At 30.3% G+C, this 115,343-nt stretch carries 96 protein-coding genes and 6 tRNA genes (1 of these 102 running past the window's edge); 29 read left to right on the top strand and 73 right to left on the bottom strand.

Translation table 11 applies throughout. From position 1 onward, the window contains the following. The 6 genes in view from pelA to FIA58_RS09045 are tightly spaced (at most 8 nt apart) and all read right to left on the bottom strand, a layout consistent with a single transcriptional unit that may run on beyond the window. Window positions 1-1,513 carry the 5' portion of a pectate lyase gene (gene pelA / locus FIA58_RS09070; RefSeq protein WP_208022786.1) on the bottom strand. 482 nt of this gene lie to the left of the window's left edge, so the window shows 1,513 of its 1,995 coding nt (coding positions 1-1,513); its start codon is at window positions 1,511-1,513; the stop codon falls past the left edge of the window. 8 nt (window positions 1,514-1,521) lie between these two features. Further along, complete coding sequence (locus FIA58_RS09065) at window positions 1,522-3,129, bottom strand: glycoside hydrolase family 43 protein (RefSeq protein ID WP_140962165.1); 1,608 nt, start codon at window positions 3,127-3,129, stop codon at window positions 1,522-1,524. After that, window positions 3,126-4,175 carry a Gfo/Idh/MocA family oxidoreductase gene (locus FIA58_RS09060; protein WP_140962164.1) on the bottom strand — a complete coding sequence of 350 codons (1,050 nt, stop codon included), beginning with the start codon at window positions 4,173-4,175 and terminating at the stop codon, window positions 3,126-3,128. Before FIA58_RS09060 ends, FIA58_RS09065 begins: the two co-directional genes overlap by 4 nt. A 2-nt stretch (window positions 4,176-4,177) precedes the next feature. After that, on the bottom strand, window positions 4,178-5,404 hold the full coding sequence (locus tag FIA58_RS09055; protein ID WP_140962163.1) for a glycoside hydrolase family 88/105 protein: 1,227 nt from the start codon (window positions 5,402-5,404) through the stop codon (window positions 4,178-4,180). 2 nt (window positions 5,405-5,406) lie between these two features. Continuing rightward, window positions 5,407-6,408 carry a DUF4861 family protein gene (locus FIA58_RS09050; protein WP_140962162.1) on the bottom strand — a complete coding sequence of 334 codons (1,002 nt, stop codon included), beginning with the start codon at window positions 6,406-6,408 and terminating at the stop codon, window positions 5,407-5,409. A gap of 8 nt (window positions 6,409-6,416) precedes the next feature. Beyond that, the gene (locus FIA58_RS09045; RefSeq protein WP_140962161.1) at window positions 6,417-7,286 is read right to left on the bottom strand and encodes an alpha/beta hydrolase; all 870 of its coding nucleotides are present in this window, start codon (window positions 7,284-7,286) and stop codon (window positions 6,417-6,419) included. Between the two features lie 429 nt (window positions 7,287-7,715). Here FIA58_RS09045 and FIA58_RS09040 point away from each other — a divergent pair, with 429 nt between their 5' ends. Continuing rightward, entirely contained in the window at window positions 7,716-10,202 is a 2,487-nt protein-coding gene (locus tag FIA58_RS09040; protein ID WP_140962160.1) for a pectate lyase family protein, read from the top strand. A 323-nt stretch (window positions 10,203-10,525) separates the two neighbouring features. Here FIA58_RS09040 and FIA58_RS09035 read toward each other — a convergent pair whose 3' ends face one another. The 6 genes from FIA58_RS09035 to FIA58_RS09010 all read right to left on the bottom strand — a co-directional run bounded on the left by FIA58_RS09035 (window position 10,526) and on the right by FIA58_RS09010 (window position 23,209). Beyond that, window positions 10,526-11,314 carry a T9SS type A sorting domain-containing protein gene (locus FIA58_RS09035; protein WP_140962159.1) on the bottom strand — a complete coding sequence of 263 codons (789 nt, stop codon included), beginning with the start codon at window positions 11,312-11,314 and terminating at the stop codon, window positions 10,526-10,528. A 120-nt stretch (window positions 11,315-11,434) separates the two neighbouring features. Further along, window positions 11,435-12,775: a pectate lyase family protein gene (locus FIA58_RS09030; RefSeq protein WP_140962158.1), complete on the bottom strand. Its 1,341-nt coding sequence runs from the start codon at window positions 12,773-12,775 to the stop codon at window positions 11,435-11,437. A gap of 40 nt (window positions 12,776-12,815) precedes the next feature. Next, window positions 12,816-16,478: a pectinesterase family protein gene (locus tag FIA58_RS09025; RefSeq protein ID WP_140962157.1), complete on the bottom strand. Its 3,663-nt coding sequence runs from the start codon at window positions 16,476-16,478 to the stop codon at window positions 12,816-12,818. Window positions 16,479-16,685: 207 nt separating this feature from the next. Then, complete coding sequence (locus FIA58_RS09020) at window positions 16,686-18,470, bottom strand: RagB/SusD family nutrient uptake outer membrane protein (protein WP_140962156.1); 1,785 nt, start codon at window positions 18,468-18,470, stop codon at window positions 16,686-16,688. A gap of 17 nt (window positions 18,471-18,487) precedes the next feature. Continuing rightward, on the bottom strand, window positions 18,488-21,706 hold the full coding sequence (locus tag FIA58_RS09015) for a SusC/RagA family TonB-linked outer membrane protein (RefSeq protein WP_243754657.1): 3,219 nt from the start codon (window positions 21,704-21,706) through the stop codon (window positions 18,488-18,490). 9 nt (window positions 21,707-21,715) lie between these two features. Then, entirely contained in the window at window positions 21,716-23,209 is a 1,494-nt protein-coding gene (locus FIA58_RS09010; RefSeq protein ID WP_140962154.1) for a glycoside hydrolase family 28 protein, read from the bottom strand. Window positions 23,210-23,456: 247 nt separating this feature from the next. Between FIA58_RS09010 and FIA58_RS09005 the strand changes: the two genes are divergently transcribed. Beyond that, window positions 23,457-24,470 (top strand): LacI family DNA-binding transcriptional regulator, encoded by a 1,014-nt coding sequence (locus FIA58_RS09005; RefSeq protein ID WP_140962153.1) that lies wholly within the window; start codon window positions 23,457-23,459, stop codon window positions 24,468-24,470. 58 nt (window positions 24,471-24,528) lie between these two features. Here the strand turns inward: FIA58_RS09005 and FIA58_RS09000 are convergent, their stop codons facing one another. Genes FIA58_RS09000 through kduI form a run of 10 tightly spaced genes read right to left on the bottom strand, consistent with a single transcriptional unit; the run spans window position 24,529 to window position 34,745 of the window. Beyond that, window positions 24,529-26,136, bottom strand: coding sequence for a UxaA family hydrolase (locus FIA58_RS09000; RefSeq protein WP_140962152.1), 1,608 nt, complete (start codon window positions 26,134-26,136; stop codon window positions 24,529-24,531). An 11-nt stretch (window positions 26,137-26,147) separates the two neighbouring features. Beyond that, the gene (locus tag FIA58_RS08995) at window positions 26,148-27,596 is read right to left on the bottom strand and encodes a tagaturonate reductase (RefSeq protein ID WP_394352420.1); all 1,449 of its coding nucleotides are present in this window, start codon (window positions 27,594-27,596) and stop codon (window positions 26,148-26,150) included. A 39-nt stretch (window positions 27,597-27,635) separates the two neighbouring features. Beyond that, window positions 27,636-29,084 (bottom strand): MFS transporter, encoded by a 1,449-nt coding sequence (locus FIA58_RS08990; protein ID WP_140962150.1) that lies wholly within the window; start codon window positions 29,082-29,084, stop codon window positions 27,636-27,638. Between the two features lie 42 nt (window positions 29,085-29,126). Continuing rightward, window positions 29,127-29,795, bottom strand: a complete 669-nt coding sequence (locus FIA58_RS08985) for a bifunctional 4-hydroxy-2-oxoglutarate aldolase/2-dehydro-3-deoxy-phosphogluconate aldolase (protein ID WP_140962149.1) — start codon at window positions 29,793-29,795, stop codon at window positions 29,127-29,129. Between the two features lie 2 nt (window positions 29,796-29,797). Continuing rightward, window positions 29,798-30,313, bottom strand: coding sequence for a LacI family DNA-binding transcriptional regulator (locus tag FIA58_RS08980; RefSeq protein ID WP_140962148.1), 516 nt, complete (start codon window positions 30,311-30,313; stop codon window positions 29,798-29,800). Between the two features lie 22 nt (window positions 30,314-30,335). Beyond that, window positions 30,336-31,358: a sugar kinase gene (locus tag FIA58_RS08975; protein ID WP_140962147.1), complete on the bottom strand. Its 1,023-nt coding sequence runs from the start codon at window positions 31,356-31,358 to the stop codon at window positions 30,336-30,338. Window positions 31,359-31,370: 12 nt separating this feature from the next. Next, window positions 31,371-31,694, bottom strand: coding sequence for a cupin domain-containing protein (locus FIA58_RS08970; protein WP_140962146.1), 324 nt, complete (start codon window positions 31,692-31,694; stop codon window positions 31,371-31,373). A 13-nt stretch (window positions 31,695-31,707) separates the two neighbouring features. Beyond that, on the bottom strand, window positions 31,708-33,108 hold the full coding sequence (uxaC, locus tag FIA58_RS08965; RefSeq protein WP_140962145.1) for a glucuronate isomerase: 1,401 nt from the start codon (window positions 33,106-33,108) through the stop codon (window positions 31,708-31,710). A gap of 12 nt (window positions 33,109-33,120) precedes the next feature. Beyond that, window positions 33,121-33,906, bottom strand: a complete 786-nt coding sequence (locus FIA58_RS08960; RefSeq protein ID WP_140962144.1) for a gluconate 5-dehydrogenase — start codon at window positions 33,904-33,906, stop codon at window positions 33,121-33,123. 2 nt (window positions 33,907-33,908) lie between these two features. Then, entirely contained in the window at window positions 33,909-34,745 is an 837-nt protein-coding gene (gene kduI, locus FIA58_RS08955) for a 5-dehydro-4-deoxy-D-glucuronate isomerase (protein ID WP_140962143.1), read from the bottom strand. A gap of 250 nt (window positions 34,746-34,995) precedes the next feature. Here kduI and FIA58_RS08950 point away from each other — a divergent pair, with 250 nt between their 5' ends. Then, window positions 34,996-36,915: a DUF294 nucleotidyltransferase-like domain-containing protein gene (locus FIA58_RS08950; RefSeq protein ID WP_140962142.1), complete on the top strand. Its 1,920-nt coding sequence runs from the start codon at window positions 34,996-34,998 to the stop codon at window positions 36,913-36,915. A gap of 1 nt (window position 36,916) precedes the next feature. Continuing rightward, on the top strand, window positions 36,917-37,519 hold the full coding sequence (locus tag FIA58_RS08945; protein ID WP_140962141.1) for a 3'-5' exonuclease: 603 nt from the start codon (window positions 36,917-36,919) through the stop codon (window positions 37,517-37,519). A gap of 2 nt (window positions 37,520-37,521) precedes the next feature. Here the strand turns inward: FIA58_RS08945 and FIA58_RS08940 are convergent, their stop codons facing one another. The 21 genes from FIA58_RS08940 to FIA58_RS08840 form a co-directional block, all read right to left on the bottom strand. Then, window positions 37,522-39,252 carry an APC family permease gene (locus tag FIA58_RS08940; protein WP_140962140.1) on the bottom strand — a complete coding sequence of 577 codons (1,731 nt, stop codon included), beginning with the start codon at window positions 39,250-39,252 and terminating at the stop codon, window positions 37,522-37,524. Window positions 39,253-39,266: 14 nt separating this feature from the next. Beyond that, window positions 39,267-39,761 carry a 4'-phosphopantetheinyl transferase family protein gene (locus FIA58_RS08935; protein WP_140962139.1) on the bottom strand — a complete coding sequence of 165 codons (495 nt, stop codon included), beginning with the start codon at window positions 39,759-39,761 and terminating at the stop codon, window positions 39,267-39,269. Continuing rightward, window positions 39,758-40,012, bottom strand: coding sequence for an acyl carrier protein (locus FIA58_RS08930; RefSeq protein ID WP_140962349.1), 255 nt, complete (start codon window positions 40,010-40,012; stop codon window positions 39,758-39,760). The genes FIA58_RS08935 and FIA58_RS08930 overlap by 4 nt, the downstream gene beginning before the upstream one ends. A gap of 27 nt (window positions 40,013-40,039) precedes the next feature. Then, on the bottom strand, window positions 40,040-41,308 hold the full coding sequence (locus tag FIA58_RS08925) for a beta-ketoacyl-[acyl-carrier-protein] synthase family protein (RefSeq protein ID WP_140962138.1): 1,269 nt from the start codon (window positions 41,306-41,308) through the stop codon (window positions 40,040-40,042). An 80-nt stretch (window positions 41,309-41,388) separates the two neighbouring features. Beyond that, a complete protein-coding gene (locus FIA58_RS08920; protein WP_140962137.1) occupies window positions 41,389-41,811 on the bottom strand; it encodes a 3-hydroxyacyl-ACP dehydratase FabZ family protein in 423 nt (140 codons plus the stop codon). Continuing rightward, complete coding sequence (locus FIA58_RS08915) at window positions 41,811-42,863, bottom strand: type III polyketide synthase (RefSeq protein ID WP_140962136.1); 1,053 nt, start codon at window positions 42,861-42,863, stop codon at window positions 41,811-41,813. The genes FIA58_RS08920 and FIA58_RS08915 overlap by 1 nt, the downstream gene beginning before the upstream one ends. An 87-nt stretch (window positions 42,864-42,950) precedes the next feature. After that, window positions 42,951-43,622, bottom strand: coding sequence for a methyltransferase domain-containing protein (locus FIA58_RS08910; RefSeq protein WP_140962348.1), 672 nt, complete (start codon window positions 43,620-43,622; stop codon window positions 42,951-42,953). Between the two features lie 48 nt (window positions 43,623-43,670). Further along, a complete protein-coding gene (locus FIA58_RS08905; RefSeq protein ID WP_140962135.1) occupies window positions 43,671-44,813 on the bottom strand; it encodes an NAD(P)/FAD-dependent oxidoreductase in 1,143 nt (380 codons plus the stop codon). Window positions 44,814-44,868: 55 nt separating this feature from the next. Further along, window positions 44,869-45,300, bottom strand: coding sequence for a GNAT family N-acetyltransferase (locus FIA58_RS08900; RefSeq protein ID WP_140962134.1), 432 nt, complete (start codon window positions 45,298-45,300; stop codon window positions 44,869-44,871). Between the two features lie 104 nt (window positions 45,301-45,404). Continuing rightward, window positions 45,405-45,893, bottom strand: coding sequence for an AAA family ATPase (locus FIA58_RS08895; RefSeq protein WP_140962133.1), 489 nt, complete (start codon window positions 45,891-45,893; stop codon window positions 45,405-45,407). 29 nt (window positions 45,894-45,922) lie between these two features. Beyond that, entirely contained in the window at window positions 45,923-47,830 is a 1,908-nt protein-coding gene (gene acs, locus FIA58_RS08890; protein ID WP_140962132.1) for an acetate--CoA ligase, read from the bottom strand. A gap of 106 nt (window positions 47,831-47,936) precedes the next feature. Next, entirely contained in the window at window positions 47,937-48,299 is a 363-nt protein-coding gene (locus FIA58_RS08885) for a response regulator transcription factor (protein ID WP_140962131.1), read from the bottom strand. Between the two features lie 24 nt (window positions 48,300-48,323). Further along, a complete protein-coding gene (locus tag FIA58_RS08880) occupies window positions 48,324-51,005 on the bottom strand; it encodes an ATP-binding protein (RefSeq protein ID WP_140962130.1) in 2,682 nt (893 codons plus the stop codon). A gap of 301 nt (window positions 51,006-51,306) precedes the next feature. After that, the gene (locus tag FIA58_RS08875; RefSeq protein ID WP_140962128.1) at window positions 51,307-53,064 is read right to left on the bottom strand and encodes a sodium:solute symporter family protein; all 1,758 of its coding nucleotides are present in this window, start codon (window positions 53,062-53,064) and stop codon (window positions 51,307-51,309) included. Between the two features lie 27 nt (window positions 53,065-53,091). Then, window positions 53,092-53,352: a DUF4212 domain-containing protein gene (locus FIA58_RS08870; RefSeq protein WP_140962127.1), complete on the bottom strand. Its 261-nt coding sequence runs from the start codon at window positions 53,350-53,352 to the stop codon at window positions 53,092-53,094. 19 nt (window positions 53,353-53,371) lie between these two features. Beyond that, a complete protein-coding gene (locus FIA58_RS08865) occupies window positions 53,372-54,607 on the bottom strand; it encodes a hypothetical protein (RefSeq protein ID WP_140962126.1) in 1,236 nt (411 codons plus the stop codon). Window positions 54,608-54,703: 96 nt separating this feature from the next. Further along, on the bottom strand, window positions 54,704-55,123 hold the full coding sequence (locus FIA58_RS08860; RefSeq protein ID WP_140962125.1) for an IS1/IS1595 family N-terminal zinc-binding domain-containing protein: 420 nt from the start codon (window positions 55,121-55,123) through the stop codon (window positions 54,704-54,706). A 280-nt stretch (window positions 55,124-55,403) separates the two neighbouring features. After that, entirely contained in the window at window positions 55,404-57,239 is a 1,836-nt protein-coding gene (locus FIA58_RS08855; protein ID WP_140962124.1) for a T9SS type A sorting domain-containing protein, read from the bottom strand. A gap of 30 nt (window positions 57,240-57,269) precedes the next feature. Further along, a complete protein-coding gene (locus tag FIA58_RS08850) occupies window positions 57,270-58,322 on the bottom strand; it encodes a hypothetical protein (RefSeq protein WP_140962123.1) in 1,053 nt (350 codons plus the stop codon). Window positions 58,323-58,499: 177 nt separating this feature from the next. Next, window positions 58,500-61,154 carry a CHAT domain-containing protein gene (locus FIA58_RS08845; RefSeq protein WP_165928885.1) on the bottom strand — a complete coding sequence of 885 codons (2,655 nt, stop codon included), beginning with the start codon at window positions 61,152-61,154 and terminating at the stop codon, window positions 58,500-58,502. Window positions 61,155-61,354: 200 nt separating this feature from the next. Beyond that, window positions 61,355-62,671 (bottom strand): S8 family peptidase, encoded by a 1,317-nt coding sequence (locus FIA58_RS08840; protein WP_140962121.1) that lies wholly within the window; start codon window positions 62,669-62,671, stop codon window positions 61,355-61,357. A 309-nt stretch (window positions 62,672-62,980) separates the two neighbouring features. Between FIA58_RS08840 and FIA58_RS08835 the strand changes: the two genes are divergently transcribed. Together FIA58_RS08835 and FIA58_RS08830 are read left to right on the top strand one after the other, a co-directional pair. Continuing rightward, window positions 62,981-63,541 carry an RNA polymerase sigma factor gene (locus FIA58_RS08835; protein WP_140962120.1) on the top strand — a complete coding sequence of 187 codons (561 nt, stop codon included), beginning with the start codon at window positions 62,981-62,983 and terminating at the stop codon, window positions 63,539-63,541. Window positions 63,542-63,544: 3 nt separating this feature from the next. After that, window positions 63,545-64,339 (top strand): tetratricopeptide repeat protein, encoded by a 795-nt coding sequence (locus FIA58_RS08830; protein ID WP_140962119.1) that lies wholly within the window; start codon window positions 63,545-63,547, stop codon window positions 64,337-64,339. A 59-nt stretch (window positions 64,340-64,398) separates the two neighbouring features. On the opposite strand, the gene FIA58_RS08825 is transcribed toward FIA58_RS08830, so the two are convergent. Further along, window positions 64,399-65,373, bottom strand: a complete 975-nt coding sequence (locus FIA58_RS08825; protein WP_140962118.1) for an alpha/beta hydrolase family protein — start codon at window positions 65,371-65,373, stop codon at window positions 64,399-64,401. A gap of 233 nt (window positions 65,374-65,606) precedes the next feature. On the opposite strand from FIA58_RS08825, the gene FIA58_RS08820 reads away from it, so the two are divergent. The 11 genes from FIA58_RS08820 (at window position 65,607) to FIA58_RS08775 (ending at window position 75,733) form a co-directional block, all read left to right on the top strand. Continuing rightward, window positions 65,607-67,187 (top strand): FMN-binding glutamate synthase family protein, encoded by a 1,581-nt coding sequence (locus tag FIA58_RS08820; protein ID WP_140962117.1) that lies wholly within the window; start codon window positions 65,607-65,609, stop codon window positions 67,185-67,187. A gap of 269 nt (window positions 67,188-67,456) precedes the next feature. After that, window positions 67,457-68,356, top strand: coding sequence for a DnaJ C-terminal domain-containing protein (locus tag FIA58_RS08815; protein WP_140962116.1), 900 nt, complete (start codon window positions 67,457-67,459; stop codon window positions 68,354-68,356). A gap of 4 nt (window positions 68,357-68,360) precedes the next feature. Further along, window positions 68,361-68,651, top strand: a complete 291-nt coding sequence (locus FIA58_RS08810; protein WP_140962115.1) for a chaperone modulator CbpM — start codon at window positions 68,361-68,363, stop codon at window positions 68,649-68,651. A 726-nt stretch (window positions 68,652-69,377) separates the two neighbouring features. Beyond that, complete coding sequence (locus FIA58_RS08805; protein WP_140962114.1) at window positions 69,378-70,511, top strand: NADH-dependent flavin oxidoreductase; 1,134 nt, start codon at window positions 69,378-69,380, stop codon at window positions 70,509-70,511. Between the two features lie 44 nt (window positions 70,512-70,555). Beyond that, window positions 70,556-70,927 (top strand): NAD(P)-dependent oxidoreductase, encoded by a 372-nt coding sequence (locus tag FIA58_RS08800; RefSeq protein WP_165928884.1) that lies wholly within the window; start codon window positions 70,556-70,558, stop codon window positions 70,925-70,927. Beyond that, window positions 70,924-71,415, top strand: coding sequence for a hypothetical protein (locus tag FIA58_RS08795; RefSeq protein WP_140962112.1), 492 nt, complete (start codon window positions 70,924-70,926; stop codon window positions 71,413-71,415). Before FIA58_RS08800 ends, FIA58_RS08795 begins: the two co-directional genes overlap by 4 nt. Window positions 71,416-71,573: 158 nt before the next feature. Continuing rightward, window positions 71,574-71,918, top strand: a complete 345-nt coding sequence (locus FIA58_RS21460) for a hypothetical protein (RefSeq protein ID WP_243754655.1) — start codon at window positions 71,574-71,576, stop codon at window positions 71,916-71,918. Between the two features lie 22 nt (window positions 71,919-71,940). Continuing rightward, the gene (locus FIA58_RS21725) at window positions 71,941-72,474 is read left to right on the top strand and encodes a helix-turn-helix domain-containing protein (RefSeq protein WP_317167886.1); all 534 of its coding nucleotides are present in this window, start codon (window positions 71,941-71,943) and stop codon (window positions 72,472-72,474) included. Window positions 72,475-72,933: 459 nt separating this feature from the next. Continuing rightward, entirely contained in the window at window positions 72,934-73,662 is a 729-nt protein-coding gene (locus FIA58_RS08785) for a hypothetical protein (protein WP_140962111.1), read from the top strand. 388 nt (window positions 73,663-74,050) lie between these two features. Next, window positions 74,051-75,253, top strand: coding sequence for a C10 family peptidase (locus FIA58_RS08780; RefSeq protein WP_140962110.1), 1,203 nt, complete (start codon window positions 74,051-74,053; stop codon window positions 75,251-75,253). A 12-nt stretch (window positions 75,254-75,265) separates the two neighbouring features. Next, window positions 75,266-75,733: a hypothetical protein gene (locus FIA58_RS08775; RefSeq protein ID WP_140962109.1), complete on the top strand. Its 468-nt coding sequence runs from the start codon at window positions 75,266-75,268 to the stop codon at window positions 75,731-75,733. Between the two features lie 148 nt (window positions 75,734-75,881). Here the strand turns inward: FIA58_RS08775 and FIA58_RS08770 are convergent, their stop codons facing one another. Next, window positions 75,882-76,310: an FKBP-type peptidyl-prolyl cis-trans isomerase gene (locus FIA58_RS08770; RefSeq protein ID WP_140962108.1), complete on the bottom strand. Its 429-nt coding sequence runs from the start codon at window positions 76,308-76,310 to the stop codon at window positions 75,882-75,884. 448 nt (window positions 76,311-76,758) lie between these two features. Here FIA58_RS08770 and FIA58_RS08765 point away from each other — a divergent pair, with 448 nt between their 5' ends. Further along, window positions 76,759-77,280 (top strand): nuclear transport factor 2 family protein, encoded by a 522-nt coding sequence (locus FIA58_RS08765; RefSeq protein ID WP_140962107.1) that lies wholly within the window; start codon window positions 76,759-76,761, stop codon window positions 77,278-77,280. A gap of 116 nt (window positions 77,281-77,396) precedes the next feature. On the opposite strand, the gene FIA58_RS08760 is transcribed toward FIA58_RS08765, so the two are convergent. Next, on the bottom strand, window positions 77,397-77,801 hold the full coding sequence (locus tag FIA58_RS08760; RefSeq protein ID WP_140962106.1) for a DM13 domain-containing protein: 405 nt from the start codon (window positions 77,799-77,801) through the stop codon (window positions 77,397-77,399). A 173-nt stretch (window positions 77,802-77,974) separates the two neighbouring features. Beyond that, window positions 77,975-78,394, bottom strand: a complete 420-nt coding sequence (locus FIA58_RS08755; RefSeq protein ID WP_140962105.1) for a hypothetical protein — start codon at window positions 78,392-78,394, stop codon at window positions 77,975-77,977. Window positions 78,395-78,689: 295 nt separating this feature from the next. On the opposite strand from FIA58_RS08755, the gene FIA58_RS08750 reads away from it, so the two are divergent. The 11 genes from FIA58_RS08750 to FIA58_RS08700 all read left to right on the top strand — a co-directional run bounded on the left by FIA58_RS08750 (window position 78,690) and on the right by FIA58_RS08700 (window position 89,583). Continuing rightward, entirely contained in the window at window positions 78,690-79,295 is a 606-nt protein-coding gene (locus FIA58_RS08750; RefSeq protein WP_140962104.1) for a flavin reductase family protein, read from the top strand. 1 nt (window position 79,296) lies between these two features. Further along, the gene (locus FIA58_RS08745) at window positions 79,297-79,752 is read left to right on the top strand and encodes an SRPBCC domain-containing protein (protein WP_140962103.1); all 456 of its coding nucleotides are present in this window, start codon (window positions 79,297-79,299) and stop codon (window positions 79,750-79,752) included. 11 nt (window positions 79,753-79,763) lie between these two features. Continuing rightward, entirely contained in the window at window positions 79,764-82,067 is a 2,304-nt protein-coding gene (locus tag FIA58_RS08740; protein ID WP_243754654.1) for an oxidoreductase, read from the top strand. Beyond that, complete coding sequence (locus tag FIA58_RS08735) at window positions 82,068-82,967, top strand: alpha/beta fold hydrolase (RefSeq protein ID WP_140962102.1); 900 nt, start codon at window positions 82,068-82,070, stop codon at window positions 82,965-82,967. It abuts the gene before it with no gap. Between the two features lies 1 nt (window position 82,968). Next, a complete protein-coding gene (locus FIA58_RS08730) occupies window positions 82,969-84,555 on the top strand; it encodes an AMP-binding protein (protein WP_140962101.1) in 1,587 nt (528 codons plus the stop codon). Window positions 84,556-84,558: 3 nt separating this feature from the next. After that, window positions 84,559-85,119, top strand: coding sequence for a hypothetical protein (locus FIA58_RS08725; RefSeq protein WP_140962100.1), 561 nt, complete (start codon window positions 84,559-84,561; stop codon window positions 85,117-85,119). A gap of 1 nt (window position 85,120) precedes the next feature. Beyond that, window positions 85,121-85,543, top strand: a complete 423-nt coding sequence (locus FIA58_RS08720; protein ID WP_140962099.1) for an acyl-CoA thioesterase — start codon at window positions 85,121-85,123, stop codon at window positions 85,541-85,543. Between the two features lie 80 nt (window positions 85,544-85,623). Further along, window positions 85,624-86,604, top strand: a complete 981-nt coding sequence (locus tag FIA58_RS08715) for a carbon-nitrogen hydrolase family protein (protein WP_140962098.1) — start codon at window positions 85,624-85,626, stop codon at window positions 86,602-86,604. Between the two features lie 77 nt (window positions 86,605-86,681). Then, a complete protein-coding gene (locus FIA58_RS08710) occupies window positions 86,682-87,791 on the top strand; it encodes a cupin domain-containing protein (RefSeq protein ID WP_140962097.1) in 1,110 nt (369 codons plus the stop codon). A 51-nt stretch (window positions 87,792-87,842) separates the two neighbouring features. Beyond that, window positions 87,843-88,751: a fumarylacetoacetate hydrolase family protein gene (locus tag FIA58_RS08705; protein ID WP_140962096.1), complete on the top strand. Its 909-nt coding sequence runs from the start codon at window positions 87,843-87,845 to the stop codon at window positions 88,749-88,751. Between the two features lie 85 nt (window positions 88,752-88,836). After that, complete coding sequence (locus FIA58_RS08700) at window positions 88,837-89,583, top strand: maleate cis-trans isomerase family protein (protein WP_317167885.1); 747 nt, start codon at window positions 88,837-88,839, stop codon at window positions 89,581-89,583. Here FIA58_RS08700 and FIA58_RS08695 read toward each other — a convergent pair. The 26 genes from FIA58_RS08695 to FIA58_RS21320 form a co-directional block, all read right to left on the bottom strand. Continuing rightward, window positions 89,580-90,197 carry a matrixin family metalloprotease gene (locus FIA58_RS08695; protein ID WP_140962095.1) on the bottom strand — a complete coding sequence of 206 codons (618 nt, stop codon included), beginning with the start codon at window positions 90,195-90,197 and terminating at the stop codon, window positions 89,580-89,582. The two genes, FIA58_RS08700 and FIA58_RS08695, sit on opposite strands and share 4 nt — an antisense overlap. Window positions 90,198-90,234: 37 nt before the next feature. Further along, window positions 90,235-91,449, bottom strand: coding sequence for a sensor histidine kinase (locus FIA58_RS08690; RefSeq protein WP_140962094.1), 1,215 nt, complete (start codon window positions 91,447-91,449; stop codon window positions 90,235-90,237). 168 nt (window positions 91,450-91,617) lie between these two features. Then, window positions 91,618-92,631 carry a tetratricopeptide repeat protein gene (locus FIA58_RS08685; protein WP_140962093.1) on the bottom strand — a complete coding sequence of 338 codons (1,014 nt, stop codon included), beginning with the start codon at window positions 92,629-92,631 and terminating at the stop codon, window positions 91,618-91,620. Continuing rightward, entirely contained in the window at window positions 92,621-93,826 is a 1,206-nt protein-coding gene (locus FIA58_RS08680) for a hypothetical protein (RefSeq protein ID WP_140962092.1), read from the bottom strand. Before FIA58_RS08680 ends, FIA58_RS08685 begins: the two co-directional genes overlap by 11 nt. Next, the gene (locus FIA58_RS08675; RefSeq protein ID WP_140962091.1) at window positions 93,801-96,389 is read right to left on the bottom strand and encodes a ribosomal protein L7/L12; all 2,589 of its coding nucleotides are present in this window, start codon (window positions 96,387-96,389) and stop codon (window positions 93,801-93,803) included. The genes FIA58_RS08680 and FIA58_RS08675 overlap by 26 nt, the downstream gene beginning before the upstream one ends. 4 nt (window positions 96,390-96,393) lie before the next feature. Further along, the gene (locus FIA58_RS08670) at window positions 96,394-97,095 is read right to left on the bottom strand and encodes a hypothetical protein (RefSeq protein ID WP_140962090.1); all 702 of its coding nucleotides are present in this window, start codon (window positions 97,093-97,095) and stop codon (window positions 96,394-96,396) included. Continuing rightward, window positions 97,095-98,228: an AAA family ATPase gene (locus FIA58_RS08665; RefSeq protein ID WP_140962089.1), complete on the bottom strand. Its 1,134-nt coding sequence runs from the start codon at window positions 98,226-98,228 to the stop codon at window positions 97,095-97,097. Before FIA58_RS08665 ends, FIA58_RS08670 begins: the two co-directional genes overlap by 1 nt. Before the next feature lie 18 nt (window positions 98,229-98,246). Beyond that, window positions 98,247-98,873 carry a hypothetical protein gene (locus FIA58_RS08660; RefSeq protein ID WP_140962088.1) on the bottom strand — a complete coding sequence of 209 codons (627 nt, stop codon included), beginning with the start codon at window positions 98,871-98,873 and terminating at the stop codon, window positions 98,247-98,249. Next, window positions 98,873-99,376: an endonuclease V gene (locus FIA58_RS08655; protein ID WP_140962087.1), complete on the bottom strand. Its 504-nt coding sequence runs from the start codon at window positions 99,374-99,376 to the stop codon at window positions 98,873-98,875. The genes FIA58_RS08660 and FIA58_RS08655 overlap by 1 nt, the downstream gene beginning before the upstream one ends. 280 nt (window positions 99,377-99,656) lie before the next feature. After that, window positions 99,657-100,205 (bottom strand): 3'-5' exonuclease, encoded by a 549-nt coding sequence (locus tag FIA58_RS08650; RefSeq protein ID WP_140962086.1) that lies wholly within the window; start codon window positions 100,203-100,205, stop codon window positions 99,657-99,659. 48 nt (window positions 100,206-100,253) lie between these two features. Next, complete coding sequence (locus FIA58_RS08645; protein WP_140962085.1) at window positions 100,254-100,823, bottom strand: metallophosphoesterase family protein; 570 nt, start codon at window positions 100,821-100,823, stop codon at window positions 100,254-100,256. Between the two features lie 161 nt (window positions 100,824-100,984). Beyond that, window positions 100,985-103,228, bottom strand: a complete 2,244-nt coding sequence (locus tag FIA58_RS08640) for a TerD family protein (RefSeq protein WP_140962084.1) — start codon at window positions 103,226-103,228, stop codon at window positions 100,985-100,987. Between the two features lie 943 nt (window positions 103,229-104,171). After that, on the bottom strand, window positions 104,172-104,957 hold the full coding sequence (locus tag FIA58_RS08635) for an ATP-grasp domain-containing protein (RefSeq protein WP_140962083.1): 786 nt from the start codon (window positions 104,955-104,957) through the stop codon (window positions 104,172-104,174). Between the two features lie 2 nt (window positions 104,958-104,959). Beyond that, complete coding sequence (locus FIA58_RS08630; RefSeq protein ID WP_140962082.1) at window positions 104,960-105,277, bottom strand: hypothetical protein; 318 nt, start codon at window positions 105,275-105,277, stop codon at window positions 104,960-104,962. Window positions 105,278-105,335: 58 nt separating this feature from the next. Beyond that, a complete protein-coding gene (locus FIA58_RS08625; protein ID WP_140962081.1) occupies window positions 105,336-106,115 on the bottom strand; it encodes an ATP-grasp domain-containing protein in 780 nt (259 codons plus the stop codon). Between the two features lie 35 nt (window positions 106,116-106,150). Then, entirely contained in the window at window positions 106,151-106,972 is an 822-nt protein-coding gene (locus tag FIA58_RS08620) for an ATP-grasp domain-containing protein (protein ID WP_140962080.1), read from the bottom strand. Window positions 106,973-106,976: 4 nt separating this feature from the next. After that, window positions 106,977-107,987 (bottom strand): RNA ligase family protein, encoded by a 1,011-nt coding sequence (locus tag FIA58_RS08615; RefSeq protein WP_140962079.1) that lies wholly within the window; start codon window positions 107,985-107,987, stop codon window positions 106,977-106,979. 423 nt (window positions 107,988-108,410) lie between these two features. Beyond that, a tRNA-Pro gene (locus FIA58_RS08610) sits at window positions 108,411-108,483 on the bottom strand. 81 nt (window positions 108,484-108,564) lie between these two features. Continuing rightward, a tRNA-Gln gene (locus FIA58_RS08605) sits at window positions 108,565-108,637 on the bottom strand. 5 nt (window positions 108,638-108,642) lie between these two features. Beyond that, window positions 108,643-108,714: transfer RNA gene (locus FIA58_RS08600), tRNA-Glu, on the bottom strand. Window positions 108,715-108,720: 6 nt separating this feature from the next. Next, window positions 108,721-108,794: transfer RNA gene (locus FIA58_RS08595), tRNA-Leu, on the bottom strand. 55 nt (window positions 108,795-108,849) lie between these two features. Next, window positions 108,850-108,923, bottom strand: a tRNA-Arg gene (locus FIA58_RS08590). A 5-nt stretch (window positions 108,924-108,928) separates the two neighbouring features. Beyond that, window positions 108,929-109,015: transfer RNA gene (locus tag FIA58_RS08585), tRNA-Ser, on the bottom strand. 906 nt (window positions 109,016-109,921) lie between these two features. Further along, on the bottom strand, window positions 109,922-111,847 hold the full coding sequence (locus FIA58_RS08580) for a UvrD-helicase domain-containing protein (RefSeq protein ID WP_140962078.1): 1,926 nt from the start codon (window positions 111,845-111,847) through the stop codon (window positions 109,922-109,924). Continuing rightward, window positions 111,829-114,087 (bottom strand): ATP-dependent nuclease, encoded by a 2,259-nt coding sequence (locus tag FIA58_RS08575; protein ID WP_140962077.1) that lies wholly within the window; start codon window positions 114,085-114,087, stop codon window positions 111,829-111,831. The genes FIA58_RS08580 and FIA58_RS08575 overlap by 19 nt, the downstream gene beginning before the upstream one ends. 980 nt (window positions 114,088-115,067) lie before the next feature. Beyond that, window positions 115,068-115,343: hypothetical protein (locus tag FIA58_RS21320; RefSeq protein ID WP_208022785.1), on the bottom strand; the 276-nt coding region annotated here is incomplete at its 5' end.

Genomic DNA, 115,343 nt, shown 5'->3' with positions numbered 1-115,343 from the left:
ATGTATCTTGATTGCCTAAAATTTTACAATTATCAACCACTACTCTATCTGAAAATATAGATAATGCAACAGCTTGACCAATATCACCAGAAGAATTTTCAATGGTTAAGTTTTTTAGAATGATATCATTGGCTTCCACTAATAAAGTATAGGTGTAAAAGGTACTATTTCTACCTAAATTTACTTTGTTGAAGTAATCATCATAAGTAATTATGGTGTTTTCTTTACTTTCACCAACTAATGAAATGTTTCTATTCCATTCATGAACTTTTATTTTTTCTTTATAAATTCCATTTTTAATAGCAATTGTAATTCTATCATAAGGAAAAGCTTTTGAATTATTAATAGCTTCTTGAATGGATTGATAATCTCCACTTCCATCTTGGGCCACAACTACATAATATTTATCTTCTTCTTTTTGTTTTAAAGCTGCAATTCCATTTTTTTCTTTCCATTTTGGATATTGTTTCAAAACTTTTTCTGGACTTGTAACATACCAAGCATAGCCATTTCTTCGCTCTTCTCCTATTTCATCAATTGAATATTTCTTGATTCCGTCTCGATCACAAAAGAAAGGTTTGTTGTCTTCTAATTCCATGAAACGAGCCCAAAGTGGTTTAGCATTTTCATCTGCAAATAACATCTTATCACTAACTTTTCCTTTTTCGTTATAGATTTTTTCTTCTCTTAAACCAGTGATTTTAACTTTTTCAAACCAAGTAACAGCAGCATTTATTGCCGTTATCACTTCTTTTGAAGGATTTTCAATATCCATTAACAGCAACACTATATTAGCTGATTCATAACCACTCAAAGAAGGTAATTCGTAAGCTCTTGCTTTTGCAGGTAATAAGGTTTTTTCATCATGTTGCGCACACCAACTGGTTAAAACATTATTTTGTTTGTATTGGGTTTTTAAAATACAATCAATGCCTTTGTAGAATGCTATTCTAGCTTTTGAAACAATGGCATCACTAGGTTTTATGGAATAAGCATCTGTTTTATCTTTAATTTCTTTTAAAAGATTTAGAATATTTACCATAGAATCATCATTATAAGTGATGTGTGTGTAATATCCTTTTTTTAGAGGGTAAAATTGGGGCCAACCTCCATTTTCATATTGTGCTTCTAGAACATAATCTATTCCTTTAAGAAAAGCTTTTCTATAACGTTCATCTGGAGTTTGTTTGTACATTTTTGATAAAAAATACATTTCTTGAATAGTCGCTCCATTATCTGTAGTGATGTCTTTATTGTTAGCTTTTAATAGTTGTAATGCTGTTTTATCAATTGCTGCTAATTTGTTTTGCATCTGAATATTTTTGGGCCAACCACCAATATCTCTTTGGTATAACAAAACATTTTCTGCAATTTCTTTAGCTTCATTTGATGCAAACCAAGAATCCTCACTTTTATAAATAATATCTCTCCATGATTTATTATGAACTTGTGCATTCAATTGCGTCATAAATAATAGGGTAAAAAATACTATTGTTGTTTTTATATAATTCATAATTGTATTTATTTGATTCTAAACCAATCAATATCAACGCTTCCTGCGTCATTAATTATTCCATTTCTTAAGGCTAAATAGCCAATTTTTGCTCCAATCCACTTCCCTTCCCTTGCGGTAAAATCATTTCCTATTTTTTCAAATTTCTTTCCATTAGTACTGTATGAAAACGAAACAATTCCACCAGCTTTAACTTCTGCCTGAAGGTAAAAGATGTTAGATTTTAAATTGATTTTATCTGTTTCTTGTTCATCTGTATTCTTATCTGCATTTTTACATGTAATCTGAGAAAGATAAAGTTGTCCGTTTTGTTGTTCAATTTTTAGATAACTATAATCCAATCCCATAATTAAAAAACCGACTTGTTCTCCATCAAAACGAGCATTGAAAGTCATTTTTGTAGTAGCAGTAAACGTTTCAGCTGGAAATTTTTGTAATAGTAGATTTCTAACATTGTAGATATTCTTTGCATTTTCTGTTTTTGGTCTACAATACATTGTAAAATGTCCTAAACTTGTTGGAAAACCCCAATATACTTGTGGATTTGCATGCCATTGCCATTGCAACCCTAATTTTGGGTCATTAAATTCATCTGAATCTGGTGGTGTAACTATAGAAAATTGTTTACCAACATTAGGTTTTTTGTAAATAGTTACTGGTTGACCAATACCCTCATTAGCTACATCTTCACCAATAATTGGCCAATTATTTTTCCATTTCATAGGTTGCAAATGGACAATTCTACCATAAGCTCCTTTATCTTGAAAATGAAAAAACCAATCTTGACCAGTTTGTGTTTGCACCCAAGCTCCTTGATGTGGTCCATTTATGGAAGTTTTTCCTTGATTTATAACTTTCCTTTTCTCGTAAGGACCATAGATATTTTTAGATCTTAAAACCGTTTGCCAACCTGTTGCGACTCCACCAGCTGGAGCAAAAATGTAATAATAGCCATTGTGTTTGTAAAACTTTGGCCCTTCAATAGTGGATTCGTCTTCATGACCGTCAATAATTAGTACATCATCATCATTTGCTTTCGTTGCTTCTGAATTTAAAGTGCAAATTGCTAAAAGACTTTTTATTCCTGCTCGACTTCCTGCAAATGCATATGCCATATATACTTTTCCATCATCATTCCATAAAGGTGTTGGATCAATTAAACCTTTCCCTTCTTTTATTAGCATTGGAATTGACCAGTTTTCCTGAGGATTTTTGGTTTTAACCATATAAATACCATAATCCGGATCTGGATAAAAAATGTAAAATTCGTTATTATGATAGCGTATACTAGGAGCCCAAACTCCATTTCCGTGTTGAACTTTATCAAAAACATCAAAAGGAGGTTGTTTTTTTAAAGCATAATTTATTAGTTCCCAATTGATTAAATCCTTTGAATGTAAGATTGGTAATCCAGGAATGCAATTAAATGAGGAAGCTGTCATATAATAGTCGTCACCAACTCTAATTACATCGGGATCGGAATAATCAGCATGAATTATAGGATTTTTATAAGTTCCATCACCATTATCTGCTACCCAAGCCTTAGAGATATCATCATTTTGTTGCCCAAAAGCAATTCCAAAGGAAAATAATAGTATTAGAAAACGGAATTTCATAAGTCGATTACTTTTCTTTCTTTATCACTTAACAAGGCTGCTTCAATGATTTGAATAACTTGCATACCTTCTTTACCTGAAACGGGAACTGTTGCATTATTTCTGATAGCTTCATACAAAGCATCATAGTAATTCATATAATCTCCTTTTAACGATGGAATATGTTCCTTGATTATTTTACCTTCTTTTTCAGTGTGCAAAAGCCCCATTTCATTATTTGGTTCGATTCCCCAATTTTCAGATTCAGGTTTTTTACCTGCTTGTAAATCGGTTTCTTGAACATCAGCTTTTGTTTTGATGAAAGAACCTTTGGTACCATGAATTACATAAGCAGGTAAAGGCTCGCGAACAAAATAACTTGATTTAAGTGTTACTTTATGGGGTTCATAATATAATTTTAAATCAAAATAGTCGACAACTTTAGAATTAGGTCGTTTATAATCTAAATCTGCAAAAACAGCATTGGGCCTACCAAAAAATTGTAAGGCTTGATCTATTAAATGTGATCCTAAATCATACAAACTCCCTACTCCAACTGTTGGTGTTTCTTTGTGTACTTTGTAACTCAAATCAGGAACATAACGATCATAGTGAATGGTTACGTCCACTATATCACCTAATACACCTTCATTAAGTATTTTTTCAACTGTACGAAAATCACTGTCATAACGACGATTGTGATATACAGAAAGTACTACATTTTTTGCTTTCGCTAATTGGATTAATTCTTCAGCTTCTGAAACCGTTACGGTAAAAGGTTTTTCAACCACTACATTTTTGCCAGCATTAAGGATTTGTTTGGTCAAATCATAATGTGTTATATTAGGCGTGTTAACGATAACTAACTCAATAGTATCATCAGCTAATAAACTTTCAAGTGTTCTGAAAGTCTTTATTTGAGGATATTTTTCTACCGCTTCATTTTTAGTTCGTTCTAAAGCACCATATAAATTGTATTTCGAATTTACTTCAAGAAAAGGAGCATGAAATAAATAGCCACTCATTCCAAAAGAGCATAGCGCAGTTTGTATTGGTGAAAAACTCATTTTTATTTATTTAGTTCTAAAGCAGCTAAAATAAAAGGACCAGTTGCTTTAGGATCATTATCTTTTTTCTTTTCGTTTACATAATATTCAAAAGAACCATCTCTATAAGGATTACCACCTAAACCAGCTACAGCACAAGCTTGTGTAATTATCACTTCGCCATCATCTGAAACTTTTACTAAATCTCTTGTAATACCATCGAAAGCTTTATTAGCAGCTACTTTATACTCTTCGGGTAAATACCCTTTGTTTACTCCTTTTGCTAATGCGTAAGCAAACATAGCAGAACCAGAAGCTTCTAAATAATTACCTTCTTTATCATCCATATTAGTAACTTGATACCATAATCCAGAAGAATGCTGTTGCTTCACTAAAGCTTCTGCCAATTGATTTAAATAAGAAACCAATTCTTTCTGTTTTGGATGATTTTCAGGGAAATAATCTAAAACATCAACCAAAGCCATAGCATACCAACCTAAAGAACGTGACCAAAAGTTAGGAGAAGTTCCCGTTTCTTTATTGGCCCAAGCCATTGCTTTACTTTCATCCCAACCGTGATATAATAAACCTGTTTTTGAGTCTAAAGCATGTTTTTGGATAAGTTCAAATTGTTTGGCAACATCATCTAAGTTTTCTCCATCTTCAAATTTTGAAGTATAATGTGCATAAAAAGGTTCACCCATGAATAAACCATCCAACCACATTTGAGAAGGATATCTTTTCTTATGCCAAAATCCTCCTTCAGAAGTTCGAGGATGTTCTGATAATTGTTTTCTTAAAGTTTGTATGGCTTTTAAGTATTTTTCCTCTTTGGTTGTGTCATAAAGGTTGAATAAGATATTACCTGCTTCAATCATATCAATATTGAAGTTTTCATATTTATAAGAAGGAATTGCACCAGTATTATCAATTGTTGCATCAGCATATCCTTTGATATAATCGTAATATTTTTTATTGTTGGTTTTCTTGTATAGTTCTTCAAAAGATGTTAAAACCAAACCGTGTACATAATCCCATTTTGGTTCTTCTTTACCATCAATTTGATAGGCTTCAGGATGTTCTTTCATTAAAGTTAGTGCCAAACGTTCCGACCATTTTAAAGAATCAGAAATGGCCATTTCTTTTGGAGATTCTTCCGCTACTGTATTCTTGTTTTCTGATTTACAACTTGTAAAAAAAGAAATAATAGATACTATAAAGATAAAACCACTTATTTTTATTTTTTTCATTCTTATTTTAATTTATTTGAAGCATTCAATTCATTTAATTTATCATTCAAATATATAATGAATTCCTCTTGTGTTTTAATTCCGTTAACTTCTTGTTCCCAAGCTCCTAAAAAGTAGAAAGATATTTCATTTTTAGTTGGTTTAAACTGAATTAAATGATCGTGTTCACCTTCAAAAGTGCTTGCAACTGTTTCTACTTCGTAAAAAATAGCCATTCCTAAGTCATCTGGAATAAGGGTTTGTTCACCATAAGTAGCTATATAAGCCCATTTTTTGTTATCACTATCTTTTTGAATTAAAGGAAGATTGTTCAATTTAACAATTCCTGTACAAATCCCTTCTAAACCTTCTGAATTTTGAATCGTGTGTTTGGTGTATCTTTCATCAGCTGAAATAGATAAAGTCGATGTTAAGTTTGTTTTTTGATTATTGGTTTTCCAACCAAAATAATTCACTTTCACAACCGATTGATGCTCTAAATTTTCAACCTTAGCAAAAGTAGAATCTACTTCTTTAAAATGAACAACTTCTTTGTTTACATATCTTCCAATAGAACCTATACCCAAACCTTTTCCTACTTTTAAAATATCAGAACCCCAAGCTTGTGGTTTATGATAAGAATCAAATCCATCTTGACCCACTTTAGATAAAACCATAGTATCAGTAACTTTACCAAAAATATCAATGGCATTTCTCCAATCTAAATACAATCGGTATCCAATTTTATTACTCTCCCAACCTGGACCTTCATATCTAATAAACCAAGAATGATCTGTATGTTCGGCAGGAACTTTTAAACTATTTACATTTTTAAAAGTACCTTCTAAATATTCTCTTCCCTTCCAATGGCCACCTTCTTTTATAGAAAGTTCAGCATACGTTTTTGGAGTGTTTTCAACTGCAACAACTGGCTCTTCAACAGGAGTTGTTGGTTCTACATTTTTTTTACAAGCTATTAAACTAGATAGCACTAAAATACCTGTAATTAATTGATTTTTTTTCATTCTATATATTAATTCAATTTAAATTGTTGATCTAAAAAACGTGTTATATAAGACACTGTATCATCAAACCAAGGTTCAAATAACCAAAACGTATGAGGACTATCTTTAATTTCTTCTACTCTATTGTAAATTTTATTCTCATTAAGTATTTTAATCATATCATCTCTTCCTGCATGAAACCTATCATATTGACTGTTTATAAAAAGTATTGGAGGCGTTTTTTTGCTAACATGACTTAAAGCAGAAGCTTCCTCCCAAATTTCTGGTTTTTCTTCATAGGTTCCTCCTAACCATTTTGCAGCATAACTACCTTCACTAGATTCTGGGTGATGAAAAGCTAAAACACCATCTAAATTAATAATCGCTTGAAATTTTTCTGGATATTTTGTTCCTAATAAAGAAGCCATCTGTGCACCAGATGAACAACCTAAAACACCTATTTTAAGAATATCAACATTAAATTTTGAAGCATTAGTCTTTATAAATTCTAAAGCATCTAAAATATCATTTATAGAAGCTGGATATTGCGCTTCTTCAGACAATCTATATTGAATTGAAAAGCAATTATATCCTTTTTTGGCAATATTTTGAGCTAAAGGTCCAAGCATTGATTTATTTCCAGATGCCCAACCTCCACCATGAATCAATAGTATTGTTGGTAACTTTAAGTATGATTTATAAAGATATGCATCTAAATGCAAAGATATTTTTTCATTTTTAAAATAAATAACATCACTAGTTTCTTGGACTAAAGAATCCTTTACTGAATTAGTAATTTTAATAAAAGGAAACTTTTTTAATTGTTTTTTGTATTCTGATGAAGTATTATAAGAAAGATTTCTATTAACTTGAGAATAAACACAACTTATGCTGATCATTGATATAAATAGAAAAATTGTAGCTGATTTATTCAATTTAAATTACAATTAAAATTTTACGTAATCGATTACACAAAAATAAGAAATGTTTTAAATATATCAGAATATCTTGCTCTTTTTTTTCGATTTTTTAATTTAAAAAGGATGAATTTTATGTAAAATATATAAAAAAGGGCTAAAAAAATGAAATATTACAAATATTATCGTTTTCAATCTTGAATAAAAATTATATATTGAATTTATTCATTGAATAAAGCTTAATATAATATCCTTTAAACCATTAAAAATTATGATTAATGTATTTTTTAATCTTATTTTTTTAAATATAATTATTTATTAAGCTAATGTGTTATTTTTTTAAATATTTTTACATAATCGATTACGAAAATTTTTAAAACAATTAACAACTTAATTATTCACAATTTAGTCATGAAAAAATTTCTACTTCTAATTTTAGTTTTTACTACTATGCATAATAGTGCACAGACAGTAAACATAACTCAAGTAACACCTTGGCTTGAATCTGCTTACATTACTTGGGAACCTATTACTGATGTTGATAGTTATAATGTTTATTATACAGGAGGAGGTTTTACTAATCAATTAATTGATATACAGTTAATTCGCTATTATGGTTCTTATTTCAGGGCTGATATAATTGGTCTAGAAGCAGGAAACTACACTTTTAAAGTTGTACCAGTAACAGCTGGTGTTGAAGGAATTGAAACTAATTCAAATTCTGTCGCTGTTTTAGCTCATGATAGAAGTGGTTTTGCTCATAGTAATGGGAAAATTCCTGGTGCTTATAATCTAAATGGTACACTAAAAGCAAATGCAGTAGTTTTATATATTACTGAGGATACTAAAAACACTATTTCATTAACTGTTACAGGTGCAAATTCTAACCCATGTGTAGGTTTGCAAACTATTTTAGATGGTTTTAAAAAAGGATATGACAACAGACCTTTGTCCATTAGATTAATTGGAAACATCACGGATTTAAATTATATGCTTAATGGTGATTTAGTTATTGAGAATAATAACAATGTTTCGGGTGCTATTACATTTGAAGGAATTGGTTCAGATGCTTTGTCTAATGGTTGGGGCTTACGAATTAAGAAAGGATCAAATATTGAAGTTCGTAATTTAGGATTTATGCTAACAGATGCTTCAGAGGGTGATAATATTGGTTTACAACAAGATAACAACTATATATGGGTACATAATTGTGATTTATTTTATGGTAGTCCAGGAAGTGCCTCTGATCAAGCAAAAGGTGATGGAGCTTTGGATTGTAAGAAATCCACTTATATAACTTTTTCCTATAATCATTTTTGGGATTCTGGTAAAAGTTGTCTTTTAGGGTTAAGCGAAAACACAACAACAGGTTTGTATATAACATATCATCACAACTGGTTTGATCATTCTGATTCAAGACATCCTAGAGTACGCTATTATTCTGCTCATGTTTATAATAATTATTTTGATGGGAATTCTAAATATGGAACAGGCTCAACTTTAGGTTCTTCTATCTTTATGGAAGGTAATTATTTTAGAAAATGTAAATATCCAATGTTAATTTCTAAACAAGGAAGTGATGTTTTAAATGGTTCTCCAGGTACTTTTTCAAATGAAGATGGTGGTTTTATTAAAGCATATAATAACTTTATGATAGGACAAACAAGTTTTCTTCCTTATGATGCTATTACAAATTCTTCACAATTTGATGCTTTTGTGACTAGTAACAGAAATGAAACTATTAGCAATAGCATTGTTTCTTTTCAAGGAGCAAATGCTTATAATAATTTTGATACTAATGCAACATTATATGTTTCTAGTTTAGTAACAGATGATCCTACAACTGCTAGAGATAAAACCATTCAACATTCTGGACGTGTGTCAGGAGGAGATATTTCTTATACATTTAATAATTCAGTTGATGACACATCCTATGCAGTAAATACTGGGTTAATGACGTTGTTAACGACCTATACTACTCAGTTAATTTCAGTTCAAGGAATAACATCAACTGCAGGCAGTACTCAAATATTGAACATTCCAAACAATAATGATCAAACAGTTCTTACAGGAAATGCAATTAGTCCAATAGTTTTTAGTTGGGGAGGAACTGCAACTGACGTTACAGTTACAAATTTACCTGTTTCAGGAATTACTTTTGTTAAAGATATACCAAATAAAACAGTAACCATCTCTGGAACTCCAAATGCAGATGTTAGTTTTACTGTTAGTACAGTCGGTAGTACAGGAACACCAATATCTGGAACAGGTTCTATAACCGTTACTGATGGTTCTAATTTGGGAAATGAAATTCACAATTTTACAACTTCAGTTCTTAATAGTTCTTTTTATACTTTTACTTCTGCTAATATGAATTCCAATACAGGATCAACAACTTATGAAGGATTGACGTTGACTGCAAGATTAAAGATTGAATCATCAACTAATATAAGTTACACTACTCCAGCTGTTTCTACTTTAACATTAGTATTAGATCCGACTTTTAATGGAACTATTAAATTAGATAATGTTTCTTACACAGCAAACTCAGGATTAGTTACAATACCTTCAATTCCAGCAGGTAATCATGCAATAACAAAAGGAAGCGTTGCCAATTTATATTATATAAAAACAGAATATGCAACCTTAAACACAACTGCTTTTAATAAAATTGATTTATTGTTATTTCCAAACCCTGTATCAAATGAATTAAGAATTTTGAATTCCAAAGCCTTTGCCATAGAAAAGATTAGTGTTTATAACATGTCTGGAAAATTGATTCAAGATTATAAAGGTAATACTGAAGCAATTGATATGAGTAATTTCACTTCTGGAAATTATATTATTAAAATCCTTACTTCTGAGGGAAATATTAATAAAATAATTATAAAAGAATAGTTGTATTAGCTTTAGGTATTAAAAAAAGAGGTTAATCCAAATATTTGGATTAACCTCTTTTAAATTTAGAATATGATGTTGATTTAGTTAATTATAATGTTATTTATTGACAAGAAATAAAACATATAATTTCTGATTGCCAAAATTGTTATATTTCAATTATGTTTTTACAAAGTGGTTTTACTTTTATGTTTATAATAAATCATTAAGAGAAAACATTTACAATGCTATTTTTAATTCATCAATATATTTTATATAAAAAAGCAGCATATTTTCATAATCTACTGCTTTTATTACTAATTAACTCAAATACGTATGTAAGATTACAGTATTATTTTAACTGATTTTTTACCTTCATTAGATTCCATATTAATTATATAAAAACCTTTAGTTAATTCAAAATTAGTATCTATAGAAGTGTTTAATGATTTTATTAATTGTCCAGTAAGACTGTAAACATTTACTTTAGTTTCCGAAGTAATATTTGATAAATGAATTTGATTGTCAGCTCCATAAACGTTTACACTTAGTCCATTTTTAAATGCATCTGAATCCAAAGTGGTTGTTCCTAAAGCACCAGTAACTTCAATTTTATATAAATTACTAGATTGGTCTCCATAAATATATAGATTAGTTGCACCACCAGTATAAGTTGTTTGCAAAATTAATCCATCTGAAGAATTAGTTCCTGCAAGTGAACCAACTATTGAGCTACCATCAGTTACATATAGCGTTCTAGTTCCTGAACCACCAGTTCTAAACCATACTGTAATAGTACAGTTTCCTGCTGTTGCAAAATAAACATAACGTTGTGTTGGCATTGCCTGAAAAGTTGATCCAGAATATCCAGCACCATTTAATTTAAAACGATTAGCTCCTGCATAAGTATCAGGAAATGTTTTTGGACTAGCTTCTATAATACCAATATTATTTAATGATGAAACACCCATATAAATTCCTAAATTATCATTGATTTCATTTCCTGCAATTCCAGTACCATCTAAAGGCCAATTTGTGGTGTCATTACCAAAATCCCAAACTTTTGTTTGAGCGATTGAGATACTTGAAAAAAGTACCAAAGTAAAAATTGAATAAAGTAGTTTTGTTTTCATAATTTTTGTTATTTATATTTCGTAATCGATTAAGTAAATTTAATTATTTTTTATATATAATAAAAATATTAGGTTTATTTTTTAGTATTATTAAAAGGATATGTGATTTATTTATATATATTAATTTTTGATGAATTTGATTAACTCCATCGTATCATTAAATTTTATATGGCATATATATGTTCCATTAGATAGATTTTCAATACCAATTTTTAAAGTTTCATTTGCATTTAATCTTTTATCAGAATGGCTTATTATTTTTTGTCCGTTTAAAGTATAAACGTCAACAGAAACATTATTTGAAATTGCTATAGAAAAATGGATGTTTATTGTTTTCTCAGCCATAGAAGTATAAAATTGAAATGGCTGGTTATCATTTGATGCTGTATAAAGACTAGCACAATCATTTGGAGTAACAACACCAGCTCCAGTTACTTGTAATGTTGCACCAGCTCCGCAAGTAGTATCCGTTAATAATCCTTCTACTTCATTAACAGGAATGGGAGTTGTACTATAGCTAGGAGCAGAAACTGTTCCTACATTAGAAACTCCATTAAGACAATTATTGAATACTAATGAAACGGTTCCTCCATCACCACTATAATTAGTATAAACATTTGAAATATTTGTAAAGTCTGTATTTTCAACATAACAGGTTGTATTATTTGCTCCACCACCTAAACCTAAAGCTTTAGCATTAGAAACTGCTGTATTGTAATAACAACTTACTAAATGGAGTTCAGCATTTCTTGCTCTAGGCATTCTTTCTTTACAACCACTAGCCCAATAACAATTTTGAAATGTAATACTATAGTTACCATCTGATGGAGCATCACTTGAAGAAGAACCAACTAGATTTGTAAATCTATGGTCATTTGACCCGCCAGAACCTCCTGAAATTGGTGCTTTCAAATAAGTGAATTTACACCAAGAGATGGTTACATTATCAGCTGATCCTTTATTATCAAAATTACCATCCATTCCATCTTGAAACTCACAATGATCGACCCAAATATTGGTTCCTTCATTGGTTAAATTATCTCTCCCATCCACATCATAAGCTCCAGGTCCTTCAAAAATAAGATTACGAATGATTACGTTATTTGAATTAGGCTTAATATTAAGAATACCTGAATTTGCAGCAGATGTAGCAGAATTTCCTACAATAATTTGTATATTTCTAAGTTTTGCTCCTGGTAAACCAATAATCGTCTTGTTATTCAATTGAACACTTGTATAAGTACAATCAATTGTTCCAGAAACTAAAATGACAGCATTTGTGGTAGAAGTTGATAGTAAAGCGTTTTTAAAAGCTGTGTATGTTGATACAGTAACTGGAGTTGCATTTCCACCTCCAGTTACATTTGCTCCAAAACCTTGCGGAGTTGCCATATAATAATTTTGTCCAATACCATTTTGAATGCTTAAAGAAAAAAGGACAAATAGGATGATTTTTTTCATTTCATTAATTTTTTATACTTGAAATAGTTATTAATACTGATTAAAAGGTTACTAATTTGAAGGATTTTTGAGCTCTATCAGATTTAGCTACTACAATCCAAATACCTGACCCCATCTCAAATGTTGAATTAAATCGAGTTTCTAATGATTTTACTAATCTTCCGTCAATTGAATATACATTGATAGTTGTATTTGATTTTACATTTGAAACTATAATAGTATTTGCATAAGAATAAATATTTACTGAGGAATTATTTTCAAATGTTAGATTATTAAGAACATCTTCAGCAATTAATTGTGGAAAAGGATCCCAACCATCATTTCCTTGCGTAAAATTTAAAGTAGTAATTGCGGTTCCATCGTTTAATGTTGGAGTTGTCAAAGATGTTGACCAATTGGCTCTTGTAGGTGTATTATTTACTCCCGATTGTTCGATTGTTCCATATTCATACATTCCACTAGAAATTCCACCTAAAGTGTTCTGCCACCCCAATGGCATAATTAATGAATTGCCTATTGAACCTGGATAATTGGATGTTTCAATTATAGTATTATAAAAAACAACCTCACTTGTGTTGGCTTGCCAAGGACGTCCAAAATAACCTGGTTTTGCGCGATAAGTTGATGCTGTTTCTACTAAAGGTTCTGCAGAAGTAATAGTACATTCATACATTAAATAACCTCTTCCCGAACTTTGTTGTGCAGCTGTTATATAAGCTTGATCGTTAGATTGATCACTTACATTCATTGTTAAATTAGATTGATAAAAAACCACATCCATAGCTCCAAAAATGTAGTCTACAGCACCCATCATATCTCCTTTGTAGACAGCAATTCTGGCTCCTGTTCCTCCATAAAAAGAATCTTGACGCCCTACTACTCTACATTTATTTAATATAACTTTTTGCGTATTATTCTTTATTGCTATTGCTGCTGCTCTTTCGACTAAAGTCCTATTTTGTACACTTATATTTCCAGCATTTGTTGGTCTTGGACCAGGACTTCCGGAAGTCCACATTTGAACAATATCTTGAGCTTCTTTATTTGAAATATATTGATTGAATGAATTTTCGAATATAATTCCTTCCGCTTCAAAACCGTCTGCTCCTACTACTACAGTTGCATTCCAAAAAGAACCATTTGTAGTTCCCGCACCAACATTTTGATAGGAAGCATAACCATTTTGCATATTGACATTTAAAACATCCTGATGCCATTTTTGATCTGAAGACATACTATAATAGGTATAACCATGACCATAATAAGAAGTGACTCTTACTGCATTTGAAGAAATATCAACACCAGCATTTAAAAGATTTGTATCTGGAGTTGTAGAAGCATTTTTTAAAGTTACCAAAGGTTCATTAATTACAAGCATTTCTTCATAATTACCTGGATCAATAAGTACTGTTACTCTATCAGTACTTGTTCTAACCATTTTAGAAATAGCTTCTAAAGCATTATTAATCGTTTGATAATCTTTATTCAATCCAACAGTTATTACGGAACTATATGGAATACTTCCTCCAATTTTAATTTCTGTAAAATAAGTAGTTCCTGCAAAAGCAATGTTTACAAATCCTGATGTTGAACCTGTATAAATATATTCAACATTATCTGTAATTGAAGTTGTATTTGTTGAATTTACTGTACTAATTGGTGCTCCTCCTTCAATTGTGAAATTAGCAGCATAATAGTAAGTTATAGATATTTTTTCTCCTGGGTTAATAGGAACTTGAATTGTAGCACCTGATTGCCCTATTAAATGTCCCTGACTAATAGAATTAGATATATTTCCTGTAAAAAGTAAGCCTTTGTAGGAAGAAACTGCATTTGTAATCACTTGGTCATTAAATGGCCAAACAGTAACTGGAATAAAATTCAATGTTTTTGATGTATCTGATCCATTTACTGATAAGTTTGAAGTTAAATCTAATTCAAAAGGGGAATCATTCAAACCACTAGCTTTTACGGTATATGTTCCATCTCGTAAAGTTATTCCTGAAATAGAACTAAAACTATAGACATATCCATTTTCATTTAAATTAGTGAATGTAAGTTGTAAATTACTTTCTTGAGTAGTAGTTAAACCTGTAGTTGTAACAGCAACATTATAAACTGGTTTTAAAGTAAAGTTTAAATCAGAAGTAGTATTTGATGCAGGAATAGTTATTGTATTTGAAGTTAAATCATAATCATTAACTCCATTGGCAGTAATTGTATAAGCAATATTTGCCTCTAACATAACAGAGTAAGTATTTGTTGTTGTATTAATTGCTGGTATAGGTATGTAAACTGTTGCTGGTGTAGCTTCATAAGATAAGGTCAAATTTGAAATATCTGTTCCTAATCCTATTATTGATCCAGTTACTTCAAATAACGTAACTTGAAGAATTGTGATGTCATGACTAAATGTTGGAGCTGTTACTGAAGTTAAGTCTAATGTACTTCCATTAGTAATTATATAACCATTTGCATCAACTAAACTTATATCATATGTATAACCTATTGGTAAATTAACATCATAAGTTCCATTTGCATTCATCGTAGAAGTCCATGATTTACCTCCAGCGTTAGTATAAACAACTGCATAATTACTTGGAATTCCAGCTGCTTGAGTTAAATCTATGTTTCCAGATACAGTTGTATATATTGCTGCTTTTCTTGTAATTCTATAGAAACTTGCTTTACCATTAGCAGAATAAATTTTAAAAGTCCCAGTATTTTTGGCTACAAATTTCAATTCTGTTATAGCTCCAGTATCAAAAGTTGGAGTTAATAAATCAGTTTGTGTAGTTGGATTTGTTTCATCTACAAATGTAAAATCACCACCAGCGTCAGTTCTAGCAAAAATTGAAACTTCATCATCTTCATTTAATGTCATACTCATGTAACGATTTGTAGGAACATTACCAGATAAATTTGGTGTTCCATTACAGTAAACTCTTCCGGTATAGTCAACAACACTTGCAATATTTTCATCCTTTCTAGTAAGATTTATATTTGTTGTTCTTAATCTATCCCCAGAATTTCCAATCCATGATAACGCTCCAACAGTAAAACTTACTGGAAAATTATTACCATTACTTCCTACCACTATTGCATTATCATACCATGAATTAATTACGGTTTCATTCAATAAATTAGTATAATTATTAGTATCTAATTGTGCTGCTCCAAAATCCCAAACATCAGTCATAACAACAGTAACAGGAACATTTGTTACTGCGATTGCTGGAGTATACGCATTGCTACCACTCATAATAAAATATAAAGTAGTTGCTCCACCAACATAATTAAACTCATAATAACCTGTTTGATCTGACATTCCAGAGTGATTATCTAAATCAACATCTATTAAACCTAAATTACTACCTCCTAAAGTAGTTCCCCCACTCATTGTTCCTGAACTATAAGTTGAACCGTAAAAACGAATAGTATTGTCTCCACTAACAACATCAATTTCTAGAGAGTTACTATTTTGAAATACAACTCCATAATCTGAACTATGCCATTTAGAAGTTGCTGCTTGTGTTCTTATTTTTCCATCAGGACTTGTTGTTGAAGTCACTGGATCCCATTGAGTACCCGTGTTAGTAAATGTTGACTGATCACCTAAATTATAGGTAGTAGTCGTTTGTCCTTTAACAAAAAAAGTAACAAAAAAAAGAGTTATAATAAAACTCAGAGTATTTTTTTTCATCGTAAAAAAATTAGAGGTTAATATTGTGTAATAGATTGTATTTTTTAGAAAAACAACAATTTTAAAATTATTTAATTAAATCAATTAAATTTTTTATTTATTGAAAAAAAACTATCCATTTAAATAAAAAAACTTGTCATACTGAAACAAAAAGATTATTATGAATTCATGTACAACAAGTTTTTTAACTAAATCAAATTATATTAACTAATAACCATAATCGTTTGTTAAAGTACCATTACTTCCATCTAAAAACACTTGCCAAATTGGCCAAAACTGTCTATTATCAGGGTCAGTAGCTGTACTGTATAGTGATGTAATCTTTGAATCATTTAAATTATCCCATTGATAAGGAGTATAGTCTGGTCCAGGATCTGTAGTTTCATTTCTATTTAATCCGTATATAATTAATGTTTCATTATCTGCGGCATATTTATAATATAAAGTAGATGGAACATTGAAATAATCACCTGCACGTTGTTGAAGATCAAACATTTTATTTTTTGCTTCACTTAATTTTGTGCTTAATAAGTTCCAGCGAATAAGTGCTTGTTTGCGTTCCATCTCTCCTGTAAATTCATATTTATGTTCTTCAACAATAGCATCAAACATTGCTGGTTTACTTCCTAATGCATTTACATATGCATCCACTTTTGTTGCATGTAATGAAGGGTCAAAAGCTCTCATTCTTATTTGTTTTAAATATGGAGCAGCTGCACTTGGTCCTTCAAGTTCGTTAGCTGTTTCTGCAGCCATTAATAAAATTTCTGCATAACGCATATATATTTTATTAACTCCATCATCATTTGAGGAAGTAACATCTCTAGTCATCCATTCATAACGAAATTTACCAAAATACCATTTATTTAATGCACTTAACTCTTGTTTTGCAAATAAATTAGTAGCTGAACCGTATAGATAAGGAACACAGGTAACATCTCTTCTATCATCTGACTCATCATAATCATAAAAAACAATTGGAAGTGGGCCTGCTTGCCCTCCTCTATTATTTCCACTTGATTGATGCTGATCTTTATTGGTATGTCTTATTGCAAACGTAAATAACATACGCCCTCTTCCTGCTGAAAAAGGGATTTCCCATAAAGATTCTCCACCAGCTTGTATGTTTTCTTCATTATATTTTCTCCATAATCCCTCAAAAGAAGGTTCCAACATAGCTGTACCACTATTAATAATAGATCTACATTCATTTAATGCTAGAGTATACATATTTTGAACAGAAAGTTCTTGGTCATTACTTCTTCTTACTCCATCAGGATATTGTTGATATCCTGAAGCTGCTAATGCTAATCTGGCTCTTAACCCTTTTACAAATGCTTTATTTACTCTTTCTACTATAGAAGTAGTTGCACTACCATTAGGCCAAGGTATTAATTCAGAAGCTTCCCCTAAATCCTGAATAATTTGCTTGTAAATAATATCTCTGCTTGATTTTGGTATGTATAATGTTTCAGAATTAATTGGTTCAAATCGTGCTGGTACATCTCCCCAAGTTTTCAATAAATCTGCATAGTATACAGCTCTTAAAGTAAGTGCTTCTCCTAATAAATAACCTAATTCTGAACCAGGTGTGGGATTTCCATAAGTACGTAAACCTCTAATGCAAACATTAGCGCGATCAATACCTTGGTACATTTTATCCCAAGCATTATTAGAAGTGTTCATTTGTGTATTATTTGGTAATGTATTATAATTACACAAAGTAGCATTATCGTTTGATGTAGATTCAGATGAATTATACCATTCTATATCAGTATTCATTCCATACCATGGTAAATATCTACCTCTATAAGAATTCGTTTCTCCAAAGGGAATTTTTATACCATTTACAGCACCTTCCGCTAATCCTGGAGTTGAAAAAATTACAGATTCGTCTAAAGTTGATAACGTTTCAGAATCTAAATAATCATCATTACACGATATTAAAAGTGAGCTTATGATTATTGCAAAAACTAATATTTTATTTTTCATGTTACAATAATTTTTTATTAAAAATTTAAGTTTAATCCCAAAAGAAGTTGTCTACTTTTTGGATAAGGAGAATAATCAACACCTGGTGTATAAGGGGTTTGTCTTCTAGTTGATACTTCTGGATCAAAACCAGAATATTTGGTCCAAACAAATACATTACTAACTGTACTATATAATCTCAATCTAGAAATACCTATAGTTTTTAGCAAACTATCTGGCAAACTATACCCAAGAGTTATTGTATTTAATCTTAAAAATGAGCCATCTTCAACTGCCCAATCCGAAAAGACATAGTTTGAAAAAGGAGACCACATAGAAGTGTTTGCATTTAAAGCTGTTAATTGTGAAGGATCAGTTACTAAACTACCTGTTGCTGGGTCTATATTTGTCCATCTATTTCCTTCAGACATAACTGAAAGTAAGTTTCTATATTGTCCTCCATTTGGAGTTGCTGTAGTATGTTCAATTTTACTTGCATTATAAATATCATTACCATAACTCCAATTGAAACCTGCTGAGAAATCAAAATTAGAATAATTTGCATTAATGATTATACCTCCAGTATGTTTTGGATTAGCATTTCCAATAACTCCTTGATCTGCAACAGTAACTAAACCATCTCCATCTAAATCTTTTAACTTCATTGAACCTGGACTAACTGGTACACCAATTACAGAAGAAGCATCAGCAACACCTGGTTTTAAGGTATAAACACCACCAACATAATCAAAATCAGATACTTCATAACGGCCATCACTTTGATACCCAGACATAATACCTAATGGTTGTCCTACATGAACTAAAAAATCATCGTTTATAGCAGTAGATGCCCATCTTGATGGCCAACCGAAATCAGATGCTTCTCCTAATGAATTAATATTATTTTTATTGAATGCAATATTGAATGCAAAACTCAAATTGAATTTATCTTTTTTTATTGCATCAGCATTTAAAGATACCTCAATTCCTTTATTCTGAATTTCTCCCATATTTCTGTATTGGGAAACATATCCTGTTCCAGGAGTATTAAAATTAAGTAATAAATCATTAGTCAAATTTTTATAAGTCTCAAAAGTTCCACTAATTCTACCATTGAATATTTCAAAATCAATTCCCAAATTTTGTGTGGTAGTGGTTTCCCATTTTAAGTCAGGATTTGCTAATACATTTGATGTTGCCCAATAGCTATTTACATTGTTTATCCATGATGTAACACTAGACTGAAAAGGTTGAATAGTTTGACCAACTGGAATGTTATTATTTCCAGCTTTACCATAACTCACTCTTACTTTCAATAGATCTAACCATTCGTATTTTTCTAAGAAACTTTCTTCAGAAATTTTCCAAGCTGCAGCAACTGATGGAAAATATCCCCATCTATTTTTACCTAAAAATTTACTTGATCCATCTGCACGATAGGTAGCTGTTAACAAATACCTATTTTTAAAATCATAATTAATTCTTCCGAAAAAAGATACTAATTTATCTTCTGGTAGATTATAATTGTCTGTTGAAAATGGGACACCTTGAGTCGTTAAATTAATTGCATTTTCAAATGTAAAAAAATCAGGATATGCATGAATAGTATTTGTTAATGTGTTAGATTTGAAATTTATTGTTTCTTCTCCTAATAATATCTTTAATCGATGATTGTCACCTAGTGAGTTTTTAAAATCATAATTTAAAGTATTAGCATTTCTAAATCTTCTATCATCTCTATTGCTAAATATTAATGCTGGTAATCCTTGATTTTCTACAGATGGAGTATTATTAACATAATAAGTACTTTGTCCATAAAAACGATAATCAGAGAATTTATAATAATCTAATCCAAAATCTGATGATACCTGAATTCTATCAGTAATATTCCAACTTACACCACCAAGCATATTAAAATTTCTTCTAAATTGTCTTCTATTATTATCGGAAATTGTAACAAAAGGATTTACTAAATTACTTGCTAAATCTTCATTAGTATTACTACTTGTTACGCCATCGATATCAAAAGGAGCATAACCTATAAAATGCTTCATACGAGAATCCGCAGTAGATTTTTCATTTTGTTCATTCGCACCACCACCATTTATTTCTGTATTTGAATAACGTACAGTATATGATAAATTGATATCATCATTAGGTTTACTTTTTAATCTAAGTGATAAATTATCTCTTTTATAATCTGAACCAACCATAATTCCTTTTAAGTTATAATGGGTATAATCAAAGTTATAGTTGATTTTATCTGAACCGCCACGAATTCCTAAATCATGATTTTGAACAATACCTGTTCTTCCAAAAATTTCACTTTGCCAATTTGTAGTAGGTGTATTATCATATTGACTAATATCTGAATATGACCCTAAGTAATCTTCAAATGAAGTTACATCATCTGTTAATTGAGCATATTCATATTGCCAATTTACATAATCTCTAGAGCCCAAGACATCCAATGTTTTTCGAATTTTATTAAAACCTGTAAATGTATTATAAGACACTTCTATTTTGTTCCCTTTTGTACCACCTTTAGTAGTAATTAAAATAACACCATAGGCACCTCTTGAACCATAGATTGCTGTTGATGAAGCATCTTTTAATACTGTAATATTTTCAATATTTGATGGAGAAATATCACTAATACTTGTTACAGGAAAACCATCAACAATATATAAAGGAGAAGCATCTTGGGATAAAGAGCCACCTCCTCTAATTCTTATATTTATATCAGCATCTGGTGAACCCTCTGAAGAAGTAATTTTAACTCCAGCAATTTGTCCTGTTAAGGCTTCAGCAACATTTGTTACTGGTCTTTTAAGTATTTCTTCACTGGATACAGATGCAACAGAACCTGTTAAATCTGATTTTTTGGATGTACCATAACCTACAAGAATAACTTCATCCAATTTCGCAGTATCTTGTATTAAACTAATTTTTATAGTACTTTGACCACTTAGTTTTACCTCTTGAGTTTTATACCCTACATAGGTAACAATAAGAGTAGCATTTGAATTACTCACTCTTAATTCAAAAGCTCCATCAAAATTTGTTGATTGACCATTTTTCGTTCCTTTTTCTATAATATTTACTCCAGGAATTGGTAATTTATCTTCTGAATCAATAACTTCTCCTTTAATAGTTATTGCTCCATTCTGTGAATACATTTCTTGACTTAAGAAAAAGGAAAGAAATAAAAACAGTACAATGGAATAGAATTGCCTATTTATTATTAATAGTTTCATATTCATAATTTATAATTTAGTTTGATTAAGGTTATTAGTCATTTTTTTGTTATTTATATAAGTATCAATAAATTTAACATCATTGACATTCTCAAGAGAAAAAGCTTCTCTAACAGTATCTATTTTTACATTTTTAAAAAGAATATTTTTTATTATTGAATTTTCAAGACCGTTCGCTAAAATGGCATATTCCCCACCATTATTTACTGTTACATTTTCAAGGATTATATTTCTTATTTCTGGAATAAAATCACCTGTTTGATTACCATAAATTCCATAATGCATATTAATTTTCAAAACAGCTTCTTTGACTTGTCCTACTTTTAAATTTTTAACATATACACCTTCAACTGTTCCTCCTCTTCTAGTATTCGTTTTAATTCTAATTGCTCTTTCAAGATTTGGACTATCCATTGTACAGTCTTGGACAAAAACATTTCTTACACCAGCAGACATTTCGCTACCTATCACTACACCTCCATGACCATCAATCATTTTACAATTTAGAACAACTATATTTTCACTTTTTATCGCTACTCTCCTACCTTCTGCATCTCTTCCAGCTTTAATAGCGATACAATCATCTCCAGTATTAAAAGTGCAATTTTTTATTATTACATTTTTGGAATATTCTGGATCACAACCATCATTATTTGGCCCATGACTTTCTACAGTTACACCATCTATTATTACATTATTAGATTTTATGGGATGAATAATCCAAAAAGGAGCATTAATTATTTTTACATCTTTAATTAATACATTTGTACATTCAAATGGTTCTAAAAAATTGGGTCTTAAAAAATGATTTTTACCAAATATTCTTTTTTCAACTGGAGAACCATTTTGCCCCATATCCATTAAAGTAGGTAGGTTTAAGCTATCTTTTTGAGAAGGTTGACCATCTTTGTATCCATAAAAATGTCCTTCTGAAGTACTTCCTTTCCATGGCCACCAATTGGTTTCATTAGCTTGGCCATTTAAGATTCCATTTCCTGTAATTGCAATATTGTTTTTTTTATATGCGTAAATAAGTGGAGAGTAATTCATTAGTTCAATTCCTTCAAAAGAAGTGTGAACTAATGGGTAATAATCATCAGGATTTGTTGAAAAAAGTATTTCAGCTCCATCTTCTAGGTGTAAATTAACATTATTTTCTAAATGTATTGGTCCAGTTAAATATTTTCCTTTTGGTACTAAAACTATTCCACCTCCATTTTCTGTACAAGTCTTAATTGCTTTTTCAAATGCTTTTGTACAAATTGTTTTATTATCTCCTATTGCTTCAAAATCCAAAACATTATATGTAGTATCTTTAAATTTTGGAACTTTTGTATTTTTTAAAATATTTAAATATATATCTGAATATTTTAAATCACTATTTATATTTTCTTCTTTTTTTTCTTTCTTCTCTACGCAAGAATTGATTATTAGCAATATACCTAGTAAATAGCAGCTGATAATATTTTTATTAAAAAATCTTTTTTGTAATTGTGTTTTCATAGTTTTAGTATCGTAATCGATTACGAAAATAATGAAATCAATATTATTACACAAGAAAATTTTAATAAAAAATAAAAAAAATATAATATATTTATTTATATTATAAATATTCCTTGTATTTATTATGATTTTAATATAATAAAATAATCTAAATATATTAATAATATGGTTAATTTTGTGTTTTGTACTACTTTAAAAACTGATCTTTGTAGGAGATTAGGTTTATAAATTCTTTTAATTTAAATAGATGAAAAAAAAGACTACAATATATGATATTGCAAAAAAGTTAAATATAACGGCTGCAACAGTTTCAAGAGCATTAAATAATCAATTTGATGTTAGTCAAGCTACTAAAGAATTAGTCTTAAAAACAGCCATAAAAATGAATTATGAGCAAAACAAGTTAGCTTTAGCTCTAAAAAGTGGAAAGAGTAATAATGTTGGTGTTATTGTTCCTCGTATTGATAGTAATTTTTTTGGGTCAGTAATAAGAGGTATTGAAGAAGAATTAAACCCTCATGGTTATCATATTATCATTTGCCAAACAGATGGTAATGAAGTAAAAGAAAAAGATAATATTGATGCACTTCTTAATGCCCAAGTTGATGGAATACTAATTTCAACCTCTAGTAGTAAAGATTCTAATTTTGAGCGAATATTAAAAAAAGATGTTCCTTTGATCTTTTTTGATAGAAAAAAATCATTAAGTAATGTTAGTTCGGTTACAATTAACGATTTTAATGGTGGTTACAAAGCTACACAACACTTAATTGATATTGGTTGTAAAAAAATAGCACATTTCTCTGGAGATATAAATATCGAAATTTTCAAAGAACGTTTTATGGGATATAAACAAGCTTTGATTGATAATAATATTGATTATCAAGATGATTATGTTAAACAAACTATGAGTAATCTTGAAGATGGCAAAAAGGCTATAAAAAAATTGCTATCTCTAAAAAATCCACCAGATGCATTATTTTCTTCTAGTGATTTTGCTGCTTTAGGAGCTATACAAGAATTAAAAGAGAAAGGAATAAAAATTCCAGATGATTTTTCAGTTATTGGATTTGCAAATGAGCCTTTTACTAAATTTATGGAATTATCTATTAGTACAATTGATCAATTTCCTAGAGAAATGGGAAAAATGACAGCAAAAGTATTTTTGGAACAAATAAATAATACAGAAAAAGTAAAAATTGAAAAGAAAGTTATTTTAGAACCTGAGTTAGTTATAAGAAAATCAACTTTAAAAAAGTAAATAAAAAACCGTTTGGAGAGAATTCTAAACGGTTTAAATTAATTTTTATTCCAATCATTTATAATGAAACTCCTCTTTTCCAAGGAATAAAATCATTCTGATTTAAAAGTTTTGCTTTGGTAATTGTTCTACCACTAGCTACATCTATTATAAAATCTAACATAGCTTCCCCCATTTCTTCAATGGTTTTGTCTCCTCTAATTACTGCTCCAGTATCAATGTCAATAATGTCTGGCATTTTTGTAGCTAATTCGGTATTAGAAGAAACTTTGATAATTGGAGCAATAGGATTTCCTGTTGGAGTTCCCAATCCTGTTGTAAATAAAACTACCGTTGCTCCTGAACCAACCATTGCTGTTGTACTTTCTACATCATTTCCTGGTGTATTCAATAAATTTAAGCCTGGTGTTGTTACATATTCACCATAATCTAACACATCACAAACTGGAGAAGTTCCTCCTTTTTTGGCAGCTCCAGCCGATTTCATAGCATCAGTAATCAACCCGTCTTTTATATTTCCAGGAGAAGGATTCATGTCAAACCCTGAACCAGCATCAACTACTGATTTTTCAAAAGCTTTCATCAATTGCAAAAACTTTACTCCTTTTTCTTCTTCCACACAACGGTTAACCAACTCCTGCTCTACTCCACATAACTCTGGAAATTCAGACAAAATTGCTGTTCCTCCAAGAGCGACTAACATATCTGAAACATGTCCTAATGTAGGATTTGCAGAAATTCCTGAAAAACCATCTGAACCACCACATTCTAATCCAATTCTCAACTTTGATAAAGGTGCTGGTTTTCTTTGAATATTATTAGCTTTTTTAATCGCTTCAAAAGAATCTTTTACTACTGCTGTTAGCATTTCATCCACTGTTCCCATTTGCTGTTGTTCATAAATGACAATAGGTTTTTGAGAATCTGGATTAATTGCTTTTAAAGCATTTTTGAAGATTTCAATTTGCAAATTTTGGCATCCTAAACTTAAAACTGTTACTCCTGCTACATTTGGATTATTCACATAACCTGCTAACAGCTTGGCTAATAATTCTGAATCTTGACGAATTCCACCACAGCCACCTTGATGCGTAATAAATTTTACATCAATGTTTCCAAAAACATCTTCATTGTCTTTTGCTTCTTCTGTTTCCTCATTTCCACTAACAAGAGAACGCAATAACATTTGATGTTTATTGACTTTATGTTTTAAAAGTTCTCTCTCGAAAATATCTTTTAATATTTCAATATTTCTATTTTCACAAAAAACTAACGGAAAAAACAACCATACATTTTCTGTTCCTACTTGACCGTCTTCTCTATGATAACCCTCAAAAGTTTTGTCTTTCCATCTTTCAATATTTGGAGCTGTCCAACCAATTGAACCTGTTTTTCCAGAGACTTTCTCACTTTGATGTTTTACATTTTCGGTTGTTAAAACTTCACCTTTTTCAATTATTGAATTAGCAGTCCCAACCAAAACACCGTACATAATGATTCTATCTCCAATTTCAAATTTTTGTGCAGCAATTTTATGTTTTGCTTTTACATCAGTAACCAAAGTAATTTGAGAATCTTCAAAATTTACTTGTTCTCCATTCTCTAGATTGATTAATGCTACTAGGACATTATCATATGGATGAACTTTTATTAATTTCTTTTGCATAATTTCTATAATTATGAGTTGAATTTGTTTTTAAAAGCCACAAAGCCTTTTTCAATTCCATTAGCCTCAATATCAGTAAGTCCTGAAACTACTGCTTCAGACAAACCTATAACTTTAGTTAAATCTTTACCCCAAAATTCTGTATTTTCTAATGTCGCTTTGGCAACTTTATTTAAGTCATTTGAACTCCAAGCTTCTTTGAAAAAAGCCACAATATCAGCACCATCATTTATTGGTAAAGCTTCATTTTTCCATGTTCCTTTATAAAACTGGATTAAACAAGCTAAAGAATACGTTAAGTGAATTGGTAAACTGTTCTTTTTTTCAACATATTGCAGTAAACTTGGTAATACTCTAACTTTAAATTTAGAAACCGTATTTAAAGCAATATCTGCTAATTTGTGAATGATAAATGGATTTCTAAAACGATCCATTACTTCGTCAGAATACGCTAAAACCTCACTTTTATCAAAAGGTAAAGTGTCGTTAATTTCAGCAATAACATGATTTACGAAGGCACCAGTAAAGTCTCCATCAACTGTTTGTCTTACTGTTTCGTTTCCATATAATAATGAAAAAGGAACCATTGCTGTATGAGCACCATTTAAAATACGCACTTTTAAAGTTCTGAAAGATTGCATATCATCTACAATCTTTACATTTAAATCGGTTTTATGGAACGGTAATTTTTGTTTTAAAGCTTCATCTCCTTCAATAACCCAAAGGAAAAATGGTTCTGCTGTAACGATTAAATTATCTTGATAATCTAATTTACTATTGTACTCTTCAATTTCATTTTTTGGGTAACCTGGAACAATTCTATCTACTAAAGTATTGTGATAAGTACAGCTTTCTAATAACCATGTTTTAAAAGAGTTATCTAAATTCCATAAATCACAATATTGTAAAATAATATCTTTTAAAGTAGCTGCATTATAATTGATTAATTCACATGGAATGATGGTTAGACCTTTGTTTGGGTTTCCATTAAAATGTTTAAATCTTTCGTATAATAAAACGGTTAATCTAGCAGGAAAAGCAACTGGTGGTTCCATTTCTGGTGTATCTGAATCGATAAATTCTATACCAGCTTCAGTTGTATTTGAAATGATAAACTGCAACTCTTCTTCTTTAGCTAAATCTAAAAAGGCTTTATAATCGGTAAATGGATTAATTCCTTTTACAATGTTTTTTATTAATTCTATATTTTGAATTTTCTCGTTTTTCTTTACACCATTCATGAATAGTGTGTACAATCCATCTTGGTCATTCAACATGTCAACCATTCCACCTTCTAAAGGTTGAACAACCGCAACACCTGCATTGAAGTTAAGTTCATTGTTTAATCTTTGAAAAGCATAATCTACAAATGCTCTTAAAAAATTACCTTCACCAAACTGGACCACTTTAATTGGGTACAATGCTTGCGAATCTATATTTTCTCTATTTAATTTTTTGATTGTCAACATACTATATTTTTTAATAATTGTCTTATTATTTTACAAATTTGTTATTGGACTATATTTAGGTACCAAAGTTTTCATAACCGTCCAACCTATTAAGTAGCAAACTGCACAAATTGAAAAAATGATAAAATATCCTGCTTCAATTCCCTTAAATCCCATGAATGCCATATTTGTATTTTCACTGTAATCGAATAAAACTCCAGAACCTTTATTGATAACAGTTGAACCTAATCCACCAGCTAATCCACCAATACCTGTAACCGTTGCAATTGCTTTTTTAGGAAACATGTCTCCAACTGTTGTAAATATATTTGCAGACCAAGCTTGATGAGCGGCTCCAGCGATTCCAATTATAATTACAGGAATCCAATACGTATAATGACCTAAAGGTTGTGCTATTAGAGCTAGCAATGGAAAAAATGCAAAAATTAACATAGCTTTCATTCTACCTTCATAAGGATTCATTCCTTTTTTATCAACGAAATAAGTTGGTAACCAACCTCCAATGATTGAAACCAATGTAATCATATATAAGACAAACAAAGGAAAAGCAGCTTCTGTAGAATCCATTCCGTAAACCGAACTTAAATATGCTGGTGTCCAGAATAAGAAAAACCACCAAACACCATCAGTCATGAATTTTCCAAAAGCAAAAGCCCAAGTTTGTTTATATTTAAAACAATCCATTAATGAAACTTTTGCAGTAGTTTCTGGTACATAACCTTCTATTTTACTATCAGCAATTGTATCTTGTTGAATATATTCTAATTCTTCAGGGTTTACTTTAGAATGTTTTTCTGGTTTTTCATATAAGAAGACCCAAAAGCCCATCCAAATAAAACCAAGAGCTCCAATTATTATAAAAGACATTTCCCAACCATAAGCTTCTGCTATAAAAGGAATTGTAATTGGTGCTGCCAACGCTCCAACTGTCGCTCCAGCATTGAATATACTTGTTGAAAATGCTCTGTCTTTTTTAGGAAAATATTCAGCTGTAGTTTTAATGGCAGCTGGAAAATTTCCTGCTTCACCTAATGCTAAAACAAAACGAGCGAAAATGAATAAAGTTACACTGACTGATATTACTAATCCAGTATCATTAATGGTTCCAATAATATTTTTTGCTCCTTCAAAACCAACAAACCAATCTCCAGTGATATAACCAGCTGTTGCAATTCCAGCAAAAGCATGCAAACAAGCTCCTAATGACCAAACACCAATAGCCCAAAGAAACCCTTTTTTGGTATCCATTATATCCACAAAACGACCTGCAAACAATAAAGATACAGCGTAAAATATTGAAAACAAAGCAGTTATGTTTCCATAATCATTATTAGTCCAATGAAATTCAGGTGCAATAAAATCTTTCCATGTTAAGGATAGCACTTGTCGGTCTAAATAGTTTATAGTGGTTGCCATAAATAATAGTCCACAAATAGTCCACCTGAATTTTGTTGCTTTTTTTGGAATTAATTCACTCATAATTATATTTTTTTACTTCTATTTGAAATAGAAATTAGCATTTTATTTTCTAATTTGTTTGATAGTATCTAAAGCAAATTTTACTTGAGTCGTAAGTTTACCAAAATCCTTATTATCAATAATTTCCTTCGAAATTAACTGTGAACCCATTCCGACGCAGGTTACACCAGCATTAAACCAACTTTTCAAACTCTCTTCTGTTGGAGATACACCTCCTGTTGGCATTATTGAAGTCCATGGTTGCGGTGCTAAAGCTCCTTTTACGAATTTTGGTCCATAAATATCACCAGGAAATAATTTTACAATTTCACAGCCTAATTCTTCTGCTTTTGCAATTTCACTTAATGAACCACAACCAGGTGACCATAACACTTTTCTTCTATTACAAATTTGTACAATATCTTCTCTTAAAACTGGAGTTACAATAAAATTAGCTCCCATTTGCATGTATAAAGAAGCTGCTGCTGCATCAGTAATAGAACCCACTCCAAGAATCATCCCAGGAAGTTCATTAACAACATATTTTATTAAAATAGCAAAGACTTCATGAGCAAAATCACCTCTTGCTGTAAATTCAAATAAACGTGCTCCTCCATCATAACAAGCTTTTACAATATTTTTACAAATTTCTGCATCAGGATTATAATATAAAGGAACTAAACCAGTTTCCTTCATTTTTTGAGCTACTTCAATTCGGGTATATTGAGCCATAATTATTTAATTTGTTTTAATAAATTTTCAAAAATTGAAATACAATTCGCTTTTAATTCAATTTTTTGTTGATTTTTAAAGATTTGAATATATTCAACAGGAATATTTTTAGCATCAGTTAGCTTTTTATTTATTGGTTTTTCATTTGTAGAAAGAACAAATGATGCATCAACACTTCCATCATTAACCTCACGAAGGTATTCTGTAATTTTTGACATTGCATCAAAAGACTGGAACAATAGTATTCTGTAACCAAACTTTGTAGCACATAATTGTAAATCACATAATAGCTCACTATACAGAGTATCATTTATTTGAGGAACTATAATCGCTATGATAAAAGATTTATAACCTCTTAAAGCCAATGCATTTTTATTAGGTTTATAATTTATTTTAATGGCATAATCTTGAATAATCTTTTTAGTATCATTGTTGATATCGTTTCTATCATTCAAAGCTTTTGAAATTGTTGAAATTGAAAAACCTGTTAAATTTGATATTTTTTTTAATGTTACCATATTACCATCCTTATAATTCTATCTATCTAGAAACTTTAGCAGAGCCGTCACCATTAATTATATTTTCAACTTCTTCTAATGTAGCCAAATTATAATCTCCAACAATGGTATGTTTTAAACAACAAGCTGCAACAGCGAATTCTAAAGCTTTTTGTTTATTATTAGTATCTTTTATTAAGCTATAAATTAATCCACCCATAAAGGCATCACCTGTTCCTACTCTATCCACTACTGGAGTTATTTCTTTAACAGCTGCTTTATATATTTGTTTTCCATCAAATAAAATGCCTCCAATTCTTTGGTGTGAAGCACTAATAGAATAACGTAATGTGGTAGCTGCTACCTTCAAATTTGGACACAATTCAAATAGTTTTCCATATAAAGACGGAAGTGAAGCTTCATCTGTATAATCTGGATTTATTTTTTCTTTTCCCAACATAAAAAAAGCAGTATCGATATCACCTAAAATTATATTGCAATATTTCAGCATTTCTGGCATAACGTCTTTAGGTTCTTTTCCGTATTTCCATAATTTTGAACGGTAATTCAAATCACATGAAATGGTTAACCCTAATTTATGAGCAGTTTTAATAGCTATTAAGCATTCTTCTTCAGCATTTTCTGAAATGGCAGCCGTAATTCCACTAAAGTGAAACCATGTTTTGCCTTCAAATATTTTTTCCCAATTAAAAGTTCCTGGTTCAACTGTTGCAATAGCACTATTAGCCCTGTCATAAACTACATTACTTCCTCTATTTCCTGCTCCAGTTTCTAAGAAATAAACTCCTAAGCGATCACCACCAAAAAGCACATTGGATGAATTCACATTCATTTTTCGCATTTCTTTCAAAGCACAATGTCCGATTTCGTTATCTGGAATTCTAGTTACAAATTCAGCATCAATTCCGTAATTAGCCAAGGAAACAGCCACATTAAATTCACCACCACCATAAGTTGCAGCAAAAGCTTTGGATTGCCCAAAACGCAAATGTCTTTCTGTAGAAAGTCGTAACATTATTTCACCAAAAGTGACTACTTTATTCATCTTAAACTTTAATTATTTTAAAAAATCTTCTCGCATGGGACTAAATGATTCTACTAAAATTCCTTCTTCTAAACAAACTACTCCATGCATTTTATTGGAAGGAATAAAAAATGTATCACCACTATGCAATATTTTTTTCTCCTCTTCAATTTGAACTTCAAATGAACCTTTAACAATAAAAGCTACTTGGGAGTGAATATGCTGATGTAAATAGCCAATGCCTCCTTTTTTAAATTTAACAATGGTTTGCATTAATGCATTATCATAACCAATTATAGCTCTATCTAAATTTTTATCAATTTTCTCCCACTTATAATCTTTACTTTCTATAAACATTTGAATTGATTAATTAGAATTTAAAATATTCTTTTGCATTGTTATAACTGATGTCAGTCACCATTTTACCAATCCATTCCATATCAGCAGGAAGCTCTCCTCGTTGAATTTCATCACCTAAAAGATTACATAAAATACGTCTGAAATATTCATGTCTTGGAAACGATAAGAAACTTCTTGAATCGGTTAACATTCCGATAAAACAACTGATTAATCCCATGTTTGAAAGGGCATTTAATTGTTTTGTCATTCCGTCTTTTTGGTCTAAAAACCACCAACCTGAACCGAATTGTACTTTCCCTCTAACACTACCATCATTAAAGTTACCAATCATTGTTGCCATAACTTCGTTATCAGCTGGATTTAGGTTATAAATAATGGTTTTTGTTAATTTATCTTTACTATCTAATGCATTTAAAAACGCTGATAATTTTTGAGCTTGAGCATAATCTCCTATAGAATCCCAACCTGTATCTGGTCCAAGAATTCGGTGCATACGAGCATTGTTATTGCGTAAAGCACCTAAATGAAATTGCTGAACCCAACCAAACTCATGGTAAGTTTCAGACAAAAACAATAAAATAGCACTTTGGAATTTTAACGCTTCTTCATTTGTTAAAGTTGTGTTTTCACGTTTCTTTTTGAAGATGGTATTGATTTCATTCTCTGTGAAATTTTCAAAATAAATATGCTCTAAACCGTGATCTGAAAGTTTGCTTCCATTTTTATCGAAGTAAGCTATTCTGTTTTTTAAAGCACCACATAAATCAACATACGTATTGATTTCAATTCCAGCTACTTCTCCTAATTTATCAATATATTCGTTATAACCATCATTGGTAATTAAAATCGCTTTATCAGGACGAAAAGCTGTACTTACTTTAACTTCAAAATCACTTTTAGCTAATTGTTGGTGATACTCTAAATTATCAATTGGATCTTCAGTGGTACAAACGAATTCAGCCTTTACTTTTCTTAATAAATTTCTTGTACTGAAATCTTGAGAATTTACTTTTGCAGAAGCTTGTTCATAAATAGATGCAGCTGATTTTTCGTTCAATAATTCATTGATGCCAAAATATCGTGTTAATTCTAAGTGAGTCCAATGATACAAAGGATTTCTCATCGTATATGGAACTGTTTTTCCCCATTGTAGAAACTTATCTTTTTCGGAAGCATTTCCTGTGATAAATTTTTCATTGATTCCTAAAGTTCTCATAGCTCTCCATTTATAATGGTCACCGTTAATCCAAACTTTTGTTATGTTATCAAAAATGGCATCTTCTGCAATTAATTGGGGTGATAAATGGTTATGGTAATCTATGATAGGCTGGTTCTTAGAATAATTGTGATATAATTCTTCAGCATATTTATTTTCCAAAAGGAAATTATCGTTTATGAAATTTTTACTCATTGTCTTAAAATGTTATTCTTCGTTTGATGGTTTTCCGATAGTAGCTAAAATTCCACCATCGACATAAACTACTTGTCCGTTAACAAAATCACTTGCTTTTGATGCCAAAAACACAGCTGCACCTGCTAAATCTTCAGGATTTCCCCATCGAGCTGCTGGTGTTCTGTTAATAATAAATTCGTTAAAAGGATGACCATCTACACGAATAGGTTCTGTTTGCGAAGTTGCAAAATAACCTGGTCCAATTCCATTTACTTGAATGTTGTATTTAGCCCATTCTGTAGCTAAGTTTTGTGTTAGCATTTTCAGACCACCTTTGGCAGCAGCATAAGCTGAAACACTATTTCTCCCTAATTCGCTCATCATAGAGCAAATGTTGATGATTTTACCTTCTCTTCTTTCAATCATTTGTTTAGCCACTAATTGCGACATGATGAAAGGTCCAACTAAATCTACATCAATTACTTTTCTGAAATCAGAAATAGGCATTGTAATAGCCAATTCTCTTTTGATAATTCCAGCATTATTGACAAGAATATCAATATTTCCTAATTCTTCTGTAATGATGTCAATATATTTTGCAGCATCCGTTTCATTTGTTACATCAAAAATATAACCTTTTGCTTTGTATCCTTTGCTAGTATAATAGACAATTGCTTCGTTCATTTTACTTGGTGTTGTACCTGTAATCACCAATTCAGCACCAGCACTAGCTAAACCTTCAGCCATGGCTTGTCCTAATCCGTGAGTTCCACCAGTAATTAAAGCTCTTTTTCCAGTTAAATTAAATAGATTCATTATTATTTTAATTTGTTTGGTGCAACAATATCCATATCTCCATAATCTAAATTTTCACCAGCCATTCCCCAAATAAAGGAATAGTTTGCAGTTCCCGAACCGGAATGAATAGACCATTCTGGTGATAAAACGGCTTGATTATTTTCTAAAAATATATGACGTGTATGTTCTGGCTCGCCCATAAAATGAGCTATAGTTTGCCCTTCTTCTAAATCAAAATAGAAATAAGCTTCCATTCTTCGATTGTGAGTGTGTGCTGGCATTGTATTCCAAACATTTCCAGGTAAAAGCTCAGTAAGTCCCATTTGAACTTGACATGTTTCCACTACACTATTCACAATAAGTTTATTGATAATTCTTTTATTTGCATACTTTTCATCACCCATATGTACAATTTCAGCGTTTTGTTTGTTTACTTTTTTTGTTGGAAACTTTTTGTGAGCTGGAGCAGAGTTGATATAGAATAAGGCAGGATTTTCTTCTAAACTTGAAAATAATACTTCAATGCAGCCCGAACCAATATATAATGCTTCTTTTTTATCTAATTCAAAAACTTCACCATCTACTGAAATTTTACCTTTTCCACCCACATTTACAATTCCGATTTCTCTTCTATCTAAAAAATTATTTGATTTTAAATATGGAATTGTTTCTAATTTTAGGGTTTTAGAAACAGGCATAATTCCACCTACTATATATCTATCATACATGGAATATGTCAAATTGATTTCATCCTTTGAAAAAAGATTATCAATTAGAAAGTGTTCTCTAATTTCATTTGTGTCATATTTTCTTGCATCTGCTGGATGTGATGCATATCTAAAGTTGAAATTTGTCATTAATTTGTATTTTATATTTCCGTAATCGATTACGTAAAAGTAATATTTTTTTTTTAAAAAAATCATTTTTAAGAAAAAATATATGCTTTTTTAAAAGATAATTTAAAAATAAGTTAAATCTAAACATAAAAAAATTACTTATTGGTTTAAAAAAAGCTTATAACAAACAAAATTCAATAATACTGTAAGTTCGCTTAAAAATTTATACTTTTAACATAAATAAGGATACACCAATAGAATTCAATAATTTATGAAAAATGCAATAGCTGAACGTATACAAGATTTTCTAAGAAAGTTTCATCCGTTCAAAAGTATTAATGACGAAAATTTACTTGAAATTGCAAGAAATGTTACTGTCTTATATTTAGAAAAAAATGACTATCTCTTTAAAGTTAATGATGGTACACATGATTCATTTTATGTAGTAGCATCTGGTGCAATAGGTTTAAGTATAACCTCAGATTCAGATGATGTGTTAATTGATAAATGTGATGAAGGTGATATTTTAGGACTTCGTCCATTTTTCGCAAAAGATAATTACCTTATGAATGCTAAAGCTCGTGAAGAGAGTATTGTTTATGCTATTCCAATTGATATTTTTAAGCCTATTGTTATAAAAAACACTAAAGTTTTAGAATTTTTATTACAAAGTTTTGCTTCAAACACTCGAAACCCATTAGATAAGAAAAATAAAGGAAAATTACTTTCTGAAAATGTAATTTATGATGATAATTCTAGTGAAATTCAATACTACCAACCTATTCATTACACTAAAAATCCAGTTACTGCATCTACTTTAGATATTACAAGGTATGTTGCACAAACAATGTCAAGTAAAAAAATAGGTAGTATAATAATTCATGAAAATAAATTACCTGTTGGTATTTTAACAGATAAAGATTTACGATCAAAAATAGCAACAGGTTTGTTTCCAATTGACACTACTATAAATAAAATTATGTCCTCACCAGTTATAACTGTAGCTGAAAATATTTCTATTGTGGAAGCACAATTGATGATGTTAAAACATAATGTAGGTCATTTATGTGTTACAAAAGATGGTACTAACCTATCTGAAATAAAAGGAATCATTTCTGAACATGATATCGTTGTTGCACAAGCTAATAATCCAGGAGTTTTATTGCGACAAACAAGACGAGCTCAAAATACAGAAGATTTAAGAAATATTAGACAAAAAGTTACTGATTTGATTCAAAATTCTATAGATAAAAATATTCCTATTTATCATATTTGTTCTATTGTAGGAGAACTTAATATAGCTATTACCAAAAGAGCAATTGAGCAAGCAATTGAAAAAATGGGTATTCCTCCTCCTACTCAATTTACTTGGTTAAATATAGGAAGTCAAGGAAGAAAAGAACAATTATTATTAACGGATCAAGATAATGCTTTAGTTTTTGAGGATGTTAGCGATGAAAGGTATGATGAAGTTAAAAACTATTTTTTAACATTAGCAGAAATTGTTACTAAAAAATTAAATAAAGTTGGTTACGAATTTTGTCCAGCAAACATGATGGCTAGTAATCCTTTATGGTGTAGAACAGTTAGTGAATGGAAAAATCAATTTTATAATTGGATTCACTCACCTGGTGAAAAAGGAATTTTAATGTGTACTATATTTTTTGATTATGACTTTGTTTATGGAGATGAAAATTTAATGCATGCAATAACAGATACAATTTTAAAAGAAACATATGATAATCAATTATTTTATGCTTATTTAGGTGCAAATGCATTAGAAAATCCAGTTCCATTAGGTTTTTTTAGACAATTTCTTGTTGAGAATGATGGAGAACATAAAGATACTTTTGATATAAAGTCAAGAGCTTTATTACCCCTAATAGATGCTGCAAGGATACTGATTTTAAGTTCGGGAATAAGAAATATTAATAACACAGCTTTAAGATATGCAAAACTTGCAGAAATCGAACCACAAAATGCTGTTGTTTATAATTCATGTGAAGAAGCTTTTCTAGAACTTTTAAAATTTAGAACCGAAGAAGGATTGTTGTATAATTCAGATGGTAGATACTTAAATTTAAAAGAGTTAACCAAATTGGATAAAGTAAAACTTAAGAATGATTTTCAACCTATTAATGATGTTCAAGAAATAATTAAAAACCGCTTTAAGTTAACTTATTTTACGTAATATGAAATGGCCTTTTAAAAATATAATTAAAGAATATCCTTCTTTTTGGATAGAATATTTGGCTTATTTTAATATAAAGACAAATCCCAAACGATATGTTGTATTTGATTGTGAAACTACTGGATTAGATATAAAAGAAGATCGTATTTTATCTATTGGAGCTGTAGCAATTGTGAATAATAAAATTGTTGTTAATGATTATTATGAAGTTTTTATCTCTCAGACAGTTTTTAAGGCTACTTCTGTTCACATACATGGTATTTTAAAAGATGGAAATGAAGAAAAATTAACTGAAAGAGAAGCAATTATTACTTTTTTAAACTTTATTAAATCAGCCACACTTATAGGACATCATATCTCTTTCGATATTGAAATAATTAACGAAGCTCTTAATAGGCTAGATGCTGGAAGATTAAAAAATCAATACATGGATACAGATATTATGTATCAGAAATTAAAACATTTTCCAGATGAGCAACATACTTCACTTGATGAATTATGTGATGTTTTTAAAATAAGAAAAACAGACCGTCATACTTCAAGTGGTGATGCTTATTTAACAGCTTTACTCTTTTTAAAACTAAAAAGAAAACTTGACATTTAATATTACATTATAAGTCTTACACCGCCTAATTCTTCTATTTTATAAGGGAATTTATCACTTGGTGATGCAATAAACATAAAGTTTACTGGAATCTTCCATTTATCAGATAGTTCATTGATAAGTTTTGGTCCAAACTCTCCTTCCATTTCGATAAAATCAATTTTTATTTCAGGATATTCACGATCTAAAAATTCAATATCTTTTTTTAATCTTTCAGAAGCAGTTTCATTAGGTTTTAGAACGGTAACAATTTTAATTCTTTTCGTGTGTTCATTTTCTTTTATATATAACATTACAATATTTAAATGTTGTAAGTCATCATTTTTTGTAAAAAAAACAAATTCTTGAATGATAATGCTATTAATAGTGTTAATAATTTTGGTATTCAAATATTTAAAAATACTTAAAATAGCTTTAAGTAAAACAATTCTTCTTAGCATAATTACAATGAACCCTATAGTTACAAGAAAATAAGGTAAAAATACTTCTACATTACTTGGCAAATCATCTTTTGGTTCCATTAGGATATTTCCAGCTAAAGCTATTAATACAGCAATAATGGCTATAATAACTCCTAACCAACTCGCTTTTTCAGGCCTTGGTAATTTAGCTCTTTTCAATTTCAGTAAAATATTTCCAAAACCAAATAATGCCATTACTGATAGAAAAGAAATAGTATACACACCTGCTAATAATTTTACATTACCATTTGTAATCCACAATACAGAAACACTAAGAATGAAAAATAATGCGATTATACGATAAGAACTTCCTTTTTTATTCTTTTTCAATAATGCATTTGGTAATATTCTATCTAAAGTCATTCGTTCCAATAAACCAGAAACTCCTACATAGCTTGTTAAAACAGCTCCACTTAATACTAAAACAGCATCAATAGCAATTAACAAAGCTATCCATTTACCTCCAACAAATAATCCCATTTCTATTAATAAGGTATTTTGAAAAGCATCACTTTGTAAAGTATCCATATTAAATATACTCAAAGCAAAAAATGCCATTAAAGGATTAATAATACTTACAACAATCCACATATTTCTTAGTGTCTTTGGGAAAACACCTTTTCTTTGTTCTTCTACAAAGTTTGCTGAACTTTCAAATCCTGAAACTCCTAACATAGATGCTGAAAAACCTAAAAAGATGGCCATAGTGATGCTACCATGAGTTGGTAAATGCCAGTTTTCAATGAATTGATCTAAACCGTTGTAAAAAAAGTAATAAAGAATAAAAAAGGTTAAGATTATTAAGGAGAATAAATGAAAAATAAAGATACCGATAGCTACTTTTGCAGATTCTGAAATACCACCTATAACCAAAGCTGCAAAAAGTCCTAATAAAACTACAGTTGCAATTAAAACGTTCATCGAAGGAAATATGTGATGTAAATAATGCATGGCTTCATTGCCTGAAATTACAGCGGTTGCCATATAAGACAATAAAGTAAGAGTAGCTGCAATTGAAGCTAGTTGTTTACTAGTTGTATTTAATAAAGCATTATATGCTCCTCCATTTAAAGGCAATGCACCTACTACTTCACCATATATTTTTCGAAATAAAAAAAGTACAAAAGCGACTATTAATAGCGTTACCCAAGCATATTGACCTGCATAAAAAATTGATAAAGCTGAGACGTATAAAACGGAAGAACTAATATCATTTCCACAAATGGCAGTTGAAGCCAATTCTCCTAGTTTCTTTACTTTAGGTTTTGACATCTTATTTTATATTATTAATTTAAATGTAACTGAACAATTTTTTTAAAAGTCCCATGATGACTTATGGACAAAGGATTATTTGAAATTGAACAGTAAGGTAGTGAATTTTTATCTTTTAAAATTGAATTTGTAGTATAATTCGTTATTTTTTTAAATTCTAAATTAGATACTAGTACTAAAGAATGAATCATTTTATTATCAATAAGTGTTTGTCCATGGAATGTTTCATTGAATAAAGAAATGGTTGCAAAATACTTTTCATCAATTATTTGCAAAGATTGAATCTCTATTTTTTTTGGATAAAATCCTCGGTTATACTTTATTCTTTGATAAGCTTTATAAGTACTTTCTTTTAAACTCCAAAGTACCCAAACCATCTCCTCTTGATTAGAAGTCTTTTGAATTAGATCTTGTTCATATGCGGTAAATAGTTTAGAAAGAAATCCTTTGCGTTTCCAATTACTTTCTATTTTAGCTATAGCCAAATCTACTACATCATTACCTATCATTTTTCTTCCAATTTAGTTTGAATAATAGCAATCGTATTTTCAATATTAAGCATTTTTTCCATTGATTCATTATCTATTTCAATCTCAAATGCTTCTTCAATATCTAAAACAATATCTACTAAATTTGCTGAATTTATATTTAGATCTGTTATAAAATCGGTTTTATCGGTTAGATTAGCAAAAGCTACTTCGTTCTTAACAAAAGGAGCTACAATAGGCTTCAACTTTTCAATTATTTCTTCTTTATTCATCATTTTTATAATACACTATATAATTTTTTAAAATTTCTTAAAGATAACACATCCATTTACATCACCAAAACCAAAACTAGCTTTAGCAATAACATTTATTGATTTCTTAATGAACTGTTGCGGAATTCTATCAGATGAAATCAATGTTTTTATTTCCTTATTTAAATCTTCACAATTAATAGTTGGAAAAATGAAATCATTATAAATTTGAAGGATTGATGCTACACATTCCATACTTCCAGAAGCTGATAAGCCGTGACCTATCATTGATTTTAATGAATTGATATAAGGAAAGTTAGTTCCTTTTCTATTTAAAGCTTTTGTCCAATTTTCAATTTCCAAAGCATCTTTTGAAGTAGCGGTTAAATGACCATTTATGACATCAATTTCAGTTGAATTTATATTTGCATCAGCCATAGCATCCATAATGCATTTTTGTACTGCTACAGAATTTGGTGAGGTCATAGTACCTCCACCTCTTTGTCCACCCGAATTTACATTTCCTCCAAGAATTTCAGCATATATTCTAACACCTCTAGCTAAAGCTGATTCTAATTCTTCTATAACCAACGCTCCTGCTCCACTTCCTGGTACAAATCCTGAAGCTGTTTCACTCATTGGCCTTGAGCCTTTTTCTGGTGACTTATTATGTTTAAAAGTGCAAACTCTCATAGCATCAAATCCACCCCAAATATAAGGTCCAGAATCGCTTGTGCTTCCCACTAACATTCGTTTGGCTTTACCTTGTTGGATTCGTTCAAAGCCCATTAAAAGGCTCTCCGTTCCTGTTGTACAAGCAGAGGAATTAGTTGTAACTTGGTTACCTAAACCTAGTTTTCCACCTAAATAAGCCGAAATACCACTTCCCATGGTTTGAGCTACAACTGTGCTTCCCAAACGTCTTGTTTGAAAATCATCAATCTTATAAATAGCTTCTCTAAATTTTTCAATTCCAGAAGTTCCTGTACCAAAAATAGTTCCACTGTTCCAATCTGGATTTTCATTGTTTTCAATGTCTAGACCAGCATCTTTCCAAGCGTCTAAACCTGCAATAACTCCATATAAAATTCCAGTTGAATTGAAATTACGCAATTCCAATTCGCTGAAATAATTTCGTTTTACTTCTTCAGAAATTAATGGTGTTCCTGCAATCTGACAAGAGAATTGTAATCTTTCTAATTCAGGGTTATGCTTTATTCCGGAATTCCCATTTTTTATGGCATTAGTAAACGCATCCAGACCTACTCCATTTGGAGCAACAATTCCTAAACCTGTTATGACAACTCTTTTTTTCAATATCAAAAATCAATTACAATTGCAATGTCAACTTTAAAAATTAATTTCAAAAGTCAATTAAAAAAATAATTTTAAACTTTCTACAAAATCATTCCTGCTAATATTCCTGTGCAAACCTCTTCTTTATTTTCATTTAGCATTTTTACCTTACATTTTAATTTGCCAAAACGATAATATATCTTTTCAGAAATAACCGTTACTTTTTCATTTGGATAGACTGGTTTTAAAAACTCTACTTCAGAAGATGTAAATCCTATATTTTTTATCTCTTTTCCTTCGTTTAAATAAATTCCTAGGCAAACTAAGCCTATTTGTGCCATGGTTTCCGTTAAAATGACACCTGGAGTAACTGGATTGTCTTTAAAATGACCTTTGTAAAAATCCAAATTAGCATCAAAAGTATATATACCTTCTACTCCATTTTCATTAATCGTAATTAGTTTGTCAACAAACAAAAATGGTTTTGAATACGGTAATTTTGATACTATTTCATTTTTTGTCATCACCATTCTAATAAAACGCGTTGTGCTGTAAAACCAGGACCAAAACTTAACATGACACCTTTTTCTCCAGCTTCGGGTTGATTATTCATAATTCTTTCTAAAACGTATAAAACAGTGGCACTCGACATGTTACCATATAATCTAAGGACTTCTTTGGTATCATTAATATTCTTTCCTAATTCAAAGAATAATTCTTCTACTAAGGTAACTATTTTTTTGCCACCAGGATGAAAAATTAAGTGTTCAATATCTTTTATTTTCAATTGATTTCTTTCCAAAAAAGGGTGCAAAATTGCTGGGAAATGTTCTTCAATTGTATCTGGAACTTCAATGTCTAAAATCATTTTCAATCCTTTATTGGTCAATTCAAAACCCATCATGTGTTCGTTATCATAAAAATGATACATAGATTCATCAAGTATTGTTGGTCCAATATCATTTTCATAAGAAGAAAGTAAAACACATGCAGCACCATCTCCAAAAATAGCTGCACTGACTATATTTGCCATTGAATAATCATCTAATTGAAATGTAGCCGTTGGACTTTCTACTGTAATTACTGCTGCACGTTTATTTGGATTGGCTTTTAAAAAATTCTTTGCGTAAATAATACCCGAAACACCACCAACACAACCCATTTCTGTAACAGGTAAACGAACAATATCTTGTTTTAGCCCCAATTTATTAATTAAGTAAGCATCTAATGAAGGAATCATGATTCCAGTACAACTAACGGTTATTATGAAATCAATAGTTTCTGGTTGCCAATTGGCCTTATTTAAAGCTTTTTGCAATACTTTTTCACCCAAAACTATCATTTCTCTGGCATAAATAGCATTTCGTTCTTCAAAAGAATGCAAAGAAAAAACTTCTTCTGGACTCATGATGGAATAGCGTTTGTCTACATTTGCTCCTTCAAATATCTTTTTTACTTTCCTTTTAAAACGATCTTCTTGGTTAACCAGCCAAACATCTAAAAAAGGTAATATATCGGCAGTCTCTCTATAGAATTTAGGAAGTTGTGTAGTAACAGTTGTTATTTTTACTGGCATTCATTATTTGTTTATCTCATTGGCAATACCAAATGATAATTTATTTTTATTTTAATCTATACAGGTTGAAGATGAAAGAATATATTTCTAATATCTTATATTACGAATAATCCATTGATAACGAAAAGCCCATTTCCAATTGATTGTATAATTTTTTAAATCATTATGTTTAGAAAAAGTTACTAATTCTTCTTTTTTAAAACCTCTAAGAATAGAGACTAATCCATCTTCTCTAGACATTTTGTTTAACCGAAATACAAAACACAAAGCTTGAAACAAACGATATGCTATGACATTTCTATGCAAATCATTAATTACTATTCCTATTTTAGCTTGTTTAACAAACAATTCTAAAAGATAATCGATTTGATTGTTTTTAAAATGATGTAAGGTTAAGGTACATAATAATATATCATATTCTATTTTACCAAATTCTTCTTCAAAAATATCTAAACATTGGTAACTAATATTGGAATATTTTGATGACAATTGTTCGGCATGATTAATCGTAAAGGCATTAGCATCTATTCCTATCAAATTAAAAATATAGTTGTTTTTTTTACCAAATTCGGCCAAAGCTCTTAACATATCACCATTTCCACAACCAACATCAACAATAGTTATTTTCTTTTCATTTGAAGAAAGTAATTGTTTTACTCCAGCTAAAGTTAGTTGGTTTCCTCCTAATACTTGGTTAATTATGGCAATTTTATCCAAAGCATCTCGCAATTCTTCTCCTTCTAGAGAAAAATCGTCCATAATTTCTTCTTCTTCTGTTCTATATTTTGTGTTTATTCGTTTCAAATATTATAACTTTCTATTTGTTTTTTTATTAATTGATTTCCCATGTGTTTTCTTGATTATCATTGGAAATAAAAAAGGGAATATTAATAAGTTTCTCATTATAATTTTAGAAAGATAGAAATTTAATACTATTTTTGATACTATTTTTCCAAAACGCAACCTATTTTTAAAAGTTTTGTTCCAATCTGAAACATATTGTATTTCTAATTGCTTTCTATTTATTACATTTTCTAAATATAAAATAACTAACTCACTAGCTATTTTTGCACTGTGAATAGCCATTGCCATTCCGTTACCACACAAAGGATGAATTAAACCAGCTGAATCTCCTATCATAAGCATATGGTTTTCAATTTTTGGTTTATTTTCAAAAGATATTTGGCTAATAGTTAATGGTTTTTCAAAGAGTAGTTTCCCATTTACAAACAAGGTTTTCAGATTTGGATTTTTAGACATTACTTGTTCATGAAAAACAGTAATATCTTTATAATTTTTAAAAGACTTATATTGAACCAAATAACAGACATTAACAGCATCATTTTCTACTTTTGAAATTCCGCAATAACCTCCTTCAAAATTATGCAGAGCCACTAAATCATTAGGAAAATCAATTTGGTAATGTGCTTTAACCGCTAGCCATGGTGACTTTTTTTTAATAAACCTACGTCCTAATCGAATATCTAAATTGGAGCGTTTCCCAAAAGCACCTAATGCTATTTTAAATGTATAATCTTGGTTTTCTTCAGTTTTAATTGTAAAAATATCATTTGAAAAAGTAACATCAGTAACATTGGTTTGAATAATAACACCTCCTAAAGCAATTACATTTTTATGCAAATGATTATCTAAAGCATAACGACTTACTCCAAATCCACCCAAAGGTAATTGAGAACCAATCGTTTTACCGTCTTGTGTAGAAAACACTGTTCTATTAATTTTTGTAGGCTGAAGGGATTCAATATTAAGATTTAAAAAATGTAAATATTCCCAAACTTCATTAGAAATAAACTCTCCACAAACTTTATGTTTAGGGAAACTATTTTTTTCAAAAAGAATAACGAAAAATCCTTGTTTTAGCAAGTGAATAGCAGCTGTTAAACCCGCTAAGCCTCCACCTATAATGCCAATTTTCGTTTGATTATTCATTAGGCTAATGTACTGTAAAATGAACTAAAATACTAGTCTTTAACCTTTGTTTAGACTATAATTTTTTCTGAAAATGAAAACCTAAAATCTTATAATCATTATTGAAATAAAATTTATGTGATCTTGGATTTTGAACATAAGTGTTTAATTCAATAGTCTCACAGTCATTATCAATAGCCCATTTTTCAATATAATTTAATAAAACATTTCCGTATCCCTTAGATTGGTGTCTACTGTCAAGAATAACATTGTCAATTTCTATTTGTTTACCACAATAAATACGAACCATTATCCATGCACAAGTAATTCCAATTAAAGTATCATTCAAATACAAGCCAAAACAAATGTAGTTATCAAATTCAAACATTTCTTTTTGACGTTTTTTAATAAGTGTGATATCAAGAAGAGGGTTTAATTGATGTAACAAATGAGTTACACTTTCTGAATTGGTATTTTCTACTAATTTTACATGCAAATTTTGATTCATTTAGTAAACAATAGTTTTTAAAAAAATAGTATAAAATTTAACATTGAATTTCTATCAAAAATAATTAATTCTGATTAAAGTCACTTTAATAAAAGGTATAAATTCTACTTAGTAATTACAATTCCATTTTTTATTTCCTCATTAGTTGGTTTTTCAAACCAAGATTCCATAAAATCAAAATCTTCTTTAGTAACTTCAAATTCAAAAGTGGCCCCCTTTTCTAGATTACGTTGTTGAACTCTTTGATAGCGAATTTCTTTGGGAATATCTAAGAAATGAATTAGAATTTCATATCTTTTTTCTTTGGCAAACTGACGAAACTTTTCTCTATGTTCGTATTTAGACAATCCTAAATCAAGAATACTATCAGTATTTATGGTTTCTAATTGATTTATTAATTCTGTAATTAAATTTTCTGAACGATTAATGCGTTCTAAAAACCATTCTAAACCATCATTATTAGTTTTATCGGGCAGAAACAAGGTTTTATTCCATTTGTCGATAGAAAATAGAATGGCATTTTTTTCTTCTTTTAATTTTGAAGCATATGTGGTTTTACCAGAACCAGTATTACCGACAATAAGATGTATCATATAATAAATTAAAATTAAAAAAGGAAGTTTTACAACTTCCCTTTTTTGATTTCCTCTACAATCTCTGGATTCAATAAAGTAGAAATATCTCCAAAATTACCTTCTTCTCCTTCTGCAATTTTACGTAATATTCTACGCATTATTTTTCCTGATCGGGTTTTTGGTAAACCACTTACAAATTGGATTTTATCCAACTTAGAGATTGGTCCAATTTTATCAGCAATTAAGTTATTAATTTCATTTCTTAGATTATCTTGATTTCTGCTTTCTCCAGATTCTTTTAAAATAACAAAACCGTATAGTGCATTTCCTTTTACATCATGAGGAAAACCAACAATAGCACTTTCAGCTACAGCTTGATGTTCATTAATAGTATCTTCAATTGGAGCAGTTCCTAAATTATGACCAGAAACAATAATAACATCATCTACTCTACCTGTAATTCTATAATACCCTACTTCATCACGTAAAGCACCGTCTCCAGTAAAGTATTTACCTGGGTAAGCTGAAAAGTAGGTTTCTTTATAACGCTCATGATCTCCCCAAATAGTTCTTGCCATTGAAGGCCATGGAAACTTAATACACAAACTACCTGTCACTTGGTTGCCTTCTATTTCATTACGCAACTCATCCATTAAAACAGGTTGTATTCCTGGTAAAGGTAAAGAGGCATAAGTTGGTTTTGTTGGTGTTACAAATGGAATTGGAGAAATCATAATTCCACCTGTTTCGGTTTGCCACCATGTATCTACTAATGGACAACGTTTTCCACCTACATGATCATTGTACCAATGCCAAGCTTCTTCATTAATAGGCTCTCCTACAGAACCAATTACTTTTAAGGTAGATAAAGGATATCCTTTTACATAATCTACACTTTCTTTTGCCAAAGCCCTAATAGCTGTTGGTGCTGTATAAAATTGTGTCACTTTGTGTTTTTCAATAACTTGCCAAAAACGGCTAAAGTCTGGATAAGATGGTACGCCTTCAAACATAACTGTAGTCGCACCATTCAATAATGGTCCATATAAAATGTAAGAATGACCTGTTATCCATCCTATATCTGCTGTACACCAGTAGACATCATTTTCTTCATAATTAAAGACATTCTTAAATGTATAAGCCGTGTAAACCATATAACCCGCAGTAGTGTGAACCATTCCTTTTGGTTTTCCTGTAGATCCTGAAGTATATAGAATAAACAAAGGATCTTCTGCATCCATTATTTCAGCCACATGATTATCAATTGCTTCATCTAAAAGTGGTTGTAACCATAAATCACGTCCTTCTTTTATTGTTATATTTTCATTTGTTCTCTTAGTTATCAAAACTTTCTCAACACAAGTACAATCTTTTAGAGCCTCATCAACAATTCCTTTTAAATTGATAGTTTTATTGCCCCTAAAACCTCCATCTGAAGTAATAACCATCTTACATTGGCTATCATTAATTCTACTAGATAATGCCGTTGAGGAGAAACCTGCAAATACAACTGAATGTATAGCTCCTATTCTGGCACAAGCCAAAACTGATACAGCTAATTCAGGGATCATAGGTAAATATATACATACACGATCTCCTTTTTTTATGCCTTGTGCTTTCAAGACATTTGCCATTTTAGCTACTTTAACATATAAATCGTTATAAGTAATATGTTGAGCTTCTTCATCAGGATTATTTGGTTCAAAAATAATAGCTGTTTTATCTCCTCTTTTGTTTAAATGACGGTCTATACAATTTTTCGCAATATTTACTTTAGCATTAGTAAACCATTTAAATTGAGCTTCTTCAATATCAAATTCGAAAACCTTGTCCCATCTTTGGTACCAACTGAAATTTTCATCGGCTATTTTATCCCAAAATTTCCTTGGTTCACGAACCGATTTCTTATACATTTTAAAATAATTCTCTAAGTCATTTATTTTGTAATAGCTCATTTTTGTGTTTTTTATTATTTGTAACGTAAATATAATAATTCTCTAACAGGAAATAAATTTTAAATTGCTAATTTAATATAGCTTACAATATAAGTATTATTTCTATTTATTCTAATAACCCTTTAACTTTATCTACTAATTTTTTTAATGAAAATGGTTTAGTTATATAATCACTTGCACCTAAAGCTAAGCCTTTTTGAATATCCGACTCTTTATTTTTAGCTGATAAAAAAATTACTTTACATTGATTTAACTTCTCATTTTTTTTAATTTGTTCTAATGTTGCATATCCATCAACATTAGGCATCATTACATCAAGAATGATAACATCAGGAATTTGATTTTCTAAAATATCTAATGCTTCTTGACCATCTCTTGCAATATAGACTTCAAAATTATTCTTTTTAAAAGTATATTCTAGTGACATAATAATATTAGGCTCATCATCAACAAGTAGTATTTTCTTCATTTTGTTTTGCCTTTTAATTATTATTTATTTTAAAAGTGTAAAAGTAAAACATGCACCTGTATTTTCATTGTTTTTTGCCCAAATTTTTCCTTGATGTAATTCTACAATTTGCTTACAAATAGCGAGCCCTAATCCACTGCCATGAGGTTTTTTTATATTCTGATTATCAGATTGATAGAACTTATCAAAAATCATTTCTGCATCTTTTAATTCAATACCTTTACCATTATCTACAACATTTATTTCATAAAAATTTGATTTGTTAAGTATTTCAATAGTAATTTTGCCTCCTACTTCAGGACAAAACTTGATTGCATTTGAAAGTAAATTTGTTACTACTTGAATAATTCTATCTTCATCATAAAAAAGAAATAAGGGTTTTTGAAAATCTAATATTACACTAATATTTTTGTTTTTTATTAACTGTTGTAAAGGTTCAATCGTTTTAGATAGCGTATTAAAGAAATCATTTTGACTAAGGTTTAGCTTTTGTTTTCCAGTTTCTAACTTTTCTAAATCTAAAATTTTATCAATTAAACGATTTAAACGATCTGATTCTGAAATAATATTATTTAGAAACTGCTTTCTTAAATCATCGGGCACATCTTCATCGTCAATTAAAATTTCGCTAGCTGCTCTTATAGCTGTAATAGGTGTACGCAACTCATGAGTAACTGTATCTAAAAAATCATCTTTTTGTCTGTCTTTTATAATTAAGTTTTCGTTAGCATGTTTTAATTGATATGTTATTTTTTTTAACTCGTTAGAAGTCTCTACTAATTTTTTATTAATTTGAATATTTTCATTAGATTCTTCTAATATTTTTAAGACTTCTGGTAAGGTAATTTTTTCTTCTTTTACTACACTTGAAATTAAAATTTTTGCAGAAGCAGTTCCAATGTGTCCTGTTAGTAAATTTTCTGCAAACTTAACTAAGCGTGCATCAGCTAACTCTTGATTTTTATCCACATTATATTTGGTATTGAAAATACTCATCGCTCTTTGTGTTCTTTCTTCTCCTAAGAATTTGACTAATACTTTTTCAATATCTCTAGTATATGCAGTTCCTTTCCATACAAAAGCATTTTCATGATTGGTACTATACTTATCAACATCAATATACATTTCTGCATAATTACGTTCACGATAATTACCTTTAAAATTTACAGAAACAGCAAAGTAAGTCATAGTATTAAATAGTAAACTCCAGAAAAAAGCATGTGCAATTGGTGATAAATAATCTAAACCAAATAAAGCTAAAGGCTTTAATAAATCAATATTAAAAATACCAGAAGCAATAAATGTATTTGTAGTATTGGTTAATCCGTAAGCATAAGGGATTAGTAAAGTGTATAAACAAACTAAAAAACCAACTATAATTCCACTTTTTGCTCCTAAACTAGAACCTCTTCTCCAAAACAGAGCTCCAAAAAAAGAGGGAGCCAATTGTCCAATAATTACAAAGGAGACTAAACCAATAGATCCCAAACTATAATCTAAAGCAAAAAAGCGATAGATCAAATAAGCTATTATAATTAATAAAAAAATACCTATTTTTCTTATTGTTACAATTTTTTTATTATTTATTTCTTGTTCTTCATTTTTTAGTCTACCTAAAAAAGTATAGGGAATTAATAAATTATTACTAAGCATAGTTGATAAACTTATACTAGAAACAATAATCATTGATATAGCCGCTGAAAAACCTCCTAGAAATACAATAATAGTTAAGAAAGTATTGTTGAAAAATTGTGGAATTAGTAAAGAATAGGTGTCTGCATTTTTTACTTCGCCATCAAATAAAACATTTCCACCCCAAGCTATTGGAAAAACAAAAAGATTGAAAATAAATAAATACAAAGGAAATATCCATAAGGCAGTTTTTATATGTTTTTCTCTATTATTTTCTACTACAGAAACATGGAATTGTCTAGGTAATAAAAAAATTGCAAATAGAGATAGCATACATAGAAAAAACCAATTCATACCGTTTTCTATGCTACCAATAGTGTTTTTTGTATTAAAGTGTTCTAAAACTGATGCTTTTTTATAAATATCACCATACCCATCAAATACAAAATAAGTTACATAAATGCCAATAATCATAAAGAAAACTAATTTGAGTATACTTTCCATAGCAACTGCAGTAATAATTCCTTTTCTTTTTTCTGAAGCATCTACATAACGAGTTCCATAATAGGAAGCAAATAAAGCTAAAGCAACAGCTACATAAGTAGTAGTATCAAATAATGCTAATGAATTTTCTGGTGTTTTGGTTACCACATGGAACGTTTCTGAAATAGCTTTTAATTGTAAGGCAATATAGGGTAAAATAGCAGCCAGACAGATTAATGTAACCAATGCTCCCAAAAAACGGCTATTTCCATAACGTAATGAAATGAAATCGGCTATACTAGAAACATTATTTAATCTTGAAATACGAATGATCTTTTGAAGAATAATTATCCAAGCAGGGATTATTATTATAGGACCAATATAAATTGTTAGATAATTTAGTCCTGAATTAGCAGCCACTCCTATACTTCCATAATAGGTCCAAGCTGTACAATATACTGCTAATGAGAAAGAATAAATATAAGGATTATTTGCCCACTTTAGATTTTCTTTTTTTTCTGCCCAATGCGCTATAAAGAATAGAAAAGTTAAGTAAACCAACAATATAGATATTAAAGTAAGACTATTCATAATATCGATTTACAATGATTAGAGAAACTAATATGGAAAAAGCCCAAATAGAAAAAACATAAATATAAAATATTGGAATGCCTAATACGGATTCACTGCTATCAAACAATAGTAACAATGGCAAATTCAAAGTTAGAAAAAGAAAAACAGTCAATACTACTAGTTTTTGTTGGTGCCTTTTTTTCATTGTGCGAGTTTATCTGTTTAAAAATACAATTAATCTTTTTAAACTTAAAAAATCGCTGTAAAAAATTTACAGCGATTTAGGATTAATAGTTTAATTCTTATTGATTAAAATATATTAATGTCCTGTAGCTTCTCCAGCTCCAGAAGGAATTCTAATGTGTTCTACAATATCTTGTACATCTTGAGGAGGTGCTTTAGTAAAACTGTTAACTGTAAAAGCAACTATAAAGTTTACAATCATTGCTATAGTCCCAAAACCTTCTGGTGAAATACCAAACCACCAACCGTCTTTCAAGCCAGCTACAGCTTCTTTTCCACCGTCAAATAAACCAAACTTGAATTTCAGCATATAGAATAGCATGAGTAATAATCCAACAATCATACCTGCTACAGCTCCTTCTTTATTCATTTTTTTATGAAAGATTCCTAAAATAATAGCAGGAAAGAAAGAAGCGGCTGCTAATCCAAAGGCAAGTGCAACGACAGCTGCTACAAAGCCTGGAGGATTAATTCCAAAATAACCAGCTATAATTACTGCAACTGTTGCAGCTCCACGAGCAGCCCATAATTCATTTTTTTCTGATATATTTGGATTAACCATTTTTTTGATTAAATCGTGTGATACAGAAGATGAGATAACTAATAATAATCCTGCAGCTGTCGATAAAGCAGCAGCCAAAGCACCAGCAGCGACTAAAGCAATAACCCAATTTGGCAATTGAGCAATTTCTGGATTAGCCAATACCATGATATCATTATCAATTGTTAATTCGCTACCTTTTAATCCTTTTGCTTCTTGAGCTGCTAAAAAAACTTCATCTTTAGATTTATCATTATAATATTGAATTTTTCCATCTCCATTTTTATCTTCATACTTTAAAAGACCCGTTTTTTCCCAATTCGTAAACCATTTAGGCATATTAGCATATTCTTTACCACTAACTGTTTCAATTAAGTTTGTTTTAGCAAATACAGCTACCGCTGGAGCCGTTGTATATAAAATTGCAATCAATAATAAAGCCCAACCAGCAGATTTACGTGCATCTCTAACTTTTTTAACTGTAAAGAAACGAACAATAACATGTGGTAATCCTGCTGTACCAACCATTAATGCTAAAGTTATAGCAAAAACATCAACCAACGATTTAGAACCATTCGTATATTCTGCAAAGCCCAACTCTGTTGACAATCCATTTAATTTATCTAGTAAATAAATATTTCCTTCACTAGTTACAGTTCCACCCATTCCTAATTGTGGAATTGGATTACCTGTCATCTGAATAGAAATAAATATTGCAGGAACCATAAATGCAAATATTAGCACACAGTATTGTGCTACTTGTGTATACGTAATTCCTTTCATCCCTCCTAAAACAGCATAAAATAAAACGATTACCATACCAATTATTACACCAGTTTCAATTTCCACTTCTAAGAACCTTGAGAATACTACTCCTACTCCACGCATTTGTCCAGCTACATAAGTAAAAGAAACTATTAAAGCACAAATGACAGCTACGGTTCTTGCTGTATTAGAATAATAACGTTCTCCAATAAAATCAGGAACCGTAAATTTTCCAAATTTTCTTAAATAAGGAGCTAATAATAAAGCTAGTAAAACATAGCCTCCTGTCCAACCCATTAAATAAACAGCTCCGTCATAACCAGCAAAAGAAATAATTCCAGCCATTGAAATAAAAGAAGCTGCAGACATCCAGTCTGCTGCTGTTGCCATTCCGTTCGCTAATGGGGAAACTCCACCACCAGCTACATAAAATTCTTTTGTTGATCCAGCACGAGACCAAATTGCAATTCCAATATATAAAGCAAATGTAACGCCTACAATAATATAGGTCCAAGTTTGTACATCCATAATAGTTTTAATTTTTTTAGTTAGTATTTATTCGTCAAAACCAAATTTCTTATCTAGTTTGTTCATCAATCGAACATAAACAAAAATCAAAATAACAAATACATAGATTGATCCTTGTTGGGCAAACCAAAATCCTAATGGAAATCCTCCGATTTTAATTTCGTTCAAAGCATCTTTGAAAATAATGCCAGCTCCATAAGAAACAGCAAACCATATACTTAATAATATTAGTAGGTATTTTAAGTTTTCTCTCCAGTAAGCTGTTGCGTGTTTTTGTTTCTCACTCATAATAAATTAGTTTAAGTTTTTATAGATAAATCATTGCTTGTAATGTTATCGTATTTACGGCATCATTTTGTGCATATTTTAAAGATTGATATTCTAAAGTTAATTTCGAATTATGGCCACTTAAATAAAAGTTAGTTCCAATTCCAAATTGAGAAGCATCATCATCCAAAGCATCAATTTGTCTTGAATCAAAAGATAAATAAGGTTGGATTTTAGTTTTTGTTTTTATAGGCAGAACATACCCCAAATGACCGTGTAATAAAGAACCTGTTTCATAAGTTGTTCCTAATCTAAAGTCTTTTCCATAATCTGTATTTTGATATAAAGCATATGCTGTTATTGCTCCTCCATTACTTCCAATTGGAGCGTCATAAAAAGCATCAACAGCAAAAATATTTACATCTTGACCACTTAAGTTGCCAGTTCCATCAGCTACTACAGCACCACTAGGATGCATAAAAAAACCAGCACCTATATTGAATACTTTTTTAGTACCCACATAAGAACCTACTTTATAGGGTAAAAAGTTACTTTCTGCATCAAGAAAAGCGTAATCAAAATAACCTGAGAATACTTTTCCTGCTTCTTTTGAACCTAATAGACGACGTCCTGTGTATGTTGCTGGACCATTATTTACTGGTATAGCCTCAAATTGCAAGTTATTCGTTTCTGCTTCATTAACTGATACCCTATATTGAAACTTACCAAAAGAACCTTTCATGTAAATACCTAAATGTCTAGCAAATTGGTCAGATAATCCTAAAGTTGCCCATGCTTGTCTTTGGTTATCCAAAGTCATGATGTTTAAAGTACTTTGATTGTTTAAACGGGAAATACCATTCCAATAATGTAAACCACCACCTATAGCATGGTCTTTTCCTAAACTGTATTGCGCCCAAACGTCATGAAAAAATAATTGAGAAGCATCACGAGTACCAGTTGGACTCATATTATCTGCATTCAAACTGTTTAAGCCAAAATGGGTTAAGATTAAGAAATCTTTACTTACCTGAGCATACATTAAAACACGTGCTCTTCGTAAACTAAAGTTTAAATCGGCTTGTTCATTGCCATTCGCATCTAAAGGTCGATCAGAATTATGTTGTGCCCAGAACTGAGCCCAAGAAATAATTCTAAAATACTTTGACCCGTCTTCATTAATTTTTACTTTTAGACCTCCTTCATAGTCAGGAGAGCCTTGTGAAAAACTCAAAACGGAAAAAAATAATGCTGTAATTAAGAGTATTTTCTTCATAATTTAAAATTTGATTTTAGTTCATTTGTACTATCAAATTTTGAAATTATTTTCTGTATTGTAAAAAAGTATATATATAACTGTTAAATAGTATAGTTAATCTTTAAAACGTTCCCATTTTATTAGCATAAATTTATCGCCTAGTTCAGTAATAATCATTCCTGCACCAGATAATTGCTCTTTGTTTTTTAAATATTCTACGAGTTCTGTGTGCTTAAATATCTTATAACTAGGATGGTAATTAGGATGTGGTGGTTTTTTAACCTTGTATTCTTTTACCCAATTGCTTATCGAAACATGCGAAACGCCTATAATGCGTTCTATCTCACGATAACTTAGTCCTTCTAAATAGAGTTGTAAAGCTTTAGTAACATAATAATCATCTATTTTTTTTCCTACTTTATTAACAGTAAAATAATACGTACAAGATTTACACAAATAGCGCTGTCTGTCTTTAATAATACCACTCTTTACTATTAAATTTCCATTGCACTTAGGGCAAGTAATAACATTCATGTATATAAATTTTGCATAAATATATTAAATTAGCAAATATATAAAGTGTTTTTAATAATTATTTGTATAAAAAATTAAATATATTTTAAAAAAAAATAGTTTTTTAAATAATTAATGCAAAAAACATTCCCTATATATTTCATCATTGAAAACAATTATACACAAAACTATCGTCTGTTAGTTATTATATTTTTTATATTAAGAATGATAACATCTACTATAAAAAAATCCGATTATAGTAGTACCTAATAATCGGATTAGTTTATTTAGAGATAATTTATTATTCTTTAATTAGTTTTTTAGATATTACTTTATCATTTGCAATAATGTTTATGACATAAACTCCGTTAGCGAAATTTGTTAAATCTATACTTATTTCTAACGAATTTTTGTATTGATTAAACAATATCATTCTGCCATCTAACGAATATACTTCATAATTTCCACTAGAAAGGTCACTAAAATTAATTTTAATTAAACCATTTGTTGGATTCGGATATACGATTAATCTGTCTTTATCAAGTAATTCAATTTTAGAGTTTTCTTTTATTTGTTCGTTAGCCATTCTGAAAGCAATAACATCACAAGGCTCTAGTACTGCCAAAAAATCGGATCCTAACTCCGCATCAAAACCAGAAGTAAATACAATTTCTTGTCCTGCTGAAAATTTATGTTCAGAACCAGTTTTTATAATTACATTACCAGATGTTGCTAAGGTGTTACCCGTTTGAACAGTAACCTTATTTTCAGGTTGATAACGTTGTTGAGCAGAATAAAAGATTCGATTAGTAATCAAAAGATTAGTAAAACATGGGTCTCGACCCACTAAAGTGTTCATGTCGTTATTATTAGGATCTAGCCAATCTTTCAACCTAGAATCTGAACCAGAAATAGAAGACCAAGCATCTCTAAACTTACCATATCTATCAATTCCATCAATTTTATCACAAGCAGATGTTCCATAAGATAACCAACCAATAATCCTGTCATTACTGTCTTCAAAAAGAGGAGAACCAGAAGAACCACCTGCTGTAGGAGCATTATTTATATCCCATTCTACTCTCCAAAAATTAGGATTAGTATTTGACTTAAAAGTCCCTAAAGATATTTTCTTAGGCTTTCCTTCAGGATGATGAATTCCCATTAGTTGATCTGGTAAATCATTGCGATTACTTCTATTCCATCCCGATAAATGAACATTATAGTCTGGTGGTGGAAATGTGTTTAATTCTAACAAAAACATATCAAAAACAGAACGTTTTGCTCTTTGAGAGCCACCTGATAAGGTATAATTATATTGACTTGAATTATTGCTAGTACAAGTTGAATTTTGATAATTAAAATAGAAAATAGCGGTAGACAAATCTGCATTTTTACCACAATGATTTGCGGTTAAAACATAAGGTTTTATATTATTTGCAGATACATCTTGGTTCACTAATGCACAAGAACATATATAATAACCTTCGTCTTTAGTGTCATAAAACAGCCATTTCATTACTGATCTTTCCACTTCAATATTACTTACACAATGTACATTCTCATAACAATCTGAACTTTTTTTAGCATCTCCAAATAACGGTCGATATATCTTTGAAATTCTATTCATTTGAATTTTAGGAATATCATTTATTTCTACTGGTTGATTGTATTCTAAGATTAACTTTTCACCAGAAATTGGTTGTATAGAAAATTTTCTATCTATTTGATTATTGTTGGCAGTAAAGGCACCCAAAAGTATCGTTTTATCCTCATTATATGCATATAATTTACCTCCATTAGGCAAATAAAATTCGCTAAAATCAATCCCCAATCCTAAAGTGTTCTTTACTTCTACTAAAAGACGATACACTACTATTCCATTTGCTGATGTAAATTTACTCGAACTTTCTATAAAGTCTATTCTCACTTGTTCGGCTACTCCTACATCATATAGTGAATCATTTACTGAGTTAATTTCTGATGGATCAAAAGTATATGAAAAAGCAGGCACATTTAGTAAGTTAAAAACATTCAAATCAAAACTTTCCGGTGTTCCACCTTCTTGCACTTGTGCAAAAATACTTCCTGATATAAAGATATTTATTAAATATATTATTATTTTTATATTTCTCATAATTTAAATTTTAAAGATTAAACCATGAATCTATTTGCCAGCCATTTTAGCTTCTAAAGCTTCAATTCGTTTATTTTGCTCAATAATATAGAGGGTTAACTCTTCTATTTTCTCTTGTTGAATTCTTGCCATTTCTCCTAAACTAACTCCTTCTTCCTCTACTTGTTTTGCAGAAGGAACATTAGGCAAATGCTTGTTTTTAACAATGAAATTTTCAACTTCGGCTAAAGATTTTAAATTGTAATCATTAGCAAAAACATAATCTGCCCAACCAGTTCTTACTCTTACTTCTTCTGTAAGAATACCACCTTTTACATAAAGTTTGTAAGCACTTAGATTTGCAGAACCTATTGCTGTAGGTGTATTTTCTGTTCCTATTCCAACTCTACCATCATCCTTTAATAGCATGTAATAATTGCCTCCACCACCTGTAACAGGATTCCAAGGTTGCCAAAAGTTTAAACCTTTATTAGGCACATATTCTATTCCCCATCTACCGTTTGGGTAGGCTGCATTAGCTATATTATCACTAAAACAAATCATAGGTCCTCCCGCTCCATTAGCTCCAGAAACCATCATTGCTCCATCATGAACTTGAAACTTAGTAAAAGTATTAGAAGGTTGGTTAATACCAACTGTTAGATTACCATTTTCAATGTATTCATTTCCATTAACATGTAGTCTTTGTGAAGGAGATGTTGTTCCTATTCCTGTATTACCATTTGTTTTTACTACTACTTTTGTAGAAAAATTATTACCTATGGTTTTTTGTCTAATATGAAAAATATTTTCATTTATAGTTGATGGTCCAGGATCTGGATAAAGTGCAGGTATTGGGTAAGTTAATCTAAATCCAGATTCATTTTGATACATAAAATCAGTATTCAAAGAGATATCTAACTTAGCTTTTGGAGGATTTAATCCAATTCCTACGCTACCGTCTGTCCAATATAAATTACTTCCATTTGTAATGAACTGTCCGTGAGTCACATTTAAGGTGAATAAACTAATTCCTAGAATAAAGAGCATTAAAGATCTATTTGATGCTTTAATTAGTAAAAAGGTTTTGTTAATTTTTTTCATAATTATTAATTTAAATAAAATCCCTACTCTATTTATTGGTTTTTCGGGTTACACCTTTAGTTGATTTATTTAAAAGTGTATAGTATTAAAATTTATTACCCAAAAAAGTGGAGAAAAATAAAACCCATCAAGTAGTTACTTTTGCTAGGTTAGATAAACAATTATGAAGAATGATTTTTATTTAAAAAATAACTTTCGTTTGTACCATAAAAAGCACAAGATTATTATTGTAATAAGCACAATAATACTACCATATAGATATGGATTTTTTTCTGAAATAGTAATAGCCTTTGTACTGCCAGTAAGAGTAAATGAAGCCCAATAATAAGGTAATACTTCTGAATATTGGTGTTCTCTTAAATAAGTAACTTTAGCAAACTGTAAAGCTTTGGCTTTTGATTTTCCTTGTTCTAATTCGCTATAAAAGGTTTTTATTATTTCATTGCCTGCTTTTTCGTTTACATTCCACAAAGAAGCCAATACACTTTTTGAACCGTTATAAAAAAAGCCTCTTGATAAACTGAGGATGCCTTCACCAGAAGCAAAAATACCATCATTAGTCTTACAAGCGTCTAAAATAATCAACTCGGCCTGACTATTTATACCATAGAGTTCATCAAGTGTTACTTTATTTTTTTGAAAAGAGATCCAAGGAGCTTCTGTTACACTATCAAATCCTGCGTGTGTATTCAAATGAATAATCTCATAGTCACTACTATACTTATAAAAGTTTTCTTTTGTAGCTTGTTTTTCAATAAGAATAGTAGCCAATTTATAATTTTCTAAAGTTTGTATGGCTTCTTTGGAACGTACTAATTCTTGAAGTTTATTATCTTCAAATTGGTAAGGTGCTATGGCTAATAGCTTATGTTTAGGTTGATTTTTCTTTTGTTTTATCTTTTCGAAAACTGAGAAGGATTGCAAATAAGATATAGCTGTTCTATTTATCAAATAACTCTCAGAAAGTGAACCAGTAGTTGAAACAGGTAAGGCTTCAAAAGGTAGGTTTAGCAAAGTATCATCAGGAACAATAATTATTTTTTTATTGGTAATCTTTGCTAGTGCTTCTTTAAAAGGAAATAATGAAATAAAAGCGTCTTGACCTAATTGTTTGAAATGTGTTACTTCATTTTTACTCAAAAGAGGTTGTTTCATATAGCTTTTTAAGACCAATAGATTATCCTGAAATGCAGGTACATTATCAACTTTAAAAAATATTTTTTCTTTATCTGAACAAAAAATACCAAATCCCTCTTTTTCATTTAGTATATAGGTTACAAAACAAAGAGATGCATTTGTATTAGCTGTGATAACTTTACTCAAAGAAATGGTTTCTATATTTTTTTTTAATTGTACATATTTAGGATATATTTTTTCAATAGAGTCTATAAAAGTCTCAAATTCCTTATTTTTTTCTGCATATTTTTGTTTTAAGTTTACGTCATTAGAATGTTGCTGAAATTGCTTTTCTAAAGCGAGTAATTCATAATGTAGCTTATATTCTTTTTCTTGTAATTGCTTAGGAATCTCAAATGCCAATTTAGCTTGTATTGTTCTTATATTTTCTTGCAATAATAAAGCCTTATTTTTCTCCATAAAATAAAATGCTTCATCAGGTAGCTTTAATAGATAGCATACTTCTACAGCTAGTAAATACGTATTAACTCCTTTCTCTATCCAAAATAATTTAGATTGCTCAGCATTACTTTCATATCGCATAAGAGAAACTAATTCATCAATACGATATAAAGTCTCTTTGGCTTGTAATAAATATTTTTTGTCTTTATCTTCTTTAAATGCTTCAACATAATGATAAGCTAAATCAACTAAGTATATTAAAATATCTTGTTGATAGCCCGATCTTCTAATATTCTCTAAAGAAGGAACTGTGAATTTATTTTGTTTATTTTCTAAAAGTATTTGAATGGCCTTTTGAAAATAAGGTATCTTCATTTGAACTGAAGAGTCATTTAAAAAATACCCCATATTATCATAAGCAGTAGCTATTTGCTTTACATCCTCAGATTTAGCGATAACTTCTTTATAACAATCAATAGCTTCAATGTATTTACCTTGTTTAGCATATAAAAAACCTATATTATTTAAAACACTAAATCGACTTGCATCTTCTTGTAAGGTATAATATTTTTTAACCTTTTTATACAATCGCAATGCTATATCAAAATTTCCAAAAGCATCATATACAATGGCTAAATTATTATAAGCTGTATATAAAAGAGTCTTATTTAATCCAGTTGAATTGAACTCACTTTCAATTATTTTTTGGTGCTTTTTTATAATTTCTAAGTCAAATTGCTTTCTTGGTTTAAAAACATTCTCATACATTTTACCATAAATACCTATAATTGCTGCTCGTAACTGTATTTCTTTATCAATTTCATTATACTTTGTCAGTAATACATTTAACCGACTTAATCCTGAATAAAAATCTCCTTTATTGGATTCTATAACAGCACAGTCAATACTAGCATTAAAAGTATATTTATCTGTACCCTCATCATCAATAATATCTTGTAAAATTTGATAACGTTCCTTTTCTAAACCTTCATACGAATAAATCCATGCTAGATTATTTCTTGTTTTATTAAGCACTTCTAGTGCATCAATTTTAAACTTTTTTTGAATTTGAATAGCTTTCTTTAAATAAATAATTGCTTTAGAATTGTCATTATTCTTATAATATTGCTTTCCAATAGTAGCATAAAGAATACCCATTTCAGGAGATATTGTAGTCTCATTTTGTTTAGAAAGTAAAATAAGTAATTGCTGAAGTTTTATTGAATTATCTGTTTGTTTTTCTAGACTTTCCATTTGTAAAATTAATTCTATCTCTTGCGCTAATTTATTTTGTGCAAATAAACTGCAAGTAAAAAGAAAAAAGATACAGTAATTTTTTTTTAGGACAGATAACATGGATTATTTTTTTGCCATGTAATGTATGAAAAAACAAGCAAAACTAATTAGTATTTTAATTTATCTGTTAAATTTTGCTTGTTTTTTTATGAAGTAATTTAAGGTAAAATAATTTTATTATATTTTACTTTTTTGAGAGTATCAAAACTTAGAGGACAATTGATACCTGAATTTATCAATTGAGTTTTTAACTCATTAGAATTATAGCTTGGATTTGAGTTTTTAATTCTAGCAACAACAGCAGTTACTACTGGTGCAGCAAAAGATGTACCTTGCATTTCATAGCCTAAAAAAGGGATGTTCTCTCCTTTTGCAAAAACATCAACACTTTCATTACCATAATTTGAAAACCAAGCTATGTTAGAGGCATCAAAATACGCATCTGAAGTTACTAATTTGTTGGAAGCAGCAACAGCGATTATATTATCGTGAACATAACCAGAAGGATAATGTGCATAATAATCATTATTACTTTCTAAATTTCCTGCAGATGTAATGATTAAAGCATTAGGATTTGCTTCAATTAAAGTAGACATAATAGTATTCAGGAAGTCTCCAAAACCATCATCATACCAACCCAAACTCATTTGTAATATTTCAGCATGTTCTAAACCAAAACTTGTAGCACATAAAAAATTAAAATAACTTGCTCTTCCATATTCATTACATACTTTTAAAGGCATTATTTGATGAGGTACAGTAGGAACGCTTTCATTCAAAATTTTTGTTATGATTGACGAAACAACAGTACCATGTCTTCCATTGTTGTCATCAAAACAATTATTATCATCATTTACAAAATCCCAACCCGATTCAATAAGTGCATTCCCATCATCAGAAGCATTGTATAAAAATGGAGCTGTAAATACCGGACTAGTGTCTTCTCCTATTGTAGGAGCAATTCCAGTATCAAGAACTGCAATTGTTACACCATTATTTATTGGTTTTACATAAGGCATATAACTGTAATCTGTTATAGTACCTAAATTTGGATTACTCAAATCTACTCCAAAAGTAAACTCATAATCTACATCTACAATAGCTTCAACTCCACCACCACTTCCTTGTTCTATTGCAGTTTTCTTAGGTTCAATATCAATTCCATTTCCAAAAAACCATAATTCAATACTATCATCATTACAGTGGGCACATAACTCATAAGAGGTAGTGCCAAACATATCTCTTAAGTCATTTTTTACAGAATCTGATGTTCCTGGAGCATATTGAACAATAAGCTTATCTTTTGCATAAACAGGCATATTACGTCTGCTTATATTTCTATTTTCGCTATTATACTTGCCTACTAAAAGATCTTTGTTGGTATTCACTTCTTCTTCAAAATTATTTTCTTGTGTACAAGAAAAAATAAGGCTTGTTAGAACAAAAAGAAGGCTACATTTTTTTATTTTTTTCATTTTTATTTGTTTTTAATTCTTCTTTAGAGTGTTACTTTTTAGCATTTATTACCCATTATTATTTGAAAAAATAGAATCAAAGACATATTATTTAGATTATTTTAAAGAAGTAACTATTTCATATTTATTTAAACAACAATTACAATGTGAAATATTTATGTAATTTTACTCCAATTAAATTATTTTAAAGTTAATAAATAAATTATTTTTATACAATCACTTTAAGAAGTAATAAAAGAAAGTTTTGGTTTCTCTTTTTTAAAATTAGAAGATACTATTCTCTTCAAAGTTACTTCAGACTAATAGAAAATGGAAAACACTGAGCGATATATCAATGCCCTTATTCGAGGAGAAGATGCAATTATAAAAGAAATATACTCAAAAATATACCCTAAAGTTCTCGCTTTTATTTTATCTAATAAAGGAAATGAGGATGATGCATTAGATGTTTTTCATGATGCCTTGATGTATATTATAGTTACACAAAAAGAAAGAAAAACTGTTATCTTGTCTTTTGAAGCTTACATTTTTGTTATTTGTAAAAATATTTGGAAAAAAAGTTTAAAAAACAAGGTAATAAAAACAGATGTTAATACACTAGAAGATAAAGAAACTAATTTAAGTGTTTTCATTTTAGAACAACAATGTTTTGAATTTTATATAGCCAAGTTTGATCTTTTATCGGAAAACTGTAAAGATATTTTGACTAGTTATTTTAATGGTCTTAGCTATGAAGAAATTACAGTAGCAAATGATTATGCAACTGTTAACACAGTAAGACAACGTGTTTTTAAATGCAGATCAAAATTAATTGAACTGATAAAAAAAGATAAAGAGTTTCAAAAAATAATTAAATGGGGAGCACAATAACTTATGGATACACTAGATATAATTGATCAATACCTTAAAGGAACTTTATCAGAAGTTGAAACTGTTGCTTTTGAAAAAAGAATGGCTGAAAATGTTGCCTTGCGAGAAGAAGTATATATTCAAAAACAACTATTTACTATTCATAATTTTTCTACCAAAGAATCTATAAAAAATGATAGATATAATAAAGAATTAGATCTCTTAAACGAAAAATTACAAACTGAAGAATATAGAGCTTTATCAAGGAAAATTAGAAAAGTTGGTAAAGAACAAACGATGATTAAACCGCTTTTTAAGAAAAAAAAGAAACCGTATTTTATCTATTCTATTGCAGCAACTATAGTTGCTGTAATAACAACTTTTTTTGTATTTAATAAACAATCTTCACTAAATGACTATTACAATGAAAATGTTAATTGGGATGAGTTACCATCATTTATTGCAAAAGGACAAGCTGAAGCTATTTTTACAAAAGGTGAATCATTATTTAAAAGGAAAGAGTATGAAAAAGCAATTGAAACACTTTCAATTATTGAGACAAAGGATGAATATTATCCATACGCTTTAATGTACCTAGGAGCCTCTTATGAACAATTAAATCAAAATCAAAAAGCTATACTACAATTTGATAAACTGACTCAATTAACCGATTTCGAAGAGTATTCAAAAGGATATTGGTATAAATTACTCCTTTATTTAAAAGGTAACGATAGAATAAAAGCATTAGAAATGCAAACTATTATCCTAGAGAATAAGAACAATTATAATTACAAGAAAGTACTTGAACTAGATTTCTAAACAATTATGATCTATAAAATGAAAGTCTTTGAATTATTAAAAGTAATTCAAAGACTTTTTTATTTACCATGAAATTCCATATTAGGTAAGGATTTTCCTTTTCTTAAATATTTATCAAACCAGTTTATAATATTCTCTTCTACTTCCTCTCTAAACTCTAAAATACCATGATCTCCACCTTCAAACATGATTAAACGATACGGAATACGATATTTAGTAAATTCTTGTGCCATATTTAAAGACTGTTCCGGTCTTACTCTCCAATCGGATGTACCATGTAAAATAAGAATAGGAACATCTTTGGAAAATTGATTCGCCCATTTTACAGGTGATCTTTTATATAACTCAATCTCTTTATTTTTTTCGTACTCAGGAATTAAGTCGGCTAAAACCTCTTTTTCCATTCCAGGCCTATCTTTTATTGATTCATACTGACTAGAAGGTGCTCCACCAACAACTGCTGCTTTAATTTTGTCTGTTTTTGTTAAAGCTATATAAGTCATCATTCCTCCTCTACTCCAACCATACATACCTATTCTTTCGGTATCTGCAATATCAACTTCCTTTAACACATCTATTAATGCTAAGACATCATTTATATCTTTTCCTCCAAATTCTTCCTTTCCTTCACTTCCACCATTACCTCTATATTGACTAGCAATAACTACATATCCTTCATTGGCTAATTTACCTAATCGAAAAGCAGTATTTACGGTTAAATTACCAAAATCTCTATTTCCGCCTCTATTAAAAATAATACAAGGTACTTTTTTAGCAATTTTAGGTTCAATTATAAACCCATTTACTTTTAACCCGTCACTTAGGTATTGTATTTTGAATATAGATATACTATCTAGAAATTTATAATTCTTTATCCAAGTAGTTGTACCATTAATTTCTTCTGTTATTTTGGAATAAAAAGGTAATTTTGAATAGTCTGAAAAGAGTTCTTTTTTAAGTAATAATTTTTGCTCTTGAGCGTAACAACTAGTCGTAAGAGCTAATATAACTACTACTAATTTTAAATACTTCATGATCTTTGTTTTTTGATTGCTACTTAATAGGACTATTTTTATACGCTGTTGTTACACAAAAAACCGGATAATTATTTCATAACTACTAATTTGTATAGTTATAAATAGCATTCAAATTTCTAAATTTTTAATTCAACGAATTGTTTAGTTTAAAAAAAATTCAGTTAAGCTTATGGTCAAAACAATCAAAAAACCTAATTTTGGTTCTTTACTACAAAAGACCACAAAATCAAATGAGAAAAGCATTCCTTGTCGTTAGTATCACCGTTTTATCTGTAACAGGTATCTTAATATATATAGATTGTAAATTTAGCTTACTACTAGCCATATTTATTCCTTTAATTCTAATGGGTCTATATGATATGTACCAATCCAAGCATACCATAAAACGTAATTTCCCTCTTTTAGGGAGAATGCGTTATTTATTAGAAGACCTTGGTCCAGAAATGCGTCAGTATTTTATAGAAACAGATACAGAAGGAAAACCTTTTAATCGTTTGCAACGTAGTATGGTGTATTCGAGAAGTAAAAAAGAATCGGATGCTAAACCATTTGGAACACAATTAAATACTTATTCAAAAGGTTATGAATGGATCAATCACAGTATCAAAGCCATTCCTTTTGAAGAATTAAACCATAACCCTAGAGTAAAAATAGGCTCTTCACAATGTACTAAACCTTATTTTGCTAGTATGTTTAATATTAGTGCTATGAGCTATGGTAGTTTGAGTAAAAATGCTATTACAGCTTTGAATGAAGGTGCAAAAGCAGGTGGTTTTTATCATAATACAGGTGAAGGTGGGCTCTCACCTTATCATTTACAAGGTGGTGATGTCGTTTGGAACATTGGAACAGGTTATTTCAGTTGTCGTAATAATGATGGTACTTTTAATGTAGATCAATTTGAAAAAAGAGCGACTTTAGAAACAGTAAAAATGATCGAAATTAAGTTTTCTCAAGGAGCTAAACCTGGACATGGTGGTATTTTACCAAAAGAAAAAGTAACTGATGAAATTGCAGCTATTCGATTAGTAGATAAAGGACATGATATTATTTCTCCACCATCTCATTCAGCTTTTAAAACACCTTTAGAGTTAATGGATTTTGTGCTTTTGTTACGAGAAAAGTCAGGTGGAAAACCTATTGGTATGAAAATTTGTATTGGTAATAAAGCTGAATTTATAGCCATTTGTAAAGCCATGGTACAGACTTCAACTTATGTCGACTTTATTACTGTAGATGGTGGTGAAGGTGGTACAGGTGCTGCTCCACCAGAATATTCAGATCATGTAGGTATGCCACTACGCGATGCAGTTGCGTTTGTACATGATTGTTTGAACGGTTTCGGAATCAAAGATCAAATAAAAATTATAGCTAGTGGAAAAGTTATTTCTGGTTTTGATATTATACATAACCTTTCCATAGGAGCCGATTTGTGTAATTCTGCAAGAGGAATGATGTTTGCCTTAGGTTGTATTCAAGCTTTAGAATGTCATTCAAACACTTGTCCAACAGGTGTAGCAACTCAAGATCCCAAATTAACCAGAGGTTTAGTTCCTGAAGAAAAAAGCGTTCGTGTTGCACGTTACCAAATGGAAACTGTTAAAAGTGCTGTGGATTTAATGGCTTCAGCAGGTATTGCTCATCCAGATGATGTTACAAGAGATTGTGTCACTACTAGATTAGATAGTAATAAAGTAGCTACTTTTGCTCAGCTTTACCCTGAACTAGTAAAAGGCAGTCTGTTAGATGAAAATAATATACCTGAAGAATTCTCTTATTTTTGGAAGAAAGCTACTGTAGATAGTTTTTAAATTTAAAAAAAAGATAACGTAGCTTTAAGAAATTGAAACGCATTTGTAGATAAAAACACAGAATTAGTGTATTTTACTCCTATTCTTGATTCTTATAAATTTTAAAAGTGATGCCTATTTAAAATAGCAGTTAAATAGTAGTTATTCAAGTACTAATTCCTATGTATTAATTATATAACAATACTGATAAATATCATAAAACTAATACTTTATTTATTTGTAAATTTACAGTTAGAATAAAAACTTATTTTTTACAAATAAAAAACTACATGGAATTTATGGATTACTACAAAATTCTTGAAATAGATAAGAATGCAACACCAGAAGCCATCAAAAAAGCGTATCGAAGACTAGCGCGTAAATGGCATCCAGATGTAAATCCAAACGATGAAGCCGCTAAACTAAAATTTCAGCAACTGAATGAAGCCAATGAAGTATTAAGTAACCCCGAAAAACGAAAAAAATACGACAAACATGGTAAAGATTGGGAACGCGGTGAAGAATATGAAAAGTACCAGCAACAGCAGCAAAGAAAATATGGTAACGCTGGTCGTCAACAAAATACTTCCAATTTTAATGGAGAAGATTTCTCAGATTTTTTCTCTTCAATGTTTGGTCAACAAGCAGGTGGAGGTTCAAGAAATTCTAGAAGTGCTAAATTTAGAGGACAAGATTTCAACGCTACCTCACAACTTGATATTAAAGAAGCAGCCACTACACACAAACAAACATTTACCGTTAATGGAAAAAGCATTCGCATTACTATTCCTGCAGGTATAGAAGATGGACAAACTATTAAAATTAGTGGGTATGGTGGTGAAGGTGTTAATAATGGTCCTAAAGGCGATTTATATATTACATTTACAATTGTCAATACCACTCCATTTAAGCGTGTTGGAAACGATTTATATCTCAATCATGAGTTGGACTTATATACAGCTGTTTTAGGAGGAGAAATTACCTTATCCACTTTTGATGGTACTAAACTAAAGCTAAAAGTAGCCTCTGGTACCCAGAACGGAACCAAAGTAAGATTAAAAGGAAAAGGATTTCCAGTATATAAAAAAGAAGGACATTTTGGCGATTTATATGTAACGTACAACATTAGTATTCCTACTAACCTTTCAGAAGAAGAAATAAAATTATTCCATCAGTTAGCTAAAAAATAAAAGTATGGACACACAAGAATTAATAATAGTAGACCTATTTTGTAAACAATATGAAGTAGAACCCACTTTTGTAACAGAATTAGAAGCCATTGGTCTAGTTGAAACTATTACTTACGACAACAATAGGTACTTACATGTAAGCCAATTAGTAATAATTGAAAAAATCATTAGACTACACAACGATTTAAACATAAACAAAGAAGGCATAGATGTCGTTCTTGAGCTCCTTAACAAAGTGAATCAATTACAGTCAGAAGTGAAATATCTAAAGAATCGATTAGGCTTGTATGAGTAAGAGGGGTGTTTTTCATTGGTTATACATTCAATGCTACGTTTAAAACCATAGTATTAAAATATAAACTTGTCATTTTTTAAAAGTTCCATACGCTTAGCATATTTCAACTAGTAGCGTATTGGACAAAACTTATTAAACTATTTCTTTACAAAGAGAAACAGACTTATTAAAAAGCCGCATCTTTTATAGTTCAACTCACTCACCATAAAAAACAAATACAACAAAAAATGCCAACCCATAACCTACAACCGAGAACAGAGAACGCACAACCTGTAACCCAAAACTATATTTCCCAACAACCTAGCCAAAACCACAAGAAAAAAATTATGTGAACGCTTTTGACTGGTTTTGATTGCTTTTTAATTGTTTTGACGTTTTCAAGGGATTAAATAGGACCATTGTTCGGAAGCGCTTCGGAGAAGTAACGGTAAATAGGTACTTTTTCGCAACAAACTCCGAACAAAACTGCAACCATTCTGCTACCAAGCCTAGAGAATAAATAATAAAAATCAGCCATTTATAAAACAAAATAATTATAGTTGAAAATACCTACGATTTTGTATTGTTCACAAATTACAGATAAATGACTTAAAGTTGTATTCTAAAAACTGTTCACAAAAAATCCCTTTTCGCAATTTGTATCACATCTACCGACTTTTGTATAACTTGCAGAATAATTGAATGTCTCAACTTTGTATCATCATTTAATAACATAAAATTTAAATAATGAACGAGACAACAGATACAAAACAATTATTCCAAACTTTTACATTTAAAAACGGAATCAAAATTAAAAACAGGATTGCAATGGCACCAATGACCACTTGGGCTAGTAATGATGATTATACTATATCAGATGATGAAATAAAACATTATGAAGCCCGAAGCGGAAACGTTGGATTAGTAATAACTGGTTGTACCAGAGTAATGGCAAACGGAATTGGATTTAACAATGAATATGCCTCCTATGATGACTCTTTTATGCCAAGTCTTAAAAAATTGGCTACTGCGGCAAAAAAAGGTGGGGCAGCTGCAGTACTTCAAATTTATCACGCTGGAAATAAAGCGGTTTTAGATCTTATTCCTGATGGTATCCCTGTTAGTGCAAGTCCCTTAGCATTAGCACCTTCGATGTTTTATGCAGGAGGAGTTGTATCACGTGAACTTACACATGAAGAAATTCTGGACATGATAAAGGCTTTTGGCGAAACTACGCACAGAGCTATAAAGGCAGGTTTTGATGGCATAGAGTTGCATGGAGCTCACGGATTTCTATTGCAAAATTTCTTTTCACCTTATTATAACCAACGAACAGATTACTGGGGCGGATCTGCCGAAAAACGAATGAATTTTGCTGTAGAAGTGATCAAGGAAATTCAGGATGTAATTAAAAAGTATGCAGACAGACCATTTATGATAGGTTTCAGAATTTCACCAGAAGAGCCTGAAAGCTATAGAGTAAAAGATGTCTTTCCATTGATTGATAAACTAATCGACTGCGGAATTGATTATCTACACGTTTCACTTGCTAATCTGCTTGCACAAAAGCCGATAAATGATGAAAATGGAGATGCCACGGTTTTAAAATTAATACTCGATCACGTTCATCACAGAGTTCCAGTGATTGCTGCGGGAGGCATAAAACAGTTCAATGAAGCAATAGAAGCACTGGAAATGGGATTGTCATTGGTAGCTGTTGGACACGGACTTATCATTAATCCGAATTGGGTGGAACTTGCATCTAATAAGGGAAAAGCCGATGAAGTTTTAAGGCTGTCTAAGGCTGATGAACTTGCGATACCTAAAAAACTTCAGGAATTCATTCACATAGCAACGGGATTTTTTCAGGTGACAGACTAGCCTTGCTACTTTAAAAATTACAAATTCATAAAAGCTAAATGAAAATGAGTAAAAAAATAACCGTAATTGGTGCAACAGGAATGATTGGAATTCCGGTTACAAAAGAATTACTAAAGGCTGGTTTTGAAATAACAGCGTTAGTTAGAAATGTTCGAAAAGCAAAACAAATTTTTCCTACAAGCAAGATTCATTTTGTAAATGGCGACCTGCGAAATATAACGGAAATTTCAGAGGCTTTGAAAAATGCAGATGCTGTCTATATCAGTATTTCATCATCGCCAAATGATAAGGAAAATCAATTTAACCCTGAAATGCATGGATTAGATAATATCTTATCCGCTTTAAAAACATCATCGGTAAAACAAGTCGGTTTCCTTTCTTCTTTTCTGGCGAGAAACTATACTGGTGATTGGTGAGTGATGAATACGAAAAACAAGCAATCCATAAAATAAAAGATTGCGGAATACCTTATACCATCTTTTATTCCTCTAACCTTATGGAAAACTTAACTGGAGGAATGAGAGACGGAAATAAAATAAATATTATAGGAAAATCTACCGAAAAAGCTTGGTGGATAGCTGGTGAAGATTTGGGTAAAATGGTTGCCAAATCTTTTGAAACTGAGAAAGCTTTAAACAAAGAATATTCAGTGCAGGGATTAGAGGCAATGACTACCTTAGAAGCTACAACTGCTTATGTAGAAAATTATACGAAAGAGAAATTAAAAATTGCAAAATTGCCTATGGAATTGGCAAAATTTTTATCCTTATTTGTAAAACCATTGAAATTTGTAGTTCCCTTGATTGACGTAATGAACAAAAATAAAGAAACATTTGAAGCTCAAAAAACTTGGGACGATCTGGAAAAACCCTCTATCAGAATAAATCAATTTGCAAAAATGTAGCGTACCAATGTATTAATTATTAGTTTATAATTAATACATTGGTCTTTATTGCACGGGAAATTCGTTAAATTATTAAAGGTTGAAAATTTTTGGTAATTTTATAATAAAGAATAAGGTTAAAGAATAATATTAAGATAAATTAAGTAACAATAGGGCTTATGAAACATTATAGAACAATAAGTGAACTCTATAAAGCAAACGGATTTCCACCACCTGAAAATCCGCTGATGGGCCTACTGACTTTTGAAGAGTCAGAAAAATGTACTTTTATCGAGAGAGAATTTACGATGACGTTTTATACGATTGCCTTAACAAAATTAAAATCAGGGACATTTCAATATGGCAGAACAAAGTACGACCACGAAAATGGGTCTTTGGCATTTCTAAAGCCACATCAGAAAGTATTGATGAATAATGTAGAAACAAGTGAAAAAGGATTTCTGCTATATATCCACGAAGATTTTTTAGTGAACCACAACCTTCATTCTGAAATAAATAAATAAATATGGATATTTTGATTACGAAGTGAACGAAGCTTTGCATCTGTCTCCAAAAGAAGAAGACATTGTATGGGACTTATTCAACAAGATAAAGTTGGAATATTACAATAATCAAGATGAATACAGCAAAGATATAATACTTACTCATATAGATTCCATTTTAAAATATGCTCAAAGGTTTTACAAACGGCAATTCTTGAATAGGTCTGTTTTATCAGGCACCATAATCACTAAATTTACTGACATACTGAAACACTATTTTGAAAACGGAGCTCTCCAAAAAGAAGGCTTACCGACTGTAAAATATATGGCTGCGAAATTAGCCTTGTCATCAAAATATTTAAGTGATTTATTAAAACAAGAAACAGGCAAAACAGCACTGGAACATATTCACATTGCCTTAGTTATTGAAGCAAAAAATATTTTAATGAGCACCAACAAAACCGTATCCGAAACTGCCTACGAATTAGGTTTTGAAAACCCACCCTACTTTTCAAGACTTTTTAAAAAAGAAGTAGGCATAACACCTACCGAATATAGAGAACAGTTTTTGAATTAGGGGTAACATGTACCACCATTCAACAGTTAGCAAAAATTGGAGCCATAATCTCTAATTTTAACCTTATTTCGTACTTTTGCAGTAAGAAGTTTACAGAAAGTTTAGGCTAATCTAATCTACATAAGTATAACTTATTTATTTCTTGGGTTGAACAAGATGGATTAGGTGTAAGCCAAGTTGTTAACTTAAAAGATAAAACTGTCAATACTTTTTTGAAAATAGAAAAAGAAATAACTCCCTGAACAGGAACAATTCGTGAATTACATTAATTGACTGAATAATGCCCAGCAAATAAAACAATCTAAAATTAATTGTTTAGCAAAAGCATACTTAGGAAAATCCTAACGTATTTTACATTTAGTTTGTGATTTATTAAATTAGTTTTTTGACCACTAAAACTATCTTATCATGAACGTTAGTTATAGACAAATGGAAAATTATTTTAAATTTAATAACTAAATGGAAAAAATTAAGAATGATATTAATACAGGACAACAAATATTCGACAATGTTCCGAATATTATTCAACCAGATTGGGCAGGTTTAGTTTTATCAAGATTTGATCAATTTCTAGAGAAAGTTCCAGATGAAATAATTGAGCTCTATGAAATAATTGATGATTCGGAGAGATGGAGAGATGCACACAAGCAATTTAGTAAAATCCGAAATCTAACTTTAAAAAACAATAACCCACAATTTGAAATATATTTATTACTAGCAGAATGCATTGCTAAAATTACTTATAATTCATCTGGACTTCCTGCACCATTTGATTCTGATAGCGGATTTTATATTCCAAGTCTTGCGTTAAAATTTTCAGACACGTTATCAAATAAATATTTAAATGAAGAAGTAAAAGCAACAATTTTAATTTTTAATAAAAATAAAGAAGTTAATAATAAGCTTGCTAAAGATTTGATTATTCATAAAAAAATTGATGATATTCTTTGGAATGATTGGGATCCAATTGGGATTAATGGTTCCTCTCCAAGAGACGAATATTCAGTATATGTTGCTGGATTATTCAAATTGAAAAAGGAAAATGCCGACCGAATGAAAATTGGAAAAAGACTCTTGGAATTAGAGACCAATTCAATGGGAATGAATGGAAATTTGGATAATTGTTTAATCGTAGCTGATAAAATATTGAATGTGTTGAAGCTTGAATTTAAAACCCTATACAATTAATTGCTAGTGCAAAACCTACTTACAAAAATCCTCTCGGATTTTCAATTCTGTTTTATTTGCTAATTTTCATGCTTAACCATGTAACTAATCATCAACAAAACCTTTATCAGTCCTTTTTGAAAACAAAAAGATGATTTTTATTTCGACTAGGAAGTTTAAATCAGAAAAGAATTTTATATAGATTATTTGAAATTTGAATTTAAAAAGAAGTACTCATTACCTTCTAAAAAATTTAAAAAAGAACTCATTATAATTTTACAAAAAAAACACCTTAAAAAAAAGACTAAAGAAATTTTGAAGTTCTAATCATTTGTCTTAAGTTTACGTAAACAACAGATTTAAAGAAACTTATGATTAAACCAATTTAATAATTCAAACAAACAAAAACATGAAAAAATTTAAACAAACAAAATGGTTAGCTGTACTAATTGTAGCTGGAATTCTATTTTCCTGTAGTAATTCTGACACAAATGATGCTGTCGACAAAATGATTGCAAATGATGACTTCGCTGTAAGTAAAACAGTCGCTGAGAAGATTGCAACGGATTTATTATTAGTAAATACCGCTGAAAATCTTACGAATAAATCCTTAAAAAACGCAACAATAAAAGAAGAAAAGAAAATTAAATCTATTATTGAAGTACCAGATAAGGATAAAAAAGCAGCCTTTTTTATAATAAACTATGAAGGAGGAGGTTTTATTATTCTAGCTGGTGATAAACGATCTGAACCCGTACTAGCTTTTTCTGAAACCAATGAATTTGATATGAATTCTGAGTTTTTCCCTACAGGTTTAGTAAGTTGGCTCTATGCTTCAAAAGAAAATATTGAAAAAATAAGATCTAAAAATGCGAAAATTGATTCTCAAACTGAAATGCAGTGGGAAAACTTACAAAAAGGAGGTGCTGATGTAGTTTCTTATAAAATAATAGAACCAGAAGAACCAGATTGTACACCTTATACCATTCAAAAAGGACCTTTTCTTCAAACCACTTGGGGACAAGGCTGTGGTTATAATTCTCAAACACCATCCATGACTTGTGGTCCTTGTAGTCATGCTTGGACTGGTTGTGTTGCTACAGCTATGGCTCAAGTAATGAAATACCATCAATACCCTACAAGTTATAGTTGGTCTAGCATGCCTAATTCATATGGAACAAGTACCACAGCTACTTTAATGAAAAATATTGGAACTGCAGTGAATATGAATTATACGTGTGATGGTTCAGGTGCTAATACTCAAAATGAAGTGGCTTCATCATTTATAAATGATTTTGGCTATAGTACCGCATCTTATGGAGGATATAATTATCAAACTGTTAAAACCCAATTAGGTTACAATCGTCCTGTTATTCTAAAAGGGGGAAGAAAATCTGGTTGGTGGATTTTTGGTCAATATAAAGATGGTCATGCTTGGGTATGCGATGGGTATTTAAATTATATTGATCCTTGTTGGGGTTCGATGTTGAAATTTAATATGAATTGGGGATGGGATGGCACCTATAATGGATGGTATAGTTTTAATAACTTTAATCCAGGTAGTAACACCTTCAATTATCAAACAGGTATGGTTTATAATATCAAACCTTAAATGGTATTCATAATGAAATACTCAATCATTTATTTAGTGATTATGCTTTTTTCATCTTGTAATTCAAATGACAGTGAGCAATTTATAGTTGACACTTCAATTACTATATCTGTAAAAGATAGTGATGGTATCGACTTACTTAATTCAAAAAACTCTAATTCATTAGACCCCAATAAATTCAAAATAATATATGTAATTGATGGAGTATCTGTTGAATTTTATGATGAAAATGCTTCGTATCCAAAGGGTTTTTTCATTTATGAACATGAAAATGAGTACAGAATTAAAATATTTCCGAATGTAAAAAACAAAGATAACCTTCCAATAACTTATATCAAGTGGAATGAAGTTGATAGTGACACATTAAAGTGTGAAATAGAAAAAAATATAAATTCTGAGATTTGTAAAAAAGTTTGGCTAAATGATAAAATAGTTTGGCAGTCCTATAAAAATGAGAGATATTTTGAAATTATAAAATAAGAATGAATGCTTATTAATGAGTTTTTGATGTTTTTTTAAAATAACCATAAAACTACATCCTATTTTTAAAATTCAATTTAAATCAAAAAACAGCCCTTGCTTACACTAAAAGTAAACAAGGGCTATTCTATAATTTATAAGTTATGACTTAACTAATCGCAACTATTTCAACATCAAAAATAAGGTCCTTCCCTGCTAAAGGATGGTTTCCATCTACAACAATAGTTTGGTCTTTCACTTCAACCACCATTAAATTCATTTCTTGTCCGTCTGGAGATTTAGAGATAAGCCCCATCCCTACTTCTGGTTTAATTTCTTCTGGAAGATGCGCTTTTTCTACTTCATGTATTAATTCGGCAATTACGTCACCATAGGCTTCTTCTTTAGGAATTGAAATGGTTTTCTTTTCATTCAGCTTCATGTTCAATACTCCTTTTTCAAAACCAGGAATCAACTGTCCTTTTCCTAAAGTAAATTCTAAGGGTTCTTTTCCTTCAGAACTGTCAAAAATTTGTCCGTCTGACAACTTACCTGTGTAATTTACTTTAACCGTGTTGTTCTCTTTAACTAAACTCATATTATATTTTAATTTGATAAAATGTGCTTTACATAATTCTTATGCGGCAAACACTTTAGATTAAACTTATGCGGCAAAAGGCGACAAAAACCATTCCAAACAAGTCATATAAAATTTAGTTTGTAATAAATCAATATGTTTGTTGAGATTGAAAAACGCTCCATTCCTTTACCAATGGTGAAGCACACTCTTTATGATATCTTATTAAGAACAATAGTATATAAAATGTATTCATCGGTAAATATGTCAGTCAACAAGTACTAATTACTACTCTGTAGTTATAATATGACAAATTTGAGGAAGTGTTTTTCTGGTCTTTTAAAATTTAAAAGTTTTTTGTACTTACAATATTTTACTTTAAGTTTACCATACTTATGAGAAGATAAATCCATTAAAATAGTCATACCTATTTTTTTGAGTATGATGTAAAATTCAAAAGAACCATAACATGAAATCATTTTTTTTAAGCACTTTGTTTTTTTTAATTAGTTATAGTTTGGTTTCCCAAAACAATATGAATTCAAACGACAGTATTGCCACTGCTTACATGAAAGCCTATGGAGATTGGAATTTTGATACCATGAAGACATTCTATTCCGAAGATATTCATTTTGAAGATCCTACTGCCGAGAAAGCATTTGGTCAACCTTTTCTTTTTAAAGGAAAAGAGAACGTATATGCTTTTTTTAAAGGTGTTTTTAAAGACCGTTTTAAAAACAACAAACCTCCTTATGTGAATTTTATTATTGAAAAAAAATTTTGTGCCAACTCTTTTGTCATTATTAACTCCACATTTGAATGTGTCATACCTACTTCTTGGTTTAAAAAAGAGAGTAAGGAAACTATTCTAATTGCAATTCCCTTTGTTACTATATTGGAAATTGAAAACGGTAAAATAAAGAAACATACTGATTATGGAGATTACTCCAAATATAATGCTCAAATAAAAGCGCAATTAGGTAATGGTTAACAAATTGAAATTTTTCATTTAAGTCAGCCATATACTATATTTTAATATTAGAGGTAGTAAAATTAAAATATGAATAAAACTTTTGTTTACATTAAGGCAACATTTTGATTTATCACCTACTCTTTCAATTCAGCAATTGCATACAAATGATTGTATTGTTGGCAATGAATTAAAACATATTTATACACATTCAAATCAATTTCTTGTGGAATTGTATAGGTAGTAGCATTTGTTAAGTCTCCTAAATTGACAAAAGTATCTGGTAAGTCTGTTGTTGAGAGGTACACCTTCAAATCTGGACCACTAGAAATACTAAAATTTTCTAAAGCTACGTATTTCTGATTATCATCTTCATTAATTATTGCATTTCCAGATACCATAATTCCTTCTGTAGGATTAAAGATCCCTCTCAAGATGCTATTATTCATATTCTCTTGAGATTCTATTTTAGTAATTTCATCTTCTTTCTCACAAGAAAAAAAGAAAGAGATAAGCAATAAAAAAGCAATTTTCTTTAACATGATATATCTATTTAAATTAAAAACTTAAATATACATTATAGTAATAATTTAAATTGTTAGCTAGCTAACATATAAGTTAAATATGTTATAAAATGATAAAATAAAATTGGTATAAATACAAAAAGGAAACTAATATAGCTTCCTTTTGTTATTACAATAATTTAAATATATTACTATTCAGACCAGTAATTTAAGGTCGCAATAATCCATCCTTCAGGTGTTTCATTTGCAGGAATTACGTCTACGATTGCAGAAGAAGCTCCATCAAAATAACCATCACGAGCATAAAAGCGATAAGTACCTATTGGTAAGCTTTCAAATAAACCTGGTTCGTAACGAGAATCATAGTAAGAAACTCCTGTTTCTAAATTAGTTGCTCCATATCCTGGTAATGTACTAGCAGGTACACTATTTCCATTGTTGTCAACTAACTCTACGTACACATCGAAAAAAACCTCTGTTGTTCTTTCTGTTACTTTGTTGGTTTTTAATGCTTTAGAATCTAAATTGTCTGTAGTAGTAATTTCCTCTTTGTCACAAGAAATAAATAATGCTAAAGCTACAATCAGTACTGTTTTTTGAAAAATTTTCATGTTATAAAATATTTGTTTGTAATTATTCAAATTTACAAAAAGCAGAATAAAATAGCACTAATTTAGATTAACAAAAGGTTATTTTAGAATTAATATTATCTAAAATATTGATATAATAGTTTTTATACTATAATTTTCTTATTTCAATTAGGAGCATTTTTGTCCTAATTCAGTTTGAATTAAAAATAAGTCAATTAATTCAATTAAATGAATTGATAACTTTTTAGTAATTCTTTACAGATTTCTAAAAAAAATACCATAAAATTTATTTAATTTGTAAAAAAGAACTTAACTAATGCAATATAACACAAAAGAAACCGATCCTTCGGTACTTTATAAGCTTTTGACTGGTACTATAATACCAAGACCTATTGGATGGATTTCAACAATTGATGAAAATGGAATTAACAACTTAGCTCCTTTTTCTTATTTTAATATGGTAAGTAGTGATCCTCCTTGTGTTATGTTTTCTACTCGAAGAGACAATAATAAAAATAAAGACACATTAAATAATGTGTTGCAGAACAATCAATTTGTAGTAAATCTAGTTACTCAAGATATAGTTGAACAAATGAATGCTACTTCAGCCTCAGTAGCAGCAAAAATTGATGAATTTGAATTAGCGCAACTTACACCTATTGATTCTATTTCTGTAAAACCAAAACGAGTAAAAGAAAGTTTAGTACATTTTGAATGCGAAAAAATTCATCATTATTTCATTGATAATGATAACAATGGTGGTGCTTGTGTTGTAATTGGCAAAATCATAATCATACACATTGAGGATACTATACTTTTGGAAAATGATAAGATAAATTTAGAAACTTATAAGCCTGTAGCACGTTTAGCAGGTTCTAATTACGGAACATTAGGGGAAATTTTTTCTATCAAAAGAGCATAAAATGAAAACGGATGAACTAATAATTAAGGTAGCAATGCAAATTCAAAAGCCCATTTCTGAGGTATTTGAAGCCATTGTTGATCCAAAAAAGATGTCACATTATTTTATTTCTGAAAGTACAGGAATAATGGAAGAAGGGAAAAACATAGTATGGAAATTTCCAGAATTTGATAGTGACTGCCCTGTTCGTATTGGAAAAATCGAAAAAAATAAATATATCTCTTATTACTGGATGATGGAAAATATTGAACTTTTAGTTGAAATTACTTTAACGGAAAAAGAGTACCATAACACTTTGGTTTCAATAACAGAAAAAAGTATGCCAAATAATGAAGCTGGATTAAAATGGTTATCTGGTAATTCTTTTGGTTGGTCTAATTTCTTATCTTGTTTAAAAGCCTATTTAGAATACGGAATTAATTTAAGAAAAGGAGCTTTTGATTTTATGAAACCTTAAAATGACTATTCTTGAAGAAGAAAAGAGAAAATATGAAAATAACAGTAATTGGTGGTGGTCCAGGTGGTCTATATTTTTCAATATTAACTAAAAAAGCAATACCTCATTGTCAAATAGATGTTTATGAACGTAACCGTCCAGATGATAGTTTTGGTTTTGGAGTTGTTTTTTCAGATGAAACTCTAGGTGAATTCTTAAAAAAAGACATGCCATCTTACGAATTAATCAGAAGTAAGTTCGCTTATTGGGATGATATTATCATTGCAAGAGATGGACAAAAAATTAGCAGTGCTGGAAATGGATTTTGTGGGTGTTCCCGAAAAACATTATTAAAATTATTACATCAACGCTGCCAAGAAGAAGGAGTAAATCTCCATTTTGAAGCAAATATAGATGATTTAAGCCAATTTAAAGGCTCTGACATAATTGTGGCTTGTGATGGAATTTCCAGTCAAATAAGAACACAATTCGAAAGAGATTTTGGGACAAAAGTAGCATTAAAGAAAAACAAATTCGTTTGGATGGGTTCAACAAAGCCATTAGATGCTTTTACTTATTTCTTTAAAGATACACCTAATGGAGCTTTTGCTGCTCATACGTATCAATATGAAGAAGGTATGAGTACTTGGATTTTTGAATGTGCACCTGAAACTTGGGAAAAATTTGAATTTGACACTTATAATGAAGAAGATACCGTTCAAAAATTAAAAGAACTATTTAAAGAAGAATTAGAGGGTCATGGTTTGATTACCAATAAATCACATTGGAGACAGTTTCCACATGTAACGAATGAGAATTGGTATAAAGACAATGTTGTTTTACTAGGTGATGCCAAAGCAACAGCACACTATTCTATTGGTTCTGGAACAAAACTAGCTATGGAATCTGCAATAGCGTTGTCTGATGCAATTGTAGCTAGTCCAAAGGATATTGAAAAAGCTTATAAAGCTTATGAAAAAGCAAGAAGAAATACTGTTGAAATGATTCAATATGCAGCTAACGTATCGCTTGATTGGTTTGAGAATATCGATCGACATATACAACATCCCTTTTATCAATTTGCCTTTGGATGCATGACTCGTTCTAAAAAGGTCACCTATGAAAATTTAAGAATAAGAGATAATTCATTTACAGATAAAGTTTTAGCTGAATTTAATGATTCTAATGAAAATAAAACACCAGCTGCCTTTTCAAAATTCAAGCTTCGCGATTTAGAATTACAAAATAGAATTGTAATGAGTCCAATGGGACAATACACTGCAAATGATGGGTTAGTTAATGATTGGCATTTTCAACATTATACTTCACGTGCTGTAGGCGGTTTAGGACTGATTTTAACGGAAATGACAGCGATTTCCACTACAGGAAGAATTACTCTAGGTTGTGCTGGTATTTATACCAATACGCAAATTGAGGCTTGGAAAAGAATAACAAACTTTATTCATACACAGACTCAGAGTAAAATTGGAATTCAACTAGGTCATTCTGGTAGAAAAGGAGCTACAAAAAAACCTTGGGAAACAGAAGATTTAGAAGATAAATGGGAATTGCTTTCGGCTTCTCCAATTTCTTTCAATGAACATTTTTCTAAACCAAAGGAAATGACTCTAGAAGATATGGATTCAATTACGAATCAATTTGTGCAAGCAACAAAAAATGCAAATGAAGCTGGTTTTGATATGATTGAATTGCAAGCTCATCATGGTTTCTTATTAGCATCTTTCTTATCTCCTTTAACTAATATTCGTAAAGATGAATTTGGAGGAAGTATAGAAAATAGATTAAAATTTCCATTACGTGTTTTCAAAGTTATGCGAGAAGTTTTTCCAAAAGAGAAACCCATGTCAGTACGAATTTCAGCAACCGATTGGGCTGAAGATGGAATTTCAGAAAAAGAAGTTATACTTATTGCTACTGCTTTTAAGAATGCAGGAGCAGACATCATTAATGTTTCTACAGGAAACACAGTAGCTTATCAAAAACCAAAAATAGGAAGAATGTGGCAAACACCATTTTCAGATGTTATTCGAAATACAGTTACCATTCCCACTATAACAACGGGTTATATTCAAGATATAGATCAAATAAATACTATAATTCTTAACGGAAGAGCCGATTTAGTAGCCTTAGGAAGACCTTTGTTATTAGATCCAAATTTTGTTAGAAATGCACAAGCTTACGAAGGCTTTCAAGCAGAAGATATTCCAAATCCATACAAAATGGGAATTTCTCATTTATATCCTTTAAAAGCTTTTGAAAGAAAACAAACAGAAGGAATGAAAAAGGCTTTGAAACCGAAAAGTAATAAGAAATAAATGAAAAATTTCACCTTGCTTCTACTCTTTTTTTTAAACTTTGGTTTTACTCAAACTGAAGAAGTGATTCTTAGAGATAATTCTAATTTGCATTACAAAACATTTGGTTCCGGAAAACCTATTCTCATTATAAATGGTGGTCCAGGAATAAATTGTGAAGGATTTGGATATTTAGCTGAAGAATTGGCAAAAAAGAATTTCAAAACCATTATTTATGATCAACGTGGTACAGGAAAATCTACTATTAGTAAAGCCAATTCCGAAACGATTACAATGGATTTAATGGTTAGTGATATTGAATACCTAAGAAAACATCTTAAAATTGATAAATGGATTATTCTTGGGCATTCATTTGGAGGAATAATGGCTTCCTACTATGCCACCCAACATCCTGAGACGATTGAAAAATTGATTTTTTCTTCTTCCGGTGGTGTAAATATGAAATTCACAAATACAATTCAAGAACACCTAAATAACAATTTAACTCAAAATCAAAGAGATAGTTTAACTTATTATAGTAGAAAAATAAGCAACGGTGACTCATCTGAAGAAACCGCAAAATTAAGAGCAAAGTACCTCGCTTATGCTTATGTGTATGATAAATCAAAAGCAGAAATAATTGCAGAACGATTGACAGAAACAAATTTACATATCAATTCTTTAGTATTTGCAGATTTAAGAAGGATAAATTTTGATTGTACAAACTCATTCAAAAATTTCAAACAACCTGTATTAGTTTTACAAGGAAAGAATGATATTATATCAATAGAAACTGCAACAGATATTACAAAGGCATTTCCTAATTCTAAACTGATTTTAATGGATAAATGTGCTCATTATGGTTGGTTGGACGCTAACGAACTCTATTTTAATTCTATTAATAACTTTTTGAAAAATTAAAATGAAGCATTACGAAGATAATTTCGCTCACCTTAATCTACCAAGTCCAGACTTACAACCTAACTATTTATGCAATTTACCTCAATTTCAACAGCCAGAAATGCTAAATTGTGTAGAACGCTTATTAGATAATCATATTCAAAATGGAAATGGTGCTGCCATTTGTATTCGTACTTTTGAAGAAACCTGGACTTACCAAGATTTATATGAAAAAGCCAATCAAATTGCACATGTTTTAGTTGAGGACTTAGGTTTAATTTCTGGTAATCGGGTATTATTGAGATCGGCTAATAACCCTATGATGGTGGCTTGCTGGTTTGCTGTTTTAAAAGCTGGTGGAATTGTTGTTGCAACTATGCCTCTACTTCGAGCTAAAGAACTAACAACAGTTATTAATTGTGCGGAAGTCTCAATTGCCATTTCTGATAGTGATTTAGCTGATGAAATAAATCAAGTAGAATCACAATTTCTAAAACAAAAAAGTTTCTATAGAAATGGAGACTTGGACCAATTCATGCAATCTAAACCAAAAACATTTGACAACTATCATTCGAAAGCGGATAGTATTTGTTTAATTGGTTTTACTTCTGGAACAACTGGTTTACCTAAGATGACGGCTCATTATCACAAAGATATATTAAATATTTGCGAAGCTTTTCCTGTTTATTCTTTACAACCTACAAGAGAAGATATTTTTATTGGAAGTCCTCCTTTAGGATTTACCTTTGGTTTAGGAGGTTTGGTATTGTTTCCCATGTATTTTGGAGCATCCACCTTTTTAATTGAAAAACCAAGTCCCGATTTATTATTAAAAGCGATTGAAGAACATAAAATTACTATTTGCTTTACCGCTCCAACCGCTTGGAGAATATTAACCACAAAGTTAGCAGAATATGATGTTTCAAGTTTAAGAAAATGTGTTTCAGCAGGAGAAACACTTCCATTACAAGTTTGGGAAGATTGGTATAAGGCAACAGGGCTTAAAATTATTGATGGGATTGGTGCCACAGAAATGTTACATATTTTTATTTCATCAAATGAAGAAAATATGATTCCTGGAGCAACAGGATTGCCTATTCTAGGATATGAAGCAAAAATAATAGACGAAGAAGGGAATGAATTACCTCCTAACCAATCTGGAAGACTTGCTGTAAGGGGAATTACGGGCTGTAAATATTTAAATAGAGAAGAAAAGCAGAAAACATACGTTTCAAATGGCTGGAATATAACTGGGGACATCTTTAAACAAGATGATGATGGTTATTTTTGGTTTGTAGCACGTGGCGATGATATGATTATTTCTTCAGGTTATAATATAGCAGCAATTGAAGTTGAAAATGTTTTATTAATGCATGAAGCTATTTTAGAATGTGCTGTTGTTGGTTTACCTGATAGTGATCGAGGTATGCTGGTTTGTGCTAACATTGTTTTAAAGGATAAATCTAAAGCTTCTGATGAATTTGCAAAAGCTATTCAAAATTGGTTCAAAGATGTCGCTGCACCTTATAAATACCCTAGAATGATTAACTTTATGCAAAATTTACCAAAAACAGAAACGGGAAAAATTCAACGATTTAAATTGAAGTAAATTATGAAAAAGATTCTTTTAATACTTGCGCTGTTTCAATTACTCACTTGCATAAGTCAAAATGAAAATAAAAAACTAATTAATTGCATTTTCAAACAAACAAAAAAAATTGAAATTTATGCATTCTTAGATTTAACTAAATGGGAAGGTGAAAAAAGATATATGATTTATAATAAAGGTAAAGTAGTTGCAATCTCATTTCCTGAAAAATATTTACGAAATAAAATTATTTTAAACAAAAAGCAAATTAAAAAACTAAAGAATAGTTTAGTTTCTACAGATGATTATATTAGTGAAAGAGCCGATTGTTACTTTCCAAGACACAATATCGTCTTTTATAATAAGGAAGATAAAATACTTGGATATATAGAGCTATGTTTTGGTTGTTTTAATTCTTATGCGACTAAAAACTTAAAGTTTTTAGAAAACAGTATGTTATTCCAACAAAAGCTTTTTGAGGAATTCGGAATTACCTATTTTACAGATACAAAAGAGGAAGAAGAAAATTATTCGAAACTATTAGAAAATAGAAGATTGCAATTTGAACAAAAATTTAATAAATAAAATGAATAAGCCTTTTATAAAAAAAGAAAAAATAAAATTCAAACATGTAGACTATGCAGGAATTGTTTTCTACCCAAGATTTTTAGAAATGCTAAACGATTTAGTGGAAGACTGGTTTGAAGAAGCATTAGATCGATCTTTTTCAAAGATGCATGAAACTAATGGTATTCCAACAGTTGATTTAAAAGTGCAATTCAAAAAAGCGGCACGTTTAGGAGAAATTTTAACTAAAAAACTTTGGGTTAAAAATTTAGGAGGAGCTTCTGTTCTATGTGGTTTTAAATTTGAAGATGAAGAAGGAAAAACATGTTTAGAAGGTGAAGTTACTTTGGTAAATGTTGCCTTTAATGAAAATAGAAATGACATCAAAGCGGAAGATTTTTCAGAAGAAATCAAAAGTAAAATTAAAAAACACGAACTTTAAAAGCAACACAGATTAAAGAAATCAGAGAAATATTTATAGATTATTTAAATTTCTCCAATCTATGTTCCAAATAAAACAAAATGATATTTAAAAAATTCAAAGCAGCAACCGTACAAACTTCACCCATTTTTCTTGATGTAGAAAAAACCATTGAAAAAGCTATTGGTTTTATCAAAGAAGCTAGTCAAAATGGAGCTACATTAATAGCTTTTCCAGAAGTATTTGTCGCAGGTTATCCCTATTGGAATTGGATTATGACACCTGTTCAAGGCAGTAAATGGTATGAAAAACTATACAAATGTTCTGTAAAAACGGAAGATACTTCTATGCAACCTTTGTTTCAAGCGGCAAAAGATTTCAATATCCATATCGTAATTGGAATTAACGAACGTGGTGATTCTTATGGAGAAATCTATAACACAAATCTAATTATTGATAACAACGGAAAACTAATTGGTAAACACAGAAAACTTGTTCCTACTTGGGCTGAAAAATTAACATGGACATCAGGTGATGGTTCTTCTTTAAAAGTGTATGATACAGAAGTTGGCCCAATTGGTACATTAGCTTGTGGAGAAAACACAAATACTTTAGCACGTTTCACATTACTTTCTCAAGGAGAATTAGTGCATATTGCCAATTATATTTCGTTACCAGTTGCTCCACCAGATTACAATATGGCTGAAGCAATTAAAATTAGAGCAGCAGCACATTCTTTTGAAGGAAAGTTATTTACTATCGTTTCTTGTTCGACCATTTCGCAAGAAATAATGGATGCATTACGCGAAGATGTTCCGAATGTAGATGAAGTGTTAACGCGTAAAAATTCAGCTTTTTCAGGGTTTATTGGACCCAATGGTGCAACTATTGGAGAGCCTTTAATTGATGACGAAGGAATTGTTTATGCTGAAATTGATTTAGAAAAATGTATTCAACCAAAACAAATGCACGATATTTTGGGACATTACAACCGATTCGATATCTTTGATTTAAGAGTAAATATTGCTCCAACAAGAAAGATAACTTTTATAGATAATCACGAAGAATTTAATAAAAAATAGTCAAAAGTTGAAAGTCAAAAGAGAAAAGAACAAACATCTCTTTAAGACTTTAGACTTTAGACTTTAAGACTAAAAAAATGAACGAAAACCATTCAGACGATCAATACGGAAGAGCTAGAGTTCAAGATTCACCCGAATTAAAAGCCTATTACAAAGATTTAGAAAACCTCGGTGCTGGTGCATTATGGACAGTTGCTAATGATATAGAACCATGGGAACCCAAGTCAAATTCAGTTCCTATGTTATGGAAATACGATGATTTAAGAGATTTGGTATTAAAATCTTCAGAATTAGTTACACCAGAACAAGCAGGAAGACGAGTAGTTTATTTGGTAAATGACAAAAGAAAAGACGTTTCAGCTGCTGTAGGCTGGTTATATACTGGAATTCAAGTTACACGTCCTGGAGAATTCACATCAGCACATAAACACAAAGCTTCTGCCCTACGCTTTATTATGGAAGGAGAAGGTGGTTATACCGTTGTTGATGGAAATAAGATTACATTTGAAGTCAATGATTTTGTGATTACACCTAATTCTACTTGGCATGAACACGGAGTAGATTCCAATGGAAAAACCTGTATTTGGCAAGATGGATTGGATATTCCTTTAGTAAATGCTTTAGAAGCCAATGATTATGCCGTTTATGATGGAAAACAACCTTTAGATGTTCCTTTAAATTATTCTCCAATCAATTACGGAACTGCTGGAATAATTCCTGCAGATAAAATTTGGGATAAACCTTATTCTCCTTTATTCAAGTTTTCTTGGTCAAAAGTCTATCCAGCTTTAGTTGAAGCTTCAAAATCAAATGAAATCAATCCGATTGATGGTGTTTTTATGCAGTATTCCAATCCTATGACTGGTGGACATGTGATGCAAACTATGGGAGCTTCCATGCAATTATTACCAGCAGGTTTCAAAGGAAAAGCTCATAAACATACAGGGTCATTTGTGTATCAATGTGCCAAAGGAAAAGGCTACACCATAATTGATGGAAAACGTTTTGATTGGAAAGAAAGAGATATCTTCTGCGTTCCTTCTTGGGCTTGGCACGAACACTACAATTTATCAGACACTGAAGATGCTTGTTTATTCAATTTCAACGATTTACCTGTAATTGAAAAACTAGGCTTATTTCAAGGAAAAGAATACATAGAAAATAACGGACATCAACAAGTACAATAACAATATCAATTTTAAGAACAATAAAAACTTAGCTACTTTTAAACTAAAAAAATGAAACTACTTACTTACAAAACACAAGATACAGAACCAAGACTAGGATTTATTCATAACAACTTAGTAATTGATATGGAAGACTTTGGAAATATTTCTAATTTCCCATTACCAGATAACATGTTAGACTTAATCGATTTAGGATTTGAAATTATTTCTGAAATTACTGATTTAATAGAAAATACTAGAGATGTGGATTTTGAAGAAATTAGTCATAAAATTGAAAGCGTAACATTTCTTGCACCTATTCCAAAGCCTCGCAAAAATATCATTGGAATTGGCTTAAACTATACCGAACATGTAGCTGAAAGTGCAAGAACTTTAGATACTTCTAATGAATTGCCTCAACAACCAGTTATTTTCTCTAAACCACCAACAACTGTAACAGCTACTAATACCAACGTATTGCTAAATAGAAAACTAACCAATCAATTAGATTGGGAAGTTGAATTGGCAGTTGTAATTAGTAAAAAAGGGAAATATGTCCCTAAATCGGAAGCTTTAGATTATGTATTTGGTTATACTATAATTAACGATATTTCAGCAAGAGATTGTCGTCGATCTGGACAATGGATTGTTTCAAAAGGACAAGATACTTTTGCTCCTATGGGACCAATTTTAGTAACTAAAGATGAAATTGAAAACCCACATAATTTGAATATGTCATTAACAGTAAATGGTATTGAAAAGCAAAATTCAAATACCAAATTCATGTTATTCAATATCAACGATTTGATTGAAGATTTAAGTACTGTTTTCACTTTAGAAGCTGGAGACATCATTGCAACAGGAACACCTGCTGGAGTTGGTGCAGGTAGAAATCCTCAAGAATGGCTAAAAGAGGGTGATGTAATTAAATCTACTGTAGAAAAAATTGGAACAATTGAGAATACAGTAAAAGAAATATAAAATTAAAAACACAGATTTAAGAAATTTGAGAAACTTTAAAAATTATTTTAATTTCTTAAATCTGTATACCAAAAATTAAAAAAGAATGAAATATAAAATAGGCCAGATAGTTCCATCATCAAACGTAACGATGGAAACCGAAATACCAGCAATTTTCCGTTCAAGAGAAGCAATACTTCCAGAACGCTTTACCTTTCACAGCAGTAGAATGCGTATGAAAAAAGTAACCAAAGAAGAACTCGAGGCAATGGATGCAATGAGTTTAAAATGTGCTCAAGAATTGTCAGATGCTCATGTAGATGTAATGGGTTATGCTTGCTTGGTGGCAATTATGAGCATGGGAAGAGGTTATCATTGTGTTTCGGAAGTGAATTTACATCAAGAAACGATTGCGAATGACTTCCCTACTCCAATTGTTACTTCAGCGGGTGCTTTGATTAACGGTTTGAAAGTTTTAGGAGCCAAACAAATTTCAATCATAACTCCTTATATGAGACCTTTAACGGATATGGTTGTAGATTATATTGAAAACCAAGGCATAAAAGTGAAACAAAGTATTGCTTTGGAAATTCCAGATAATTTAGAAGTTGCCGCACAAAACCCTATGAATTTACTAAAAATATACAAACAATTAGATTTAATAGATGTTGATGTTCTAGTAGTTTCTGCTTGTGTGCAAATGCCTTCTTTAGAAGCTATTGATTTAATTCAAGCGGAGTGTGGAATTCCTGTAACTTCTGCTGCAGTTTGTACCACTTATGAAATGATGAAGAAAATCGGTATTGAAGCAAAAGCTGGAATGGGTGGAGAATTGTTGAATGGTAACTATTAATTCCATTTCTTTTTACATTTTTCACAAAGTAATAATTCTGCATTATCAATAGTTGCAATACTTTCCACCGCATCGGTCATAACACATTTTTTATTTGGACAATGTGGTAAGCCTAAATTATGTCCCAATTCATGTACAGTAACTTTTTTAAGTCTTGTTAAATGAATGTTTGGGTTTTTATGCTGTAATCGAAAGGAAGAAACAATTGAACTAGTACCAGGACAATAAGCCAAGCCCATTATTCCCCAATCTTCATATTTATATTTTGGAACTTTTATAGCACCTTCTTTGTCTTTTTTTGTAGTTGAAATGTCACTTTGGGTTAAACCCAAAATAAAATCGATTGTGTCTAAATCTATACGATTTTGAATTTTAATAATACTATCGGCTCTATAACGTGCTGATTTGACTTGTACAAAAGCTGACTTTGGTAACTCAATTGCAGGCAGTATTACGGTTTTAACACTGTAAAAGTCAGCAATAGTTTTAGCTAACGTATCGGTTTTTTCTTTTGGAAAACCTTTATAAGGTTGAATTCCAACAACTGTTTCAGTTCTTGCTCTATTTTGACAAGAAATGAATACAAACAATAAGAAAATAAAAAAATTATTCATTTTAGCTAATTATGTTTTTTATTTGTTAAAAATTAATTTAAGATTTTTTATTTTTGGGTAATTTGAAATAAAAACAAACACCATCTTTGTTATTTGGTCTATTCTTTAAGTAGATAGTACCTCCTAAACGGTCAGTAATTGCTTTTATAGTTGCTAAACCAATTCCTGAGTTTTTGGAATTACTTGTATTTAGTGTTTCAAATAATTCAAATACTTTTTTCCAGTATTTTTCTGGTATACCAGGACCATCATCTTCATAAATAAAGGAAATACTATCTCCATTATCTTCAGTTGTAATCCAAACCATACTTTTATCTTTATTACTATGTTTAATAGTATTAGATAATAAGTTTTGAATAATTTGAATAAAACCTATTTTTGAATGATGGATGATAGTATCACAAGCTGTGTAGTGAACTTGAATTGGAATATCTAAAATACCATTTTCAAGAATATATTGGATTGTAGCTTGAATATTAAAATCTTCTAAGTACAATTGGTTATTACTAACTTTTGTATATTCTAATATTCCATTAATTAAAAAATCCATATATTCATTACGAGAATAAATCAAATCGATCCATCCTTCTACTTCAGTATTTTTAATCAAGTCTTTATAATCTGTTTTTATAAAACTAATTAAAGAATTTACACCTCTAATTGGTACTTTTAAATCATGAGTAAGACGATGTGCAAACTGATTCAATTGTGCATTTTTTACCATAATTTCATCATTAAGCTCTTGTAAAAGTCTGTTTTTTTTTCGTAATTCTAATTGTGAAATAACTTGATTGGCTAATGCTTTTAAAGATTCCTTTTGGGTTTCAGTAAGATTTTCTCTAGGTTTAGTATCTATCACACAAAGAGTTCCTAATGGATAACCTTCTGGAGTATTTAAAGGAGCTCCTGCATAAAAAATGACATTAGGATTGTCAACAGTTAGTGGATTATCAAAAAAACGTTCGTCTTTTGTAGCATCTGGTACAATAAATAATTCGTTTGGTGTGTTAATAGCGTGGGCACAAAAAGCAAGATTTCTAGACGTTTCAGTTACATCTAAACCGTGATGAGATTTAAACCACTGTCTTTCTGGATCGATTAGGCTAACTAATGCAATAGGAGTTCCACAAATTTCTGCAGCTATTTTAGTTAAGGCATCATATTCTTCTTCTGGTAATGTATCTAATATTTTATAATCATTTAAGGCTTCAGAACGTTGGACCTCATTCTGTGGTATTTCAGGTTTCTTCATAGAATCAATATTTATTTGTTTGTTTAAAAGAAAGAGATAAGCTGTTTTATAACATTTTATTTCTGACCTTAATAAATTTAATAAAAAATTTCTATTAGTTTATGAAATCTAAAAAAATTACTTCTCCTTATTAATCTGATCACATAATTTATTATTTTATAACTATTTCTATTTTTTTCTTCTATTCAATTTGTATTGCATTACATCTTTTGCAAAAGAAGTATTTTGTGCGTTTAAATAGTTCAATTCTGAAACAATTTCAGGCTTTTTATCCATTAATTGGGATACAATTTCATAGGAAATGCTTCGCACTGTTTTATTGACTTTATCGTTTTTACCAAACTGACCTTTTATCACTTGAAAAAAGCTTTCTTTATTAGTCTCGATGGTTTTAGTATCATAAATAGTTTGGATATTTTCTTCTAAATTATTTTTATCTTTTAAATTTTGAAAATAAGCTTGCAAACAGTCTTTATTTTGAATATTTTTTTCCCAACCTTCAAGAAGTAATTCTTGAGCTTCTTCCGGTGCTTTTATTTTATCTTTCAATACATGAGAAGCTTTTATGTACTGTTTTACTCCTACATCAGTATCAACAACTGTATAATAGGCTTTTTGAGCTTCTTCTAACTCGTTCATATGCATATACATATCGCCTACTTTTTCATGATTCTCTAATTTTTTATATAAGTGTAAAGCATCTTTATAAGCTTTTCCTTTTTCAAAACATTCTGCGGCTTTGGATTCGTTTTTTAAGTATTTTAAGTTTACAGTTGCTGCTTCTATATATAATCCACCATCATATAATACATTTGAGGCTGTATAATTATCTTTCAACAATTTCATATACACGTGAGCGGCTTTTTTGTATTCTTTATTCTTGACATATTCTTGAGCTAAGTCTCTATATTTTTGCTCAATTTGATTAAAGACACTCGATTGTAGTAGAACGTTTGATTCTGGTCCGTTGCCATTTTTAATTGTTGAATTAAATTCTGAATTGGCTAATCTTTTCAAAACATAAAATAACAAAAGCGAAAATATTACAGTACTTACAATTAGAATAATGAATTCGCTTGTTCCTAAATAAAACCCCGAAAGTAAGGAGTAGATTAGTTTTAATATGAGTAATATAAAAATTACATCAATAACTTTTTTATCAAATGATTGTTTATTTTTCATCTTTTTCTTTAAATACTTCTTTGTCAACATCAAATAACCTATAAATTAATGCTACTATAAATAGTAAAGTAACTATAGAGTACCATTTTGTGAGACCAAAATTAGAATACATAAAACTCAATAAATAATAAAGAGAAATAATTAAGAGAAGAACCATAATTAACTTATTTATAGTAGCAGGTTTACCTTTAAAATCAAATTTTGACAGTAGCATTAATCGAAATATACCTCCTATACAAATTACTATAAATAGTACTAATATCACATTATTTCCACTTGAAGAACCTAAATAATTTGTTGGTAAATTTTTTGAACTTGTAACGCTATAATTTATAAATGTTTTTATAATATAAAATACAAAAAGAACACCTACTGTTAATAAAATAAGGCTTATAATTTTTGAAACTTTCTCACTAGAATTCTTAGTTGTTGGATTTCCTGATACATCAGAAAATCCAAAAAAACGAGAAAATGATTCTTTAAAACTACCTCCAAATTGAAAAACTCCATTATTGTTTCCTCTAGCTGTACCCAAAGTATCTAAAGGTATTGCATATTTCATAGCCAATTCAGGGTTTTTATCCATAAAAGCTAGAAACTTCTCCATTTCTTTTTGATTTCCAGCCATTAGTTTCTTCATATCAAAAGGCAATTTCTCTAACTTTTCTTCTTCAGTTAAAGGATTTTCTAAAGCTTCTAATAATGTTTCCTCATCATATTCCACATGAACTGAACGCAATTGCTTTGGAATAAAAACACCAGAATGTGGTGTCTTTAGCCTTACATTAATTTTACGAAAAGGATTCAATAAAGTTGCCCAATCAATTGCTTCTTCTAGTTCGATTAAACCCAATTCTGGATGTAGAAAATGATAATCTATTCCTAAAATCTTGTTTCCTTCTTCTTTAGATAAAAAAGGAGAAATTATAGCATATTCTGGAATAAATACTTTTTCTTCATACAGTTGTACTTGTAAATGAGCATGATCTTTCTTAATTGTATTTACAGGAACTACAACCAAACAACCATACAATTCATTAGCCACTGTACTAGGAATTGGATAACAAACACAAGTTGTTAAAGCAATATCTAACTCCTGCAAGTTTTGCAACCATACCAAAGGAGTATTGCCTTTTATCAAAATGCCTGCAATAGGATATTTGTTTCTTTTATGCGGTTGTAACGTTAGCTTCATGTTCTATAATATGTTGGATAAATGGTTTGTAATATTTATCGTGAAAATCTTGTGTATCAATAACGTTTAAATTACTTTCTTCAGGTAAAAAATGGGGATTTCCTGTAAAATCATTATCCGTTGCCATTGCTGAAGGAAAATTAGTTATAAAAGGAATATACATTTTTGGAATATTGGTATTACTACTTTCTAATGTCAAAATTCCATTGTTACAACTGACACTACTTCCATCCTTTGTGATAAAATGAGTTATTTCAATATAACAAGTTGCTCCTAAATTTTCTAAATCCGTTTTATATTTTTGTGCCTCTTCATTAGCTATGTTTTCAACAATTACTTTATTGAAATCATCCACCATCATTTTCGCTTCACCTAAACCATAATTAAAATTCTCTTTTAAAAATTTAATAATATTAATTTGATTTTTATTTGCCTTTTTTAATACTAAGGTAACTCTCATTTCTAAAACAAGATAGCTATCTAAACGATTACCATAATACTCTAAAAATGTATTGGATTGTAAAGCATATTTGTTACATTGAATGATATCATTACTATTTTGGTTATATTGACTTACTTCAGTTCTATTCCTCTTAATTCTAACCGTTTTAAGGTTATTCATGACAACATAGGTTTTACTCGTATGTTTAAAATCCCTTACAAACTGATTGTTTTTAAAACTATACTGTTTAAAATAGTCTTTTACTGCTTCATGAGAAGTTACAATACAATCAAAAGTATCGGAAATTTTATAAAACAAATCATCATCTGAAAAATACACATTTTGTTCTTTTGAAAAGAGTTTTAAATCCAATTCTGTATTAATCGTTATTTCTTTTGAAATTGTTGTCTTTTGTTCCAAATCATAAAAAGACAGTCTTTTTTCTTCGGCTATCCAGTTTACCAAAATCAAAGCACCCATTTTATTCTTAAAAATTGTAAATTGTCCTTTTGTAAAAGGAATGGAACTCGTTATCTTTTCAAATCCTTTCGTTAAGGGTTGGTCTTGAAAAACAAACAAATTGGAATTAATAAACATATAAAAAACACTTTCATAATGAAATATCGAACTATAATTGCGCTCCACAGGATACAAAATAGGAATTTCACTTTGACTGTTTGAACGCATTGCTTTTGCTCTAGTTCTTGGTTTTGGGGGATTACTCCATAATTCGTCCAAAGGCAATTGTATCTTTTTTATATGTTTTCTTACCTTATTTTTTATTTTATAAGTATCAATTACTCCAGAAGCAGTAGTTGTGATGATAAAATTAATCTTATCAAAATGTTCGTTAATTACTTTAGTAAAAGGGATTGATTCAAAATTCTCTTCTTGAGTAAACACGAACAATTCTACCTCTTCAAGACTTCCGTATTCTTTCTCAAAATACTGCTGTAGACCTTCTCCTCCATCTAATCCTCCACTCAATTCTTGTAAACTAGTAATTACTTGGTTTACAGTATCTATTTTTACTGGTGTGTATTCTTTACCGAAAGCATACACTACACATTCAATATCTGTTTTTGGATGTTTGGCAATCGCTAAAGCTGTGGCAAAAGTTACTATTTTTGGGTTTCCCCAATTTTTTAACGAAACATCAAGCAACAAAACACGTACTTTCTTATTGTCTTGTGGTGGAATTTCTCGCTGAATGTACAAAGCTTCATTATTGGCCAAACGTGACATGAAAACTAGATCATCATTGGCAAACTCAGACAACAACAACTTATCGAAATCACCTTTATTGGTTAAATCGGAAACACCTCCAATAGGTTGTTGACTAGGTACATTATGATGAAATGGAATATTCAATCCCGACCAAATACGCTGTAGTAAACTACCTACTTGAAACGTTTTTTGCTCCTGAATTAATTCTTCTACAAAATCGATTGTCTTATTCGATTCTAAAGGTTGAGAAACTTCTTCTGCTAATACTTCTTCTATTTTTTCAGGTTCAGGCAAAGCCGTTAATGCTTTGAGTAAAGATTCTTTGTTAGGAAACTTTTGTTTTAATAAAGCAATGGTTCTAAAATCTTTTATAAAATTAGCTTCGTTGAAAGGAATTACATTAATTCGCTCTGCATAATCTGTTCCTACCTCTTTAAAATCATTAATTATTTTTTTAGCAATTTCACTTCCCACTCTATTATGACATTTTTCAAAAATAGTCTTAAAAAGCAAAATACGATTATCACCTGCTTTGTACTCTTCAGGTAAGCTTGCAAGTATCTTTAAAAAATCGAAAGCAGCTCCGGTTCGATACAAATTGGCATTTGGAAATGAACTAGCCCGTTCTTTCGATTTAGCATAATGATGTAAAGTAACTAATAAAGCTTCACTATTTGGATTGGTAGCTACAATAGCTAACAACAATGAACCAAAAGGTGGAATACAATCATCCGAAAGTAATTCTAAAACTTCTGTAACATAATTTTTATAAGCAATTGTTGAACCATTATTAGATTGGTCAAATACAACAACATCATCTTCAAAATCATCTTTGTAAGTCATTGTATACCAAAAGTAATCGTGATATTGCTGAAAATATTTTTTAAAATCCATTTTTTTATTCGTTTACCGTTAGTCGAAACGAACTAAGGGTTAAAGGTTTACATTCACTCAAAGGAATAGACAGAAAGCTATTGTTATTTTGAAACAAAAGCATACTATCATTATTCGGATCGAGTTGTTTTTTTATAATTGGAAACAAAATATCAAATTCCAAGGCATAACCTGTTGGAAACAAACAATTGTCTTTTAGCCAATAGGTTTGTCCTTTAATAGGCAACAAAGGAGTGCCTAGAAACAGCACACTATCTTCTATAATTATCCATTTTAAATTCTGCAAACGTACTTGCGGTAGTGTTTCAATATATTCTTTTACATTTTCCAATTTGGTAATTAATCCATAAGGCTTTTGTTCAACTTCACTTTTTACAATTTGAATGTCTATTTTGTCAGGAATACCAAAATAATTCATATTATAATTTGGTAAATCAATAGGCAATGCATTCAAAATAGGCATCCACAATAAAGCGGAAGGTATTTTTTTAGTTGGTACTAATTTGTCTTTTCGAAACAACAACTGCTCTTTCAATTCATACACTATAATGTGCGGGATTTGCAACAACACTACATCATTAATTTGCTCCATTGAAAAATCTTTAATAAAGATAGCTTCTCCTTCAAAAGCTAATTTTAGATTATTCCAATGTCTTATAGGAGCCAAATAGTCTAAATGACTTTTATGTAATTCCACATAAAACATTAGGCAAAGGTTTTAAGCATTTTCTGCCACAATTGTTCTATTTCCTCTTGAATATACTTCTTTTGTTCTTGGTTTTTAATCCAGTCACAACGTGTTTGCACATAGCGTAATTTATCTTTAATAATATTCTGTTCTTCAAAAGACAACGTACTATCGTTCCATTTCTCCGACAAATATTTCACTTCTTTCATGACTTCCTCTGCATCGGGCACTTTATTATAAACTGCTTGTGGATGGGCTTTTTCACTAGTATCTTTTTCAATCACATGATTTACTATACCTTCTAAAACTTCTACTTGTTCTTCTGTATCCCAAATGTATTTCAACACCCACAAATCGGATAAAATAGCAGTGTCTCTTCCACAAATAAAAGCACTTGCAGCAATTAAGTTTTGAATTTTAACCGCTCTACGATCAGAAACATTAATTCCTGCATTACGTAACGAATGAATTAAATCGACATATTCTTTACGAATGGATGCCAAATCAACTTTTCGTGTTGCTGCTTGTAATTCTCTTACCTCATCTGCTTTGATTGTTGGAGTTGTTTCAGCCGTTTTGTTTTCTAATTTCCAACCTGCCAAAAGCACTTCGTTCAACAAATCAGGATCTACGTAATCACATTTCACACGAAGTAAAAAACGGTCTAACAAAGCATTCAAAGCTTCATCTTCTGGTAATAGATTACTTGCACCAACAAACATTAAGGCTGGTAATTTCTTAGTTTCTTTACCTCTACGAAAAATTTTTTCATTCAAAGCCATCAACAAACTATTCAAAATAGCTGAATTAGCATTGAAAATCTCATCTAAGAAAACCATAGAAGCTTCTGGCATCATGGCTTCAGTATTGGTAACTAATTCACCGTCTTTTAACTTTCGAATATCAAAAGGACCAAAAATTTCATTCGGTTCTGTAAAACGGGTTAATAGGTATTCGAAGTTTTTACCGTCTTCAATACCATTAGACAAAGCTCTTACAATAGCACTCTTTGCCGTTCCAGGAGGACCTAGCAAAAAGGCATTCTCTCTAGCCAATAAGCAAATTCCTAGCAAATCGACAATTTCGTTTTTACCTATAAAGGTTTCTTTTATATGTTTTAAAAGGGCATTTAAAGTATGTAGTGTGTTCATTTTCTATTAAAATATTTTTTACAATTCGTTCCAAAAAATCGTTTTATAATCTCCGAAATTTGCCAAAAGCAAGGGTTTAATTACTTCTAAATTGCCTCTGTTTTTATCTTTCTTTTCCACTACCCTATCTAAAAATAATTGCGTTAAACAAGCATCAGATAAAGCAACACTCAAGTCTATATTTTCCAAATTCATTTCATATCCTATTCCAGAATAAGGAAACTGTTTTAGTTTTTGTTCTAATACAGGAAGAATCATATCATCTGCATCCATGAGTTGCAATTGCAAAAGTAATTGCGGTAGAAAGCGCAAACACAAATCGGCTGAAAGCATTGCTGAAGGAATTATGGGTTGACCAAAATCAGGAAACAATGTACTTATTTTACTTGCCGTATCTTCTCTATTTAAGACCAATTGCGTAGCGAAATATACGATCTTGCTTCCCCACAAAGCAGCAACTTCATCAAAAACTGGAGCTTGAAAAGGATAATTGAGTTTTTCTTTTTCATATTCATCCTTAAGAAGTTCGATGACTTCCTTTTCTTCTTCCTTTGAAATATCCAACTTCTTATCATAAATAATAGCATGTTCAATAGAACGCAAATGATAGATAGTATCTAAAAAGGGTATTTTTTTTTCATTCATTACTCTTCCTTCGTTATCAGATCCATTAACTTCAACAAATATGGCAAACGATAGGCACCAAACATGTTTTTAATATGATTTGCGGCTACTTCTTTCTCTAAACCTATGGCAGACACAAACAACGGATTTTTGCTCTCTCCTCGTAAAATTTCAACTACGGTTTCTGTATTACTTTGAAAAGATGTTTTTGCCATTCCAATTATAGGAAATTTTTGATCCAAAGCTTCATACAAATGACCTCCTAAACCATATTTTCCGTCATTATCTACATAAATATGTCCGTCAATGATAATCGTTTCCAATCCTTCTAAAGCAACTTCTTCCAAAGCATTCATAATACAAGGCAATTCTCTTTTGTAGAACGAACCAGGTTCGTAATCCAAAACATCTTTTGTTATATGTGTAACTACATTTGTTGGGGTTTCACTTTGCCAATTTTCAAAAAACAGCAAAACGGTTTTGGCATAATCGGTTTTGTAATGGACATCTATGGTTAAAATCATTTTCTTTTGGTTTATAAAACAAATATATAGTATTCTTGTAAATTATTTCGCTCCTGTGGAGCTATGCTATCTTGTTATTCCTTTTTTTTATAAATAGAATGCTCCTCTGGAGCATCTATGAATTTTCTGTTTTTAATTTTTAAAATAGTGGTTATGCATTTTAAAAAACCTTTACCAAAGAAAATCTAATAAAAGACAACTTCAGTAAAGGCACATCAAGAGTATTTTTGTTTTAGTTATACTAATCACTATTCACTAACGACTAATCACTAATTATAAGCTATTCATTCAAAACACACCAATGCAGTATCTTAGCAATATTCTTAGCATCATCAACACCTCTGTGGTGTGTGCCTTCTAATGGAATGTTTAAAATTGCCAACGCTCCGTTCATGCCTACTTTTTTGTTCAGTCCTTTCACTTCACTAAACAATTCTTTTACGTTAATGTGATGACTTCCCATTGGGTAACCAATTTTCCTGTAGGAGCATTGTTTTTTCAGCATGTTTAAATCATACTGACCATAACTTGCCCAAGTGTATTTATCGGGTTGGTATTCCTGTTCCAGCATTTCAATAGCATCTTCAAAAGACATTCCTTCCTTATCCAATAATTCTTGAGTAATTGTGGTCAGTTCTGTACAAAACGGACTTACCGTAGAATGTTCTGGTTTAATAAGGATACCTTTATTTTTGGTAATCGCTCCAGAAAGAGTATCTAATTCGCAAATACCTATTTCTATTATTTCATTAACTTGCCCTTTAGGCACTGGACCATTCCAGCAAGTCGCTTCTAAATCTATTATGATTATTTTTTCTGTTGTTTTCATATAATTCTGAAGAACGAAGTAATCTCCGTTCAAAATTTTATTAATTTATTATTCTCTAATTTCTCCTTCGAAAGGATTCTTCCATTTTTTCTTTAGCATAATGACTTTCACTTCTTCATAAGAAAGCGGATAAAAATCATGACAATCTACTCCTACGTCAAACGAACGTGAGGTTTCATCATCCTGTAAATGACCGTGTGAGTGACCATACAAATGCCATGTCCCTCTAAAGGAACTTCTCCATACTTTCATAGCATAATGCAATAAGACAATCTTTTGTTTGCCATTTGGAGCGTCTGCATCATCAACATTTAATTCGTAGAAATCTTTAATCCATTCAAAACGTTTCGGATATGTGATCGTGGTTTTATCATGATTTCCTTTGATTAAAAATATTTTACCATTTAACTTATCTAAGATGTTTTTTGTATCTATAGTTGGAGCTAAACTCAAATCTCCTAAATGATAGACAAGATCTCTTTTGCCTACTTTTTCATTCCACTTTCTAATCATCTCTTCATTCATTTCTTCTACAGAACCGAATGGTCTTTGGCTATATTTTATAATATTAGCATGACCAAAATGATGATCAGAAGTGAAAAATATATTGTGTTTCATTTTATTTTTTAAATTTTAACTATTACAACTTATAATAGCTGCAATACATTTTACAATTAGAAGTATAACTTTAATTACTTCTTTTATTTCTATATTATTTTCCTCATTCCTCATGATTTCAAAGTTTTTAAAACCTCGAAATAAGAATTCCGAGGTTGTTATTAATCTACTAACAACTGCGTTACAGCTGCTGCATTTATGGCCCATTTTTGGTCATAAACTTCATCTGCATCAGGTGTATTAACAATTTGCAAGTTTTGTGCCTTTGCTTTGATAGTTAACAAACTACCTATGTTTAATTTACTCGATAGTTTAGCTAGCATAGCCTGTACTCCTTTGTAATCCAAACCTTGAACAACTTGTCCACCAAAGGTCATTTCTAACCAAACGATTTCTTTTTTAGCAACATCAAGCACACCAAAAACTAAACCTTTGGCTACATTTTGAGTTACTCTTACCTGATGATCCACACAAGAGGCATCATAAGCCACACCAGAACGTTCTGAAATAGTCATTGGATATTTACTATTCATCCAACCTACTACTAAGTTGGGTGTAATACTTCCATTACTATAAGCATTACATGTAAAAGTTACATATTTGGCTCCAGCGTATGCTAAAGCATTCACATCAATATTGATATATTCGGCAGTACCAACTTGATTTGGAATATGAATTATATCACCACTATGTTTACAACCCGTTGCTTGCAATTGGTTATACGAACAAATCTCAGATCTATCTGCATAAGCAATATGACAACTCAAATCCATATCCAAATGCTGAGCTGGTAAACCTTGTCCCCATTGCATAAACAATCGTACAGTGTTACCTTCTATTGAAAAACGTGTTCCCATTAGCGCTACTGGCAAATCTTGAATAGTCTCACTTCTATCACCTATTGCTACTGGCATATTGAATAATTGTGGATCAATATACATCGTTTTGTTCTCATTTTCCTGAGTTGCAAATCGTTTCTCCATCGCTAACAAACACAACTCTTCAATTTGATTTTGCATTGCTTTTAATTGCTCTTCGTTATACAACGTCAATAATCTATTAGATCCAATTTTCTTATTTACACCACCTAAAGGTTTCACACTTCTTTGTATGTTGCTATCAAAGTAGTTTTGTGCATACATGTTCAACGTAAACACCAATCTTGCAGGTACTTTATCAATAATAGCAGTAAAAGCAGCTATCGTTTCATTAGGTCCAAACCATAACATGTTAGAGAATAACGAACGAGCAAACAAACCTGGTCTTTCTTGTAATAAAGCAAAAGTGGTAGTTGCATCCGATTTTAAACGGAAATGGTTCACTTTTCCTTGCCACACTTCATAGGTTTGGTTATAAAATACATCTAACAATGTTTTCAAAGCTTCAAATCCTTTTCTCTTGCTATATTCTGACAAACGTAAAGCTCTTATAAAACGCACCCACATGGCTCTTTTTGGATGCATCATTTCACATGCTTTTTCTGCTTCTAATGGCAAATCATTCAACCATCTTGCTACCATTAAACATTCCTTTCTTGAATATTTTAATTTCAAGTCTACTGTTGTAATCAATTTCGCTTTCGCACTATTATCAGCAGCAACAAAGAAATGTTGGTTATTACTAGCAATTCTATTGATGATTGTTTTTGGTTCAATAATCTGCAATAAATTAGTTTTCTTGTACCATAAATAACGTAAAATATCCGTTGGAGAAGTAAAAAGAGAACTTGCCTTTTCTTCTTTATCCAAGTCGATTAACGTATCAATCACTAACATCATGGTTTCTTTAATTCCAATTTTCACTTCACTTGGCAAAGGCAAATAAGACAACAATGCTTTCAAACTGTCCACTTGCGTAGCGTCTAAAGCGGTTTTAGAACTTAGTAACGACTGATAAAAAGCATGTAACTCTTTCTCAGTCCAAAGCTCCAATACTTTCAATTTACTACCTTGTCCTTCGTATTTAGTAGTATCAAACTCAAATGGAGTACCACAATAAGGACAACCATTATAACGCTCTAATGGAAACGTATTCGCAGGAATAATATGTCCACATGCTAAAGTGGTTCCTTTATTGGTTTTAAAAACGTTAGCAAAAAAAGTAGTAATATGATCATACAAAGACTCTCCTGTTGGAATTTCCCAATTTTTTACTAAAGGGATCCAGTTTTTGTTAACACCTAGTACTTCTTTTATGATGTCTTGAATTTCTAATTTATATTTTGGATGTACTGCATTAATAGCTTGTAGAGCTTCTTCTGAAAAAGCAAATCCTAACTTGGCTACATTGGCTACTAAAACCGATGTCGGTCCAGTAATAGTAGTTGATTTTCCACTAATAAACTCGCTAGGAATGTATATTGCGTTTTGACGCAAGCTGATTTTTAATAATTCGTTTGTTTTCATTTTGTTTTATTTTTAAAAAATTAGATAATGGTGCTTCTAGTTCTAATCGTGAGTTTGAAGTAAGAGGCACTTGACCTTAATTCTAGAAGATAATGAACTAACTAGTTTGACAAATTTTAAGTTTGTGGTTGAAGTAAGTTAGTTTTGACCTTCTATAGTGGAGCAGATGGGATTCGAACCCATGACCTGGGCGTTAAAAGCGCTGAAGTAAGTTTGAATTGACCAAAACGCTATTTGAAAATGTACCAACATTTTTGGACTCGAACCAAGACTTCCGAAGAAGTCTAACCTGATTGAAGTATGTTGCTATTGTCCAACTAGTTCTGACATTTTGATAATGTATAAACTAACCTGCTCTACCACTGAGCTACTGCCCCAAAAGATGAATCAACTGATAATCGTACAAGTGTGTTTCTGAAAGGAAGTTTGAAGTAACTTATACTTGACCTTATTGACTCATTTTTAGTATTTAAAAGAACGTTTTTATTTCTTTACAAAGATTTCATTAGTAATACGCGATTATTTTACGTAGTTTAAAAAAACTTTCTTTTTATTTGAATTTCAAGACTTTATAAAATAAAAACAATTTTGCCTTTGCGTTAAAAGAACGGAAAAAGAGAGGTTAATAGAAGTGTTGCAATGGTTTTAAATAATATGCAAGCAAAAAGCGAGTACTTACAATTGAATTCAAAAGCAAAACAACAGTTCTAGAAACGTACAACTCTTTCAGGTCTTTGTTTTTTGTTTCTTTACTTAAAAAGAAAGGGGTACATTACACAAAGGCAAATTGTTTTCTATTTATTTTAAAGAACGTTATATTTTCTGATACAAAGATGTTATTATTAGTACGCAATTATTTTACGTAGTATAAAGAAAAGATAAACACATCATTTTTAACTTTTAGTTTATCATTAATAATTCACCATTAACAATCAATAATTAATTACTCATTAATCCACGCTATAACTGTATCCAAATAGGCTTCTCTAACAACTTCAAATCGGGTGATGTTTGGAATATGATTTACTTCTAATAAATACTTCTTACCATCTTTACCCACTATATAATCGTTTCCTATCATGTCCATTTGCATGGCTTTTTGGATATGCAAAGTATCAGCTAATAAATCTTCATCAACAGGCATAAAACCGGCACTATCAGGATGAATGGATTTTAACCAAGTCTCTCCTTCTAATTTAATTTGCCAATGCTTATCACCAATCACCATAATACGAACAGCTTCTCCTTCAAAATAAGGTTCGGTTGTAGCTGTGAATTCGCTTTCCCATTCGCCTGTAAAACGATGTTTATTTTCTCCACAATGCCAATTGCCCCATTTAGCAACCGTATCTTCTGTTGCGTTCATTGACGCTCCTGCACTAATAAATCCTCTTGGTGCGTTAAATTGCGTATGCGATAAAGCTTTTACCAAACAAGGAATCTTAAAGCGGCAATCAAGCATAGCAGCTGCATTAGGATAACAAGCCCCTTTCCAGATAGCAAGACCTGCTATAAAATCGAAATCATTATCATAGATACCGTAATAGACTACTTTATCTACAGGCAACATGCCTACTCCATTGGCTTTTTCCATGTACAACACTTGGTCTTTTACCACTATTTTTGGAAGGGCTTGATGCCAAATAATGAATCCTGAATAATTAGCTCTTATGACCTCATATTCTTCTTGTTCTGTACCAACTAAGGCTATTCTGTTATAGGTTTGCATTTTTATAATTTTAAACGTTCTTGATGGGCTTTGTCTCGTTGATCTATAGCTCCAAAGGGACTTCCTTTGAAATAGCCAATATTCACAAAACCATTTTCTTCTGTAATAAGGGATTCTTTCTTAGTAACGGCTCCAGTATATTTGGAACCATAATTTCCTTCTAATTGTCCTGTTGCAGGATTTAAATCGCCCCATTTGGGTGTTTTACCATTATAAATAGGTTCTACGAAATAAATAATTCCTGTTATCCTCGATTTCATTAAGAATCTTCCTGTTTCGTCTGTATTCGTTAAAAATCGTTTTAGTATATCTTGTCGCATTTTTTTATTTTTAAATTGTTATTTTTTATTTTATGCATAAGAGAAGCTATCCTTATGTTTATCTATTCGAAAAGTAGAGATTCAAAGCCTTAATGATGCTTTTCACATCGGTATTGGTATAAAAACCTGAACTGTTGATGCAATTTATTTCTACAATTTTCCAGCCATCAGAAGTCAAACAAATGTCCATAACGAAAGCTTCTTCTAAGTTAAAAAGGGAAATCATTTCTTTGGCAAAAGCCATTCCTTCAGCAGCAACACTAGCTTCAAAAGCAAAATCTCCATTAAACTTATAATAGCCAGCATCTATAATTTGTCCGCCTACAATCCAAACTCTTGCTTCCTTTATGGTTGTTTTAGGTTTGGAAATTTGTATTTCTGAATCTTTAGTAATGGAAAGCTTTGGATGGGCTAAAGCCTCAATAATAAAATCTTCCCATTCTTCTTTTTCAAATACTTTTCCTGTAAAAATTTTAGCTTCTTTGTAAGGCTTTATAAATTTCTTCTCTCCTTTTTGCCAAACCAAATCATCTGTTAGTTTTCCAATCTTTATTTCATCATTCAACAAATGTGAGCCATAATGACGAGCATACACTTCATACAAATGATTGCCACCATAAAACGAACCTGGAAACCAGTCTTTATATTGTTTTGCTAATCGTGCCATTGTTACCGAACCATATACAAAAACATCTTTTCGATTGGCTTTCATAGCAATTTCGGTATCGGTTGGTTTTATATTTACAACTTCATATGCTATCCCTAGTTCATCCAAAGCATCAAAAACTTTATAATGATCCGGATCTAAATAGATATTGGCTTGGACTAAAAAATACATGATTTCTAAAATTTTAATTGTTGTTTTTTAATTACTTATACCTCTATTTTCTCTTTGATAATTTGTATCATTTCTAATTGTACCATTTCAGGAAAACCGGATAATCCCGGAATATCGTTGTATTCTACTATGAATTCGTTTCCTTCTTTATCTATTAGCACATCTAAAGCGAGAATATCTGCTTTTAAATGATTGCTAACTTTTCTAATTCTTGTTTCCCAGATAGAGCTTACTTCTATTAATTGAAATTCGTTTGTTAATACATTCGATTTCCAAAATTGTCCTTTGCGTTGCATCGCCCAAACTTTATCTTTTACTATCAAATAGCGTATATCAAACTGATAATCAATATAAGGCTCGATAGTACTATAATCATTGGTTACAAATAACAAATCTTGAATATCTTGCCATTTTTCAGTGTTTTGAACCAATACTTTTCCATAACCACCATGATAGTTACCCACTTTAACTACAAAAGGAAATGACATTGCTATGTTTTTTAATAATCTAGAATGCGTAACTACTTGAAAAGGAATTACAGGCATTCCTAGATTCGATAAAACATGCAACATAGACAAACGATCATAACCTTGAAGTAACGTTTCAGCACTATTCACACAAACCACATTGGAACTCTTAATGATTTCTAAAGCCGTTCTATGCTTCCAGTTGGGTGAAATGGCACCCAATCTCCAAATGATTAAATCGGGTGCACATACTCCTTCATTATCTACAACAAAGAGTTTTTTATCTTTCAGTATAAAATCAGAATCTTGAATTTTCTTCTGAACTACAGTAAACTCTGGAAGATAATCTTGCCAATATTTTTCTCCATTCAGTACTAAAATTGTTTGCATTGTTTTACACTTTAATCGTCATAAACTCTTCTTTAATTAAGCTTATCACTTGGTTATTGACTCTTTTATTGATGCTTTTTTGTTCTTCTTTTTCCAAAACATCTAAAACGGTTGGGTTGTCTTTTTTAAAATCTGCAATCACATCTTGTGAAAACAATCCTACCAATTTTCCCATCATTTTTGGCTGAAATGCTCCTTCTTTGCTCAATACATTATACAATCTGTTTGTTGTAATATAGTTTTGAATGGTTTCCCAAATGCTTTGCGCTTCATCTGAAAAATACATCTCTTTATGTTCCTTTTTAGGTTTGTTGTTTTTACCTACTTCAGCCCATTTTTCATTTTTATTCTTCAAAATCACACGTGATCCGTTTCCAAAATACTTAGGCACATTAGGTTTAATAATTACCCCTTCACAAATATTCATTTCCATTTTTGGCAAACCCAACCAATATGGAATCAAGGAATTAAACTCATTTGGATAACGAAAGGCTTCTTCTAAAGTACCCTCAAACAAGGTTTTTGCATAAAAGAAACCTGTTTTTTCAAACACACTATTTGCCGAATCAACCGTTAAATAATGTGCTCCGTTTACTTTAATATCAAAAGCATAGAAATCGTTCTCCGGAGAATAATCTACTCCTTTTTGCACTTTGATAGCGTTTTTTACTAAGGATACATCTTTATGATTGTAATTCCCTCCAAACAATTCTCCAAAAATCACAATGAATTGGGTTTCCTGAAATTCCGATTGTACCGTTTTAAAAGCTTCCAATACTTTCTCTTTGTATCGTTTTGCTACTTCATGAGCATTGTAAAAAGTCTCCTCTTCACTAACGAAATCAGTACGCTTTGCAATCTTAATCGTTTCTCCATCCGTATAGAAAGAGAAATTGGCACCGTGTACTTTTTCTTGCACCACATAGGTTTCTTTTTCAAAACCATGCATGATAATTTGTTCCAAAACTTGCTTTTGGTACGTATTTTCTATTGAGTTATATTTTCTAAATTCCATTTTTTCTATTTTTTACTTTTATTACCTTTTTTTAATCACTTCAATAGTACTCTCAATCTGCGTCACTTCGAGTGCGAAGCGTATCGAGAAGCTTTCCATTTCAACAACGGTTCTCGATACATTTTTTATAAAATTGCTATTCGCATTTTATAAAAAACACTCGAACTGACGCTCTGCTAATTACTAAGAGCTAATCTCTTAAACACCAGAAGGACCCGACGCTTCGGGATTGACCTACATCTTCAGCATACATAGCTGCTGCTCTACTCTTTGAGCTATAGTGTTTTTTGTTGATTTGTCGTCCCGACGCTTCGGAATCGAACCTGAACAAAGAGAGTCAAATACAGAAGCTTCGGTACTTATACTAACCATTTACATCACAAATCAGTTTGTACTAATTACTAAGTACTAGTTACTAAACAGTCTGGGAAGCAGGACTCGAACCTACAACCTCTCGCATCCAAAGCGAGTAAACAACCAATCGTTATCTTCCCAGCGGTTACTCAAAGTCAAGTCTTTTTGAGAGACAGTCAAAAAAACCATCCTTTGAGTGGGTGTTCCTTTCTAAGAACATTTGTTGATTTGTCAGGATTCGAACCCGAACAAAGAGAGTCAAAGTCTCTTATGCTAACCATTTACATCACAAATCACTTTGTACTCCGTACGAGAATCGAACTCGTATTTACTACTCGAAAGGCAGTCGTCCTAACCGTTAGACGAACGGAGCATTTTGTACAGGAAGAGAGAATCGAACTCTCAAAATTCAGATCCTAAATCTGACGCGTCTACCAGTTCCGCCATTCCTGCATTTTCTTGCTAAGTACTTTTCACTTTTGACTAATTACTAATCACTTACTCTTCGTGATCTTGATAGGATTCGAACCTATAACCTATTGCTTCGTAGGCAATTACTCTATCCTGTTGAGCTACAAAATCAGTTGCGGAGAGCAAGGGAATTGAACCCTCATTACCTTGTGAGTAAACCGATTAGCAGTCGGGTGTAACAAACCAATATTTACCTACTCTCCAAATTAAAAGCACAAAAAAAGCACCTCGTTAAAGGTGCTTCATGTTTACAAATAAGATAGTTCTATCTCATTGCCTGTATTGATGCACCTGCATACTTATTCCCTCTGCGAAGTCGAAACTTGGCTTTACAGAAAAACTGCGCTCTAGTGAAATTAAATTCATTTTTTGTTGTCCGTTATAGTGTATGTATAGTGTTCTCATTTTCTTATTTATTAGTGATTAGTACTTAGTAAATAGTACTTAGTACTGAGCTTTTAATTTTTAGTTTCTAGTTTTTAATTTCTAACTAACCTTTCTTTCAAATTTCTGCTGCAAAGATAAAGTCAAAAAAAGGTAACTTCCAAATCTTTTTTAAAATTATTTTATTGATTATCAGATAGTTAATTGTGTTTTCAAGCAAAGAATACCCTGTCCGTTTTCTAACAGATACTCTTAAATAGTTCAAATGACTGTCTCTCATTTGGTTAGCTTTCAAGTCTTATTTTGTATTATTTTTACTACTCATTAAACATTTTTTTCTTTTTTTTCATTTTATCATGCTGTCTCGATATTTCGGGATTATTTCAGCCTCTTTATGTATTCAATTTTTAATTATTTATTCTACAAAGTACTACGTACTAACGACTAAGTACTCTTCACTATTCACTCTTCACTAGACAACACAAAAAAAGCGTCCTCTTGTGAAGGACGCTTGGTATATTTTGGTTGGTAAAAATTACTTTTCTATTCTTTTAAAACCTATATAACACAACAAACGACCTATTGCCCTTAGTAGGAAATTCCCCTACTAAACGGTAGTTACTATCTTTTGATAGTATGGCAATATGTTGTCTTTGTGTTTTCATTTCGTGGGCAAATATAGGATTTTTTTTGTAAAAGTTAAATTTGGAATGATTTTTTAAGCATTATTTGACAAAGTCTTCAATAGAAATTACATTTTCTTTTCCAAACCATTCTATTGCTTTATTAATTACTTTAGAACTAGGATTTTGATAATATACCGCTAAATTTTCTTTAGCACGAGTACAGCAAACATAAAATATTTTTTGTGTTCTTTCTAAAACATTTGGATTACCATTATTTTCAAAAAGATATTTGAAATTATAATTAGGCCATCTTCCATTATCTAGAATAACCAAAACATTATTAAACTCATCTCCTTTTACTTTATGTTGAGTTGAATAAGGTGTTAGTCCTTCTAAATAATTATAAACATTTTGAAATTCAGAAAATTTAATCTTTTTAATCCTATTATATGCATATTCTTTCTCTGTTTGAAACTTTAATAAATTATAAGTTTTTAAACATATTCCTTTACTATGAGCTTCATCAATAATATCTTCAATTGTTTTATCGCCCACGTTTACAAGCTCATGAATATTCTTCTTTAAAATATGCTTTTGTTCAATATTAAAAACAAGCTTATTGTTTTTTAAATATTCTTTATAATCTGTTTCTTTTAAAAACTCTAAATACTTACCATCTTTATAATATTTTATATTATTTTGAATTTTAAATAAATGTTTTAGTAGGTGGTCTCTTTTAGAACCTTTTTTATTTTCTTCTTCTTCATCTTGTTTTTTATCATCAGTCAAAATATCACTTTTCAAATATATTCTTCTAAACAATATAAATTTATATTTTTTTGCCTCTTCAAAAAGTATAGAATTAATTTCAATAAATTCTTTAATTGGTCTAGACATTGGTAAATTTACTTTTTCTATAACTTGACCAAAAGTATCATCTTCAGAGATTACTATTTTATTATTGCTTTTTAAATTACTTACAATAAGATTTTTATACTCTAAAATTTTATCATTATTATAAATACTCATTAAATTAGTAAATTGACCTTTTATGGCATTTAAATTATGAGTAAGGTTTAATTCTTTGGTTTCTTTAAAGTCATTAAAATCCCAACCTAGATATTCTTTTACTTTTTCTAAATCTTCATTCTCTGAATAAATGAATTTAATTTCTCCTAATTTAACTTCATCTTTAGAAATCATATTAGGTGCATTTTCATCATTGGAATGAGTTTGTTGGATTCCATCAGTTCTTAATTTATTAGCTAATTCATATACTAATTTTGGATTTCTCCTGTTTTGAATTTTCTTAACTTCTGTTACAACTTTTATTTTTAAATAATCATCTAAATTCCCAATTCTATCATCGTAAATTGATTGCATTGCATCACCAAAAAAACCAACAATATTATGCTTATCACTCTTGTTTAAATGTTCTAAAAATATTTCTACAACTTCTTTGTGAGTATCTTGATATTCATCTATAAAAATGAATTTAAATTTATCTTTTATAATATCACATAATAATTTGTGGTTTTTAAACATTCTATTTGCTACTATAAGTAACTCATCATGAGAAATTATACCTTGTGGTAATTGTACACCTTGATAGGAATATTTTATTTCTTCAATCTCATCAAAAAAAGTTGGCTCTACTTTTTGATCATTTATAAGTTTAATTTTATCAACACCATCTTCATTTATTAACTCTATAAGAACTTTTTTTAGTTCATTTTGATAATTTTTTATGTTATCCCATAAAAAATCATGTATGGTTGTTACATTTAAGTTTTGATGATTTACTCTTTCTTCAATTTCTTTAACAGCAGAATTAGTGTATGTCATACAAGCAACTTTTGTTGTAGGAAATTCTTCAATTACTTTTTTAATTACTTGAACCAATGAATATGTTTTTCCACTACCAGCACCGCCACTTAAAAGAAAATTATTTCCTTCTCTAATAAGTTCCATTATTTGCTGAAACTCATCTTTTTCTTCAATTTTATTTAATCCTCCTTCAACCATAACAATCCTTCTTTTATGTAGGCAGGAATTTGCCAATTGCTAAATTCATTATCATTATCATCAGTCTTACTATTCATTAAGATTTCAATTGCTAGTGAGGGTTTGCTTCCGACTCCATTATCAGCTAATTCAAAAGAATCATTGTTTGCTTTAAATTTTTTAAGCCATTTATCTGTTAATGATTGAAATGAATTTTCTTCATTGGTAATAAAATCATAATTGATATGAAAGAAAGCATCTTCAAAACTTCTAGCATGATAACTTTTAGCGTGATTATCTAATTCTTCAGTTTGATAAACAATCAATAAATTTCCTTTTCTGTTAGGGTTCCATTTTTTTTGTCTATTTTTTCTAAGAATCTTCCAGTCTTGTTTTAATTCAATAAAATATTTTAAGTCTTCTAAAGATTTTCTATGAAAAAACAATAATGAATTATTTGTAGTTCTTTTAGCATTTTCATCACTTGCTGGGCATTTTTTATTTTTTAAAAGTGGTAAGCCATCTTTTAATTTTGGTGTTATTTTGTCTTTTTCCATTACAGGGGCTAAATAACAACTGTCTATATCCGTTATTATTAAGGATTTCATTCCTATAAAATCAATAAATTTTTCAAATATTTGAGAATACGCTCCTACTTCTACAATAGATATGTTTTGAGATAATAATTTATTTTCTGTATATTCATTATCCAATTTTTTCATGATTGCGGGCAACAAGATTCTTTCCGTATCACCTTCTATAAAAATAGCTTTATCTGTAAAAAACAACTCGGCTCTATTAAGTGTCAAATATTGTTTAAGAAATCTATAATTTTGGTCTTCTCCATTTTCAATATATTCTTTTTCGAGGTCTTTCAAGTTTTTAGAAATAACTTGATTTTTATTTAACTTTTTAAGGTACTTAATATCATCAAATTTACTTTCGGCAACAATATGAGATGAATGTGTACTAACAATATATTGTAATTCTCTGCTTATTATAATATCATTTCCTTCATCATTTTTTAATTTCTTTTTAATTCCATCCTTTAATAAATCTTTTATATTTTTTATGAAAACATATTGCATTTGAGGATGCGTATGAGCTTCAGGCTCTTCTATGAAAAGTAAATTAATGTCAGACGGTCTTTCTAATTTGGATCTTTTGAATTCTTTTACTTGAATTTTAATTTCAAATATTAAGCTAATCAAATTCATGTAACCTAAACCATTATGATGTTCAGGAAGTTTGTCATTATTCTCATGTGTGTACATTACTGTCGTGTTACCTTCAAGTAATTCACGTTGTTGTAGAGTAGAAAATATTTCAATATTAGTTTCTTCAGCTTTTAATCCTCCAAATTTTTTAACATCATCAATAACTCCTTTAAAAAGCTCAGCATATATTCCAGATAAAGTGTTATCTGTACTTGAAAGTTCGTCAGTGAATTTTTCTATTTTTTCTTTTTGCTCATCACTAGTTTCTTCTTTTTTATATATTTCAGAAGTTTGTCTAGATAATGTTTTATCTGTTTCTTTATTATTTACATCTCGTTTAGCTTTTATAAATTTGAAGCTTATGATATCTTTAAAGTTCTCATTTCCTACAACAGTAGATTCAATAATGCATTTTTTAGTATTATCCCATTCTAACGGACTTTTAAAAAGTTTAAAATATTCCGTAAAATTTTGTTTAAAAAAGTCATTAAAACTGCGTTCTATATAAGTACTTTTTATTTCTTCTGTTTCTTCTGTTTCTTCTGTTTTTTCTGTTTTTTCAATAGATTTTATTTTTCCCTTATCAAACTTTTCTTTTTCTTTTCTTTTAAACTCAAAATAATCTTTTCTTAATTTTATGTATCTATCATAATTAATAACAAAATCAAAACCTAAAACAACAAAATTGTTATCAGTATCTAAATTCATCATTACATTGCAAATATTTGATAAATCATCTTTTTCAAAATATTCAATTACTAATCTTAATTTGATTCCTATATCTTTCCCTATTTTTTTAAATTCTTCCTCTGTTTTTTGATAAGGATCTTCAACAAGTGTTTTTAATTCATTTTTAAAAACTAAATTAAAATCTTCTGAAGTAAACTTGCTTTTTTCTGAGTTTATAAATTTATCCAATACTGATAAAATTGATGTTTTTCCAGAATTATTTTTACCTAGAACTAAAGATAATTCATCTTCTAAATCAAGTTTAAAATCTTTTAGAAGACGATAGTTTTTAACCTGTATTTGTTTTATTTTCATATCTGTTTGTTATCAAATAAAGTGTGTATTTCACAAATATCCCAAAAACGCCCCAAACCATTTTACGGTTTCCCATAAACTCTAATAATAACTAGTTTACTGTTAGTGTGCTTCTCAAATTTAAACAAAAAACAGGCTTTGTTTTTTTTTTGGGTAAGAAAAAGAAGCTTGTAGTTTCGTTTTTACTGAAAAGCGTTTTGTTGGTTTTCAAACATAGGAAATTACCTGTGTTGTTTTATAGGTAGAAATACCTGTTTTTTGTTTTTGTTGTTGTGGTTTGTGTTAATGATTGTGGGAGCTACTTATGAGATCCTTAACAGGATGACAAGTTTGTGGAAGTGGTTTGTGGAGTTTCGAGTGGGTTCCCTCCTTCGTCGGGATGACAAGTTTGTGGTAATGATTGTGGTAATGATTTTGGAGTTTCGAGTGGGTTCCCTCCTTCGTCGGGATGACAAATTTGTGGAAGTGGTTTGTGGTAATGATTGTGGAGTTTCGAGTGGGTTCCCTCCTTCGTCGGGATGACAAGTTTGTGGAAGTGGTTTGTGGGATACATAACAAGATGACAAGTTTGTGGATGCGGTTTGTGTGAGTTTGTTGTGGGTTTTCTCCTTTTGGCGGAATGTAAAGATTGTGGAGCTACTTGTGGGATACATAACAGGATAACAAGTTTGTGGATGTGGTTTGTGTTTTTTTGGTACTCAGATTCTGCTAATGACCAAGTACTCTTGACTCATAAATTATATAGTCTCCTATTCTTTTTGGGTAATTTCCTGCTATTTGTATGATGGCCATGACATATCTTTTACTTTTTTTTTCCTTTTTGCACTTATAATTTTGGTCGGGTTTTGTTCGGGTTTTGTTCGAGTCATGTTCGGGGTTGTGGTACCCTCTTTCGAAGCATACCCGAACAAAACCTTACTGAGACTAGAAGAACAACAGAAAAACATACCATTTTTATAATAATGATTGATTGTTGATGGTTAATTGTAAATTATTAATGGATGTGGTTTGTGTGAGTTTCTTGTGGGTTCCCTCCTTTTGGCGGGATGACAAGATTGTGGAGCTATATGTGGAATCCTTATAGCATGAAGAGATTGTGGATGCAGTTTGTGTGAGTTTCTTGTGGGTTTCCTCCTTTTGTCGGAATGACAAGATTGTGGAGCTACTTGTGGGATCCTTATAGCATGAAGAGATTGTGGATGTGGTTTGTGTGAGTTTCTTGTGGGTTTCCTTCTTTTGTCGGGATGACAAGATTG

This window comes from Flavobacterium jejuense (genome assembly GCF_006491595.2).
Classification (GTDB): Bacteria; Bacteroidota; Bacteroidia; order Flavobacteriales; family Flavobacteriaceae; genus Flavobacterium; species Flavobacterium jejuense.
This window is presented reverse-complemented; position numbering and strand designations above follow the sequence as displayed.

Excerpts from the sequence above, each read along its gene's own strand:
- FIA58_RS09065 (WP_140962165.1), bottom strand. The coding sequence starts at position 3,129 with ATGAAATTCCGTTTTCTAATACTATTATTTTCCTTTGGAATTGCTTTT.
- FIA58_RS09060 (WP_140962164.1), bottom strand. The coding sequence starts at position 4,175 with ATGAGTTTTTCACCAATACAAACTGCGCTATGCTCTTTTGGAATGAGT.
- FIA58_RS09055 (WP_140962163.1), bottom strand. The coding sequence starts at position 5,404 with ATGAAAAAAATAAAAATAAGTGGTTTTATCTTTATAGTATCTATTATT.
- FIA58_RS09050 (WP_140962162.1), bottom strand. The coding sequence starts at position 6,408 with ATGAAAAAAAATCAATTAATTACAGGTATTTTAGTGCTATCTAGTTTA.
- FIA58_RS09045 (WP_140962161.1), bottom strand. The coding sequence starts at position 7,286 with ATGATCAGCATAAGTTGTGTTTATTCTCAAGTTAATAGAAATCTTTCT.
- FIA58_RS09040 (WP_140962160.1), top strand. The coding sequence starts at position 7,716 with ATGAAAAAATTTCTACTTCTAATTTTAGTTTTTACTACTATGCATAAT.
- FIA58_RS09035 (WP_140962159.1), bottom strand. The coding sequence starts at position 11,314 with ATGAAAACAAAACTACTTTATTCAATTTTTACTTTGGTACTTTTTTCA.
- FIA58_RS09030 (WP_140962158.1), bottom strand. The coding sequence starts at position 12,775 with ATGAAAAAAATCATCCTATTTGTCCTTTTTTCTTTAAGCATTCAAAAT.
- FIA58_RS09025 (WP_140962157.1), bottom strand. The coding sequence starts at position 16,478 with ATGAAAAAAAATACTCTGAGTTTTATTATAACTCTTTTTTTTGTTACT.
- FIA58_RS09020 (WP_140962156.1), bottom strand. The coding sequence starts at position 18,470 with ATGAAAAATAAAATATTAGTTTTTGCAATAATCATAAGCTCACTTTTA.
- FIA58_RS09015 (WP_243754657.1), bottom strand. The coding sequence starts at position 21,706 with ATGAAACTATTAATAATAAATAGGCAATTCTATTCCATTGTACTGTTT.
- FIA58_RS09010 (WP_140962154.1), bottom strand. The coding sequence starts at position 23,209 with ATGAAAACACAATTACAAAAAAGATTTTTTAATAAAAATATTATCAGC.
- FIA58_RS09005 (WP_140962153.1), top strand. The coding sequence starts at position 23,457 with ATGAAAAAAAAGACTACAATATATGATATTGCAAAAAAGTTAAATATA.
- FIA58_RS09000 (WP_140962152.1), bottom strand. The coding sequence starts at position 26,136 with ATGCAAAAGAAATTAATAAAAGTTCATCCATATGATAATGTCCTAGTA.
- FIA58_RS08990 (WP_140962150.1), bottom strand. The coding sequence starts at position 29,084 with ATGAGTGAATTAATTCCAAAAAAAGCAACAAAATTCAGGTGGACTATT.
- FIA58_RS08985 (WP_140962149.1), bottom strand. The coding sequence starts at position 29,795 with ATGGCTCAATATACCCGAATTGAAGTAGCTCAAAAAATGAAGGAAACT.
- FIA58_RS08980 (WP_140962148.1), bottom strand. The coding sequence starts at position 30,313 with ATGGTAACATTAAAAAAAATATCAAATTTAACAGGTTTTTCAATTTCA.
- FIA58_RS08975 (WP_140962147.1), bottom strand. The coding sequence starts at position 31,358 with ATGAATAAAGTAGTCACTTTTGGTGAAATAATGTTACGACTTTCTACA.
- FIA58_RS08970 (WP_140962146.1), bottom strand. The coding sequence starts at position 31,694 with ATGTTTATAGAAAGTAAAGATTATAAGTGGGAGAAAATTGATAAAAAT.
- uxaC (WP_140962145.1), bottom strand. The coding sequence starts at position 33,108 with ATGAGTAAAAATTTCATAAACGATAATTTCCTTTTGGAAAATAAATAT.
- FIA58_RS08960 (WP_140962144.1), bottom strand. The coding sequence starts at position 33,906 with ATGAATCTATTTAATTTAACTGGAAAAAGAGCTTTAATTACTGGTGGA.
- kduI (WP_140962143.1), bottom strand. The coding sequence starts at position 34,745 with ATGACAAATTTCAACTTTAGATATGCATCACATCCAGCAGATGCAAGA.
- FIA58_RS08950 (WP_140962142.1), top strand. The coding sequence starts at position 34,996 with ATGAAAAATGCAATAGCTGAACGTATACAAGATTTTCTAAGAAAGTTT.
- FIA58_RS08945 (WP_140962141.1), top strand. The coding sequence starts at position 36,917 with ATGAAATGGCCTTTTAAAAATATAATTAAAGAATATCCTTCTTTTTGG.
- FIA58_RS08940 (WP_140962140.1), bottom strand. The coding sequence starts at position 39,252 with ATGTCAAAACCTAAAGTAAAGAAACTAGGAGAATTGGCTTCAACTGCC.
- FIA58_RS08935 (WP_140962139.1), bottom strand. The coding sequence starts at position 39,761 with ATGATAGGTAATGATGTAGTAGATTTGGCTATAGCTAAAATAGAAAGT.
- FIA58_RS08930 (WP_140962349.1), bottom strand. The coding sequence starts at position 40,012 with ATGAATAAAGAAGAAATAATTGAAAAGTTGAAGCCTATTGTAGCTCCT.
- FIA58_RS08920 (WP_140962137.1), bottom strand. The coding sequence starts at position 41,811 with ATGACAAAAAATGAAATAGTATCAAAATTACCGTATTCAAAACCATTT.
- FIA58_RS08915 (WP_140962136.1), bottom strand. The coding sequence starts at position 42,863 with ATGCCAGTAAAAATAACAACTGTTACTACACAACTTCCTAAATTCTAT.
- FIA58_RS08910 (WP_140962348.1), bottom strand. The coding sequence starts at position 43,622 with ATGGACGATTTTTCTCTAGAAGGAGAAGAATTGCGAGATGCTTTGGAT.
- FIA58_RS08905 (WP_140962135.1), bottom strand. The coding sequence starts at position 44,813 with ATGAATAATCAAACGAAAATTGGCATTATAGGTGGAGGCTTAGCGGGT.
- FIA58_RS08900 (WP_140962134.1), bottom strand. The coding sequence starts at position 45,300 with ATGAATCAAAATTTGCATGTAAAATTAGTAGAAAATACCAATTCAGAA.
- FIA58_RS08895 (WP_140962133.1), bottom strand. The coding sequence starts at position 45,893 with ATGATACATCTTATTGTCGGTAATACTGGTTCTGGTAAAACCACATAT.
- acs (WP_140962132.1), bottom strand. The coding sequence starts at position 47,830 with ATGAGCTATTACAAAATAAATGACTTAGAGAATTATTTTAAAATGTAT.
- FIA58_RS08885 (WP_140962131.1), bottom strand. The coding sequence starts at position 48,299 with ATGAAGAAAATACTACTTGTTGATGATGAGCCTAATATTATTATGTCA.
- FIA58_RS08880 (WP_140962130.1), bottom strand. The coding sequence starts at position 51,005 with ATGAATAGTCTTACTTTAATATCTATATTGTTGGTTTACTTAACTTTT.
- FIA58_RS08875 (WP_140962128.1), bottom strand. The coding sequence starts at position 53,064 with ATGGATGTACAAACTTGGACCTATATTATTGTAGGCGTTACATTTGCT.
- FIA58_RS08870 (WP_140962127.1), bottom strand. The coding sequence starts at position 53,352 with ATGAGTGAGAAACAAAAACACGCAACAGCTTACTGGAGAGAAAACTTA.
- FIA58_RS08865 (WP_140962126.1), bottom strand. The coding sequence starts at position 54,607 with ATGAAGAAAATACTCTTAATTACAGCATTATTTTTTTCCGTTTTGAGT.
- FIA58_RS08860 (WP_140962125.1), bottom strand. The coding sequence starts at position 55,123 with ATGAATGTTATTACTTGCCCTAAGTGCAATGGAAATTTAATAGTAAAG.
- FIA58_RS08855 (WP_140962124.1), bottom strand. The coding sequence starts at position 57,239 with ATGAGAAATATAAAAATAATAATATATTTAATAAATATCTTTATATCA.
- FIA58_RS08850 (WP_140962123.1), bottom strand. The coding sequence starts at position 58,322 with ATGAAAAAAATTAACAAAACCTTTTTACTAATTAAAGCATCAAATAGA.
- FIA58_RS08845 (WP_165928885.1), bottom strand. The coding sequence starts at position 61,154 with ATGGAAAGTCTAGAAAAACAAACAGATAATTCAATAAAACTTCAGCAA.
- FIA58_RS08840 (WP_140962121.1), bottom strand. The coding sequence starts at position 62,671 with ATGAAAAAAATAAAAAAATGTAGCCTTCTTTTTGTTCTAACAAGCCTT.
- FIA58_RS08835 (WP_140962120.1), top strand. The coding sequence starts at position 62,981 with ATGGAAAACACTGAGCGATATATCAATGCCCTTATTCGAGGAGAAGAT.
- FIA58_RS08830 (WP_140962119.1), top strand. The coding sequence starts at position 63,545 with ATGGATACACTAGATATAATTGATCAATACCTTAAAGGAACTTTATCA.
- FIA58_RS08825 (WP_140962118.1), bottom strand. The coding sequence starts at position 65,373 with ATGAAGTATTTAAAATTAGTAGTAGTTATATTAGCTCTTACGACTAGT.
- FIA58_RS08820 (WP_140962117.1), top strand. The coding sequence starts at position 65,607 with ATGAGAAAAGCATTCCTTGTCGTTAGTATCACCGTTTTATCTGTAACA.
- FIA58_RS08815 (WP_140962116.1), top strand. The coding sequence starts at position 67,457 with ATGGAATTTATGGATTACTACAAAATTCTTGAAATAGATAAGAATGCA.
- FIA58_RS08810 (WP_140962115.1), top strand. The coding sequence starts at position 68,361 with ATGGACACACAAGAATTAATAATAGTAGACCTATTTTGTAAACAATAT.
- FIA58_RS08805 (WP_140962114.1), top strand. The coding sequence starts at position 69,378 with ATGAACGAGACAACAGATACAAAACAATTATTCCAAACTTTTACATTT.
- FIA58_RS08800 (WP_165928884.1), top strand. The coding sequence starts at position 70,556 with ATGAGTAAAAAAATAACCGTAATTGGTGCAACAGGAATGATTGGAATT.
- FIA58_RS21460 (WP_243754655.1), top strand. The coding sequence starts at position 71,574 with ATGAAACATTATAGAACAATAAGTGAACTCTATAAAGCAAACGGATTT.
- FIA58_RS08785 (WP_140962111.1), top strand. The coding sequence starts at position 72,934 with ATGGAAAAAATTAAGAATGATATTAATACAGGACAACAAATATTCGAC.
- FIA58_RS08780 (WP_140962110.1), top strand. The coding sequence starts at position 74,051 with ATGAAAAAATTTAAACAAACAAAATGGTTAGCTGTACTAATTGTAGCT.
- FIA58_RS08775 (WP_140962109.1), top strand. The coding sequence starts at position 75,266 with ATGAAATACTCAATCATTTATTTAGTGATTATGCTTTTTTCATCTTGT.
- FIA58_RS08770 (WP_140962108.1), bottom strand. The coding sequence starts at position 76,310 with ATGAGTTTAGTTAAAGAGAACAACACGGTTAAAGTAAATTACACAGGT.
- FIA58_RS08765 (WP_140962107.1), top strand. The coding sequence starts at position 76,759 with ATGAAATCATTTTTTTTAAGCACTTTGTTTTTTTTAATTAGTTATAGT.
- FIA58_RS08760 (WP_140962106.1), bottom strand. The coding sequence starts at position 77,801 with ATGTTAAAGAAAATTGCTTTTTTATTGCTTATCTCTTTCTTTTTTTCT.
- FIA58_RS08755 (WP_140962105.1), bottom strand. The coding sequence starts at position 78,394 with ATGAAAATTTTTCAAAAAACAGTACTGATTGTAGCTTTAGCATTATTT.
- FIA58_RS08750 (WP_140962104.1), top strand. The coding sequence starts at position 78,690 with ATGCAATATAACACAAAAGAAACCGATCCTTCGGTACTTTATAAGCTT.
- FIA58_RS08745 (WP_140962103.1), top strand. The coding sequence starts at position 79,297 with ATGAAAACGGATGAACTAATAATTAAGGTAGCAATGCAAATTCAAAAG.
- FIA58_RS08735 (WP_140962102.1), top strand. The coding sequence starts at position 82,068 with ATGAAAAATTTCACCTTGCTTCTACTCTTTTTTTTAAACTTTGGTTTT.
- FIA58_RS08730 (WP_140962101.1), top strand. The coding sequence starts at position 82,969 with ATGAAGCATTACGAAGATAATTTCGCTCACCTTAATCTACCAAGTCCA.
- FIA58_RS08725 (WP_140962100.1), top strand. The coding sequence starts at position 84,559 with ATGAAAAAGATTCTTTTAATACTTGCGCTGTTTCAATTACTCACTTGC.
- FIA58_RS08720 (WP_140962099.1), top strand. The coding sequence starts at position 85,121 with ATGAATAAGCCTTTTATAAAAAAAGAAAAAATAAAATTCAAACATGTA.
- FIA58_RS08715 (WP_140962098.1), top strand. The coding sequence starts at position 85,624 with ATGATATTTAAAAAATTCAAAGCAGCAACCGTACAAACTTCACCCATT.
- FIA58_RS08710 (WP_140962097.1), top strand. The coding sequence starts at position 86,682 with ATGAACGAAAACCATTCAGACGATCAATACGGAAGAGCTAGAGTTCAA.
- FIA58_RS08705 (WP_140962096.1), top strand. The coding sequence starts at position 87,843 with ATGAAACTACTTACTTACAAAACACAAGATACAGAACCAAGACTAGGA.
- FIA58_RS08700 (WP_317167885.1), top strand. The coding sequence starts at position 88,837 with ATGAAATATAAAATAGGCCAGATAGTTCCATCATCAAACGTAACGATG.
- FIA58_RS08695 (WP_140962095.1), bottom strand. The coding sequence starts at position 90,197 with ATGAATAATTTTTTTATTTTCTTATTGTTTGTATTCATTTCTTGTCAA.
- FIA58_RS08690 (WP_140962094.1), bottom strand. The coding sequence starts at position 91,449 with ATGAAGAAACCTGAAATACCACAGAATGAGGTCCAACGTTCTGAAGCC.
- FIA58_RS08685 (WP_140962093.1), bottom strand. The coding sequence starts at position 92,631 with ATGAAAAATAAACAATCATTTGATAAAAAAGTTATTGATGTAATTTTT.
- FIA58_RS08680 (WP_140962092.1), bottom strand. The coding sequence starts at position 93,826 with ATGAAGCTAACGTTACAACCGCATAAAAGAAACAAATATCCTATTGCA.
- FIA58_RS08675 (WP_140962091.1), bottom strand. The coding sequence starts at position 96,389 with ATGGATTTTAAAAAATATTTTCAGCAATATCACGATTACTTTTGGTAT.
- FIA58_RS08670 (WP_140962090.1), bottom strand. The coding sequence starts at position 97,095 with ATGTTTTATGTGGAATTACATAAAAGTCATTTAGACTATTTGGCTCCT.
- FIA58_RS08665 (WP_140962089.1), bottom strand. The coding sequence starts at position 98,228 with ATGAACACACTACATACTTTAAATGCCCTTTTAAAACATATAAAAGAA.
- FIA58_RS08660 (WP_140962088.1), bottom strand. The coding sequence starts at position 98,873 with ATGAATGAAAAAAAAATACCCTTTTTAGATACTATCTATCATTTGCGT.
- FIA58_RS08655 (WP_140962087.1), bottom strand. The coding sequence starts at position 99,376 with ATGATTTTAACCATAGATGTCCATTACAAAACCGATTATGCCAAAACC.
- FIA58_RS08650 (WP_140962086.1), bottom strand. The coding sequence starts at position 100,205 with ATGAAAACAACAGAAAAAATAATCATAATAGATTTAGAAGCGACTTGC.
- FIA58_RS08645 (WP_140962085.1), bottom strand. The coding sequence starts at position 100,823 with ATGAAACACAATATATTTTTCACTTCTGATCATCATTTTGGTCATGCT.
- FIA58_RS08640 (WP_140962084.1), bottom strand. The coding sequence starts at position 103,228 with ATGAAAACAAACGAATTATTAAAAATCAGCTTGCGTCAAAACGCAATA.
- FIA58_RS08635 (WP_140962083.1), bottom strand. The coding sequence starts at position 104,957 with ATGCAAACCTATAACAGAATAGCCTTAGTTGGTACAGAACAAGAAGAA.
- FIA58_RS08630 (WP_140962082.1), bottom strand. The coding sequence starts at position 105,277 with ATGCGACAAGATATACTAAAACGATTTTTAACGAATACAGACGAAACA.
- FIA58_RS08625 (WP_140962081.1), bottom strand. The coding sequence starts at position 106,115 with ATGTATTTTTTAGTCCAAGCCAATATCTATTTAGATCCGGATCATTAT.
- FIA58_RS08620 (WP_140962080.1), bottom strand. The coding sequence starts at position 106,972 with ATGCAAACAATTTTAGTACTGAATGGAGAAAAATATTGGCAAGATTAT.
- FIA58_RS08615 (WP_140962079.1), bottom strand. The coding sequence starts at position 107,987 with ATGGAATTTAGAAAATATAACTCAATAGAAAATACGTACCAAAAGCAA.
- FIA58_RS08580 (WP_140962078.1), bottom strand. The coding sequence starts at position 111,847 with ATGGTTGAAGGAGGATTAAATAAAATTGAAGAAAAAGATGAGTTTCAG.
- FIA58_RS08575 (WP_140962077.1), bottom strand. The coding sequence starts at position 114,087 with ATGAAAATAAAACAAATACAGGTTAAAAACTATCGTCTTCTAAAAGAT.